This is a genomic window from Burkholderia sp. MSMB1072, from assembly GCF_001524725.1.
Taxonomy (GTDB): domain Bacteria; phylum Pseudomonadota; class Gammaproteobacteria; order Burkholderiales; family Burkholderiaceae; genus Burkholderia.
Map to the genome: position 1 here is coordinate 1 of NZ_LOYC01000058.1, position 112,656 is coordinate 112,656.

Annotated in this window: 109 protein-coding genes, 1 tRNA gene, 1 pseudogene and 1 riboswitch (1 of these 112 only partly in view); of the genes and pseudogenes, 81 read left to right on the top strand and 30 right to left on the bottom strand. The window is 66.5% G+C overall.

Going from position 1 to position 112,656, the window contains the following annotated elements; all coding sequences use genetic code 11:
* Positions 1-88: 88 nt before the first annotated feature.
* Positions 89-2,476, bottom strand: coding sequence for a penicillin-binding protein 1A (locus WS89_RS27370; protein ID WP_156440246.1), 2,388 nt, complete (start codon positions 2,474-2,476; stop codon positions 89-91).
* A 225-nt stretch (positions 2,477-2,701) separates the two neighbouring features.
* Between WS89_RS27370 and WS89_RS27375 the strand changes: the two genes are divergently transcribed.
* The 12 genes from WS89_RS27375 (at position 2,702) to ugpQ (ending at position 14,863) form a co-directional block, all read left to right on the top strand.
* Positions 2,702-3,625, top strand: coding sequence for a hypothetical protein (locus tag WS89_RS27375; protein WP_059499764.1), 924 nt, complete (start codon positions 2,702-2,704; stop codon positions 3,623-3,625).
* Positions 3,625-4,278: a hypothetical protein gene (locus tag WS89_RS27380; RefSeq protein WP_059795114.1), complete on the top strand. Its 654-nt coding sequence runs from the start codon at positions 3,625-3,627 to the stop codon at positions 4,276-4,278. The genes WS89_RS27375 and WS89_RS27380 overlap by 1 nt, the downstream gene beginning before the upstream one ends.
* Complete coding sequence (locus WS89_RS27385; protein ID WP_059795117.1) at positions 4,275-5,141, top strand: hypothetical protein; 867 nt, start codon at positions 4,275-4,277, stop codon at positions 5,139-5,141. The genes WS89_RS27380 and WS89_RS27385 overlap by 4 nt, the downstream gene beginning before the upstream one ends.
* Positions 5,138-6,778 (top strand): type IV pilus secretin PilQ, encoded by a 1,641-nt coding sequence (locus WS89_RS27390; protein ID WP_059795120.1) that lies wholly within the window; start codon positions 5,138-5,140, stop codon positions 6,776-6,778. Before WS89_RS27385 ends, WS89_RS27390 begins: the two co-directional genes overlap by 4 nt.
* 40 nt (positions 6,779-6,818) lie before the next feature.
* On the top strand, positions 6,819-7,373 hold the full coding sequence (locus WS89_RS27395) for a shikimate kinase (protein ID WP_059499760.1): 555 nt from the start codon (positions 6,819-6,821) through the stop codon (positions 7,371-7,373).
* On the top strand, positions 7,370-8,449 hold the full coding sequence (aroB, locus tag WS89_RS27400; RefSeq protein ID WP_059499759.1) for a 3-dehydroquinate synthase: 1,080 nt from the start codon (positions 7,370-7,372) through the stop codon (positions 8,447-8,449). Before WS89_RS27395 ends, aroB begins: the two co-directional genes overlap by 4 nt.
* Positions 8,450-8,489: 40 nt before the next feature.
* Positions 8,490-9,698 carry a deoxyguanosinetriphosphate triphosphohydrolase gene (locus tag WS89_RS27405; protein WP_059499758.1) on the top strand — a complete coding sequence of 403 codons (1,209 nt, stop codon included), beginning with the start codon at positions 8,490-8,492 and terminating at the stop codon, positions 9,696-9,698.
* A gap of 88 nt (positions 9,699-9,786) precedes the next feature.
* Positions 9,787-11,121, top strand: a complete 1,335-nt coding sequence (gene ugpB / locus WS89_RS27410; protein WP_034209751.1) for a sn-glycerol-3-phosphate ABC transporter substrate-binding protein UgpB — start codon at positions 9,787-9,789, stop codon at positions 11,119-11,121.
* Positions 11,122-11,218: 97 nt separating this feature from the next.
* Positions 11,219-12,103 (top strand): sn-glycerol-3-phosphate ABC transporter permease UgpA, encoded by an 885-nt coding sequence (ugpA, locus tag WS89_RS27415; protein WP_059795123.1) that lies wholly within the window; start codon positions 11,219-11,221, stop codon positions 12,101-12,103.
* Positions 12,100-12,945, top strand: coding sequence for a sn-glycerol-3-phosphate ABC transporter permease UgpE (ugpE, locus tag WS89_RS27420; protein WP_034209753.1), 846 nt, complete (start codon positions 12,100-12,102; stop codon positions 12,943-12,945). Before ugpA ends, ugpE begins: the two co-directional genes overlap by 4 nt.
* Positions 12,946-12,979: 34 nt before the next feature.
* Complete coding sequence (locus tag WS89_RS27425) at positions 12,980-14,065, top strand: sn-glycerol-3-phosphate import ATP-binding protein UgpC (protein ID WP_059795125.1); 1,086 nt, start codon at positions 12,980-12,982, stop codon at positions 14,063-14,065.
* A gap of 27 nt (positions 14,066-14,092) precedes the next feature.
* Entirely contained in the window at positions 14,093-14,863 is a 771-nt protein-coding gene (gene ugpQ, locus WS89_RS27430; protein WP_059795274.1) for a glycerophosphodiester phosphodiesterase, read from the top strand.
* Between the two features lie 188 nt (positions 14,864-15,051).
* Here the strand turns inward: ugpQ and WS89_RS27435 are convergent, their stop codons facing one another.
* Positions 15,052-15,777: an OmpW/AlkL family protein gene (locus WS89_RS27435; RefSeq protein ID WP_059499754.1), complete on the bottom strand. Its 726-nt coding sequence runs from the start codon at positions 15,775-15,777 to the stop codon at positions 15,052-15,054.
* A gap of 193 nt (positions 15,778-15,970) precedes the next feature.
* On the opposite strand from WS89_RS27435, the gene WS89_RS27440 reads away from it, so the two are divergent.
* The 3 genes from WS89_RS27440 to WS89_RS27450 all read left to right on the top strand — a co-directional run bounded on the left by WS89_RS27440 (position 15,971) and on the right by WS89_RS27450 (position 23,228).
* Entirely contained in the window at positions 15,971-16,684 is a 714-nt protein-coding gene (locus tag WS89_RS27440) for a transposase (RefSeq protein WP_027783329.1), read from the top strand.
* Positions 16,685-16,972: 288 nt separating this feature from the next.
* Positions 16,973-21,676, top strand: a complete 4,704-nt coding sequence (locus WS89_RS27445) for a glutamate synthase-related protein (protein WP_059795128.1) — start codon at positions 16,973-16,975, stop codon at positions 21,674-21,676.
* A gap of 85 nt (positions 21,677-21,761) precedes the next feature.
* Positions 21,762-23,228, top strand: coding sequence for a glutamate synthase subunit beta (locus tag WS89_RS27450; protein WP_034209758.1), 1,467 nt, complete (start codon positions 21,762-21,764; stop codon positions 23,226-23,228).
* A gap of 60 nt (positions 23,229-23,288) precedes the next feature.
* Here the strand turns inward: WS89_RS27450 and WS89_RS27455 are convergent, their stop codons facing one another.
* Complete coding sequence (locus tag WS89_RS27455; RefSeq protein ID WP_059795130.1) at positions 23,289-23,687, bottom strand: hypothetical protein; 399 nt, start codon at positions 23,685-23,687, stop codon at positions 23,289-23,291.
* 370 nt (positions 23,688-24,057) lie between these two features.
* Between WS89_RS27455 and WS89_RS27460 the strand changes: the two genes are divergently transcribed.
* Positions 24,058-25,548, top strand: coding sequence for an alanine/glycine:cation symporter family protein (locus tag WS89_RS27460; protein ID WP_059795132.1), 1,491 nt, complete (start codon positions 24,058-24,060; stop codon positions 25,546-25,548).
* Entirely contained in the window at positions 25,545-26,111 is a 567-nt protein-coding gene (gene thpR / locus WS89_RS27465) for an RNA 2',3'-cyclic phosphodiesterase (RefSeq protein WP_059795134.1), read from the top strand. Before WS89_RS27460 ends, thpR begins: the two co-directional genes overlap by 4 nt.
* Before the next feature lie 108 nt (positions 26,112-26,219).
* Here thpR and WS89_RS27470 read toward each other — a convergent pair whose 3' ends face one another.
* The 4 genes from WS89_RS27470 to WS89_RS27485 all read right to left on the bottom strand — a co-directional run bounded on the left by WS89_RS27470 (position 26,220) and on the right by WS89_RS27485 (position 31,654).
* Entirely contained in the window at positions 26,220-27,608 is a 1,389-nt protein-coding gene (locus WS89_RS27470) for a D-amino acid dehydrogenase (protein WP_059795136.1), read from the bottom strand.
* Positions 27,609-27,633: 25 nt separating this feature from the next.
* Complete coding sequence (locus WS89_RS27475) at positions 27,634-28,896, bottom strand: MFS transporter (protein WP_059499748.1); 1,263 nt, start codon at positions 28,894-28,896, stop codon at positions 27,634-27,636.
* A 215-nt stretch (positions 28,897-29,111) separates the two neighbouring features.
* On the bottom strand, positions 29,112-29,888 hold the full coding sequence (locus WS89_RS27480) for an SDR family NAD(P)-dependent oxidoreductase (protein ID WP_059795139.1): 777 nt from the start codon (positions 29,886-29,888) through the stop codon (positions 29,112-29,114).
* Positions 29,885-31,654, bottom strand: a complete 1,770-nt coding sequence (locus WS89_RS27485) for an ABC transporter ATP-binding protein/permease (protein WP_059795142.1) — start codon at positions 31,652-31,654, stop codon at positions 29,885-29,887. Before WS89_RS27485 ends, WS89_RS27480 begins: the two co-directional genes overlap by 4 nt.
* A 270-nt stretch (positions 31,655-31,924) precedes the next feature.
* Positions 31,925-32,048, top strand: a riboswitch (TPP riboswitch).
* 225 nt (positions 32,049-32,273) lie between these two features.
* Between WS89_RS27485 and WS89_RS27490 the strand changes: the two genes are divergently transcribed.
* From WS89_RS27490 to tatC, 29 genes are all read left to right on the top strand, one after another.
* Positions 32,274-33,410, top strand: a complete 1,137-nt coding sequence (locus tag WS89_RS27490; RefSeq protein ID WP_059795145.1) for an FAD-dependent oxidoreductase — start codon at positions 32,274-32,276, stop codon at positions 33,408-33,410.
* Between the two features lie 32 nt (positions 33,411-33,442).
* Entirely contained in the window at positions 33,443-33,640 is a 198-nt protein-coding gene (thiS, locus tag WS89_RS27495) for a sulfur carrier protein ThiS (protein ID WP_006488534.1), read from the top strand.
* 37 nt (positions 33,641-33,677) lie between these two features.
* A complete protein-coding gene (locus WS89_RS27500; RefSeq protein ID WP_059499745.1) occupies positions 33,678-34,493 on the top strand; it encodes a thiazole synthase in 816 nt (271 codons plus the stop codon).
* Entirely contained in the window at positions 34,490-35,614 is a 1,125-nt protein-coding gene (thiE, locus tag WS89_RS33270; protein WP_082741992.1) for a thiamine phosphate synthase, read from the top strand. Before WS89_RS27500 ends, thiE begins: the two co-directional genes overlap by 4 nt.
* Positions 35,615-35,698: 84 nt before the next feature.
* On the top strand, positions 35,699-36,520 hold the full coding sequence (locus tag WS89_RS27510; protein WP_006477138.1) for an ABC transporter ATP-binding protein: 822 nt from the start codon (positions 35,699-35,701) through the stop codon (positions 36,518-36,520).
* Entirely contained in the window at positions 36,517-37,284 is a 768-nt protein-coding gene (gene mlaE, locus WS89_RS27515) for a lipid asymmetry maintenance ABC transporter permease subunit MlaE (protein WP_034209767.1), read from the top strand. The genes WS89_RS27510 and mlaE overlap by 4 nt, the downstream gene beginning before the upstream one ends.
* A gap of 24 nt (positions 37,285-37,308) precedes the next feature.
* The gene (gene mlaD, locus WS89_RS27520; protein WP_059795148.1) at positions 37,309-37,905 is read left to right on the top strand and encodes an outer membrane lipid asymmetry maintenance protein MlaD; all 597 of its coding nucleotides are present in this window, start codon (positions 37,309-37,311) and stop codon (positions 37,903-37,905) included.
* 30 nt (positions 37,906-37,935) lie between these two features.
* A complete protein-coding gene (locus tag WS89_RS27525) occupies positions 37,936-38,898 on the top strand; it encodes an MlaA family lipoprotein (RefSeq protein WP_059499743.1) in 963 nt (320 codons plus the stop codon).
* Between the two features lie 111 nt (positions 38,899-39,009).
* The gene (locus WS89_RS27530) at positions 39,010-39,639 is read left to right on the top strand and encodes an MlaC/ttg2D family ABC transporter substrate-binding protein (protein ID WP_059499780.1); all 630 of its coding nucleotides are present in this window, start codon (positions 39,010-39,012) and stop codon (positions 39,637-39,639) included.
* The gene (locus WS89_RS27535; protein WP_059499742.1) at positions 39,636-39,911 is read left to right on the top strand and encodes an STAS domain-containing protein; all 276 of its coding nucleotides are present in this window, start codon (positions 39,636-39,638) and stop codon (positions 39,909-39,911) included. The genes WS89_RS27530 and WS89_RS27535 overlap by 4 nt, the downstream gene beginning before the upstream one ends.
* 192 nt (positions 39,912-40,103) lie before the next feature.
* Entirely contained in the window at positions 40,104-41,030 is a 927-nt protein-coding gene (locus WS89_RS27540) for an ABC transporter ATP-binding protein (RefSeq protein ID WP_034209771.1), read from the top strand.
* Positions 41,027-41,848 (top strand): ABC transporter permease, encoded by an 822-nt coding sequence (locus tag WS89_RS27545; protein ID WP_230624984.1) that lies wholly within the window; start codon positions 41,027-41,029, stop codon positions 41,846-41,848. Before WS89_RS27540 ends, WS89_RS27545 begins: the two co-directional genes overlap by 4 nt.
* A gap of 55 nt (positions 41,849-41,903) precedes the next feature.
* Entirely contained in the window at positions 41,904-42,143 is a 240-nt protein-coding gene (locus WS89_RS27550; protein ID WP_006477131.1) for a BolA family protein, read from the top strand.
* Positions 42,144-42,157: 14 nt separating this feature from the next.
* The gene (gene murA, locus WS89_RS27555; RefSeq protein WP_059795149.1) at positions 42,158-43,507 is read left to right on the top strand and encodes a UDP-N-acetylglucosamine 1-carboxyvinyltransferase; all 1,350 of its coding nucleotides are present in this window, start codon (positions 42,158-42,160) and stop codon (positions 43,505-43,507) included.
* The gene (gene hisG / locus WS89_RS27560; protein ID WP_059499740.1) at positions 43,504-44,157 is read left to right on the top strand and encodes an ATP phosphoribosyltransferase; all 654 of its coding nucleotides are present in this window, start codon (positions 43,504-43,506) and stop codon (positions 44,155-44,157) included. The genes murA and hisG overlap by 4 nt, the downstream gene beginning before the upstream one ends.
* Before the next feature lie 24 nt (positions 44,158-44,181).
* Positions 44,182-45,498: a histidinol dehydrogenase gene (hisD, locus tag WS89_RS27565; protein ID WP_027783351.1), complete on the top strand. Its 1,317-nt coding sequence runs from the start codon at positions 44,182-44,184 to the stop codon at positions 45,496-45,498.
* Positions 45,499-45,643: 145 nt separating this feature from the next.
* Positions 45,644-46,717 carry a histidinol-phosphate transaminase gene (gene hisC, locus WS89_RS27570; RefSeq protein ID WP_059795152.1) on the top strand — a complete coding sequence of 358 codons (1,074 nt, stop codon included), beginning with the start codon at positions 45,644-45,646 and terminating at the stop codon, positions 46,715-46,717.
* A 65-nt stretch (positions 46,718-46,782) separates the two neighbouring features.
* Positions 46,783-47,370, top strand: coding sequence for an imidazoleglycerol-phosphate dehydratase HisB (hisB, locus tag WS89_RS27575; protein WP_011546606.1), 588 nt, complete (start codon positions 46,783-46,785; stop codon positions 47,368-47,370).
* Between the two features lie 61 nt (positions 47,371-47,431).
* Positions 47,432-48,052, top strand: coding sequence for a YchE family NAAT transporter (locus tag WS89_RS27580; RefSeq protein WP_059499738.1), 621 nt, complete (start codon positions 47,432-47,434; stop codon positions 48,050-48,052).
* Complete coding sequence (gene hisH / locus WS89_RS27585; protein ID WP_059499737.1) at positions 48,049-48,690, top strand: imidazole glycerol phosphate synthase subunit HisH; 642 nt, start codon at positions 48,049-48,051, stop codon at positions 48,688-48,690. The genes WS89_RS27580 and hisH overlap by 4 nt, the downstream gene beginning before the upstream one ends.
* Positions 48,691-48,853: 163 nt before the next feature.
* Positions 48,854-49,609 carry a 1-(5-phosphoribosyl)-5-[(5-phosphoribosylamino)methylideneamino]imidazole-4-carboxamide isomerase gene (gene hisA, locus WS89_RS27590; RefSeq protein ID WP_059499736.1) on the top strand — a complete coding sequence of 252 codons (756 nt, stop codon included), beginning with the start codon at positions 48,854-48,856 and terminating at the stop codon, positions 49,607-49,609.
* Between the two features lie 106 nt (positions 49,610-49,715).
* On the top strand, positions 49,716-50,489 hold the full coding sequence (gene hisF / locus WS89_RS27595; RefSeq protein ID WP_059499735.1) for an imidazole glycerol phosphate synthase subunit HisF: 774 nt from the start codon (positions 49,716-49,718) through the stop codon (positions 50,487-50,489).
* Positions 50,489-50,905, top strand: coding sequence for a phosphoribosyl-AMP cyclohydrolase (gene hisI, locus WS89_RS27600; RefSeq protein ID WP_011546604.1), 417 nt, complete (start codon positions 50,489-50,491; stop codon positions 50,903-50,905). The genes hisF and hisI overlap by 1 nt, the downstream gene beginning before the upstream one ends.
* Positions 50,902-51,267, top strand: coding sequence for a phosphoribosyl-ATP diphosphatase (locus WS89_RS27605; protein ID WP_059499734.1), 366 nt, complete (start codon positions 50,902-50,904; stop codon positions 51,265-51,267). Before hisI ends, WS89_RS27605 begins: the two co-directional genes overlap by 4 nt.
* Positions 51,268-51,337: 70 nt before the next feature.
* A complete protein-coding gene (locus WS89_RS27610; RefSeq protein WP_059499733.1) occupies positions 51,338-51,730 on the top strand; it encodes a DUF4870 family protein in 393 nt (130 codons plus the stop codon).
* Positions 51,731-51,761: 31 nt separating this feature from the next.
* The gene (locus WS89_RS27615) at positions 51,762-52,127 is read left to right on the top strand and encodes a histidine triad nucleotide-binding protein (protein WP_059795155.1); all 366 of its coding nucleotides are present in this window, start codon (positions 51,762-51,764) and stop codon (positions 52,125-52,127) included.
* A 94-nt stretch (positions 52,128-52,221) separates the two neighbouring features.
* Complete coding sequence (gene tatA / locus WS89_RS27620) at positions 52,222-52,452, top strand: Sec-independent protein translocase subunit TatA (protein WP_034209780.1); 231 nt, start codon at positions 52,222-52,224, stop codon at positions 52,450-52,452.
* Between the two features lie 26 nt (positions 52,453-52,478).
* Complete coding sequence (gene tatB / locus WS89_RS27625) at positions 52,479-53,012, top strand: Sec-independent protein translocase protein TatB (RefSeq protein WP_059795158.1); 534 nt, start codon at positions 52,479-52,481, stop codon at positions 53,010-53,012.
* A gap of 41 nt (positions 53,013-53,053) precedes the next feature.
* Positions 53,054-53,842: a twin-arginine translocase subunit TatC gene (tatC, locus tag WS89_RS27630; protein WP_059499731.1), complete on the top strand. Its 789-nt coding sequence runs from the start codon at positions 53,054-53,056 to the stop codon at positions 53,840-53,842.
* Positions 53,843-54,049: 207 nt separating this feature from the next.
* On the opposite strand, the gene WS89_RS27635 is transcribed toward tatC, so the two are convergent.
* Positions 54,050-55,255: a Do family serine endopeptidase gene (locus WS89_RS27635; protein ID WP_059499730.1), complete on the bottom strand. Its 1,206-nt coding sequence runs from the start codon at positions 55,253-55,255 to the stop codon at positions 54,050-54,052.
* Positions 55,256-55,276: 21 nt separating this feature from the next.
* Here WS89_RS27635 and WS89_RS27640 point away from each other — a divergent pair, with 21 nt between their 5' ends.
* The 7 genes from WS89_RS27640 to WS89_RS27670 all read left to right on the top strand — a co-directional run bounded on the left by WS89_RS27640 (position 55,277) and on the right by WS89_RS27670 (position 60,417).
* Positions 55,277-56,023: a Nif3-like dinuclear metal center hexameric protein gene (locus WS89_RS27640; RefSeq protein WP_059795162.1), complete on the top strand. Its 747-nt coding sequence runs from the start codon at positions 55,277-55,279 to the stop codon at positions 56,021-56,023.
* Between the two features lie 218 nt (positions 56,024-56,241).
* On the top strand, positions 56,242-56,862 hold the full coding sequence (gene petA / locus WS89_RS27645; protein WP_059499728.1) for a ubiquinol-cytochrome c reductase iron-sulfur subunit: 621 nt from the start codon (positions 56,242-56,244) through the stop codon (positions 56,860-56,862).
* On the top strand, positions 56,862-58,244 hold the full coding sequence (locus WS89_RS27650; protein WP_059499727.1) for a cytochrome b: 1,383 nt from the start codon (positions 56,862-56,864) through the stop codon (positions 58,242-58,244). Before petA ends, WS89_RS27650 begins: the two co-directional genes overlap by 1 nt.
* Before the next feature lie 21 nt (positions 58,245-58,265).
* Positions 58,266-59,024, top strand: a complete 759-nt coding sequence (locus WS89_RS27655; RefSeq protein ID WP_059499726.1) for a cytochrome c1 — start codon at positions 58,266-58,268, stop codon at positions 59,022-59,024.
* Positions 59,025-59,118: 94 nt separating this feature from the next.
* Positions 59,119-59,730, top strand: a complete 612-nt coding sequence (locus WS89_RS27660) for a glutathione S-transferase N-terminal domain-containing protein (RefSeq protein ID WP_006400565.1) — start codon at positions 59,119-59,121, stop codon at positions 59,728-59,730.
* Positions 59,731-59,801: 71 nt separating this feature from the next.
* On the top strand, positions 59,802-60,323 hold the full coding sequence (locus WS89_RS27665) for a ClpXP protease specificity-enhancing factor (RefSeq protein ID WP_027809263.1): 522 nt from the start codon (positions 59,802-59,804) through the stop codon (positions 60,321-60,323).
* A gap of 18 nt (positions 60,324-60,341) precedes the next feature.
* Positions 60,342-60,417 (top strand) — tRNA-Thr (locus tag WS89_RS27670).
* Between the two features lie 124 nt (positions 60,418-60,541).
* Here WS89_RS27670 and WS89_RS34020 read toward each other — a convergent pair.
* The 3 genes from WS89_RS34020 to WS89_RS34025 all read right to left on the bottom strand — a co-directional run bounded on the left by WS89_RS34020 (position 60,542) and on the right by WS89_RS34025 (position 62,428).
* Positions 60,542-60,766: a hypothetical protein gene (locus WS89_RS34020; protein WP_156440619.1), complete on the bottom strand. Its 225-nt coding sequence runs from the start codon at positions 60,764-60,766 to the stop codon at positions 60,542-60,544.
* A gap of 184 nt (positions 60,767-60,950) precedes the next feature.
* Positions 60,951-61,892: a hypothetical protein gene (locus WS89_RS33275; RefSeq protein ID WP_082741993.1), complete on the bottom strand. Its 942-nt coding sequence runs from the start codon at positions 61,890-61,892 to the stop codon at positions 60,951-60,953.
* 62 nt (positions 61,893-61,954) lie between these two features.
* Complete coding sequence (locus tag WS89_RS34025) at positions 61,955-62,428, bottom strand: hypothetical protein (RefSeq protein WP_155294518.1); 474 nt, start codon at positions 62,426-62,428, stop codon at positions 61,955-61,957.
* A gap of 1,064 nt (positions 62,429-63,492) precedes the next feature.
* On the opposite strand from WS89_RS34025, the gene WS89_RS27675 reads away from it, so the two are divergent.
* Positions 63,493-63,696 (top strand): hypothetical protein, encoded by a 204-nt coding sequence (locus WS89_RS27675; protein ID WP_059795280.1) that lies wholly within the window; start codon positions 63,493-63,495, stop codon positions 63,694-63,696.
* Positions 63,697-63,755: 59 nt separating this feature from the next.
* Here WS89_RS27675 and WS89_RS27680 read toward each other — a convergent pair whose 3' ends face one another.
* On the bottom strand, positions 63,756-64,556 hold the full coding sequence (locus tag WS89_RS27680) for a transporter substrate-binding domain-containing protein (RefSeq protein ID WP_059795165.1): 801 nt from the start codon (positions 64,554-64,556) through the stop codon (positions 63,756-63,758).
* Positions 64,557-64,706: 150 nt separating this feature from the next.
* Between WS89_RS27680 and WS89_RS27685 the strand changes: the two genes are divergently transcribed.
* The 4 genes from WS89_RS27685 to WS89_RS27700 all read left to right on the top strand — a co-directional run bounded on the left by WS89_RS27685 (position 64,707) and on the right by WS89_RS27700 (position 66,379).
* Positions 64,707-65,117 carry an Imm10 family immunity protein gene (locus tag WS89_RS27685; protein WP_218921305.1) on the top strand — a complete coding sequence of 137 codons (411 nt, stop codon included), beginning with the start codon at positions 64,707-64,709 and terminating at the stop codon, positions 65,115-65,117.
* 161 nt (positions 65,118-65,278) lie between these two features.
* The gene (locus WS89_RS27690) at positions 65,279-65,596 is read left to right on the top strand and encodes a DUF7716 domain-containing protein (protein WP_059795171.1); all 318 of its coding nucleotides are present in this window, start codon (positions 65,279-65,281) and stop codon (positions 65,594-65,596) included.
* Positions 65,597-65,610: 14 nt separating this feature from the next.
* Positions 65,611-66,015 (top strand): Imm1 family immunity protein, encoded by a 405-nt coding sequence (locus WS89_RS27695; protein ID WP_179949893.1) that lies wholly within the window; start codon positions 65,611-65,613, stop codon positions 66,013-66,015.
* A gap of 28 nt (positions 66,016-66,043) precedes the next feature.
* A complete protein-coding gene (locus WS89_RS27700) occupies positions 66,044-66,379 on the top strand; it encodes an immunity protein Imm33 domain-containing protein (protein ID WP_059795177.1) in 336 nt (111 codons plus the stop codon).
* A 114-nt stretch (positions 66,380-66,493) separates the two neighbouring features.
* Here the strand turns inward: WS89_RS27700 and icmH are convergent, their stop codons facing one another.
* The 3 genes from icmH to tssJ form a co-directional block, all read right to left on the bottom strand.
* Positions 66,494-67,276 (bottom strand): type IVB secretion system protein IcmH/DotU, encoded by a 783-nt coding sequence (gene icmH / locus WS89_RS27705; RefSeq protein WP_034209792.1) that lies wholly within the window; start codon positions 67,274-67,276, stop codon positions 66,494-66,496.
* A complete protein-coding gene (gene tssK / locus WS89_RS27710) occupies positions 67,273-68,619 on the bottom strand; it encodes a type VI secretion system baseplate subunit TssK (RefSeq protein ID WP_059499713.1) in 1,347 nt (448 codons plus the stop codon). Before tssK ends, icmH begins: the two co-directional genes overlap by 4 nt.
* Before the next feature lie 102 nt (positions 68,620-68,721).
* On the bottom strand, positions 68,722-69,333 hold the full coding sequence (gene tssJ, locus WS89_RS27715; protein WP_034209794.1) for a type VI secretion system lipoprotein TssJ: 612 nt from the start codon (positions 69,331-69,333) through the stop codon (positions 68,722-68,724).
* 373 nt (positions 69,334-69,706) lie between these two features.
* On the opposite strand from tssJ, the gene WS89_RS27720 reads away from it, so the two are divergent.
* From WS89_RS27720 to tssA, 9 genes are all read left to right on the top strand, one after another.
* A complete protein-coding gene (locus WS89_RS27720; protein ID WP_059795180.1) occupies positions 69,707-70,333 on the top strand; it encodes a tetratricopeptide repeat protein in 627 nt (208 codons plus the stop codon).
* Between the two features lie 46 nt (positions 70,334-70,379).
* Entirely contained in the window at positions 70,380-70,895 is a 516-nt protein-coding gene (tssB, locus tag WS89_RS27725; protein WP_059499711.1) for a type VI secretion system contractile sheath small subunit, read from the top strand.
* A 15-nt stretch (positions 70,896-70,910) separates the two neighbouring features.
* A complete protein-coding gene (tssC, locus tag WS89_RS27730; protein ID WP_059499710.1) occupies positions 70,911-72,401 on the top strand; it encodes a type VI secretion system contractile sheath large subunit in 1,491 nt (496 codons plus the stop codon).
* Between the two features lie 70 nt (positions 72,402-72,471).
* Positions 72,472-72,975: an Hcp family type VI secretion system effector gene (locus WS89_RS27735; RefSeq protein ID WP_059449787.1), complete on the top strand. Its 504-nt coding sequence runs from the start codon at positions 72,472-72,474 to the stop codon at positions 72,973-72,975.
* A gap of 48 nt (positions 72,976-73,023) precedes the next feature.
* On the top strand, positions 73,024-73,509 hold the full coding sequence (gene tssE / locus WS89_RS27740; RefSeq protein WP_059499709.1) for a type VI secretion system baseplate subunit TssE: 486 nt from the start codon (positions 73,024-73,026) through the stop codon (positions 73,507-73,509).
* Between the two features lie 76 nt (positions 73,510-73,585).
* On the top strand, positions 73,586-75,421 hold the full coding sequence (gene tssF, locus WS89_RS27745; RefSeq protein ID WP_059795184.1) for a type VI secretion system baseplate subunit TssF: 1,836 nt from the start codon (positions 73,586-73,588) through the stop codon (positions 75,419-75,421).
* On the top strand, positions 75,385-76,485 hold the full coding sequence (gene tssG / locus WS89_RS27750) for a type VI secretion system baseplate subunit TssG (protein WP_059499707.1): 1,101 nt from the start codon (positions 75,385-75,387) through the stop codon (positions 76,483-76,485). Before tssF ends, tssG begins: the two co-directional genes overlap by 37 nt.
* A gap of 39 nt (positions 76,486-76,524) precedes the next feature.
* Complete coding sequence (gene tssH / locus WS89_RS27755) at positions 76,525-79,194, top strand: type VI secretion system ATPase TssH (RefSeq protein WP_059795186.1); 2,670 nt, start codon at positions 76,525-76,527, stop codon at positions 79,192-79,194.
* Between the two features lie 42 nt (positions 79,195-79,236).
* Positions 79,237-80,358 (top strand): type VI secretion system protein TssA, encoded by a 1,122-nt coding sequence (tssA, locus tag WS89_RS27760; protein WP_059795190.1) that lies wholly within the window; start codon positions 79,237-79,239, stop codon positions 80,356-80,358.
* Between the two features lie 90 nt (positions 80,359-80,448).
* On the opposite strand, the gene WS89_RS27765 is transcribed toward tssA, so the two are convergent.
* The 4 genes from WS89_RS27765 to WS89_RS27780 form a co-directional block, all read right to left on the bottom strand.
* Positions 80,449-81,399: an OmpA family protein gene (locus WS89_RS27765; protein WP_059795194.1), complete on the bottom strand. Its 951-nt coding sequence runs from the start codon at positions 81,397-81,399 to the stop codon at positions 80,449-80,451.
* Between the two features lie 4 nt (positions 81,400-81,403).
* On the bottom strand, positions 81,404-82,393 hold the full coding sequence (gene tagF / locus WS89_RS27770) for a type VI secretion system-associated protein TagF (protein WP_034209805.1): 990 nt from the start codon (positions 82,391-82,393) through the stop codon (positions 81,404-81,406).
* The gene (tssM, locus tag WS89_RS27775; protein WP_059795196.1) at positions 82,390-86,379 is read right to left on the bottom strand and encodes a type VI secretion system membrane subunit TssM; all 3,990 of its coding nucleotides are present in this window, start codon (positions 86,377-86,379) and stop codon (positions 82,390-82,392) included. Before tssM ends, tagF begins: the two co-directional genes overlap by 4 nt.
* Before the next feature lie 301 nt (positions 86,380-86,680).
* Entirely contained in the window at positions 86,681-87,526 is an 846-nt protein-coding gene (locus WS89_RS27780) for a M15 family metallopeptidase (protein WP_027783396.1), read from the bottom strand.
* 121 nt (positions 87,527-87,647) lie between these two features.
* On the opposite strand from WS89_RS27780, the gene WS89_RS27785 reads away from it, so the two are divergent.
* Complete coding sequence (locus WS89_RS27785) at positions 87,648-88,616, top strand: hypothetical protein (RefSeq protein WP_059795200.1); 969 nt, start codon at positions 87,648-87,650, stop codon at positions 88,614-88,616.
* 213 nt (positions 88,617-88,829) lie between these two features.
* Positions 88,830-89,858, top strand: coding sequence for a transporter (locus WS89_RS27790; protein ID WP_059499779.1), 1,029 nt, complete (start codon positions 88,830-88,832; stop codon positions 89,856-89,858).
* Positions 89,859-90,066: 208 nt separating this feature from the next.
* Here WS89_RS27790 and WS89_RS27795 read toward each other — a convergent pair whose 3' ends face one another.
* On the bottom strand, positions 90,067-92,235 hold the full coding sequence (locus WS89_RS27795) for a M1 family metallopeptidase (RefSeq protein ID WP_059795202.1): 2,169 nt from the start codon (positions 92,233-92,235) through the stop codon (positions 90,067-90,069).
* Between the two features lie 644 nt (positions 92,236-92,879).
* Here WS89_RS27795 and WS89_RS27800 point away from each other — a divergent pair.
* The 4 genes from WS89_RS27800 to WS89_RS27815 all read left to right on the top strand — a co-directional run bounded on the left by WS89_RS27800 (position 92,880) and on the right by WS89_RS27815 (position 96,110).
* Positions 92,880-93,374 (top strand): LEA type 2 family protein, encoded by a 495-nt coding sequence (locus WS89_RS27800; RefSeq protein ID WP_059499700.1) that lies wholly within the window; start codon positions 92,880-92,882, stop codon positions 93,372-93,374.
* Between the two features lie 154 nt (positions 93,375-93,528).
* A complete protein-coding gene (locus WS89_RS27805; RefSeq protein WP_059499699.1) occupies positions 93,529-93,861 on the top strand; it encodes a YegP family protein in 333 nt (110 codons plus the stop codon).
* Between the two features lie 135 nt (positions 93,862-93,996).
* Positions 93,997-95,130 carry a methyltransferase gene (locus WS89_RS27810; protein ID WP_059795205.1) on the top strand — a complete coding sequence of 378 codons (1,134 nt, stop codon included), beginning with the start codon at positions 93,997-93,999 and terminating at the stop codon, positions 95,128-95,130.
* Between the two features lie 89 nt (positions 95,131-95,219).
* A complete protein-coding gene (locus tag WS89_RS27815) occupies positions 95,220-96,110 on the top strand; it encodes a class I SAM-dependent methyltransferase (RefSeq protein WP_059499697.1) in 891 nt (296 codons plus the stop codon).
* Between the two features lie 51 nt (positions 96,111-96,161).
* Here WS89_RS27815 and WS89_RS27820 read toward each other — a convergent pair whose 3' ends face one another.
* Positions 96,162-96,734 (bottom strand): DUF1415 domain-containing protein, encoded by a 573-nt coding sequence (locus WS89_RS27820; protein WP_034209813.1) that lies wholly within the window; start codon positions 96,732-96,734, stop codon positions 96,162-96,164.
* A 76-nt stretch (positions 96,735-96,810) separates the two neighbouring features.
* Positions 96,811-97,431 (bottom strand): TetR/AcrR family transcriptional regulator, encoded by a 621-nt coding sequence (locus WS89_RS27825; RefSeq protein ID WP_059795207.1) that lies wholly within the window; start codon positions 97,429-97,431, stop codon positions 96,811-96,813.
* Between the two features lie 217 nt (positions 97,432-97,648).
* On the opposite strand from WS89_RS27825, the gene WS89_RS27830 reads away from it, so the two are divergent.
* The 3 genes from WS89_RS27830 (at position 97,649) to WS89_RS27840 (ending at position 101,123) form a co-directional block, all read left to right on the top strand.
* Positions 97,649-98,932, top strand: a complete 1,284-nt coding sequence (locus WS89_RS27830; RefSeq protein WP_059499778.1) for an MFS transporter — start codon at positions 97,649-97,651, stop codon at positions 98,930-98,932.
* Positions 98,933-99,088: 156 nt separating this feature from the next.
* Entirely contained in the window at positions 99,089-99,694 is a 606-nt protein-coding gene (locus WS89_RS27835) for a nitroreductase family protein (protein ID WP_034209815.1), read from the top strand.
* Between the two features lie 178 nt (positions 99,695-99,872).
* Entirely contained in the window at positions 99,873-101,123 is a 1,251-nt protein-coding gene (locus WS89_RS27840) for an Hsp70 family protein (RefSeq protein ID WP_059795212.1), read from the top strand.
* A 98-nt stretch (positions 101,124-101,221) separates the two neighbouring features.
* Here WS89_RS27840 and WS89_RS27845 read toward each other — a convergent pair whose 3' ends face one another.
* Positions 101,222-101,425 carry a cold-shock protein gene (locus tag WS89_RS27845; RefSeq protein WP_006477070.1) on the bottom strand — a complete coding sequence of 68 codons (204 nt, stop codon included), beginning with the start codon at positions 101,423-101,425 and terminating at the stop codon, positions 101,222-101,224.
* 419 nt (positions 101,426-101,844) lie between these two features.
* Here WS89_RS27845 and WS89_RS27850 point away from each other — a divergent pair, with 419 nt between their 5' ends.
* Positions 101,845-103,443, top strand: a complete 1,599-nt coding sequence (locus WS89_RS27850; RefSeq protein WP_059499694.1) for an APC family permease — start codon at positions 101,845-101,847, stop codon at positions 103,441-103,443.
* 108 nt (positions 103,444-103,551) lie between these two features.
* On the opposite strand, the gene WS89_RS27855 is transcribed toward WS89_RS27850, so the two are convergent.
* From WS89_RS27855 to WS89_RS27885, 7 genes and pseudogenes are all read right to left on the bottom strand, one after another.
* Positions 103,552-104,343, bottom strand: coding sequence for a DODA-type extradiol aromatic ring-opening family dioxygenase (locus WS89_RS27855; RefSeq protein WP_059795215.1), 792 nt, complete (start codon positions 104,341-104,343; stop codon positions 103,552-103,554).
* A 200-nt stretch (positions 104,344-104,543) separates the two neighbouring features.
* Positions 104,544-105,140, bottom strand: a complete 597-nt coding sequence (locus tag WS89_RS27860) for a UbiX family flavin prenyltransferase (protein ID WP_059499692.1) — start codon at positions 105,138-105,140, stop codon at positions 104,544-104,546.
* Between the two features lie 22 nt (positions 105,141-105,162).
* On the bottom strand, positions 105,163-105,474 hold the full coding sequence (gene grxD, locus WS89_RS27865) for a Grx4 family monothiol glutaredoxin (RefSeq protein ID WP_006477066.1): 312 nt from the start codon (positions 105,472-105,474) through the stop codon (positions 105,163-105,165).
* A 67-nt stretch (positions 105,475-105,541) separates the two neighbouring features.
* Positions 105,542-106,384, bottom strand: a complete 843-nt coding sequence (gene prmC, locus WS89_RS27870) for a peptide chain release factor N(5)-glutamine methyltransferase (protein ID WP_059795218.1) — start codon at positions 106,382-106,384, stop codon at positions 105,542-105,544.
* 7 nt (positions 106,385-106,391) lie between these two features.
* Positions 106,392-107,474, bottom strand: coding sequence for a peptide chain release factor 1 (gene prfA / locus WS89_RS27875; RefSeq protein WP_059499691.1), 1,083 nt, complete (start codon positions 107,472-107,474; stop codon positions 106,392-106,394).
* Positions 107,475-107,563: 89 nt separating this feature from the next.
* Positions 107,564-108,862 (bottom strand): glutamyl-tRNA reductase, encoded by a 1,299-nt coding sequence (gene hemA, locus WS89_RS27880; RefSeq protein ID WP_034209821.1) that lies wholly within the window; start codon positions 108,860-108,862, stop codon positions 107,564-107,566.
* 26 nt (positions 108,863-108,888) lie between these two features.
* Positions 108,889-109,634: pseudogene (locus WS89_RS27885) on the bottom strand (response regulator transcription factor).
* Positions 109,635-109,805: 171 nt separating this feature from the next.
* Between WS89_RS27885 and WS89_RS27890 the strand changes: the two are divergent.
* The 4 genes from WS89_RS27890 to WS89_RS27905 form a co-directional block, all read left to right on the top strand.
* Positions 109,806-110,060, top strand: coding sequence for a hypothetical protein (locus tag WS89_RS27890; RefSeq protein ID WP_034209823.1), 255 nt, complete (start codon positions 109,806-109,808; stop codon positions 110,058-110,060).
* Between the two features lie 18 nt (positions 110,061-110,078).
* Entirely contained in the window at positions 110,079-111,893 is a 1,815-nt protein-coding gene (locus WS89_RS27895) for an aminopeptidase P family protein (RefSeq protein WP_059499689.1), read from the top strand.
* 77 nt (positions 111,894-111,970) lie between these two features.
* On the top strand, positions 111,971-112,522 hold the full coding sequence (locus WS89_RS27900) for a cysteine hydrolase family protein (protein ID WP_059795224.1): 552 nt from the start codon (positions 111,971-111,973) through the stop codon (positions 112,520-112,522).
* Positions 112,519-112,656 carry the 5' portion of an HAD family hydrolase gene (locus tag WS89_RS27905; protein WP_059499687.1) on the top strand. The gene runs 486 nt beyond the window's last position, so the window shows 138 of its 624 coding nt (coding positions 1-138); the start codon lies at positions 112,519-112,521; its stop codon lies off the right edge, out of view. Before WS89_RS27900 ends, WS89_RS27905 begins: the two co-directional genes overlap by 4 nt.

Consider the following 112,656-nt stretch of genomic DNA (forward strand, 5'->3'; position numbering starts at 1 on the left):
ACCGCCCGGTGCGGACCCGCATGCCGGGTGGTGTGGGAGGGGATCGGTCAGACTCTCTGACCGCCCCTATCCCGATCCGGGCCGCCGGTCAGTGGCCGCGGAACAGGTTCATGATGTCCTGCTTTTCCTGTTCGTCGACGTGCGGCACCGCCTCGTCGACGTTCTGCGCGGCCGGCGCCTGCGGCACGCCGACCGTCGACACGAAGCCGTGACCCGGCGTGAACTCGGTGAAGTACAGTTCGCCGCCGAGCGATTCGACGCCGTCAGGCGCCGTCGGCTTGAACTCGGGCACGCCCTTCAGCGCCGCACCCATGTAGTCGATCCAGACCGGCAGCGACAGGCCGCCGCCGGTTTCGCGATCGCCGAGGCTGCGCGGATTGTCGTAGCCGATCCATGCGATCGCGGCGAGCGTGTGCTGGTAGCCGGCGAACCACGCGTCGTGCGAGTCGTTCGTCGTACCGGTCTTGCCCGCGAGGTCGGTGCGCTTCAGCACGTTGGTCCGCGCGCCCGTGCCGCGCTGCGCGACGCTCTGCAGCAGGCTGTTCATGACGTAGGCGTTGCGCGCGTCGATCGCGCGCGGCGCGTTCTGCTCGGCGACGAGCGGCTGCGCGCGCGCGACGATCGCGCCGTTCGGATCGGTGACTTCGGCGATCAGGTACGGATTGACGCGGTAGCCGCCGTTCGCGAAGACCGAATACGCGCCCGCCATCTGTAGCGGCGTGACCTGACCGGCACCGAGTGCCATCGGCAGGTAGGCGGGATGGCGCTCCGCGTCGAAGCCGAAGCGCGTGATGTATTGCTGTGCGTATTTCGTGCCGATGTGGTTCAGGATCCGGATCGACACGAGGTTGCGCGAGCGCTGCAGCGCGGTGCGCATCGACATCGGGCCCTCGAAGCCGCCGCCGTAGTTCTTCGGCTCCCACGGCTGGCCGCCGGTTTCCGCGGCGCTGAAATACAGCGGGCCGTCGTTGATCACGGTGGCCGGCCCGAGGCCCTTGTCGAGCGACGCCGAATAGATGAACGGCTTGAACGACGAACCCGGCTGCCGCCACGCCTGCGTGACGTGGTTGAACTTGTTCTTGTTGTAGTCGAAGCCGCCGACGAGCGAGCGGATCGCCCCATCCTGCGGGACGATCGACAGGAACGCGCCTTCGACCTGCGGCAACTGCGTGATCGACCATTTGCCGGCGTCGTTCTTCACGACGCGGACGATCGCGCCGGGGCGGATGCGGCGGTTCGGCTGCGCGTTGGCGGACAGCGCGCCCGACGCGAAGCGCAGGTTGTCGCCCTCGATCGTCGCAGTGCTGCCGTCGATGAACGCAACCGTGATCTGGCGCGGGCTCGCGGCCGTCACGACCGCGGCGATCAGCTCGCCGTTGTCGGGGTGCTCGAGCAGCGCGTCGTCGATCGCCTGTTCGCGATCGTCGGCGCCGGCCGGCAGCTCGATGAAGCCCTCCGGCCCGCGATAGCCGTGGCGGCGCTCGTAATCCATGATGCCCTTGCGCAGCGCGGTGTACGCGACCTGCTGGTCCGCGGAATCGATCGTCGTGACGACGTTGAAGCCGCGCGTGTAGGTTTCCTCGCGATACTGCGCGTACATCATCTGTCTGACCATTTCGGCGACGTATTCGGCGTGCACGCTGAAATCGCGGCCCGGCCCCTTGACGACGAGCGGCTGCGCGGCGGCTTCGTCGTACTGTTCGCGCGTGATGAAGTTCAGCTCGAGCATCCGCTGCAGGATGTATTCCTGGCGCACCTTCGCGCGCTTCGGGTTCACGACCGGGTTGTACGCGGACGGCGCCTTCGGCAGCCCCGCGAGCATCGCGGCTTCCGCGAGCGTGATGTCCTTGAGGTCCTTGCCGAAATAGACCCGCGCGGCGCTCGCGAAGCCGTACGCGCGCTGGCCGAGATAGATCTGATTCATGTAGACCTCGAGAATCTGATCCTTCGTCAGCGCGCGCTCGATCCGGTACGCGAGCAGCATCTCGTAGATCTTGCGCGTGTAGGTCTTCTCGCTCGACAGGAAGAAGTTGCGCGCGACCTGCATCGTGATCGTGCTCGCGCCCTGCGACGCGTGGCCGTTCGTCAGCGCGACGAAGCCGGCGCGGACGATGCCGGTGAGATCGACGCCGCCGTGATCGTAGAAGCGCGCGTCCTCGATCGCGAGAATCGCCTTCTTCAGCGAGTCGGGCACGTCCTTGAAATGGACGACGTCGCGACGCTCCTCGCCGAATTCGCCGATCAGCACGTGATCCGACGTATAGATGCGCAGCGGCACCTTCGGCCGATAGTCGGTCAGCGCGTCGAGCGACGGCATGTTCGGCCACGCCACGACGAGCGCGTAGCCGAGCACGAGGCCGCCGGCCACGACGAGGGCCACGCACATCGCGGCGAAGCCGAGCAGGACTTTTTGCCACCAGGGTCGCTTCTTCGGCTCCGGGGCGGGAGGCGGGGACGTAGGAGTCGTGGATTGCATAGGCATACCGGAAAACAGTCCCGCGATTATAGCTGCCCGGTAAGACCGGTCCTGACGCGGGGGCCGCTCGTCGGAAAGCCGTGGGGCGGCGTGCCGTCAGCATAGTCCTGCATGGCCCCCGTGAGCGGATGCTGGCCATTTGGCCGACTGTCGGCCGCACGCGTCGCTTTGCAGAATCAGGTCTCGGAAACGCGGCGTGGGCCGCGACGATCTCGGGAGGCTGGGATGGCAGGACGATGGGTGGCGCGGTTTGCACAGGGCAGGCACCGGTCGACGGGAATCGACGTCGGTGCGCACGAAGTAAGGGTGGCCGTGCTGAGCCGGCGCGGCCGGGACGCGGATGTGCGCGTCGAGGGGCTCGAGCGGGAACCGGTCGGATTGGCGGACGGGCCGGAAGACGCGCGATGGGCGGCGGTCGCGCGGTCGCTGGCGGCGGCCGTGGCGCGGCTGTCGGCGTGCGATGTGCGGTGCGACGCGCGCGGCGTGATGGCGCTGCACGACGAAGAGATGCGTACCGCGACGCTCGATCTGGCCGGGCGCGGCGACATCCCGGACGCCGCGCGGCAGGCGGCCGAGCGCATCTCGGGGCTGGCGCCGGACAGTCTCGCGTTCGACTGGCGGCACTACGGCGGCGCGCGGTCCGGCGAGATCGCGGTGGCGGTGGCGCCGCTGGCGCTGCTCGAGCGGCGGATCGACGTGGCCGCCCAGGCCGGTATCGACCTGACGGTGATCGACGGCGAGTCGGCCGCCGTGCTGCGCGCGCTGCGCTATGCCGCGCAGTTCGAACTCGACGCCCAGGGCGCCTACGCCGCGCTCTGGTTCTGCGACGCGGGCGTGCGCGGCTGGCGAATCGATGGCCCGTCGATCACCCCGGCGCTCACACTGTCCGGCACGTTGCCGGAGGCACTTCCCGATGCGTTGCGCCGACGCGTGCTCGGGGCCGTGCGGTGCGTATTCGTCGCCGGGGACGAGCGATGTATCGCCCGCTTCGATACGTCCGTCGCCGGGATTGGCGATGTGCTCGGCACGGCAGTGGTCCCGTTCGACTGCACGGGCTGGGACGGCCAGCCGTGCGCGCGCGCCGGCATGCCGGGCGGCCCGGCGTTTGCCGTTGCATTCGGGCTGGCGTTGCGCGGGGTGTCGGAATGATGGCCGATCACGTGGCGGCAAACGGAGGCGGGGCGGTGGCGGCCGAGCAGGCGGTACGGGCGGTATTCGGCGACTTCAACCTGCTGCCGTACCGCGAACGATTGGCGCAGGCGTTGCGGCGTCGTCGGGCCGCGCAGTGCGGTGTGGCGATCCTGCTCGGCGTGCTCGGCGCCGGCGTGTGGACGGGCGCTGCTGTGTTATCGCGATGGCGGGTGGACGTCGAGCGCGCCGGCGTGGAGGCACGGTTGCGGCAGTTGCAGCCACAAGTGGCCGTTGCGACGCACGCCGCCCACGCCGCCGCCGCCATCGCGCAGCGCGAAGCGCAGGCGGCTGCGCTGGCCGCGCCTTACCGGCGCGTGACAGGGTTGCTGGCGACCCTGAAGCAGGTGCGCGCCGATCATATCCGGCTCGACGCACTGCGCATGACGACGACCGGCGCCGTGCTCGACGCGCGCGCCGCGAGTTACCGGGCGGCTGCGCGGTGGCTCGCCGCGATGGCGCGCGAGCAGCGCGACTGGCGGATCGATATAGAGACGTTGAAGCCTGCGTCGGATGCGCCGGCTGCCGGGGCCGGGATGCCGTTCCGGTTCTCGGTGCAGTTGCGCTGGCACGACGCGATGTCGTCGCGGACGGTGCCGGGAGGTGGCGCATGACGGCGCTCGTGCGTTGGTCGGCGCTGCGCTCAGGCGCCGGGCCGGGCCGCATGCCGCACGTGTCGCCGGCGGCCGTGCATGCCGCGGGTTGCGTGCTGGCATTCGGTGCCGTGTTGGCGGGCGGCATTCATCTGGCGAATACGGCCGACTGGAGCGGCCTGGCACATAGTCGCGCGTTGCTCGCCGCAGCGCAGGCGCGTGCGGCCGACGCGCAACGCGTGCTCGCTTCCGCCGGACAGCGGCGCGACGGGCATCGTGCGTCGACGCGCGACGATCGCTTGCCGCATGTGCCGGAATGGGCCGAGTTGATGCTGGAGCTGGCCGACCTCGCTGCATCGAGCGGGCTGCAGGGCGTGTCGATCGAACCGCAGCGCGCCGATGGCGCGGCACCGGACGGCCGTCGCACCGTGCGCATCGTCGCGGATGGCGGTTTTCGCGCGCTGGTGCATATGGTCGGTGGGCTGGCGCGCTTCCCGGTGTTGGCCGTACCGTTGGCGCTGCGTATCGAGCGTGGCATGTCGGCGGCGCGCGTGGATATGTCCGTCGACGTGTTTCCGGCGCTGCCGGCAGCAACCGCCGCGGCGGCCGACATGCCGGTTCGCGCCGCTGCGTCCGACGCCGATCCGTTCGGCGAGGCTGGCCCGACCGAAGCGGCGGGGCGCGCAGCCCGCCTTGCCGGCACGATTCGCGATGCGCGTACCGGTCTCGCGTTGTTCGACGACGGCGACGGCGTGTTCACGGCCGTCGCACCTGGCGAGGTGCTGGGGGCTGCGCGCGTGGTGCGTGTCGATCGCGCTGCCGTGACGCTTGCAACGGCAGACGGATCGCAGCGGCTCGCCCTGGATGACGGAGGCCGGCCATGACGAAACACGGCTGTTGGGTGTTTGTCGTCTGGGCCGGCGTGACGGCGGCTAACGCCGGCGCGTCGTTGCCGCCGTTACCGCCGCTGCCGGCGGTCTGGCCGGCCGGGTCGACGGAGGTGTCGGTGCCGGGCCTGTCGCAGCCGTTGCGCGTGGCTGACGGCGTGGACGGCGCGGTAGCGGAGGACGCCGGCCCCTCGCCGTTCGATCAGGCCGCGCGTGCGGCGCTGCAGACGGAAACCGCCCCACCGCTTTCCACGCTCGAGGGGCCGCCGATCCCGCTGGCGCCGCCGGCCCGAATGAGCGACGCCGCAGCGCGGCAACCCGGCGATGCCGACGACGCGCGGCGGATCTCGCTGGATCTGCAGGGCGCCGGGCTCGCGGCTGCGTTCGACGCGATCGCGCGGTTCACGGGGCTCAATATCGTCGTCGGCGAGCAGGTGCGAGGCACGGTCACGTTACGTCTGAACAATGTCCGCTGGCGCGAAGCGTTCGACACGCTGCTCGACACGCACGGGCTCGCGATGTCCCGGCGTGGCAACGTGATCTGGGTCACGCCGGCAGCCGAACTGGCTGCGCGCGAACGCGAGCGCTTCGAAATGCATGCGCGGGCCGCCGATCTGGAGCCGCTCGCGAGCCGTACGTTCGCGCTGCACTATCCGCGAGCGCAGGACGTGCAACGGCTGCTGGCCGGCGCGACCGGCCAGCGTCTGCTGTCGAAGCGTGGCGCCGCGGCGGCCGATCCGCGCACGAACCTGCTGTTCGTGACCGATCTCGCGCCGCGCCTCGCTCAGATCGCGGCCCTGATCGACGCGATCGACCGGCCGTCGCGGCAGGTCCGCATCGAGGCCCGCATCGTCGAGGGCGAGCAGGGTTTCTCGCGCAACCTTGGCGCGCGCGTCGCGCTGCGTGCGCAGGGACGGCCGTCGTCGGCCGAGGGCGCGTCATTCACGGCGGATGCGCGCAACGCGCTGGATCTCGCCGCGCGGCCGCTCGGCGGTTTCGACGCGGCGACTGCCGGCTTCACGCTGTTCGCCGCGCCGCTCAGCCGCGTACTCGACATCGAGCTGAGTGCGCTCGAGGCACAGGGGCGGGGCCAGATCGTTTCGCGTCCGCGGGTAATGACGGCGGACCGCGTCAAGGCCATCGTCGAACAGGGTTCCGAACTGCCGTACCAGGCGAAGGTCGGCAATGGCATGAGCGGCGTGCAGTTCCGTCGCGCGACGCTCAAGCTGGAGGTCGAGCCGCAGATCACGCCGGACGGGCGCGTGGTGCTCGATCTCGACGTGACCAAGGACAGCGTCGGCGAGCCGACCGCGGCCGGCCCTGCCATCCATACGAAGCACGTGCAGACGCGCGTCGAGGTCGAGAATGGCGGGACGGTCGCGATCGGCGGCATCTATGAACAACTGAACCGGAACGATGTGACGCGCGTGCCGCTCTTGGGCAGAATACCGTTTCTGGGCGCGCTTTTCCGGCACCGCGCGCAGCGCGATCAACGCAACGAACTGGTCGTCTTCATCACGCCGACCGTCGTCGAGGCGCGTTGCGGCGCATCCGACACGGGCGACGTGGACGCCGAGAAAACAGGGCCGGAAGCCGGCGGCGCAGGCTCGACAAGGCAGCCGCTTTGCCAGTAAGCTGCGCCACACACCAGCAAGATTGAAGCAGAGGAAGCCGTTGCAAGCGCGGGACCCACATGCAAACGTATTTTTCGTCGGCCTTATGGGAGCGGGTAAGACCACCGTGGGCCGTGCGGTCGCGCGTCGTCTCGACAGGACGTTCTTCGACTCCGACCACGAAATCGAGGCCCGTACGGGCGCGCGCATTCCGGTGATCTTCGAGCTGGAGGGCGAGGCCGGGTTTCGCGATCGCGAAACGCAGGTCATCGCCGATCTCGCGCAGCGCGAGAACATCGTGCTCGCGACGGGCGGCGGCGCGGTGCTGCGCCCGGAAAATCGCGACAGCCTGAAAACCAACGGCATCGTCGTCTACCTGCGCGCCAATCCGCACGATCTGTGGCTGCGCACGCGCAAGGACAAGAACCGCCCGCTGTTGCAGACGGAAGATCCGAAGGGGCGTCTCGAAGCGCTGTACGAAGTGCGCGACCCGCTGTACCGCGAATGCGCGGATTTCGTCATCGAGACCGGCCGTCCGTCGGTCAACGGTCTCGTCAACATGGTGCTGATGCAACTCGAACTGGCCGGCGTCGTCGCCAAGCCGCTACAAGCATGATTACTGTCAACGTCGATCTGGGCGACCGCGCCTATCCGATTCATATTGGCGCCGGCCTGATCGGCCGCACCGAGCTGTTCGCTCCCCACGTCAAGGGTTCGTCCGTCACGATCGTCACGAACACGACGGTCGATCCGCTCTACGGCGACGCGCTGCGCGCGGCGCTCGCGCCACTCGGCAAGCGCGTGTCGACGGTCGTGCTGCCGGACGGCGAGGCGTACAAGAACTGGGAAACGCTGAACCTGATCTTCGACGGCCTGCTCACGGAGCACGCGGATCGCAAGACGACGCTCGTCGCACTCGGCGGCGGCGTGGTCGGCGACATGACGGGTTTTGCCGCCGCGTGCTACATGCGCGGCGTGCCGTTCATCCAGGTGCCGACGACGCTGCTGTCGCAGGTCGATTCGTCGGTCGGCGGCAAGACGGGCATCAATCACCCGCTCGGCAAGAACATGATCGGTGCGTTCTACCAGCCGCAGGCCGTGATCGCGGACATCGGCGCGCTGACGACGCTGCCCGATCGCGAACTGGCGGCGGGCGTCGCCGAAGTCATCAAGACGGGCGCAATCGCCGATGCCGGGTTCTTCGACTGGATCGAGGCGAACGTCGGTGCGCTGAACCGTCGCGAGCCGGCTGCGCTCGCGCATGCGGTGAAGCGTTCGTGCGAGATCAAGGCGAGCGTCGTCGCGGCCGACGAGCGCGAAGGCGGCCTGCGCGCGATTCTGAATTTCGGCCACACGTTCGGCCATGCGATCGAGGCCGGGCTCGGCTACGGCGAATGGCTGCACGGCGAGGCGGTCGGCTGCGGGATGGTGATGGCGGGCGACCTGTCGGTGCGGCTCGGTCTCTTCGACGAAGCGTCGCGGCAGCGCCTCGATGCGGTGATCGCGGCCGCGCATCTGCCGACCCGCGGGCCTGCGCTCGGCGACGCGCGCTACATGGACCTGATGCGCGTCGACAAGAAGGCCGAGTCCGGCGCGATCAAGTTCATCCTGCTGAAGCGATTCGGCGATACGCTGATCACGCAGGCGCCGGACGAAGCGGTATTCGCTACACTGGCGCAGACGACCCACTAACGGTGGCCCGGATGTGCCGGCGCCCTGACATGGAGGAGACGTGAGCGAGACATCCAGCCGCACACTGCCCGAAGCCGGCCGCGCCTGCGCCGCGCCGGTGGCCGAGCCGCCGACGCTGGCGGCGCTGGAAGCCCATCTCGCTCCGTATGCCGCACACGCGTCGCAGTCGCGTGGCCGCCGCCATCCGGAAACCCCGCCGGCGGCGCGCACCGAATTCCAGCGCGATCGCGACCGCATCGTCCATTCGACCGCGTTTCGCCGGCTCGAATACAAGACGCAGGTCTTCGTCAATCACGAAGGCGACCTGTTCCGCACACGCCTCACGCACAGCCTCGAAGTCGCGCAGATCGCGCGCTCGGTCGCGCGCAACCTGCGCCTGAACGAGGATCTCGTCGAAGCGATCTCGCTCGCGCACGATCTCGGCCATACGCCGTTCGGCCATGCCGGGCAGGACGCGCTGAATGCGTGCATGCGCGAGCACGGCGGCTTCGAGCACAACCTGCAAAGCCTCGCCGTGGTCGACGAGCTCGAGGAGCACTACGGCGCGTTCAACGGATTGAACCTGTGCTTCGAGACGCGCGAAGGCATCCTGAAGCACTGTTCGCGCGAGAATGCGCGCAAGCTCGGCGCGCTCGGCGAGCGCTTCCTGCAAGGCCGCCAGCCGTCGCTCGAAGCGCAGCTCGCGAACATCGCCGATGAAATCGCGTACAACAACCACGACGTCGACGACGGCCTGCGCTCCGGCCTGATCACGATCGAGCAGCTCGCGGAAGTCGAGCTGTGGCAGCGTCACTACGAAGCGGCGCTCGCCGAATTCCCGCATCTCGAAGGCCGCCGTCTCGTGCACGAGACGGTGCGCCGCATCATCAACACGCTGATCGTCGATCTGATCGACGAGACGACGCGCAATCTCGCGCGCGTCGCGCCTGCGTCGCTCGACGACGTGCGCGACGCACCGCCGCTCGTGTCGCACAGCCCCGAGGTCGCCGCGCAGGCGGCCGCCCTCAAGCGCTTCCTCTTCAAGAACCTGTATCGCCACTACAAGGTGATGCGCATGGCGAGCAAGGCGCAACGCGTCGTCACGGGGTTGTTCGATGCGTTCATCGACGATCCGCGCCTGCTGCCGCCGCCGTACCAGTCCGACGACGCGGCGCAGCAGCCGCGTCTCGTCGCGCATTACATCGCCGGCATGACCGACCGCTTCGCGCTGAAGGAATACCAGCGCCTGTTCGTCGTCAACGACAACTGACTGTCACAAACGATCACTAGACTTCGCCGGTTCAATGGCGACGGGAATGTTGCACACGCTGTTGGTAACGTTTTCATAGGAGAGGTCGATGAAGAAGAAGCCTGCGGGGACACTGGTTCGGTCGATCGCGCTCGGCGGCGCGTTGATGTTCGGGGCGCAGCACGTCGCGCTCGCCGCGACGGAAATCCAGTTCTGGCATGCGATGGAGGCCGCGCTCGGCGAGCGGGTCAATGCGATCGCCGACCAGTTCAACGCGTCGCAAAGCGACTACAAGATCGTGCCGGTCTTCAAGGGCACCTACGACCAGGCGCTCGCGGCCGGCATTGCGGCCTATCGCAGCGGCAACGCGCCGGCGATCCTGCAGGTGTATGAAGTCGGCACGGCGACGATGATGCAGGCGAAGAAGGCGGTCGTGCCCGTCTACGACGTGTTCAAGCAGGCCGGCGTGACGCTCGACGAAAAGGCATTCGTGCCGACCATCGCGAGCTACTACAGCGACGCGAAGACGGGCCACCTGGTCTCGATGCCGTTCAACAGCTCGACGCCGGTGCTGTACTACAACAAGGACGCGTTCAAGAAGGCGGGCCTCGATCCGAACCAGCCGCCGAAGACGTGGGCCGACGTGAAGGCGGATGCCGAGAAGCTGCGCAAGTCGGGGATGGCCTGCGGCTTCACGACCGGCTGGCAGGGCTGGATCCAGCTCGAAAACTACAGCGCGTGGCACGGGCTGCCGTTCGCGAGCCGCAACAACGGCTTCGACGGTACGGACGCGGTGCTCGAGTTCAACAAGCCGCAGCAGATCGCGCATATCGCGTTCCTGCAGCAGATGGCGAAGGACGGCACGTTCACGTACGCGGGCCGCAAGGATGAAGCGTCGGCGAAGTTCTACAGCGGCGACTGCGGGATCCTGACGACGTCGTCGGGGGCGCTCGCGAACGTGCAGAAATTCGCGAAGTTCAGCTACGGCACGGGGATGCTGCCGTACGATGCGGACGTGAAGGGCGCGCCGCAGAACGCGATCATCGGCGGCGCGAGCCTGTGGGTGCTGGCCGGCAAGGATCCGGCGACCTACAAGGGCGTCGCGAAATTCCTCGCGTACCTGGCCACGCCTGCCGTCGCCGCGAAGTGGCACCAGGATACGGGCTACCTGCCAGTCACGACCGCCGCGTACGACCTGACGCGCCAGCAGGGCTTCTACGCGAAGAACCCGAGCGCCGAAACCGCGATCAAGCAGATGTTGAACAAGCCGCCGCTGCCGTACACGAAGGGGCTGCGGCTGGGCAACATGCCGCAGATCCGCACGATCGTCGACGAGGAGTTCGAACAGGTCTGGGCGCAGAAGAAGTCACCGAAGGACGCGCTCGATTCGGCCGCCTCGCGCGGCGACGAACTGCTGCGCCGCTTCGAGAAGTCGGGCGGCTGAGCACGCATCGCGTTCGTGCCGCCGGCGGCGCCGCGCGTCAGCGCGTGCCGTCCGGCGGCACGGCTTCCCTTCCGTTTCGCCTGACCGGACACCCGCGATGCAATCCCGTTCCCGTTTCGGTACGAGCCCGGTGCCGTACCTGCTGATCGCGCCGCAGCTCGCGATCACCGCCGTGTTCTTCCTGTGGCCGGCCGGCGTCGCGCTGTGGCAGTCCACGCAGATGCAGGACGCGTTCGGCACGTCGAGCGAGTTCGTCGGCTTCGCGAACTTCGCGCACCTGTTCGCCGATCCGCTGTATCTCGATTCGTTCCGCACGACGCTCGTGTTCAGTTCGCTCGTCACGGTGAGCGGGCTCGTTGTGTCGCTGCTGCTCGCCGCATGCGCCGACCGCGTGATCCGCGGCGCGCGCGCGTACCGCACGCTGCTGATCTGGCCGTACGCGGTCGCGCCGACGATCGCGGCCGTGCTGTGGGCGTTCCTGTTCAACCCGAGCATCGGCCTGATCACGTATGCGCTCGCGAAGGGCGGCATCGTGTGGAACCATGCGCTGAACGGCGGTCAGGCGATGTTTCTCGTCGTGCTGGCGTCGGTATGGAAGCAGGTGAGCTACAACTTCCTGTTCTTCTACGCGGGGCTGCAGGCGATCCCGCGCTCGCTGATCGAGGCGGCGGCGATCGACGGCGCGGGGCCGGTGCGGCGCTTCTTCAACATCGTGCTGCCGCTGCTGTCGCCGACGAGTTTCTTCCTGCTGGTTGTGAACCTCGTCTACGCGTTCTTCGACACCTTCCCGGTGATCGACGCGGCCACCGGCGGCGGCCCGGCGCAGAGCACCAGGACGCTGATCTACAAGATCTTCGCGGAAGGCTTCCAGGGGCTCGACATCGGCAGCTCGGGCGCGCAGTCGGTCGTGCTGATGATCATCGTCGTGGGGCTCACGGTGATCCAGTTCCGCTTCGTCGAACGCAGGGTGCAATACGCATGATCGAGAATCGCAAGGGCTTCGACCTGTTCTGCCACGCGGTGCTGATCGCCGGTGTCGTCCTGATCGTGTTTCCCGTCTACGTCGCGTTCTGCGCGGCGACGATGAATGCGCAGGAAGTGTTCACGGTGCCGCTGTCGCTCGTGCCGAGCACGCACCTGTTCGAGAACGTCGCATACATCTGGGGGCACGGCAGCGGCGGCACGACGGCGCCGTTCGGGCGCCTGCTCGTGAACAGCTTCGCGATGGCGCTCGGGATCGCGGTCGGCAAGATCGCGGTGTCGATCCTGTCCGCGTACGCGATCGTCTATTTCCGCTTCCCGTTTCGCAACACGGCGTTCTGGCTGATCTTCGTCACGCTGATGCTGCCGGTGGAAGTGCGGATCTTCCCGACCGTGCAGGTCGTGTCGACACTGCATCTGACGAACACCTATGCGGGGCTCGCGATGCCGCTGATCGCGTCGGCGACCGCGACGTTCCTGTTCCGGCAGTTCTTCATGACGCTGCCCGACGAGCTGATGGATGCGGCGCGTATCGACGGCGCGGGGCCGCTGCGCTTCTTCTGGGACGTCGTGCTGCCGCTGTCGAAGACGAGCATCGCCGCGCTGTTCGTGATCACGTTCATCTACGGCTGGAACCAGTATCTGTGGCCGATCCTGATCACGACGGAAGCGTCGCTGTCGACGGCGGTGGTCGGCATCAAAACGATGATCGCGAGCGGCGACGCCGCGACCGAATGGCAATACGTGATGGCGGCGACGCTGCTGGCGATGATTCCGCCGCTCGTCGTCGTGCTGGCGATGCAGCGCTGGTTCGTGCGCGGCCTCGTCGATTCCGAGAAATGAACGACCGACGGTAACTCCGGGAGAAGGACCAGGTATGGCTGCACTGAGCTTGAAGGGCGTCAGGAAATCCTACGACGGCAAGCAGCACGTGCTGCACGGCATCGACGTGGAGATCGCCGACGGCGAATTCATCGTGCTGGTCGGCCCGTCGGGCTGCGGCAAGTCGACGTTGTTGCGGATGATCGCGGGGCTCGAGTCGGTGACGGACGGCGAGATCGCGATCGGCGACCGGGTCGTCAACACGCTGGAGCCGAAGGATCGCGACATCGCGATGGTGTTCCAGAACTACGCGCTGTACCCGCACATGACGGTCGCGCAGAACATGGGCTACGGGCTGAAGATTCGCGGCATCGAGCGCGCGACGATCGATTCGCGGGTGGCCGCGGCCGCGAAGATTCTCGAGCTCGAGCCCCTGCTCGCGCGGCGGCCGCGCGAGTTGTCGGGCGGCCAGCGGCAGCGCGTTGCGATGGGGCGCGCGATCGTGCGCGAGCCGTCGGTGTTCCTGTTCGACGAGCCGTTGTCGAACCTCGACGCGAAGCTGCGCGTGCAGATGCGGCTTGAAATCCAGCGGCTGCACGCGCGACTCGCGACGACGAGCGTGTACGTGACGCACGACCAGATCGAAGCGATGACGCTCGCGCAGCGGGTGATCGTGATGAACCGCGGCTACGCGGAGCAGATCGGCGCGCCGGTCGACGTGTACGAGAAGCCGGCGACCGTGTTCGTCGCGGGCTTCATCGGCTCGCCCGCGATGAACCTGATGCACGGCCGGCTGTCGGAAGACGGCGCGACCTTCACGGTCGCGGGTGGCGGCCCCGCGCTGCCGGTCGCCGGCGCGCCCGGCATCGGCAGCGAGATCGCCACCGGGCGCGACTGGGTGCTCGGCGTGCGTCCCGAACACATGACGCCGCAGCCGGGCGTCGCGCAGGCGACGCTGCCGGTCGATTCGTGCGAGCTGCTCGGCGCGGACAATCTCGCGCACGGCCGTTGGGGCAATCACGACGTCGCGGTGCGCCTGCCGCACGCGGACCGCCCCGCGCGTGGCACGGCGCTGGCGGCGGCGTTGCCCGCGCACCGGCTGCATTTCTTCGATCCCGAAACCGGCAAGCGCGCCGGCTGAAACTGTCCGACTGCCGGGAGACCGATGATGACGATCCGCACCGACTGGCCCTATCCACGCGTCGTCGCCCATCGCGGCGGCGGCACGCTCGCGCCGGAGAACACGCTTGCCGCGCTCGACGAGGGCGCGCGGCGCGGTCACCGGATGGTCGAGTTCGACGCGAAGCTGTCGGCCGACGACGTGACGTTCCTGCTGCACGACGACACGGTCGACCGGACGTCGAACGGCCATGGAGCGGCGGCGGGCATGCGTTATGCGACGCTGGCCGCGCTCGACGCGGGCGCGTGGCGCGATGCGCGCTTCGCGGGCGAACGGATGCCGACGCTCGAGGCCGCGGCGGCGCGCTGCATCGCGCACGGGCTGGCCGCGAACGTCGAGATCAAGCCGTGCCCGGGGCGCGAGCGCGAAACGGGGCGGCGCGTGGCGGCCGACGCGGCCGCGTACTGGCGCGATGCCGCCGTGGCGCCGCTGCTGTCGTCGTTCTCGTTCGACGCACTGCAACAGGCGCGCGCGTCCGCGCCGGCGCTGCCGCGAGGAATGCTCTACGAAATCGTGCCGGACGACTGGCATGCGCAGGTCGTCGACGCGCTCGGCTGCGTGTCGTTGCATGCAGACCACACCCGCCTCGACGAACCGCTCGTGCGCGCGATCAAGGCTGCCGGGCTGCGCATCCTGGTTTACACGGTGAACGACCTCGAACGGGCGCGCGAGTTGGCGCGCTGGGGCGTCGACGCGGTCTGCACGGACCGCATCGACCTGATCACGCCCGATGCACTGGACGATATCGACGTCGTCTGACGCCCACGGCGGCGGTCGCAGCTGCGGCGGCGTCCGGTAAAACCCTTGCCCGGGACGGGCCCGACGCGAAAAAACGACGCCCCGACGGGATTCCCGCCGGGGCGTTTTGCATCGTGGAGACGTTACGCCACGAAAAATCCGCTACAAATTGCAGCAGAATTAACCATTCCCCAAATATTCGACTACGCTTAGAAACGGTAGCCGACGTTCAGGTACGTGACGATCGGGTTCAGCGAGATGTGGGCCTTCGACGTTTCCGTCAGCGTCCCGACCGGCGTGCGGCGGGCCGTCGTGAAGGTCGCGGTCACGCTGACGGGGATGTACGAGAGCGACAGGCCCGCGAACCAGTGTTTCGTGAAGTTGTACGTGAAGCCGGCGTTGAAGACGGGCGCCCACTGATTGCTCGTCGTGGCGCTGGTCGGGCCGCCGAGCACGCCGTTCTCGAACGCGCCGTTGGTGATCTTGGCGCCGGTGAACCAGACGTACGTCGCGCCGACGCCGACATACGGACGGAACTTCGCATTGGCGTCGTTGAAGTGGTAGCGAAGCAATACGGCAGGACTCCACTGGTACGCGCGGCCGAGTACGCCGAATCTTTCGAACTGACCCTTGCCGGTAATGTCGAACTTCGGCGGTATCCCCATCACGAGCTCGGTGGAGATATGGTCGGTGATGAAGTAGCCCGTTGCGAGCCCGAGCGTGTCGGCGTCGTTGATACCGGCGCCGGTGTTGGGAATCGACTGGTTGATGGGCGTGCCGCCTACGCCGTAGACGAACAGCGGGTCGCTGCTGTCCTGCGGCGAAAGGTGGAACCAGCCGGTGCTGACGTAAAAATCGCCTGCGGATTGTGCATGTGCCGTACCGCCCGCGAATGCGAGCGCTACGGCCCCCGTAATGGCCAGTTTTCGTTTCATTGTGTCTCCTCCGATCAAAGGCGTGCTCATTATGACGACTGCGTTTAAAACCAAACAAGCTCGTAAGTTAGAGTTTTCTCCCTAGGATTCGCACGACCGTACGCTTACGCGCGCCGCAGGGACGGGCATTCTACGCAGGTGCGCAATTTCGGACCTCCGGGTATTTCCTAACGCGTTCAAACGGACATTCAGCATGGCACGGTTAGCACGACTCTACGTTCCCGACCAGCCGCAGCACGTGATACTGCGCGGCCTGGATCAGCAACCCGCGTTCGTCGACGACCAGGACTACGAACTCTTCATCGATTGCCTGAAGGCCGCCGCACGCGATCATCACCTGTCGGTGCATGCCTACGTGCTGCTGCCGCGCCAGGTGCAACTTCTCGTGACGCCGAGCGACGAGGCGAGTCTGCCGAAGGCGATGCAAGCCGTCGGCCGTCGCTACGTCGCGCATTTCAACCGGCGCTATTCGCGGCGCGGCACCCTGTGGGAAGGCCGCTATCGCGCGACGGTGATCGAAGGCGAGCGCTATTTCCTGCTCGCGAGCCGCGTGGTCGAGATGAGCCCGGTGCGCTCGCAGCTCGTCGCGACGCCCGAGGCCTATCGGTGGTCGAGCTACCGGCATCACGTCGGGCTCACCGTCGACAGCCTGATCACCGACCATCCGCTCTACTGGGCGCTCGGCAATACGCCGTTCGACCGCCAGCGCGCGTACAAGGAGCTGTGCGAGCAACCGCTCGACGAGCGGCAGGCCGACCAGCTGCAGCAGGCGACGCTGAAAGGCTGGGTGCTCGGCGGCGAGAATTACCGCGAGTGGGCGGCGCGTACCGCGAACCGGCGCGTGTCGCCGTTGCCGCGCGGGCGCCCCAGAAAGGTGCGCGAGAACACGCCGCCGATCCAGCAATAAGGCCGGAAAGGCGGGCCAGAAGCGGCGCTGCGGGCGCCGCTTCTTTTTGCACCAAAACGATGCGGCCCCAATAAAACGGCACCATATCAAGGCATTCGTTTAATTGGGGTTAGATCAAGCGGTTTTTGTTGCTATTCCCTTGATTCGTCGCGTATATTCCGAATTCCGGTGGCCCGGGCGAAGCCTGCCCAACCACTGTCGGCCGCGCCGTCTCCCGTCGGGAGCGGGATCGATGGCAACAAGAAAACGGTTCAACGGCCTCCAGGCCCCCTTTACGACGGTGTCCCCATGAACGACCACCAGCAGCCGCTCGCCGCGGTGCCCGCCGCACAAGGTCTGTACGACCCGCAAAACGAACACGACGCCTGCGGCGTCGGCTTCGTCGCTCACATCAAGGGCAAGAAGAGCCACGAGATCATTCAGCAGGGTCTGAAGATTCTGGAGAACCTCGATCACCGCGGCGCGGTCGGCGCCGATCCGCTGATGGGCGACGGCGCGGGCATCCTGATCCAGATTCCGGACGCGTTCTATCGCGAGGAAATGGCGAAGCAGGGCGTGAATCTGCCGCCGGCCGGCGAATACGGGGTCGGGATGATCTTCCTGCCGAAGGAGAACGCATCGCGTCTCGCGTGCGAGCAGGAGCTCGAGCGTACGGTGAAGGCCGAAGGCCAGGTCGTGCTCGGCTGGCGCGACGTGCCGGTCGACCATGCGATGCCGATCTCGCCGACGGTGAAGGCGAGCGAGCCGCTGATCCGCCAGATCTTCATCGGCCGCGGCAAGGACATCATGGTGACGGACGCGCTCGAGCGGAAGCTGTACGTGATCCGCAAGACGGCGAGCCACCGCATCCAGGCGCTGAAGCTCAAGCACGGCAAGGAATACTTCGTGCCGTCGATGTCGGCGCGCACGGTCGTCTACAAGGGGCTGCTGCTGGCAGGCCAGGTCGGCGTGTATTACCGCGACCTGCAGGATCCGCGCGTCGTGTCGGCGCTCGCGCTCGTGCACCAGCGCTTCTCGACCAACACGTTCCCGGCGTGGGAGCTGGCTCACCCGTACCGGATGATCGCGCACAACGGCGAGATCAACACCGTGAAGGGCAACGTGAACTGGCTGAACGCGCGTACCGGCGCGATCGCGTCGCACGTGCTCGCCGACGATCTGCCGAAGCTGTGGCCGCTGATCTACCCGGGCCAGTCGGATACCGCCTCGTTCGACAACTGTCTCGAACTGCTGGTGATGGCCGGCTACCCGCTCGTGCACGCGGTGATGATGATGATCCCGGAAGCGTGGGAACAGCACACGCTGATGGACGAGAACCGCCGCGCGTTCTACGAATACCACGCCGCGATGATGGAGCCGTGGGACGGCCCGGCCGCGATCGCGTTCACCGACGGCCGCCAGATCGGCGCGACGCTCGACCGTAACGGCCTGCGCCCCGCGCGCTACATCGTGACCGACGACGACCTCGTCATCATGGCGTCGGAAGCCGGCACGCTGCCGATCCCCGAATCGAAGATCGTCAAGAAGTGGCGCCTGCAGCCGGGCAAGATGTTCCTGATCGACATGGAACACGGCCGCATCATCGACGACAAGGAGCTCAAGGACAACCTCGCGAACGCGAAGCCGTACAAGAGCTGGATCGACGCGGTGCGCATCAAGCTCGACGAGATCGAGCCGAAGGCCGAGGAAGTCGCGGCCGGCCGCACGCAGGGCGCCGCGCTGCTCGATCGCCAGCAGGCGTTCGGCTATACGCAGGAGGACCTGAAGTTCCTGATGGCGCCGATGGCGCAGCAGGGCGAAGAGGCCGTCGGCTCGATGGGCAACGACTCGCCGCTCGCGGTGATGTCGAACAAGAACAAGACGCTCTATCACTACTTCAAGCAGTTGTTCGCACAAGTCACCAACCCGCCGATCGACCCGATCCGCGAGAACATGGTGATGTCGCTCGTGTCGTTCATCGGCCCGAAGCCGAACCTGCTCGACACGAACAACATCAACCCGCCGATGCGTCTCGAAGTGTCGCAGCCGGTGCTCGACTTCAAGGACATCGCGAAGATCCGCGCGATCGACCAGTACACGGGCGGCAAGTTCAGCGCGTACGAGCTGAACATCTGCTACCCGGTCGCGTGGGGCAAGGAAGGCATCGAGGCGCGCCTCGCGTCGTTGTGCGCCGAAGCCGTCGACGCGGTGAAGTCGGGCTACAACATCCTGATCGTGTCGGACCGCAAGACCGACGCCGAGCACGTCGCGATTCCGGCGCTGCTCGCCACGTCGGCGATCCACACGCACCTCGTCCAGCAAGGGCTGCGCACGAGCACGGGCCTCGTCGTCGAGACGGGCTCCGCGCGCGAGACGCACCACTTCGCGCTGCTCGCGGGCTACGGCGCGGAAGCCGTGCACCCGTACCTCGCGATGGAAACGCTCGCGAAGATGGCGGAAGGCCTGCCGGGCGACCTGTCGCCGGAGAAGGCCATCTACAACTTCACGAAGGCGGTCGGCAAGGGCCTGCAGAAGGTGATGTCGAAGATGGGCATCTCGACGTACATGTCGTACACCGGCGCACAGATCTTCGAAGCGCTCGGCCTGTCGAGCGACCTCGTCGAGAAGTACTTCAAGGGCACGGCGTCGAAGGTCGGCGGCATCGGCCTGTTCGAAGTCGCGGAAGAAGCGATCCGCCTGCACCGCGACGCGTTCGGCGACAGTCCGGTCCTGCGCGACATGCTCGACGCGGGCGGCGAGTACGCGTACCGCGTGCGCGGCGAAGACCACATGTGGACGCCGGATTCGATCGCGAAGCTGCAGCACGCGACGCGCAGCAACTCGTACCAGACGTACAAGGAATACGCGCACCTGATCAACGACCAGACCAAGCGTCACATGACGTTCCGCGGCCTGTTCGAGTTCAAGGTCGAGCCGACCAAGGCGATCCCGATCGACGACGTCGAGCCGGCGAAGGAGATCGTCAAGCGCTTCGCGACGGGCGCGATGTCGCTCGGTTCGATCAGCACCGAAGCGCACGCGACGCTCGCGGTCGCGATGAACCGGATCGGCGGCAAGTCGAACACCGGCGAAGGCGGCGAGGACCAGAAGCGCTACCGCAACGAACTGCGCGGCATTCCGATCAAGTCGGGCGAGACGCTGAAGTCGGTGATCGGCGACGAGATCGTCAGCGACATTCCGCTGAAGGACGGCGACTCGCTGCGCTCGAAGATCAAGCAGGTCGCGTCGGGCCGCTTCGGCGTCACCGCCGAGTACCTCGCATCGGCCGACCAGATCCAGATCAAGATGGCGCAGGGCGCGAAGCCCGGCGAAGGCGGCCAGCTGCCGGGCCACAAGGTGTCCGACTACATCGGCAAGCTGCGTTACTCGGTGCCGGGCGTCGGCCTGATCTCGCCGCCGCCGCACCACGACATCTACTCGATCGAGGATCTGGCGCAGCTGATCCACGACCTGAAGAACGTGAACCCGGTGGCGAGCATCTCGGTGAAGCTCGTGTCGGAAGTGGGCGTGGGCACGGTCGCGGCCGGTGTCGCGAAGGCGAAGGCCGACCACGTCGTGATCGCCGGCCATGACGGCGGCACGGGCGCGTCGCCGCTGTCGTCGGTGAAGCATGCGGGCACGCCGTGGGAACTCGGCCTCGCCGAAACGCAGCAGACGCTGGTGCTGAACCGCCTGCGCGGCCGTATCCGCGTGCAGGCCGACGGCCAGATGAAGACTGGCCGCGACGTCGTGATCGGCGCGCTGCTCGGCGCGGACGAATTCGGCTTCGCGACGGCGCCGCTCGTCGTCGAGGGCTGCATCATGATGCGCAAGTGCCACCTGAACACGTGCCCGGTCGGCGTCGCGACGCAGGATCCGGTGCTGCGTGCGAAGTTCAAGGGCCAGCCCGAGCACGTCGTGAACTACTTCTTCTTCGTCGCCGAGGAAGTGCGCGAGATCATGGCGCAGCTCGGCATCGCGAAGTTCGACGACCTGATCGGCCGCGCCGACCTGCTCGATACGCGCAAGGGCATCGAGCACTGGAAGGCGAAGGGCCTCGACTTCTCGCGCGTGTTCTACCAGCCGGAAGAATGCGAGGACGTCGCACGGCGTCACGTCGACGTGCAGGATCACGGCCTCGAGCGCGCGCTCGACCACGTGCTGATCGAAAAGGCGAAGGCCGCGATCGAGAACGGCGAGCATGTGTCGTTCATCCAGCCGGTGCGCAACGTGAACCGGACGGTCGGCGCGATGCTGTCGGGCGTGATCGCGAAGAAGCACGGCCACGACGGTCTGGCCGACGACGCGGTGCACATCCAGCTGAAGGGCACGGCCGGCCAGAGCTTCGGCGCGTTCCTCGCGAAGGGCGTGACGCTCGACCTCGTCGGCGACGGCAACGACTACGTCGGCAAGGGCCTGTCGGGCGGCCGGATCATCATCCGTCCGACCAACGACTTCCGCGGCAAGTCCGAAGAAAACATCATCTGCGGCAACACGGTGATGTACGGCGCGATCGAAGGCGAAGCCTTCTTCCGCGGCGTCGCGGGCGAGCGCTTCTGCGTGCGTAACTCGGGCGCGACGGCGGTCGTCGAAGGCACGGGCGACCACGGGTGCGAATACATGACGGGCGGCACGGTCGTCGTGCTCGGCGAGACGGGCCGCAACTTCGCGGCCGGCATGTCGGGCGGCATCGCGTACATCTACGATCCGGAAGGCACGTTCGCGGCGAAGTGCAACAAGTCGATGGTCGCGCTCGATCCGGTGCTGCAGCAGGCCGAGCAGGAGCGCACGGTCGACCGCGCGCTCTGGCACGAAGGCACGACCGACGAAGCGCTGCTCAAGGGGCTCGTCGAGCGTCATTTCCAGTTCACGGGTTCGCCGCGTGCGAAGTCGCTGCTGGAAAACTGGGACGCGGCGCGCCGCCAGTTCGTGAAGGTGTTCCCGCACGAATACAAGCGCGCGCTGGGCGAGATCGGTGCGAAGAAGGCGGCGAAGGAAGTGCTGGCCGCCTGAGCGACGAACGACATAGCGAATGCCGCGCGCGCCTGACGGCCGCGCGCGGCTCCCCCACCCGATACACCGAACAGAAGAGCACCTTATGGGCAAGGCAACCGGTTTTCTGGAGTTCGAACGCCGCCACGAGGCGTACGAAGCACCGCTCACGCGCGTGAAGCACTACAAGGAATTCGTCGCGGCGCTGACCGACGCGGACGCGAAGATCCAGGGCGCGCGCTGCATGGATTGCGGCATCCCGTTCTGCAACAACGGCTGCCCGGTCAACAACATCATTCCGGACTTCAACGATCTCGTTTACCGCCAGGACTGGCAGCAGGCGATCGAAGTCCTGCATTCGACCAACAACTTCCCCGAGTTCACGGGCCGCATCTGCCCGGCGCCGTGCGAGGCGGCCTGCACGCTCGGGATCAACGACGACCCGGTCGGCATCAAGTCGATCGAGCACGCGATCATCGACAAGGCCTGGGCGGAAGGCTGGGTGAAGCCGCTGCCGGCCGAGCACAAGACCGGCAAGAAGGTCGCGATCGTCGGTTCGGGCCCCGCGGGCCTCGCCGCCGCGCAGCAGCTCGCGCGGGCCGGCCACGACGTGACGGTGTTCGAGAAGAACGACCGCATCGGCGGCCTGCTGCGTTACGGGATCCCCGATTTCAAGCTCGAGAAGTGGCTGATCGACCGGCGCATGCGCCAGATGGAAGCGGAAGGCGTGACGTTCCGCACGAGCGTGTTCATCGGCAAGGATCCGCTGCCCGAGTCGATCGGCAGCCTCGCGAAGGAAACCATTTCGCCGGACACGCTGAAGGAAGAATTCGATGCAGTCGTGATCGCCGGCGGTTCGGAAACGCCGCGCGACCTGCCGGTGCCGGGCCGCGAGCTCGCGGGCGTTCATTTCGCGATGGACTTCCTGCCGCAGCAGAACCGCGTGAACGCCGGCGACAAGCTGGTCGACCAACTGCTCGCGAAGGGCAAGCACGTGATCGTGATCGGCGGCGGCGATACGGGTTCGGACTGCGTCGGCACGTCGAACCGTCACGGCGCGAAGCAGGTCACGCAGTTCGAACTGCTGCCGCAGCCGCCGGAAGAGGAGAACAAGCCGCTCGTGTGGCCGTACTGGCCGATCAAGCTGCGCACGTCGTCGTCGCACGAGGAAGGCTGCGAGCGCGACTGGGCGGTCGCGACGAAGCGTCTCGAAGGCAAGAACGGCAAGGTCGAGAAGCTGATCGCGGTGCGCGTCGAGTGGAAGGACGGCAAGATGCAGGAAGTGCCGGGTTCCGAGTTCGAAATGAAGGCCGATCTCGTGCTGCTGGCGATGGGCTTCACGCAGCCGGCCGCGCCGGTGCTCGACGCATTCGGCGTCGCGAAGGATGCGCGCGGCAACGCGCGTGCGGCGACCGAAGGCGATCGTTCGTACTACACGTCGGTCGACAAGGTGTTCGCGGCAGGCGACATGCGGCGCGGCCAGTCGCTCGTGGTGTGGGCGATCCGCGAGGGCCGCCAGTGCGCGCGCTCGGTCGATGCGTACCTGATGGGGCATTCGGAACTGCCGCGCTGAGCTGAATCGCGCAAGCGGGTTTCGACGAAAGCCGGGCGTCCGAGAGGGTGCCCGGTTTTTTTATTTCCGAAGCGGTGGACGATCGTGGGCTTGTCCGGTCGGGGCGCCCAGCGGGTCGACGGTTCGTCCGTAGCTTGCAAGCTGCTCGTTGCAGTCGATCATCGCGGTGTATCGGATTTCGTCGACGCGCAGCGGCCATTCCCACACACCCAGCTTCCACGCGTGATACTGCGGCGCGCCGTCGAACCGGATGCTGTCCGGCCGTATCCCATGCTCCTTGAGGAGGCGGATCTCGACCGTTTTTCGGAGCGTATCGACAGCCATGTCGGGGCAACTGCCTTCGGTCCGCTCATATCGGGAAGTCGCGACGACGAAAAATAGGAGCGCGTAGATGCAGATCGTTACGGTCACCACCCGGAGAACCAGCCGGAACCATCCGCGTACGATTCTGGAAATCATGGCGCTCTCAATGCGGGATGAACAACGGGAGGGGTAACCCCGGCAGCAGAATGCCCGGCGCCGGCGGAGGCCTGCCAGCGCACCTGTCCCAAATCGCGTGTCGGGCCCGCGTGCTCGCAAGACATTGCGACGTCCGGATTTTCACGTCAGGCGCACGCGCCAGCCAACAGCCTGGACCGGAAGGGTCATCGCCTCGCTACCGCCGCATTTTCACGAAGCGTCGTCTAACCTGACGACATCCGACCTTGATTTTTCATCATCTCAATTTCTTTCGTTTTGTAATAATCCTTGAAAACTGTCATATCATGTCGCCCCTCGGGCCGCGTTTGCGGCCGCCGCACATGACTGACGCTATTTACAAGGACTCTGGATGGAAGCATTCGTGCAAGGGCTGGTCGACGCCGTCAACGGCGTGTTGTGGAATTACGTGCTGATCGCACTGCTGCTCGGCGTGGGCATGTGGTTCACGCTGCGATTCCGGATGATCCAGCTGAAGGCGCTGTTCCTCAGCATCAAGCTGGTCGGCAGCAAGGGCGAACCGGGCAGCATTTCGTCGTTCCAGGCGTTCGCGACCGGGCTCGCGAGCCGCGTCGGCACCGGCAACATCGCCGGCGTCGCGGTCGCGCTGACGGTCGGCGGGCCGGGCGCGATCTTCTGGATGTGGATGACGGCGCTCGTCGGGATGTCGTCCGCGTTCGTCGAGGCCACGCTCGCGCAGATCTTCAAGGTGTCGCACGCGGACGGCAGCTATCGCGGCGGCCCCGCGTACTACATCCAGACGGGCCTGCGCTCGCGCGGCTTCGGCGTGCTGTTCTCGCTGTCGCTGATCCTCGCGTTCGGCTTCGTGTTCAACGCGGTGCAGGCCAATGCGATCGCCGACGCGTTCGACACGTCGTTCGGCTGGAGCCGCGCGAGCGTCGGTCTCGGGCTCGTGCTGCTGACCGCGCCGATCATCTTCGGCGGCATCCGCCGGATCGCGGCGGTCGCGCAGGTGATCGTGCCCGTGATGGCGATCGGTTATCTCGCGCTCGCGGTCTATGCGGTCGCGACGCACATCGCGCTGGTGCCGGGCGTGATCGCGCTGATCGTGAAAAGCGCGTTCGGCCTCGAGCAGGCGGCGGGCGGGCTGACGGGCTATGCCGTCAGCCAGGCGGTCGCGATGGGCGTGAAGCGCGGGCTGTTCTCGAACGAGGCCGGCATGGGCAGCGCGCCGAATGCGGCGGCGACCGCCAGCACGCGCCATCCGGTGGTGCAGGGGTTGATCCAGATGCTCGGCGTGTTCGTCGACACGATCGTAATCTGCAGTGCGACGGCCTTCGTGATCCTGCTGTCGGGCCAGTACGAGCTCGGTACCGGCATGGAAGGCGCGGCGCTCACGCAGCGCTCGATCGCGAGCCACGTCGGCGACTGGGGCGGCATCTACATGGCGTTCGCGATCTTCTTCTTCGCGTATTCGTCGGTGATCGGCAACTACGCGTATGCGGAAGGCAACGTCGAATTCATCACGAAGCGGCGCGGCGTGCTGCCGCTGTTCCGCGTCGCGGTGCTCGGCATGGTGATGTTCGGCAGCGTCGGGCAACTGCCGCTCGTGTGGGCGATGGCCGATACGAGCATGGGGCTGATGGCGATCATCAACCTGATCGCCATCCTCGCGCTCGGCAAGTACGCGCACGCCGCGTGGGCCGACTATCGCCGCCAGCGCGCGGCGGGTGTTACCGATCCGGTGTTCACGCGCAACACGATCCCCGAACTCGCGCGCGTGCTGCCGGGCGATGTGTGGGGCGAACACGGCCCGCTGCCGCAGCGTCCGGCGTCGGCCGATGCATCGAACCCACCGCGGGCGGCCGTGAGCGAGTCATGAATGGAGACCGGCTCCGTGCGTTCGTCGCGCTGATGCCCGATACGGCGTCGCGCGACGCGCTGCACGCGTTGCCGGTCACCCGTGGCGCGCGGCGCACGCTGCCCGCGCAACTGCACATGACGCTCGCGTTCGTCGGCGCGATCGAGCGGGAACGGTGCGACGCGCTGGCCGCGCACCTGCCCGCGCTCGCGGCCGCGCATGCGTTGCCGTCGTTGCCGGTCGAGCGGATCGCGTGGTGGCCCAGCCTGCCGCGCGCGAGGCTGATCGTTGCGGAACTTGCGGCCGACGCCGCTTGCGTCGCGCTGAATGCGGGGCTCGCGGCGCTGCTGCGCGAACTCGGGGTGCCGGCCGATCGGCGGCCGTTCCGGCCGCACGTGACGCTCGCGCGGCTGCCGCACGACGCGGTCGGCCAGCCGGCGCACGGCGGTGCGGTGGGGCGTGCCGTCGCGCTGCGGTTCGACGCGCTCACGCTGTTCGAAAGCCGGTTGTCGCACGAAGGCGTGTCGCACCGGCCGATCGTGTCGGCGCCGATTGCCCGGGCGGACGACGCGGCGACGGGTTGAGCCGCCCCGGCGCGTCCGGCGAATCGCTGAGACCGGTCGCCCTCCCGATCGTTTCGGATGCCGACGTGCCGCTCTGCATCGTGCCGCGCACGTCGCCCGGCGTCCTGCCTAGCGCTCGTAGCGCGCGAGCGTCAGCCCCGACAAATCGATCTCCGGCTCCTGCCCCGTGACGAGATCCGCGAGCACCTTCCCCGATCCCATCGACATCGCCCAGCCGGTCGACCCGTGACCGACGTTCAGCCACAGTCCGTCGATGCGGCTCGCCCCCAGCAACGGCGGCCCGTCGGGCGTCATCGGGCGGCGGCCGACCCCGAAGCGGGCGGACGCGCGCTTGGCCGCGTGCGGGAACCAGTCGTCGAGCACCTTCATCAGCGTATCGAGCGCCTGCTGCCGCAGCGCCGCGTGCCGGTTGCCGAGTTCCGCGGTGCCCGCGACGCGCAGCGTCGGGCCGAAGCGCGTGATCGCCGTCTTCAGCGATTCGTCCATCAGCGCGGCGCGCGGCGCCCTTTCGTCGTCGACGACCGTGAGCGTCGCCGAGTAGCCTTTCACCGGATACAGCGGCACGTCGATGCCATGCGGCCGCAGCAGGGCGGCACTGTCGACGCCGAGCGCGACCACGATCGCGTCGGCTGCAAGCAGCCCGTCGCGCGGCAGGGTTCCGGTCGACGCGGCGCGGTCCGGCGCCGGGCGGCTGGGCTGCCCCCCGTCACGCAAGCCGGTGCCCGCAGTGTCGGTGCCCGCGCCTTCATCGCACGGCGCGCGGCCATCCGTTCCGGCCGCGCCTACCCGCACGCCGCGCACCTTGCCGCCCGCGACGTCGAGCGCATGAATCGCGGTGCGGAATCGGAACGTCACGCCGTTCGCTTCGCACAGCGCCCGCAGTTCGCGCGTGAAGCGCGCGCAATCGCCGGCTTCGTCGTCGGGCAGGTAGATGCCGCCGACGGGGGCCTGTCGCGCCCAGCGCAAGCCGGGCTCGATCGCGGTGCAGCCGGCGGCGTCGAGTTCGCGAAACGCGATGCCGGCGTCGCGCAGCACCTTCAGCGCCGGTTGCACCATCTCGACGTCGAATGCGCCGCGCAGCAACTGCAGGTAGCCGCGGCTCGCACCATAGTCGAACGGATGACGGTCGCGAAACACATGCAGGCACGCGCGGCTGTAATACGCGATGCGCTGCATCCGCTGCTTGTTCACGCGGAACCGCTCGAACTCGCATTCGCGTAGCCAGCGCGCGATCCAGCGCCACTGCGCGGCATCGAGCGTCGGCCGGAAGATCAGCGGCGACGCAGGCTTGAACAGGTATTTGAGGATCTTGCCGGGCATCCCAGGCGCGGCCCACGGCGTCACGTAGCCGGGTGCGATCACGCCCGCGTTGCCGAGGCTCGTCGCTTGCGCGACATCGGCCTCGCGTTCGATCACGGTGACGTCGCAGCCTGCTTCGCGCAGGTGCCAGGCAGTGGTGACGCCGATCACACCGGCGCCGAGAACGATCACGTGCATGCGGGTTCCCGAACGGGCAAGGTGCTTACGATGCGACGGCCGGATCGTCGGCGAGCGACTTGCCGCGCGTTTCCGGCAGCACGAGCGCGGCGACGATCACGAGCAGGTAGCCGCCGCCCGCGACGAGCCCGATCGCCTTCACGAGCGACATCGACTGCGACAGCGATCCGACCAGGATCGGGAAGAACGAGCCGAGCCCGCGGCCGAGGTTGTAGCAGAAGCCCTGGCCCGAGCCGCGGATCGCGCCCGGATACAGCTCCGACAGATACGCGCCGACGCCCGCGAAGATGCCCTGCACGACGATGCCGAGCGGGAAGCCGAGCAGCAGCATCGCGGTATCGGTGATCGGCAGCATCGTGTAGGCCATGCCGAGCGAGAACGAGCCGACCGCGAACAGGATGAACGACGCGCGTCGGCCGAGCCGGTCGGACAGGATCGCGCCGACCACGTAGCCGACGAACGAGCCGACGATCAGCACGACGAGATAGCCGCTCGTGTTGAACACCGACAGGTGGCGCACGGTTTTCAGGTAGGTGGGCAGCCACGTCGTGATCGCGTAGTAGCCGCCGAGCATGCCGGTGCACAGCGCGCTGCCGAACAGCGTCGCGCGCAGGTGCGGCGGCGAGAAGATCTCGAGGAAGTGGCCCGACACGCGGCCTTCGTCGCGGGCGCGGCGCGTGGCCGTGTAGATGTCGGGATCGCTGACGTTGCGGCGGATGTACAGGATCCACAGCGCGGGCGCGAGACCGATCCAGAAGCACGCGCGCCACGCGAGCTGCTCGGGCAGCAGCGCGAAGAACGCCCAGTACAGGATCGCGGCCGCGCCCCAGCCGAACGACCAGCTGCTCTGCACGGTGCCGACTGCCTTCGCGCGATGCTCGGGCGAGCGGATCGTCTCGGCCATCATGATCGTCACGACCGACCATTCGCCGCCGAAGCCGAAGCCCTGCAGCGTGCGCGTCGCAAGGAGCTGCCAGAACGAATGCGTGAAACCGGACAGGCACGTGAACAGCGCGAACGTCGCGATCGTCCACTGCAGCACGCGCACGCGGCCGAAGCGGTCTGCGAGGATGCCGGCGACCCAGCCGCCGATCGCCGACGAGATCAGCGAACTCGTCGCGATCATCCCGGCCTCGCTCTTCGTCATGCCCCAGGTGGCGATCAGCGTCGGAATGAGGAACGAATAGATCATGAAGTCGAACGCATCGACTGCATAGCCGCCGAATCCGGCGTACAGCGTTCGTCGCTCGCGCGTCGACAATTCGTTGAACCACTGGAATGCCTGCATGCCTGCCGCCCCCTCTTGTGTCGTCTCTCGTATCGCGCTGCCGTACGGCGGCTATTTTACGGGCGGGATGAAGGGCGCCAAAAAGGTGCGTGCGGGGGCAGGCGCGGCAGCGCGGCGGGTGGACGGTCGGGTCAGGAGCGACGCTCGATCGTGCGTGAGCGCCATGTGGACGCCGGCGGCGACCTGCGCGCCGGCACGGCTGGCACGCGCTCGCGTCAGAGCGTCAGGCCGCCGTCCACGTGGATGACCTGGCCGGTGATCTGCCGTGCCGCGTCCGACAGCAGGAACGCAATCAGCGCGGCGACGTCGTCGGGTTCGGCGATTCGGCCGAGCGGCGTCGCCTGTTCGGCACGGACCCAAGCGGCCGCATTGTCCGCGCTCGGGCCGTGGTCCTTGCGCGTGAAGCCGGGCGCGACCGCATTGACGGTGATGCCGCACGCGGCGAACTCGGCTGCCGCCGAGCGCACCAGCGATTCGAGCGCGGCTTTCGCGGCGGCGGTCGCCGCGAACGGGGCGTCCGCCCGATAGCGGTGCGCGACGAACGAGCTGACCGCGACGATGCGCGGCGCCGTCGACGCTTCGAGCAGCGGCCGCGCGCGGGCCGCGAGCGCGGAGAACGCGCCGGGCATGGCGGCGAAGGCGGATGCGAGCGCGTCCGTGCAGAGGTCGGAAAAGGATTGCCGCGCGGCGAAGCCGGCGTTCGCGACGAGCTGGTCGAGCCCGCCGAAGCGGGCAGCGGTGGCGTCGACGAGCGCGGCGGCGACGCCCGCTTCGGCGAGATCGCCGGTGAGCGTCACGCATTGCGCGCCCGCTGCCGTACATCGGTCGGCGACGTCGGCGACGCGTGCGCGGGCTGCCGGGTCCGCGCCGCGCGCATGCAGCGCCAGCGCGACGCCGGGCGCCGCGAGTCGCCGCGCGAGCGCCGCGCCGATCCCCGAACCTGCGCCGGTGATCAGCGCGATCCGCGCGACGTGCGCGGCGCGTGCGTTCACGCGGCGACCTTGTCGTCGCTGTTCACGCGCTCGACGTTGATCGTGCCTGCGTGGAACGCGGCCAGCGACTCACGATGCGCGATGCTGACGATCGCCGCCTTCGGCAGCCGTTCGGCGAACAGGTGATAGAGGCGGGCTTCGTTGTCGGCGTCGAGCGCGCTGGTCGCTTCGTCGAGGAACAGGAAGTCGGGCTTGTGCAGCAGCACGCGGGCGCCGGCCAGGCGCTGTTGCTCGCCGGGCGACAGCACGCGGGTCCAGTGCGCGGTTTCGTCGAGGCGCTCGACGTAATCCTCGAGGCGGCATGCGCGCAGCGCGTCGCGGCACGCTTCGTCGCTGAACGTGTCGGGCGTCGCCGGATAGGTGAGCGCGGCCTTCAGCGTGCCGATCGGCAAATAGCTCGTCTGCGGCACGAACATCATCCGCGCGCCGACCGGCGCATCGATCGCGCCGTCGCCGAACGGCCACAGGCCCGCGAGCGCACGCATGAACGTGCTCTTGCCGGATCCCGACTTGCCGACCACGAGCCAGCGCGAGCCGGGCTCGATCGTGACGTCGCCGATGTTCGCGAGCGCGTTGCCGTTCGGCAGCGCGAGCTTGAGCGACGACGTGGACAGCTTCGCAGCGTCGATGTAGTGCAGGTTGATGCCGCCGTGCTCGGTCGCGGGCGACAGGCTTTCCTTCAGATGCGACGTGCCCATCACGCGCTTGAATTCGCGCAGACGGTTGACGGTGGCGCGCCATTCGACGAGGGTCGAGTAGCTGTTGACGAACCACGAGAACGAATCGCTGACGGTGCCGAACGCGGACGAGATCTGCATCAGCACGCCGAACGAGAACGCGCCTGCGAAGTAGCGCGGTGCGGCGACGACGAGCGGGAAGATGATCGCGATCTGCCCATAGAAGCTCAGCACGAACGTGAGCCGCTTCGTGTACTTCATCACGCGCCACCAGTTGTCGCGGATGCGCATGAAGAGGGTCTGCGCGTTGCCGGTCTCGGTCTTTTCGCCGTCGTAGAACGCGATCTGCTCGGCGTTCTCGCGCACGCGGATCAGCCCGAAGCGGAAATCGGCCTCGACGCGCTGCTGCTGGTAGTTGATCGACACGAGCGGATGGCCGACCTTCTGGATGATCAGCGAGCCGACCACCGCGTACAGCGCGGCCGCCCACACCATGTAGCCGGGAATCGCGATCGGCGTCGCGCCGAGCGTAAACGTCAGCGCGCCGGCGAGCGACCACAGGATCGTGATGAACGACACGAGCGTGACGACCGTCGACAGCAGGTCGAGCGACAGCGCGAGCGTCGTGGTCGCGAACGACTGGAGGTCGTCGGTGATCCGCTGATCGGGGTTGTCCGCGAGGCGGTCGCGCTCGATCCGGTAGAACGCGCGATCGCCGAGCCACTGGCCGAGAAAGCGCTCGGTGAGCCACTGGCGCCAGCGGAAGCCGAGCATCTGCCGCAGGTAGCGGCCGTACACGGCGAGGATGATGAACGCGAAGGCGAGCGCGGAGAACTGCATCAGCAGGTTCGGGAAGTCGTGGACGTCCTTCGACTGCAGCGCGTTGTAGAACTGCGCGTTCCACTTGTTCAGCCGGACGTTGATCCAGACCACGCAGAGGTTGATCGCGATGATCGTGACCAGCAACCCCCACGCGATTTTCCATTCGGACGATACCCAGTAGGGCTTGATGAGGCTCCATGCGGATACCGGGCGCTCGTCCTGCGGCGCGTCGGAGACGGAGCGGACGGGGTCGATCGATTGGGTCATGTGCTTCCTGATGATGAGCCGGCGCGCGGGCCGGGCGAAACCGGGCGCGCGCCGCGATACGGCATGCCGGGGCGCGGCGCCGACTGACGGCGGGCGTCCGGATGGTCGCCCGTGCGTCTTAAACGGCACTTAAAAACCGGCGGTGACGCGGCAACCGGCCGCTCGCGCGGCCGGCCTGCGGGCATTGTGCCAGAGCGGCGCGGCGCGCCGGCGAATTTGCCGCAAGGGGGGCAGTTTGCGGCGCTTTCCGCTTTTATGGTCTAATGGCCGACGACGAAACAGGGGTGCTTCGTGGCGTGGCCGGCAGATGTTCCGGGCAGCGCGGCGAGGCTGAGAAAGACCCTTCGCACCCGATCCGGGTAATACCGGCGAGGGAAGTTTCTGATCCCGCCGGGCCGCGCTGGCCGCCATCCCACATGGTCAGCGCCCGAGTCCCGCCCGGCCGGCCTTTGCTGCCGGTTTCGTCCTTTTGGGTACGCGCATTGCGCGTTACGGAAGGAATGATGACCGCACAATCCTCAGTCTTTTGCATGATTCCCGGCCCGGTGTCGCGTGCGTTCGCATGCGGCGGCGCGTGCGCGTCGACGTTCGTCGCGCGTGGCCGCGCGGAGGGTGCGCGATGAACGTCCGCGATACACGGCCCGATTTCGCGGTGCTCGGCGGCGGGCTCGTCGGCCGTCTGATCGCGTGGCGGCTCGCGGGCGACGGGCATCGCGTCGCACTCTACGAGCGCGGCGGCCCGGACGGCGAGCAGTCGGCCGCGTGGGTCGCGGCCGCGATGCTCGCGCCGCTCGCGGAAGCGGCGAGCGCGGAACGGCTGATCACCGAGCTCGGCGCCGCATCGCTCGCGCGCTGGCCGCAGTGGCTCGCCGAACTGCCCGAACCCGTCTTTTTCCAGCATCGCGGCACGCTCGTCGTCTGGCATCACGCGGACCGCGCGGAGGCGCCGCTGTTCGAGCGGCGCCTGCGCGCGAACGCGCCGGCGGAGCTGTTCGACGGCGGCTTCGTGACGCTCGCCGGCGCGCAGGTCGACGCGGCCGAACCCGCGCTCGCGGGCCGCTTCGCGCGCGGGCTGATGCTGCCGCGCGAAGGGCAGCTCGACAACCGCCAGGCGCTGCGCGCGCTCGCGGCGGGCCTCGCCGAACGCGGCGTCGCGCTGCACTGGCACGCGTCGGTCGACGACGCGAACCGGCCTGCCGCGCATTTCACGATCGATTGCCGCGGGCTCGGCGCGAAATCCGCGCTGCCCGCGCTGCGCGGCATCCGCGGCGAAGTCGCGCGCGTGCATGCGCCGGGCATCGGGCTCACCCGGCCCGTGCGGTTGCTGCATCCGCGTTACCCGCTGTACATCGCGCCGAAGCAGGACGATCTCTATGTGATCGGCGCGACCGAGGTGGAGGGCGAGGACATGTCGCCCGTCAGCGTGCGCTCCGCGCTCGAACTGCTGAGCGCGGCGTTTTCCGTGCATCCGGCGTTCGGCGAGGCGCGCATTCTCGAACTCAACGCGCAGTGCCGGCCGACGCTGCCCGATCATCGCCCGGCGGTGATCTGGGACGGCGCATCGACGCTCGCCGTCAACGGCCTGTACCGGCACGGGTTCATGATCGCGCCGGAAGTCGCGCAGGCGGCCGTCGCGTTCGCGCAGGCCGCGCTCGACGGCTCGCTCGGCGATGCCGACGCGTTCGCCGCATGGCGCGACGCCGCACGCTGGCCGACGCTGCTTCATCACCGCAACGACGCGCGCCAGCCGGCCTGACGCGCGCCGCCGACCGAATCCGACCCAGCCTCATGGATATCCAGATCAATCAACAGACCCTGACGTTGCCCGACGGCGCGACGGTGGCCGACGCGCTTGCCGCGTACGGCGCGCGTCCGCCGTACGCGGTGGCGCTGAACGGCAACTTCGTCGCGCGCACGCAGCATGCGGCGCGTGCGCTCGCGGCGGGCGACAGGCTCGACGTCGTGCACCCCGTCGCAGGCGGCTGAGCGCCGCCGTTTCGCCCCGCTCTTCCAGGAAAACGACATGACGTCCCACACCTCCGCCGACGCGCTCACGCTATACGGCGCCACTTTCGCAAGCCGCGTGCTGCTCGGCACGTCGCGCTATCCGTCGCTGCAGTCGCTGTCCGATTCGATCGCCGCGTCGCGCCCCGGGATGGTGACGGTCGCGCTGCGCCGCCAGATGACGGGCGGCACGGCCGAAGCCGGCTTCTTCGATCTGCTCAAGCGCCACGCGGTGCCGCTGCTGCCGAACACGGCCGGCTGCCAGACCGTCGCCGAAGCCGTGACGACCGCGCACATGGCGCGCGAGGTATTCGACACCGACTGGATCAAGCTCGAACTGATCGGCGACGACTACACGCTGCAACCCGACCCGGTCGGGCTGATCGAAGCCGCCGCGCAACTGATCAAGGACGGCTTCAAGGTGCTGCCGTACTGCACCGAGGATCTCGTGATCGGCCGGCGCCTGCTCGACGTCGGCTGCGAGGCGCTGATGCCGTGGGGCGCGCCGATCGGCACCGGCAAGGGCGTCGTGAATCCGTACGGCCTGCGCGTGCTGCGCGAGCGGCTGCCGGACGTGCCGCTGATCGTCGACGCGGGGCTCGGCGTGCCGTCGCACGCGTGCCAGGTGATGGAGTGGGGCTTCGACGGCGTGTTGCTGAATACGGCCGTCTCGCAGGCCACGCACCCGGAGATCATGGCGCGCGCGTTTGCGCAGGGCGTCGAGGCCGGCCGCGCCGCGTATCTCGCCGGCCCGATGGACGCGCGAGAAACCGCGCACGCGAGCACGCCGGTCGTCGGGATGCCGTTCTGGCACCAGGACGGGGGCGGCGCATGAGCGCGCGCTTCGCCGATGCGTTCTGGCCGCCGGCCGACGAACTGGCCGAAGCGGCCGAGCGGATTCGCGCGCGGCTCGGCGACTGGCCGGACGGCGCGGCGCCGTGGCGGCTCTGCATGGCGGCGCCCGACGTGCCGGCCGACGGCGACGTGCTGATCGTGTCGGCCGGCGATCGTGCCGCGCAGGCGCGTGCGTCGGCCGTGTCGCGGCCGGCGTCGCCGGCGGCGGTGGCGATCGAATTCGACGAGCAGGGCGCCGTGCTGCATGCGGCCGGCGTGCGCTACGCGCTCGACGCCGCGCATCCGCTCGCGGACGACTGGATCGCGGCGCTCGCTGGGTTCCTCGATTGCGGCTTCGCGCCGGTCGACGCGCTGGTGCTCGCGCTGGCGTGGCGCGACGGCGACGAGACGCGCGCCGCCGACGCGTGGCCGGTCGATGCCGCGCAATTCCCGCGCGTCGCCGGGTTGCCGCCCGCGCCGGAGCCCGCGTTCGCCCCGTGCCCCGCGCAGCTCGGCCTCTATCCGGTCGTGCCGAGCGCCGAATGGGTCGAGCGCGTGCTCGACGGCGGCGCGCGAACCGTGCAATTGCGCGTGAAAGACGCGACGCCGGACGCGCTGCGCCGCGAAATCGCGCGCGCGGTCGCGGCAGGGCGCCGTTATCCCGATGCGCGCGTGTTCATCAACGATCACTGGCGGATCGCCGTGGAAGAGGGGGCGTACGGCGTACATCTCGGCCAGGAGGACCTCGAAACGGCCGATCTGGCGACGATCGCGCGCGCGGGCCTGCGGCTCGGACTGTCGAGCCACGGCTATTACGAGATATTGCGGGCACTGCACGAGCGGCCGAGCTACCTCGCGCTCGGCCCCGTGTACGCGACCGCCACCAAGGCGGTCGCCGCGCCGCCGCAGGGCCTCGCGCGGATCGCCCGCTATGCGCGCCTGGCCGGCGCGCGGGCGCCGCTCGTCGCGATCGGCGGGGTGGGGATCGACGCGCTGCCGGCCGTGCTGGCGACGGGCGTCGGCAGCGTCGCGGTGGTCAGCGCGATCACGGGCGCGGCCGACTATCGGACGGCGCTTATTGCACTGCAGCAGTGCTTTGCCGGACAATTTGACAATCATTGACCGCGGGGTCCGGAACGGCGTCACGACATCATTCCAATGCAGGCCCTATAATTCGGCGTTCTGCGTAAAAGGACTGTCAGCTCCGTGAGCCCCACTCCTACCGAGACCCTGCTGGAACTTCGCGACGTCGACTTCGGCTACGGCGATCGCCTCGTCCTGTCCAACCTGAACCTGCGCTTCGGGCGTGGGCAGGTCGTCGCGGTCATGGGCGGCTCGGGTTGCGGCAAGACCACCGTGCTGCGCCTGATCGGCGGCCTCGTGCGCGCGCGCCGCGGCCAGGTGCTGTTCGACGGCGCCGACGTCGGCGCGCAAACGCGCGACGGCCTGTATGCGCTGCGCCGCAAGATGGGCATGCTGTTCCAGTTCGGCGCGCTGTTCACCGACATGTCGGTGTTCGAGAACGTCGCGTTCGCGCTGCGCGAGCATACCGACCTGCCCGAAGACCTGATCCGCGATCTGGTGCTGATGAAGCTGAACGCGGTCGGGCTGCGCGGCGCGCGCGACCTGATGCCGTCCGAGGTGTCGGGCGGGATGGCGCGCCGCATCGCGCTGGCGCGCGCGATCGCGCTCGATCCGCAGCTCATCATGTACGACGAGCCGTTCGCGGGCCTGGATCCGATCTCGCTCGGCATCACCGCCAACCTGATCCGCACGCTGAACCAGGCGCTCGGCGCGACGTCGATCCTCGTCACGCACGACGTGCCGGAATCGTTCGCGATCGCCGACTACGTGTATTTTCTGGCTAACGGCGGCGTGCTCGCGCAGGGCACGCCCGACGAGCTGCGCGCGTCGACCGATCCGAGCGTGCGGCAATTCATCGACGGCGCGCCGGACGGCCCGTTCAAATTTCACTACACGAGCCCGCCGCTGGCGGCGGATTTCGGGCTCGGCGGAGGGCGCGCATGATCAGCGCGATCGGACGTTACGTCATCGGCGGCCTCGAGCGGGCGGGCTACGGCACGCGCCTGTTCGTGCGCCTCGTGCTGGAATTCTTCCCGCTGCTGCGTCGGCCGCGGCTGGTCACGAAGCAGATCCACTTCCTCGGCAACTATTCGTTCGTGATCATCGCCGTGTCGGGGCTGTTCGTCGGCTTCGTGCTCGGCCTGCAGGGGTACTACACGCTGAACCGCTATGGTTCCGAGCAGGCGCTCGGCCTGCTGGTCGCGCTGTCGCTCGTGCGCGAGCTCGGGCCCGTCGTCACCGCGCTGCTGTTCGCGGGCCGCGCGGGCACGTCGCTCACGGCCGAGATCGGCCTGATGAAGGCCGGCGAGCAGCTCACCGCGCTCGAGATGATGGCCGTCGACCCGATCAAGAACGTGATCGCGCCGCGCATGTGGGCGGGCATCATCGCGATGCCGCTGCTGGCCGCGATCTTCAACGCGGTCGGCGTGCTCGGCGGGTACTTCGTCGGCGTCGTGCTGATCGGCGTCGATCCGGGCGCGTTCTGGTCGCAGATGCAGGGCGGCGTCCAGGTCTGGGCCGACGTCGGCAACGGCGTGCTGAAGAGCATCGTGTTCGGCTTCGCCGTGACCTTCATTGCACTGTTTCAGGGGTATGAAGCGAAGCCCACGCCCGAAGGCGTGTCGCGCGCGACCACCAAGACGGTCGTGTTCGCGTCGCTCGCCGTACTCGGCCTCGATTTCCTGCTGACCGCGCTGATGTTCAGCTAAGCCTCAGCCAAGCCAAATTTTGGGATGACGATGAAAAAGACTGCTCTCGACTTCTGGGTCGGCCTGTTCGTGGTGGTGGGCTTCCTTGCGGTGCTGTTCCTGGCGCTGAAGGTCGGCAACATGAGCTCGCTGTCGTTTCAGCCGACCTACTCGGTGAGGATGAAATTCGACAATATCGGCGGGCTGAAGCCGCGCGCGGCCGTGAAGAGCGCCGGCGTCGTGGTCGGCCGCGTGAAGTCGATCGGCTTCGACACGAACACCTACCAGGCGCTCGTCACGATCGACATCGACGGCCAATACCCGTTCCCGAAGGATTCGTCGGCGAAGATCCTGACGTCGGGCCTGCTCGGCGAGCAATATATCGGCCTCGATCCGGGCGGCGACACCGAAATGCTGAAATCGGGCGATACGATCGCGATGACGCAGTCGGCGATCGTGCTCGAGAACCTGATCGGCCAGTTCCTGTACAGCAAGGCCGCCGATGCGGGCGGTGCGAAGCCGGCAACCGGCGCATCGGCTGCTCCCGCCGCTCCCGCCGCTCCCGCCGCTCCCGCCGCTCCCGCCGCTCCGGCGCCGGTGGCGATACCGGCGTCGGCGGTGTCCGGTTCGGCCGGCCAATAACCACACGAGAGAAAACAAGAGGGTAATGACATGCACACGATCCGCATCAGGCACGCCGCGCTGGCGGTAGCGGCAGTCGCCGCGTTGAGCGGCTGCGCGACCGTGCAGACGCCGACCAAGGGCGATCCGCTCGAAGGCTTCAACCGGACGATGTACAAGTTCAACGACACGGTCGATACGTACGCGCTGAAGCCGGTCGCGAAGGGCTACCAGTACGTGGTGCCGCAGCCGGTGCGCGACAGCGTGACGAACTTCTTCTCGAACATCGGCGACGTCTACATCGCGGCGAACAACATCGTGCAGCTGCGGATCGCGGACGGCGTCGGCGACATCATGCGCGTCGTGATCAACACGGTGTTCGGCGTCGGCGGCCTGTTCGACGTCGCGACGATCGCGAAGCTGCCGAAGCACACGGCCGACTTCGGGATCACGATGGGCCGCTACGGCATGCCGTCGGGTCCGTACCTCGTGCTGCCGCTGCTCGGCCCGAGCACGCTGCGCGACACGGCCGGTCTGGGCGTCGACTACGTCGGTAATCCGCTCACCTACGTGAAGCCGGACGGCCTGAGCTGGGGCCTCTTCGGCGTGAATCTGGTCAACACGCGTGCGAACCTGCTGGGCGCGGGCGACGTGCTCGATGCCGCGGCGCTCGACAAGTATTCGTTCGTACGCAATGCGTACCTGCAGCGTCGCCAGATGCTGATCAACAACGCGCGCGGCGAGGCCGCCACGACGTCGAGCAACGACGCGCTGCCGAAGTACGACCTGCCGGAAGACGGGGCGGCACCGGCGGCAGCCGGCGCGGCCGGTACGGCGGGCGCGGCCGCGGTGGGGGGCGCCGCGCCGGCGGGCGCATCGGGCGCGGCGGTTGCTGCGCCTGCGTCGGGCGCGGCCGAAGCGCCCAACCCGGCGAGCGAAACGAACGTGCCGGCCATGCAGGTGGCGCCGCCGTCGCCGGGCGGGTTCCGGTTCCCGAGCATCCGGCTGCACTGACGGATTTACATTCGTTACAGCCGGAAACGATTCAGTCGGTAGCGTATGCGAACTTGCGCGTAAGCTACCTGCTCCAACCTTCGCATCGACTCATTCATGCAGGCCACTATGATGAAAAAACTGTTCCTGATCCCCGTTTTCGCGGCGCTGTTTTCGTTCGGCAGCGCAGCTCACGCGCAAGTCGACCAGTCGAACCCGCAGGCGCTGATCAAGACGGCGACGCAGCAGGTGCTCGACGAAGTCAAGCAGCAGACGATCAAGCAGGGCGACACCAACCGCATCATCACGATCGTCAACAAGGACATCCTGCCGTACACCGATTTCCGCCGCACCACGCAGCTGGCCATGGGCCGCAACTGGCGCACGGCGACGGTCGAGCAGCAGCAGCAGGTTCAGGAGCAGTTCAAGCTGCTGCTGATCCGCACGTATTCGGGCGCGCTCGCCCAACTGAAGCCGGACCAGCAGATCCAGTACCCGCCGTTCCGCGCCGATCCGGCCGATACCGACGTCGTGGTCAAGACGATCGCGATGAACAACGGCCAGCCGGTCCAGATCGATTACCGCCTGTACAAGACGGCGAACGGCTGGAAGGTGTATGACCTGAACGTGCTCGGCGCGTGGCTGATCCAGACGTACCAGCAACAGTTCAACGAGAAGATCCAGCAAAGCGGCGTGGACGGCCTGATCAAGTTCCTGTCGCAGCGCAACCAGGAACTTGCCGCGGGCAAGCAAGCGTCGTGAGCGGCTTCGCAGCCGCTTCCTCGCTGACCGTCGCGAGCGCGAAGTCCGCGCTCGCGGACGGTCTTGCGCGCATCGGCGCCGGCGCGACCGCCGTCGATTGCGCGGCGCTGACGCAGTTCGACTCGTCCGCGCTCGCCGTGCTGCTCGCATGGCAACGTGCCGCCAAAGCGCGCGGCGCGACCCTCGACATCCTCAATCTCCCTCCGAAGCTCGCCAGCCTCGCGCGCGCCTACGGCGTCGACACGCTCATCGACGGCACCGGGCGACATTGACCCTGTCCGACCGAAGCCTGCCGCGCCAGCCGGCGCGCGCACGCTTCAGGCCGCGCGCCGCCGGCGCCGGCTCCACCAGCCGGTTTGCCCTATAATCAAGCGTTTTGCGGGGCAGCCAATCGGCGTCCGGCCCCCATTTTCTTTCGCAGCAAGCACAGAATAGGCGTCGCGGCCCTTGCGTCGCGCACAGTCATGTCAGCCATAGAAATCCGTCACGTCAAGAAGCGCTACAAGTCGCTTCAGGCGCTCAAGGGCGTCAGCCTGTCGGTCGAGGAAGGCGAGTTTTTCGGTCTGCTCGGCCCCAACGGCGCAGGCAAGACCACGCTCATCAGCATCCTCGCCGGGCTCGCCCGGGCCGACGAAGGCAGTATCTCGGTGCTCGGTCACGACGTCGTCCAGGACTTCCGCAGCGCGCGCCGCGCACTCGGCGTCGTTCCGCAGGAGCTCGTTTTCGACCCGTTCTTCACCGTTCGCGAAACGCTGCGGATCCAGTCCGGCTATTTCGGGCTGCGCCGCAACGACGACTGGATCGACGAAGTGATGGCCAATCTCGATCTCACCGAGAAAGCCGACGCGAACATGCGCGCGCTGTCGGGCGGGATGAAGCGCCGCGTGCTCGTCGCGCAGGCGCTCGTGCACCGGCCGCCCGTGATCGTGCTCGACGAGCCGACCGCCGGCGTCGACGTCGAATTGCGCCAGACGCTGTGGAAATTCATCTCGCGCCTGAATCGCGAGGGTCACACGATCGTGCTGACCACCCATTACCTCGAGGAAGCCGAGTCGCTGTGCGACCGCATCGCGATGCTGCGCCGTGGCGAAGTCGTCGCGCTCGACCGCACCGACGCGCTGCTGCGCCGCTTCGCGGGCCTGCAGCTGTACCTGCGGTTCGCGACGGGCGCGCTGCCGGCCGAGCTGCGCGGGCTGGAAACCGACCCGGCCGCGCGCGCGCCGGGCGAGCACCTGCTGCGCCTCGCGAGTTACGACGAGGTCGAACGCATCCTTGCGCAATGCCGCGCGGCGGGCTGCACGTTCGACGAGATCGAGGTCCGCAAGGCCGACCTCGAGGACGTGTTCGTCCAGGTGATGAACGGGGCCGAGGTGATCGAGGGTCTGGCATGAATCAACACTCCCCACGCGAACTGCGTTCGCTGTCGTCCGAGGGGACGGCCCGGCGCGTGCCGGGAAGCGGGTTCCGCACGCTGTTCTACAAGGAACTGCTGCGTTTCTGGAAGGTGTCGTTCCAGACGGTGCTCGCGCCGATCGTCACCGCGCTGCTGTATCTGACGATCTTCGGCCATGCGCTGTCGGGCCGCGTCGAGGTCTATCCCGGTGTCGAATACGTGAGCTTTCTCGTGCCGGGCCTCGTGATGATGAGCGTGCTGCAGAACGCGTTCGCGAACAGCTCGTCGTCGCTGATCCAGTCGAAGATCACCGGCAACCTCGTGTTCATGCTGCTGCCGCCGCTGTCGTATCGCGACATCTTCGGCGCGTACGTGCTCGCGTCCGTCGTGCGCGGGCTCGCGGTCGGCGCGGGCGTGTTCGTCGTGACGATCTGGTTTATCCCGATGCACTTCGCGGCGCCGCTGTTCATCATTGCGTTCGCGCTGCTCGGCTCGGCGATCCTCGGCACGCTCGGGCTGATCGCCGGGATCTGGGCCGAGAAGTTCGACCAGCTCGCCGCGTTCCAGAACTTCCTGATCATGCCGCTGACGTTTCTGTCCGGCGTGTTCTATTCGACGCACTCGCTGCCGCCCGTGTGGCGCGAAGTGTCGCGTCTCAACCCGTTTTTCTACATGATCGACGGCTTCCGTTTCGGGTTCTTCGGCGCGTCCGACATCAACCCGTTCGCGAGCCTCGCGATCGTCACCGGTTTCTTCGTGCTGCTCGCGCTGATCGCGATGCGGCTGCTCGCGACCGGCTACAAACTGCGTCATTGATATCGACAGGCCGCGGCCGCCCCGGGGCGGCGCGCGCCGACAGGAGCCCTACACCATGTTGCCGACTCCCGAACAGGTCAAGCAATACATCGCCGGCGGTCTCGCCTGCACACATCTGGAAGTCGAAGGCGACGGCCAGCATTTCTTCGCGACGATCGTGTCGGCGGCCTTCGAAGGCAAGCGGCCGATCCAGCGGCACCAGCTCGTCTATGCGGCGCTCGGCGATCGCATGAAGCAGGAAATTCACGCGCTCAGCATGAAGACGCTGACGCCCGCCGAATGGCAGAACGCATAAACGGAAATCACTGAGTGCAAGTCACCGCCAACGAGCGCGACGCCGTCCAGAGCGTCGCCACGGCACACCCGGCCGCCAACGGGGAATCGCAGGGACAGGGGATGGACAAGCTGGTGATCGAAGGCGGTCGCCGGCTGTCCGGCGAGATCGTCGTGTCGGGCGCAAAGAACGCCGCGCTGCCGATCCTGTGCGCGGGGCTGCTCAGCGCCGAGCCGGTCGAGCTCGACAACGTGCCGAGCCTGAAGGACGTGCGCACCACGCTGAAGGTGCTGAACCAGATGGGCGTGAAGAGCGAGACCGACGGCTGCCGCGTGCAGCTCGACGCGTCGCGCGTCGACAACCTCGTCGCACCGTACGAGCTCGTGAAGACGATGCGCGCGTCGATCCTCGTGCTCGGGCCGCTGCTCGCGCGCTTCGGCGAGGCGAAGGTGTCGCTGCCGGGCGGCTGCGCGATCGGCGCGCGGCCGGTCGACCAGCACATCAAGGGCCTGCAGGCGATGGGCGCCGATATCAGCATCGAGCACGGCTTCATCGAAGCGCGCGCGAAGCGCCTGAAGGGCGCGCGCATCGTCACCGACATGATCACGGTGACGGGGACCGAGAACCTGCTGATGGCCGCGACGCTCGCCGACGGCGAGACGGTGATCGAAAACGCCGCGCGCGAGCCGGAAGTGAGCGATCTCGCACACTTGCTGATCGCGATGGGCGCGAAAATCGACGGCATCGGCACCGACCGCCTGGTGATCCAGGGCGTCGAGCGGCTGCACGGCGCGCGCCATTCGGTGATCCCCGACCGCATCGAGGCCGGCACGTTCCTGTGCGCGGTCGCGGCGGCCGGCGGCGACGTGAGGCTGACGGGCGTGCGCCCGCACATCCTCGACGCGGTGATCGACAAGCTGCGCGAAGCGGGCGTGTCGATCGAGGAAGGCGACAGCTGGCTGCGCGTGAAGATGGACCGCCGCCCGTCGGCGGTGACGATCCGCACGTCGGAATACCCGGCGTTCCCGACCGACATGCAGGCGCAGTTCATGGCCCTCAATACGGTCGCGACGGGCACCGCGCAGGTTGTCGAAACCATTTTCGAGAACCGCTTCATGCATGTGCAGGAGCTGAACCGGCTCGGCGCGAACATCACGATCGACGGCAACACGGCGCTCGTGACGGGTGTCGAGAAGCTGTCGGGCGCGAACGTGATGGCGACCGACCTGCGTGCGTCGGCGAGCCTCGTGATCGCCGGGCTGCGCGCCGACGGCGAAACGCTCGTCGACCGCATCTATCATCTGGACCGCGGCTACGACCGCATGGAAACCAAACTGACCGCCGTCGGCGCGAACGTGCGCCGCCTTTCCGGGAGCCAAGCATGACCGCGCCGCTGACCCTCGCCCTGTCGAAGGGCCGGATCTTCGAGGAAACCCTGCCGCTGCTGGCGGCTGCCGGCGTGCAGGTGGCCGAGGATCCGGAAACGTCGCGCAAGCTGATCCTGCCGACGACCGATCCGAACCTGCGCGTGATCATCGTGCGCGCGAGCGACGTGCCGACCTACGTCGAATACGGCGCGGCCGATTTCGGCGTGGCCGGCAAGGACGTGCTGGTCGAGCACGGCGGCTCGGGCCTGTACCAGCCGATCGATCTGAACATTGCGCGCTGCCGGATGTCGGTGGCCGTGCCGGCCGGTTTCGACTACGCGAGCGCGGTGCGCCAGGGCGCGCGCCTGCGGGTCGCGACCAAATACGTCGAAACGGCGCGCGAACACTTTGCCGCGAAGGGCGTGCACGTCGACCTGATCAAGCTGTACGGCTCGATGGAGCTGGCGCCGCTGGTCGGGCTGGCCGACGCGATCGTCGACCTCGTCAGCTCGGGCGGCACGCTGAAGGCGAACAATCTGGTCGAGGTCGAGGAGATCATGGCGATCTCGTCGCGCCTCGTCGTGAACCAGGCCGCGCTCAAGCTGAAGCGCGCGGCGCTCAAGCCGATCCTCGACGCGTTCGAACGCGCGTCGCAGAATGGCGGTTGAGCGCATCACCGTAACGGAACTCCCATGTCCATCACCATCCGCAAGCTCGACTCGACGAACGAAGGCTTCGGCGCCGCCCTGCGCGCCGTGCTCGCGTTCGAGGCGAGCGAAGACGAGGCGATCGAGCAATCGGTCGCGCAGATCCTCGCCGACGTGAAGTCGCGCGGCGACGCCGCGGTGCTCGAGTACACGAACCGCTTCGACCGGCTGAGCGCGGACAGCGTCGCCGCGCTCGAATTGCCGCAGGACGCGCTGCAGACGGCGCTCGACGGCCTCGCGCCGAAGGCGCGCGCGGCGCTGGAAGCCGCCGCGGCGCGGGTGCGCGCGTACCACGAGAAGCAGAAGATCGAGTGCGGCACGCATAGCTGGCAGTACACGGAAAGCGACGGCACGGTGCTCGGCCAGAAGGTCACGCCGCTCGACCGCGTCGGCCTGTACGTGCCGGGCGGCAAGGCCGCGTATCCGTCGTCGGTGCTGATGAACGCGATTCCCGCGCGTGTCGCGGGGGTCGGCGAGATCGTGATGGTCGTGCCGACGCCGGACGGCGTGAAGAACGACCTCGTGCTCGCCGCGGCGCTGCTCGGCGGCGTCGATCGCGTGTTCACGATCGGCGGCGCGCAGGCGGTCGGCGCGCTCGCGTACGGCACGGCGACGGTGCCGGCTGTCGACAAGATCTGCGGCCCCGGCAACGCGTATGTCGCGTCGGCGAAGCGCCGAGTATTCGGCACGGTCGGCATCGACATGATCGCCGGGCCGTCGGAAATCCTCGTGCTGTGCGACGGCACGACCGATCCGAATTGGGTCGCAATGGACCTGTTCTCGCAGGCCGAGCACGACGAACTCGCGCAGTCGATCCTGCTGTGCCCGGACGGTGCGTTCCTCGATCGCGTCGAGAAGGCGATCGACGAGCTGCTGCCGACGATGCCGCGCCAGGACGTGATCCGTGCGTCGCTCGAGGGGCGCGGCGCGCTGATCAAGGTGCGCGACATGGCCGAGGCGTGCCGGATCGCGAATGACATCGCACCGGAACACCTCGAAATCTCGGCGCTGGAGCCGCAGCAATGGGGTCAGCAGATCCGCCATGCGGGCGCGATCTTCCTCGGCCGCTATACGAGCGAAAGCCTCGGCGACTACTGCGCGGGGCCGAACCACGTGCTGCCGACGTCGCGCACCGCGCGCTTCTCGTCGCCGCTCGGCGTGTACGACTTCATCAAGCGCTCGAGCCTGATCGAGGTCAGCGCGGAAGGCGCGCAGACGCTCGGCGAGATCGCGTCCGAGCTCGCGTACGGCGAAGGGCTGCAGGCGCATGCGAGGAGCGCCGAGTTCCGGATGAAGGGCTGAGCGCGCCGTGCGCGGGACCGGGCGCGCGCCGACGCGCCGGCACCGGCACCGGCGGCCCCGGATCGACGCAGGAGACGAGCGCAAGGCGGCAGCCGCCGCCTTGCCAACCATTTGACGCCGGCGCGACGCACGCCGGCTTGAGACCATGACGACGCCACAAGACATCATCCGCCGCGACGTGCTCGCGATGACGAGCTATCCGGTTCCCGACGCGAGCGGGTTCGTGAAGCTCGACGCGATGGAGAACCCGTATCCGCTGCCGGCGCCGCTCGCCGCGGCGCTCGGCGAGCGGCTCGCGCAGGTCGCGCTGAACCGCTACCCGGCGCCGCGCCCGGCCGCGCTGCTCGACAAGCTGCGCCACGCGATGCGCGTGCCGGCCGGTTGCGACGTGCTGCTCGGCAACGGTTCCGACGAAATCATCAGCATGATCGCGGTCGCGTGCGCCCGGCCGGGCGCGAAGGTGCTCGCGCCGGTGCCGGGCTTCGTGATGTACGAGCTCTCGGCGAAGCTCGCGCAGCTCGAATTCGTCGGCGTGCCGCTGAAGGCCGACCTGACGCTCGACGTCGACGCGATGCTCGCGGCGATCGCCGAGCACCGGCCGGCGATCGTCTATCTCGCGTATCCGAACAACCCCACCGGCACGCTGTACGACGATGCCGACGTCGAGCGGATCGTCGCGGCTGCGCGGCACAGCCTGATCGTGATCGACGAGGCGTACCAGCCGTTCGCGGAGCGCTCGTGGCTGCCGCGTGCCGCCGAGTTCGACAACGTCGTCGTGATGCGCACGGTGTCGAAGCTCGGCCTCGCGGGTATCCGCCTCGGCTATCTCGTCGGCTCGCCCGCGTGGCTGAACGAATTCGACAAGGTGCGCCCGCCGTACAACATCAACGTGCTGACCCAGGCGACCGCCGATTTCCTGCTCGACCACCTCGACGTGCTCGATGCGCAGGCGGCCGAATTGCGCGCGGAGCGCGCGCGCCTCGCGCAGGCGGTGGCCGCGCTGCCGGGCGCGACGGTGTTTCCGAGCGCCGGCAATTTCCTGCTGGTGCGCGTGCCGGACGCGGCTGCCGTGTTCGATGCGCTGCTCACCGAGCGGGTGCTGGTCAAAAACGTGAGTAAAATGCATCCGTTACTGGCCGAATGCGTGCGGCTGACCGTCGGTTCTCCCGACGAAAACGCCCGCCTGCTGGCCGCCTTGAAACTCGCGCTGCCCGGTTGAGCCCAGGGCGCGGCGGCGCGCGACGATCAATCCCCATTTACATCAGACTCAATCAAGGAATTGCCATGCGTGTGGCGGAAGTCGTTCGCAATACCAGCGAAACGCAGATCCGTGTGAAGCTCGATCTCGACGGCACCGGCCGGCAGAAGCTGGCCACCGGCGTGCCGTTTCTCGACCATATGCTCGACCAGATCGCGCGACACGGTCTGGTCGATCTCGAGGTCGAAGCGCATGGCGACACGCATATCGACGATCACCACACGGTCGAGGACGTCGGCATCACGCTTGGCCAGGCCGTCGCGAAGGCGATCGGCGATCGCAAGGGCATCCGCCGCTACGGCCATTCGTACGTGCCGCTCGACGAGGCGCTGTCGCGCGTCGTGATCGACTTCTCGGGCCGGCCCGGCCTCGAATTCCACGTGCCGTTCACGCGCGCGCGGATCGGCACGTTCGACGTCGACCTGTCGATCGAGTTCTTCCGCGGCTTCGTGAACCACGCGGGCGTCACGCTGCACATCGACAACCTGCGCGGGATCAACGCGCACCATCAGCTCGAGACGGTGTTCAAGGCCTTCGGCCGCGCGCTGCGCGCGGCGGTGGAGCTCGACGAGCGCGCGGCGGGGCAGATTCCGTCGACGAAAGGAAGCCTCTGAACGTCCGAACGGACTGCGCTCGGGACAACCTCACGGCTTCGGCGCGCGGCGCCGGCTTGCGATGGATCTGCTCAAATCGTTCATTTCGCTGCTCGCGCTGATCAATCCGGTCGGTGCGGTGCCGTTCTTCCTGAGCCTGACGGCGCAGCAGACGGAGGCCGAGCGGCGGCGCACGATCCGGATCGCATCGGTGTCGGTGTTCTGCGTGATGACGGTGACCGCGCTGCTCGGGCAGCAGATCATCAACTTCTTCGGCATTTCGGTCGGGTCGCTCGAAGTCGGCGGCGGGATCATCATGCTGCTGATGGCGATCAACATGCTCAACGCGCAGATCGGCAACACGCGATCGACGCCCGAGGAGCGTGACGAAGCCGAGCTGAAGGACAACATCGCGGTCGTGCCGCTGGCGATTCCACTGCTCACGGGCCCCGGCTCGATCAGCACGGTGATCGTCTATGCGGCGAGCGCGCATCACTGGTATGAACGGGCCGGGCTGGTCGCGATCGGCGCGGTCCTGGCTTTTCTGTGTTTCGTCGCGATGCGGCTCGCCGAGCCGATCGCGAACTGGATCGGCCGCACCGGCATCAACATCGCCACGCGGCTGATGGGTCTGATGCTGTCGGCGCTGGCGGTGGAATTCATCGTCAATGGACTGAGGGCGCTACTGCCTGCACTGAGATGAAAACTTCGATTGCGATTGTGGATTATGGGATGGGCAACCTGCGCTCGGTCGCGCAGGCGCTCAAGAAAGCCGAACCGGCCGCCGACGTGGCGATCGTCGACACGCCGGCCGCGATTCGCGCGGCCGACCGCGTCGTGCTGCCCGGCCAGGGTGCGATGCCCGACTGCATGCGCTGCCTCGGCGAATCCGGCCTGCAGGAGGCCGTGATCGACGCGTCGCGCACGAAGCCGCTGCTCGGCGTGTGCGTTGGCGAGCAGATGCTGTTCGACTGGAGCGCGGAAGGCGACACGAAGGGCCTCGGCCTGTTGCCCGGCAAGGTCGTGCGCTTCGAGCTCGACGGCCGGCTGCAGGACGACGGCTCGCGCTTCAAGGTGCCGCAGATGGGCTGGAACCGCGTGCGCCAGGCGCAGCCGCACCCGCTGTGGGACGGCGTGCCCGACGACGCGTATTTCTACTTCGTGCACAGCTATTACGTCGTGCCGGACAACCCGGCGCACACGGTTGGCGAAACGGCCTACGGCGCGCCGTTTACGTCAGCGGTCGCGCGGGACAATCTCTTCGCGACCCAATTCCACCCCGAGAAAAGCGCGGAGGTCGGGTTGCGTCTGTATCGCAACTTCGTACACTGGAAACCGTAAACGTGGTGCGCGAGCCACAGTCGAACTGGCCGAACGGCCTGTCGCGCGGGGCTTGCCCGCTTAAGCGCCGAAAGAGTTGTACTAAACTAGCGAGACGGCGCGGCACCGGTTTGGCCGGTACGCGCCGGATTCTTTTCATTTTCCACGACGACACCCGATTGCTATGTTGCTGATTCCGGCCATCGACCTCAAAGACGGTCAGTGTGTGCGCCTCAAACAGGGCGATATGGACCAGGCCACGATTTTCTCCGAGGACCCGGCGGCGATGGCCCGCAAGTGGGTCGATCTCGGCGCCCGGCGGCTCCATCTCGTCGACCTGAACGGCGCATTCGCCGGCAAGCCGAAGAATCTCGAGGCGATCGAAGCGATCCTCGACGAAGTCGGCGACGAAATCCCGGTACAGCTCGGCGGCGGCATCCGCAGCCTCGAGACGATCGAGAAGTATCTCGACGCCGGCCTGTCCTATGTGATCATCGGCACTGCCGCCGTGAAGAATCCGGGCTTTCTGCAGGACGCATGCACCGCGTTCGCGGGCAACATCATCGTCGGGCTGGACGCGAAGGACGGCAAGGTCGCGACCGACGGCTGGAGCAAGCTGACCGGCCACGAAGTGATCGATCTCGCGAAGAAGTTCGAGGACTATGGCGTCGAATCGATCGTCTACACGGACATCGGCCGCGACGGGATGCTGCAGGGCATCAACATCGACGCGACCGTGAAGCTCGCGCAGGCCGTCGGCATTCCGGTGATCGCGAGCGGCGGCCTGTCGAATCTCGCGGACATCGACAAGCTCTGCGAAGTCGAGGAACACGGCGTCGAAGGCGTGATCTGCGGCCGCGCAATCTATTCCGGCGATCTCGATTTCGCGGCCGCGCAAAAGCGCGCGGACGAACTGAACGGCGAACTCGACAACGCGTAACCGCGGTTGTCCCGTTCGCCGGGGCTGCCCGCGAGCAGCCCCGACCGGACGCCTCGTGCGAGGCCTCCGCAACCGGCCGTCCCAGCGCGGCATTTGGCGCAACATCATGGCTCTAGCTAAACGCATCATCCCCTGCCTGGACGTGACTGCCGGGCGTGTCGTCAAGGGCGTCAATTTCGTCGAGCTGCGCGACGCCGGCGACCCCGTCGAAATCGCCCGCCGCTACGACGAACAGGGCGCCGACGAACTCACGTTCCTCGACATCACCGCGACGTCCGACCAGCGCGACCTGATCCTGCCGATCATCGAAGCCGTCGCGTCGCAGGTGTTCATTCCGCTGACCGTCGGCGGCGGCGTGCGCGCCGTCGAGGACGTACGGCGCCTGCTGAACGCGGGCGCGGACAAGGTCAGCATGAATTCGTCGGCGGTCGCGAATCCGCAGCTCGTGCGCGACGCGGCCGACAAGTACGGCTCGCAGTGCATCGTCGTCGCGATCGACGCGAAGCGCGTGTCGGCCGACGGCGAGACGCCGCGCTGGGAAGTGTTCACGCACGGCGGCCGCAAGAACACGGGCCTCGACGCGATCGAATGGGCGCGCAAGATGGCCGAGCTCGGCGCGGGCGAGATCCTGCTCACGAGCATGGACCGCGACGGCACGAAGTCGGGCTTCGACCTTGCACTCACGCGCGGCGTGTCGGACGCGGTGCCGGTGCCGGTGATCGCGTCGGGCGGCGTCGGCTGCCTGCAGGATCTCGCGGACGGCATCAAGGACGGTCGCGCCGACGCGGTGCTGGCCGCGAGCATCTTCCACTACGGCGAGCACACGGTCGGCGAGGCGAAGCGCTTCATGTCCGACCAGGGCATCCCGGTGAGGCTGTGATGAATACCGAAACGAAATCCCTGCCCGCGTGGCTCGACAAGGTCCGCTGGGACGACAACGGCCTCGTGCCGGTGATCGCGCAGGAAGCGTCGACGAACGACGTGCTGATGTTCGCGTGGATGAATCGCGAGGCGCTCGCGAAGACGATCGAGACGCAGCGCGCGGTCTATTATTCGCGCTCGCGCAAGCGCCTGTGGTTCAAGGGCGAGGAGTCGGGCCACGTGCAGCACGTGCACGAGGTGCGGCTCGACTGCGACGAGGACGTCGTGCTGCTGAAGGTCGAGCAGGTGTCGGGCATCGCGTGCCACACCGGCCGGCATTCGTGCTTCTTCCAGAAATTCGAAGGCACCGTGGACGGCGGCGACTGGGTCGCGGTCGAGCCGGTGCTGAAAGATCCCGAACACATCTACAAATGACGCAATCGACCGAAGACACGCTGCTGCGCCTCGCGGCCGTGATCGATAGCCGCAAGGGCGGCGATCCCGATCAATCGTACGTGTCGCGCCTGTTCCACAAGGGCGACGACGCGGTGCTGAAGAAGATCGGCGAAGAGGCGACGGAAGTCGTGCTGGCCGCGAAGGACGTGCGCCAGGGCGGCGCGCCGGCCGCGCTCGTCGGCGAGGTGGCCGACCTGTGGTTTCACTGCCTCGTGATGCTGTCGCATTTCGACCTGAGCCCGGCCGACGTGATCGCCGAACTCGAGCGCCGCGAGGGCTTGTCGGGCATCGAGGAAAAAGCGCTGCGCAAGCGCCGCGAGCGCGAGGAAAACGGCGGGTGACGGACAGACCCCGCCGCGGTGGCAACAGTGCGGTAAGCTGTAAGAATTGTCATCTGACGGGGGTAGCATCATGAACGAAACGTCGAACCAGTTTCCGACGCCGGCGGTGCCGGGAGCAGCGGATGCCGAACGCCTGAACGGGCTGCGCACGCTGACCCACGTGCTGTACGGCCTCTATGCGATTCACTGGCTGACGGGCGGCGTCACCGGCATCATCGCGATCATCATCAACTACGTGAAGCGCGGCGACGTGGCCGGCACGCCGTACGCCGATCACTTCGAGTGGCAGATCCGCACGTTCTGGCGCGCGCTGATCGCTTACGTGATCGGGATCGCGCTGCTGTTCGTCGCGGTCGGATTCGTCGTGATGTTTGTCACATGGATTTGGACGCTGTACCGTATCATCAAGGGTTGGCTGTACCTGAACGACAACAAGACGCTCGATTCGCAGGCGTGGTTCTGACCGGCCGCGCGCGGGCGTTTGCAGGAGCAACATGAGTCACGATCCGAATTGCCTGTTCTGCAAGATCGCGGCAGGCGAGATCCCGAGCACGAAGGTGCACGAGGACGACGAATTCGTCGCGTTCCGCGACATCCGCCCGGCCGCCGAGACGCACGTGCTCGTGATTCCGCGCCGGCACGTGCCGACGCTGTCGGCGGTGGGCGACGCCGATGCACCGATGCTCGGCCGGCTGATGCTGCTCGTCGCGCGTCTGGGCGACCAGCTCGGGGTCGCGTATACGGGCGGCGAAACCGGTTTTCGCACGGTGATCAACACGGGCCCGGGCGGCGGGCAGGAGGTCTACCACCTGCACGCGCATATCCTGGCCGGCCCGCGCCCGTGGCAACGGATGGGTTGACGAAGCGGGGCGTTTCCCCGCATCCGATAGTCGAAGCCGGCGCGTCGCCGGCGATTTGCGCCGCATCGCGGCGTGGTTGAGGAGAGGTTTCATCATGGGTGGATTGAGCATTTGGCACTGGCTGATCGTGCTGCTGATCGTCGCGCTGGTTTTCGGTACGAAGAAGCTGCGCAACATCGGCAACGACCTCGGCAGCGCCGTGAAGGGTTTCAAGGACGGCATGAAGGAAGGCGAAACGCCGGCGGACGCGCAGCAATTGCCGCGTTCGGGCACGGTCGACGTCAACGCGAAGGAAACGACGCGTTCCGATTCGAACAAGGCGTAACGCCGGCACGCTGACAGGCATTCGCGATGCTGGATCTCGGTCTTTCGAAGATGGCGCTGATCGGCGTCGTCGCGCTCGTGGTGCTCGGCCCCGAGCGCCTGCCGCGCGTCGCGCGTACGGCCGGCGCGCTGTTCGGCCGCGCGCAGCGGTACATCAACGACGTGAAGGCCGAGGTCTCGCGCGAAATCGAACTCGACGCGCTGCGGACGATGAAGACCGATTTCGAATCGGCCGCGCGCAATGTCGAGACGACGATTCACGACAACCTGCGCGAGCACGAGAAGGCGCTGAACGACACGTGGCATTCCGCGGTCGGCGGTATCAACGAAGGCTCGGTCGATGCCGGCACGTACGGTGGCGACACACCCGCAGCGCCGTCGTGGCGTGGCGGCAGTTCGGCCGCGCTTGCGCCGAAGCGTCGCAACTGGCGCATCAAGCAGGCGGCGACGCCTGTCTGGTACAAGCGCGCGACGACCCGCCGCACCCACGTGCAGTCGGGCGCCGCACGTGTCGCGCGCCACCAGCCGGCCAGCCTGCGCCGGCCGACGCGCTTCTTCTGAGTCGAGCGCATGCTCGCTCGTCAATCCTACCGAGGGCCGGTGTGAGCGACCCCCAGCAGAACCCGGGCGACGCCCCGGAAGAAACCTTCATTTCCCATCTCGTCGAGCTTCGCGATCGCATCATTCGCGCGGGGCTGGCCGTGATCGTCGTGTTCGTCGGGCTCGTCTACTGGGCGCCCGACATCTTCAGGCTGCTCGCGCGGCCGTTGATGGAGAACCTGCCGAAAGACGGCAAGATGATCGTCACCGACGTCACCGGCTCGTTCTTCGTGCCGATGAAGGTCACGATGCTCGTCGCGCTCGTGATCGCGCTGCCGATCGTGCTGTACCAGATCTGGGCGTTCGTCGCGCCGGGGCTGTACCAGCACGAGAAGAAGCTCGTCACGCCGCTCGTCGGCAGCAGCTACGTGCTGTTTCTGTGCGGGATGGCGTTCGCGTACTTCCTCGTGTTTCCGACGATCTTCCGCGTGATGGCGCACTACAACGCGCCGCTCGGGGCCGAGATGACGACCGACATCGACAACTACCTGAGCTTCGTGCTCGGGATGTTCATCGCGTTCGGCGTCACGTTCGAGGTGCCGATCGTCGTCGTGCTGCTCGTCCGGATGGGCGTGCTGTCCCTGCAGAAGCTGAAGGAGATGCGACCGTACGTGATCGTCGGCGCATTCGTGGTCGCGGCGGTCGTCACCCCGCCGGACGTGTTCTCGCAACTGATGCTGGCGCTGCCGCTCGTCGTGCTGTTCGAGATCGGGCTGCTGGCCGCGCGGTTCTTCGTGCCGAAGAAGCCGGTAGAAGAGGGCGAGGCGGGGAACGGCGAAGCCGCGGGTTGACGGCGCGGCGCCGGGCGGCTTTCCGGGCCAAGCCGGAGGGGCCGGTACCTGTGGTTGGCCGCCAGCCAGCGCATCCCAACGCGGCCTTCCCGGCACCAGACATCGTTGGAAGCAAAGCAAAAGGGCAGCCAGCCGGCTGCCCTTTTTCATTTCTGCGCCGCATCAAATCGCATCGCGAACGGCAAGCGGCGTGCCGCCCGCCGAGCCTCATTCGCTATCGTTGTCCTGCTCGTCGAGCGTCTGCTTCGGCGGCGGCGGACGCTTGCCGATCACGACGTTCACGTCGAACTGCTTGCCCTTGCGGACGACGTGCACCTTGGTCGGCGTGCCCGGCTTGATTTGCGCGACGACGTTCAGCAGCTTCGTCGTGTCGGTGATGTCCTCGCCGTTGACGCTCACCAGGATGTCGCCCGGCTTGATGCCGGCCTTGTCGGCAGGGCCGCCCTGCAGCACGCCCGCGACGATCGCGCCCGATTTCTGCTGGAGCCCGAACGACTCGGCGATTTCCGGCGTGACGTCCTGCGGCTCGACGCCGATCCAGCCGCGCGTGACCGAGCCCGTCGTGATGATGCTTTCGAGCACCGTGCGCGCGGTCGAGACCGGAATCGCGAAACCGATGCCGAGCGAGCCGCCCGAGCGCGAGTAGATCGCCGTGTTGATGCCGAGCAGGTTGCCGTTCACGTCGACCAGCGCGCCGCCGGAGTTGCCGGGGTTGATCGGCGCGTCGGTCTGGATGAAGTTCTCGAACGTGTTGATGCCGAGGTGGTTGCGGCCGAGCGCGCTGATGATCCCCATCGTCACCGTCTGGCCGACGCCGAACGGGTTGCCGATCGCGAGCACGACGTCGCCGACGCGCGACTGGTCGGAGCGGCCGAGCGTGATCGTCGGCAGGTTCGTCATGTTGATCTTCAGTACCGCGAGATCGGTTTCGGGATCGCTGCCGATCACTTTCGCGGTGGCCGTGCGGCCGTCGGCGAGCGCGACTTCGATCTGGTCGGCGCCGTCCACGACGTGCTGGTTCGTTAGAATGTAACCTTCAGGGCTCACGATGACGCCGGAGCCGAGGTTGGCGGCCGGCTCGTCCTGCTGCTTGCGGGCGTTGCGGTCGCCGAAGAAGTAACGGAACAGCGGATCCTTTGCGCGCGGGTCGGGCGGCAGCGAGCCGTCCTTGCTGGAGAACACGTTGACGACGGCCGGCATCGCCTTCTGCGCGGCTTCGGCATACGACGTGGTCGCCGGTGCGCCGCCGATGCCCGGCGCGACTTCGCGCAGCGCGACGATCGGCGTGGCGAGCTGCTTGCCGAGCTGTCCTTGCCGTTGCAGCCATTGCGGCTTGAGCGTCACGACGATGAACATCAGCGCGAGCAGTACGGTCACCGCTTGCGCGAAGAACAGCCAGAAGCGTCTAAGCATCTGAATGGATTAGAGGTTTATATGGATCGGATCGAACTTGAATTGTACTTGAACAATACCCTTGAAACCGCGCGCTTCAAGGACTATTGCCCGAACGGCCTTCAGGTCGAAGGGCGCCGCAAGATCGAGAAGATCGCCACCGGCGTGACGGCGTCGGTCGCGCTCCTCGAAGCCGCGCTCGAATGGGGGGCGGATGCCGTGCTCGTCCATCACGGCTATTTCTGGCGCAACGAGGCGCCGCAGATCACCGGCCGCAAGTATCAGCGCCTGAAGCTGCTGCTCGCGAACGACCTGAACCTGTTCGCGTTTCACCTGCCGCTGGACGCGCATCCCGAGTTCGGCAACAACGCGCAGCTCGGCGAAAAGCTCGGCCTGATCGGCGAGCAGCGCTTCGGCGAAGGCGACCTGGGCTGGATGGCGACGCTGCCGATGCCCGTCACGCTCGAGCACTTCGTCGCGAAGGTCGAGCGCACGCTCGGCCGCGCGCCGCTCGTGCTGGGCGACCCGGACATGCAGTTGCGCCGCATCGCGTGGTGCACGGGCGCCGCGCAGAGCTATTTCGACGCGGCGATCGATGCCGGCGCGGACGTGTTCCTGACCGGCGAGGTGTCCGAATCGACCACGCACGCGGCGGCGGAGAGCGGTGTCGCGTTCGTTGCGGCGGGGCACCATGCGACCGAGCGCTACGGAATCCAGGCGCTGGGGCGCCACTTGTCCGAAGAATTCGATCTCGAACACCTTTTTATCGATATTCATAATCCGGTCTGAGCGACGGATTTGCGGCAGCGCATCGAAATTTCACAATGTAGCATCTGCTTAAAAGTGAAGTGATTTAATTGCTCCGATAGTGGGGGATAACCCTTAACTATCAATCACTTCGAAGGGATTTTCATCGCCGGGCCTTGTAAATGGCGACTCCATTCGCGCAAACTAGCGGCGGAATGAAAAGTCGTGACGGAAAATCCAACTCAGAAGTGGGGCGTGTGATGCGAGACAAGGAAGAGAAACGCGTCGACAGCGGCCGCCGTACCTGGCTGATTGCGACATCCGTAGCAGGTGGCGTAGGAGGCGTAGCCACCGTCATACCTTTCGCGGCGTCGCTCGCGCCGTCCGCGAAAGCGAAAGCGGCCGGTGCACCGGTCGAGGTCGATATCAGCGGCCTGAAGCCCGGCGAAATGGTCACCGTGCCGTGGCGCGGCAAACCCGTCTGGATCCTGAATCGCACCGATTCGATGCTGGCCGACGTGGTCAAGGCCGACAAGGAAGTGGCCGATCCGACCACGAAATCCCCGTATTCGATGCCGTTGCCCGCGTATTGCGCCAACGAATATCGCGCGCGGACCGATCGCAAGAACATTCTCGTCGTGATGGCCGTGTGTACGCACCTCGGCTGCACGCCTAGCCAACGCTTCACGCCGGGTCCGCAGCCGAACCTGCCGGACGACTGGCCGGGCGGTTTCCTGTGCCCGTGTCACGGTTCGACCTACGACCTCGCCGGCCGCGTGTTCAAGAACAAGCCGGCGCCTCAGAATCTCGACATCCCGCCCTACATGTTCACGTCGGCGACGACCCTCGTGATCGGCAAGGACGAGAAAGGAGAAGCGTGATGGCCGCCGACAACAAGGAAGTCTCCACGACAGGTTTCACCGGCTGGATCGATCAGCGCTTCCCGCTCACGTCCACCTGGAAGAAGCACGTATCCGAGTACTACGCGCCGAAGAACTTCAACTTCTGGTACTTCTTCGGCTCCCTCGCGCTGCTGGTGCTCGTCAATCAGATCGTCACGGGCATCTTCCTGACGATGAACTACAAGCCCGACTCGACGCTCGCGTTCGCGTCGGTCGAGTACATCATGCGCGAGGTGCCGTGGGGCTGGCTGATCCGCTACATGCACTCGACCGGTGCATCGATGTTCTTCGTGGTCGTCTACCTGCACATGTTCCGCGGGCTGCTGTACGGGTCGTACCGCAAGCCGCGCGAGCTCGTGTGGATCTTCGGCTGCGCGATCTTCCTGTGCCTGATGGCCGAGGCGTTCTTCGGCTATCTGCTGCCGTGGGGCCAGATGTCGTTCTGGGGCGCGCAGGTGATCGTGAACCTGTTCTCGGCGATCCCGTTCGTCGGCCCGGACCTGTCGCTGTGGATTCGCGGCGACTACGTCGTGTCCGACGTCACGCTGAACCGCTTCTTCGCGTTCCACGTGATCGCGATTCCGCTCGTGCTGGTCGGGCTCGTCGTCGCGCACCTCGTTGCGTTGCACGAAGTCGGGTCGAATAACCCGGACGGCATCGAGATCAAGGCGAAGAAGGACGAGAACGGCATCCCGCTCGACGGCATCCCCTTCCACCCGTACTACTCGGTGCACGATTTCCTCGGCGTGTGCGTGTTCCTGATGGTGTTCGCGCTGATCGTGTTCTTCTCTCCGGAGATGGGCGGCTACTTCCTCGAGGCGAACAACTTCGTCCCGGCGAACCCGCTGCAGACGCCGCCCGAGATCGCGCCGGTCTGGTACTTCACCGCGTTCTACGCGATGCTGCGCGCGACCACCGACCCGTTCAAGATCGTGCTGATGATCGTGATCGCGCTGCTCGGCGTGCTCGCGTTGATCCGCGCGCGCGGCAAATGGAAGGTCGGGTTGCCGGTGCTGGCCGCCGCGATCGTCGTGTTCATGTACCTGACGGAGTCGAAGTTCTGGGGCGTCGTCGTGATGGGCTCGGCGGTGATCACGCTGTTCTTCCTGCCCTGGCTCGACCGCAGCCCGGTGAAATCGATCCGCTACCGGCCGCTGTTCCACAAGGTGTTCCTCGGGATCTTCGTTGCGGCGTTCCTGACCCTCGCGTTCCTCGGCACGCGCCCGCCATCGCCGGCGGCGACGCTGATCGCGCAGGCCTGTGCGTTGATCTACTTCGCGTTCTTCCTCGGCATGCCCGTCTGGACGCCGCTTGGCACGTTCAAGCAGCCGCCGGAACGGGTGCGCTTCAAGCCCCATTAACGTGAGCGAGGAGAGAACGACATGAAGAAACTGCTTTCGACACTCGCGCTGATCGGGGCGACCGCTTGTGCGCTGCTGGCGGCGCCGGCCGTGCGGGCGGAGGGCAATTTTCCGCTCGACCGGGCGCCCGATAACACGGAAAATCTCGTTTCGCTTCAGCACGGCGCGCAATTGTTTGTAAACTATTGCCTGAACTGCCACAGCGCGAACCTGATGCGCTACAACCGTCTGACGGATCTGGGCATATCCCAGAAGGAGATCGAGAAGAATCTCCTGTTTACGACCGACAAGGTCGGGAACACGATGTCCGTCGCGATGCGGCCCGACGACGCGAAGAACTGGCTCGGCACCACGCCGCCCGACCTGTCGGTCGAGGAGCGCGCGCGCGGCCGCGACTGGCTGTACACGTATCTGCGCAGCTTCTACCGTGACGATACGCGGCCGACCGGCTGGAACAACGCGGTGTTCGAGAACGTCGGCATGCCCCATGTGTTGTGGCAACTGCAGGGGCAACGCGTAGCCAAATTCGAAGACAAGACGGACGAGGAGACGGGCGAGAAGGTCCACACGCTCGTCGGCTTCCAGCAGGTCACGCCGGGGACGCTCTCGTCGCCCGACTACGATGCTGCGGTGGCCGACCTGGTGGCCTATATGACATGGATGTCCGAGCCGGCCCAGCAGACCCGCAAGCGCCTCGGCGTGTGGGTGCTGATCTTTCTCGGTGTCCTGACTTTCCTGGCCTGGCGGCTGAATGCCGCGTACTGGAAAGATATCAAGTAAACACGCCTGACCGGCGTGGGGCCGGCGCAAGGCGGAACCCGTGAAAGGGGTTTCGCCGCGTGCCGGCCCTCGGCTTTTTTGAGGAAACGCAAATATGATGGTTCTGTATTCCGGCACAACTTGCCCGTTCTCCCAGCGTTGCCGGCTGGTGCTGTTCGAGAAGGGCATGGACTTCGAAATCCGTGACGTCGACCTGTTCAACAAGCCGGAAGACATTTCGGTGATGAACCCGTACGGTCAGGTGCCGATCCTGGTCGAGCGCGACCTGATCCTGTACGAATCGAACATCATCAACGAGTACATCGACGAGCGCTTCCCGCATCCGCAACTGATGCCGGCCGACCCGGTGCAGCGCGCGCGTGCGCGCCTGTTCCTGCTCAACTTCGAGAAGGAACTGTTCGTCCACGTCAGCACGCTCGAGAACGAGAAGGGCAAGGCGGCGGAGAAGAATCACGAGAAGGCCCGCCTCGCGATCCGCGATCGTCTGACGCAGCTCGCGCCGATCTTCGTGAAGAACAAGTACATGCTCGGCGAGGAGTTCTCGATGCTCGACGTCGCGATCGCACCGCTGCTGTGGCGCCTGGATCACTACGGCATCGAGCTGTCGAAGAACGCCGCGCCGCTGATGAAGTATGCCGAACGAATCTTCAGCCGTCCGGCCTACATCGAAGCACTGACGCCGTCCGAAAAGGTCATGCGTCGTTAATGTTGCAATGAAGGCATGACGGAGCGGGTGGCGCGGCGTGCCGCGTGCCCGCTCCGGGTTCGAGGATTGTGATGCAAGAGATTTCAACGAAGCCTTATCTGCTGCGCGCGTTGTACGAGTGGTGCACCGATAACGGTTACACGCCGCATATCGCGGTGAGGGTCGACAACTCGACGCGTGTGCCGCGTCAGTTCGTGCGTGACGGCGAGATCGTGCTCAACATCAGCTTCGAGGCGACGAGCCAGCTGCAGATGGGCAACGAGTGGATCGAGTTCACGGCCCGGTTCTCCGGGAAGGCGCACAAGATAGAGATTCCGGTTGCCAACGTGCTCGCGATCTATGCACGCGAGAACGGGCAGGGCATGGCGTTCCAGGTCGATGCGGTCGCGGGCGAAGGCGAGGATTCGGGCGCGTTCGACGATGACGCCGTGCCGGCCGATGACGCGCAGCGCGACGAGTCCGTCTCGCCGTTGGCGCCGGTCGCCGACAGCGGCGCGAACGAGGAGCCGTCCGAAGGCGCCGACGAACCGCCGAAAACCGACGGCGACGGCTCGAAAGGCGGCAGCAGACCTCGCCTCAAGATCGTGAAATGAGGTAGAATCTCGCGCTACGCCGGCTTAGCTCATCTGGTAGAGCAGTTGATTTGTAATCATCAGGTGGCGGGTTCGAGTCCTGCAGCCGGCACCAATACCGAAGCGGGTCCCAGAGATGGGGCCCGCTTTTTTTTGTTCTACAAAATCGCACACGTTCTACAAAACGACAAAAGGCATGTCGGGATGGCATACTGCCGATGTAAGTGACCGACCAACAATTAATAAGCGTCATCAACATGGCAGAGACCTACAACATCGGGGAAATTGCGACGCGTGTATCCGAAGATATCTTCGAGTACTTCAGGTGGAATATTCACCCCGCCACCAATCATAATTTTGCCTGCCTGAACGTAATCACTCCGGTTCTCCTGCTTGGCATCCCAAGCAGGCATTCGAACATGTGGGTCAATTTTCGATGAAAAAACTTGCTGCAAACGGCTCACTTTTGGTCGGCTATCAACATACAAACAACCAAGATGTGGCCCTTTTCTGTCTCCTCGCGGGTTTCTATCTAACACTTTGATTATTAGAGACTTGTCTTGAATTTTTCAACAAATGAAAAAGCCCGCATATGGCGGGCTCGCTCTATCGTGTAGGCACATCGTTTTCCCTGGTGCGTGAACGATATCACGATGCCTTTTTATGATGAGTTGCCACGGCCGGCTTAACAGGTTCCCCTTTCAGCATCGAAAATATCATTTCCATGAAGGATGGCTTTTGGATATTGACCGCGAGGTGCCCGTTTGAATTCGTTTTCTGTTGCTGTCCCGGCTGACCATCGATCAGTACAAAACCGTTTTTCGCACCTTTTGCGGTAATGGTGAACACGCCGTTGATGCTTATAAAATCCGGTTCCGGATGATGGAATTCGATATCTTTGGATGCAATGACAGTCGATCTAGGTGTGGCTGCATATGCTCCAAATTCCGATGCATTAGAATTTGTGTTGTCGGCGCTTGAGCTGCGAGTAACGAATTTTTCCAGAAACTGGAAATTCATAATATGGTTTTGGCCGTAGCCTTGATCCAAAATGTAATTCAGAAAACCCTTATCCAGCTTGGTATTGTTGCTGTTGGATTGGATCGCTTTTGCAGATGCGACGTCTTTGTCACTGAAAGAAAACGTGAGCCGATGGCCTTCCATATCGTACATCGGGTTAGTCGTCCAGTTCGATACAACCGTACCCGCAGTTTGTCGATAATAGGCAAGCTGAAACGCGATATCGTCAACGTAATGCAGATCGGCGCCAGTCCCCTGTGCATACCCGTACAGGTCCGACAACGCGCTACGGTCGTCTGCATTAAGCCACATAACCGGATCAGCCGCACCAACGTCTTTCGATCCGACTAACGGCGTTGCTGGAATTCCCTTCTCGGAACCACCATACAGTCGCGAGAGCATAATTGCTTCACCGCTCAGCGTTACGGTATCACGCTGTATCGCTGTCGATTGTGCCGAAGTGGATGCATAAGCGGCAGCGCTGGTCGAATCGCTGGCCGCAGGTGTTACCGTTGATTTGGCCGTACCGCTATTTTGCGTCGTCGTCAAAAGGCTCGAATTGATTTCCATGGAGGCCCCGTGTCGTGAAATCGAGAACGCCCCGCCGACTTCTTAAGCGGGGCACGTACTCATCAATACGAGTAGTTGTAGGTCACAGATTCTGTGCCTGCGGGATTCAGAGTCGTACTAGGCCGTCCGGTAGGATTGTGCCGGATCACAAAGGAGGCGCCGTTACCGAATGGCAGATTATTGAAGTCCTTAAGACTAACACTGGTCCCCGGAACAATTTCATTGCGGCAATAATTCGATTGTGTCGTGTACGGCGGCAAATAGCAAACGGAAACGACATCGGTCGTTGCACCGATATACGACGTGGTTTGAACATCGATGCTAGTCAGTTTTTTGTTTGCGGTCAGCAGTGAGCCCGGAAAATCCGAACCGCTCAACCCGAAATATGCGCCAGCTGAAAAACCGGCACCGGTCGAAAAAATGAGCGCTTGCGGCGGCGTCGTCGTTTTCTGAATTGCGGCGGTGCCTGCATGAGCACCGACGACAGCCGACGACAGCAGAGCCGCCAAAACGCACTTCTTCGTGATTTGTCGCATAGTGATTTTCTCAATAATTGGACAGAGGCTATGTGCGACGAACCGAACAAGCATTCGTCTGATGAATTATCGGTGCCGTTGAGAAAATCTGTAGGGTTTGTAAAATTTTTTTTCGTCATCCTCGACGTGGGCAAGAACGCCATCAAGTACGAAAATTGGATCCCCCTAGCGGCACGCTGGCGTCCGCGCTGTCAGCAAGCTAGATTTCCCGTGTCGGTCGTCTCTTCTTTGTTCTACAACCAGAATGGGAGTCTTGCAGGCTATGGGTTTCAGCCCTGCTCTTGCGACGTCCTTGTAGAATCAATTCTTATCTAACGTTTTGATTCCTCGAAGTTCTTCCGGAGCTTTGTAATCATCAGGTGGCGGGTTCGAGTCCTGCAGCCGGCACCACATTGAACGAAGGGCCGGGAGATTTGTTCTCCCGGCCCTTCGTCTTTTCTGGCGCACTTCTCGCGTCTCGAGAGAATCAATTCGGCTGCACTATTGCGTCTGACCAACGCATGCAGAAGAGCAAGTATGGTTCTCGGATGTCCAGGATTGCGTTGTCGTTGTCCCATTCGAACAGAACTTTGGGTTGCCCATCGCTCGCGCACCGGGCTATGCGATGACAAGCTCGCGACGTGCTCGAATCCGACGGCGTCAAGCCTACGCCAATGCGTCCGATGCGGTTGAGCAATTGCGAAAGGCAAAGCGAAGCCGGGGCGGCTCCACGAACAGTTCACGCGGGACTGACGCAGTTTTTCGATTCTGCTCGAAGTCCATGCTCGACGTGCGACCACGCACATCAGTTGCAGCACGCACCCTGCGGTGGACGGCCGCCGTCGTTTCGCCCCCGTTTCGCTGTCACGCGCGCGTCACGGCGCACCCCTAACGTTACGTTCCCGTCGCGGCGACCTTGCCCGATCGCGACCGCGCAACCTGCAGGCGACGACGTGCCCGCGTCGCAGGCAGACCACCGGGATCTCGCTCCCGGCGCCGCTGCGATCATGCATCGCGCCATTTCCCTCGAAAACACGATCGACGCCGATTCGGACCGGATCGCGGACGATCAGGAGACACGAACCATGCTGAGCCCGCATGAATTCTCGATGCTGCTGCGCATTGCACGTGCGCCGGACAGCGTCGATCAAACGAATCCCGCTTTCGCCGTGCTGGTCGAGAAGCGGTTGGTGGACCCGACGCAGGTGCGCGTGAATGCGGTGGCCGTGCGTCCGGCGCTGACGCCGATCGGCCAGATGCTGCTCGCGCGCTTCGACGAAGCGGCTTGAGGAGACGCGTCACGCCTTCATCGACATGACCGGCGCGACGCGTCGAAGCGCCCGATCGCTTACTGCGCGACCGGCACCGTCACGTCGCTGCCGAACCAGTGCGTCGAGATCTTCTTCAGCGTGCCGTCCTTGCGCAGCGACTCGAGCGCGTCGTTGATCGCCTTCTCGAACTTCGGGTTGCCCTTGCGGAACGGGATCGCCATTTCCTGCTTGCCGCCGTTCAGCACCGCTCCCGCGCGCAGCGGCAGGTTCGACGTCTTGATCATGTACGGCAGCATCAGGCGGTCGTCGAGCGTCGCCTCGATGCGGCCCGCGGCGAGATCGCGCAGCTTCTCCGGCGCACCCGGATACGTCTGCACCTCGATGCCCGGCACGGTGCGCGCCATCTGGTCGTAGTTGGTGCCGAGCGTCACGCCGAGCTTCTTGCCCTTGAAATCGTCGAGCGACTTGAAGTTGCGCGTGTCGTCCTTGCGCTGGATCAGCTGCGCGGCCGAGTACGTGTACGGTTCGCTGAAGTCGAGCGCTTCCTTGCGCTGCGGCGTGATCGTGACCTGGTTGACGATCACGTCGAACTTGCCGGCCTGCAGGCCGGCGATGATGCCGCTCCATTCGGTCGGGATGAACTGCGTCTTCACGCCGAGCTTGCCGGCGACGGCGTTCGCGACGTCGACGTCGAAGCCTTCGAGCTGGCCGGACGTGCCGCGCGAATTGAACGGCGGGTACGTGCCCTCGAGGCCGACGCGCAGCATGCCGGCTTTCTTCACGGAATCGAGCAGGTCGTCCGCGTGCGCGGCGACGGCCGTGAAGCCGAGGGCCGACGCGAGCAGCAGGCCCGACAACAGGAACTTCGAACGTTTCATCGCAGATCTCCAGTGTGCAGCGTGGGGTAATGAGCGCCGGGCGCGGTCGGGCCCGGCTGAGCCGAAATACGGGCACGTAGACACTACTCGCAACCGTGCCTTACCGGAAGTCGAAGTGGCCCTGATTGCAATCGATTTCACGAAAAACCGGTGACGTGCTCGCGCAGGCCGAATAATCTGACGAAAATAGTGCGCCGGAGGGCGCCGAAATCATCGGGCCGGGAGCAGATCGACATGGATTTCAGTTTTTTCGCCGAGGTCGCGGCTTACACGTTCGAGGACGGCGTTCATGTCGTCGGCGTGGCGGATCGCGACCCGCCGACACACTACGTGATCCTGCAGCACGGTGCCGAAGACGACGAACGAGACGAGGCGCTCGGCCTCGGCGCGTATTACATGGAAGTGTGCGAGAGCGGGGTGGCCGGCTATGGCGGTGTCGAGTCCGTCTCGTTGCGTGGAGAAATGCTGAATATCCAACCGGCGCCGGATGCGCGATGGGCGCAAGGGCTGGCGCGGGTCACACGATCGTGGTGCGCGCGACGGACGGACTGGAACACGTGAAGCAGGGGTTGGCGGCGGTTTTTGCGGGAACACCGGTCACGCTGCGCATCGACTGACGCGCGCGCGGAGGCGGGCGCGCCGGGAATTGGCATAATCACGGCCTGCCGCGGGTCGCGCGCGGCCGATGCAACGCAATCAATCCGGATACCACCGCAATACCCATGTCGCTCGATTCACCTAGCGCAGTGTCGCTGCACCATATTCTCGAACGTCCCGGCGATTTCTCCGGGTGGCTTTACCTGCCGCCGATGCCGTGGACGCTCGACACCGAGGGCGCGTTTTTCGAAGATGCCGATGACGCGCAAGCGGACGTTGCGTCTGCTATCGCGGCCGGGCCTGGCTGGAAGGTCACGCTGGACAGCGCGACGATCGAGGACATCGTGATCAACGCGCACGATCAGGTCGACGAGCCGAGCGTCGCGCAATTGCTCGACGCGTTCGTTTTCTACGTCGAGAACGACGCGTTCATCCTGTTATGACGACGAGCTGGCGAATGCGAACGACGACCGTGATCGAGGAAATGACGATCGGCAACCGATCACACGTGACGGAAGCGCCGTGTGACGATTCCGCGCGAGCGATCGCGGCCGTCGAACGACTGAATGGCCGCGATTGCTCGACCGTCGCCTTCGACGCGAGCGACGCAACGGTGATGACGATCGGCGGTGGCCACGACGGTCGATACGTCGTCTTCATCGCATCGGAGATCGACGCAGCGTTGCTGACCCTGACGACGCCCGAGGCGCCGGCAGATGAAACGATCGAACTCGTGGCAGGCGGGCAGCGAGGCACCTATCCGGCGCGGCAGTGCGTTGACCGCGCGACGGCGGCGCAGGCGGCTACCTATTTCGTATCGACCGGCGGCGCCGATCCGCGGTTGTGCTGGCAACCCGGCTGACTCGCCGAAAGACAGGAAGAAAAAGAACATGGCCGACGATCCGGCAGTGCTGCGCGCGCAACAGGATGCCGTTTGCGCACGTTACGGGCTGCATGCCGTCGAACCGGAAGACAGGGTTGCCGTCGCGTTGTCGACGCTCGGGCGCATGCCCGTCTACGGCACGCGCATCGCGCTGTCCGAAGGCGACAACGTCGGCTGGTTCTTCCATTGCGGCGAATACAGCGACGCCGCCGACTTCTATCAGCCCGTGCATGCCGCGCACCTGTCGGCGTGCCTGCCATGGGTCCTGCCTTATCTGCGGTTGCCGGCCGGCGCACGCTTCATCATCGACGATGCCGGCTACGAAGACGTCTGGATGGCGTGACGCATCGGTACGCCGTCGATTTTCTTCAGTTATCCGAACAAATCGGGCAGAATCGAAAAAGGACCGCCAGGCGGTCCTTTTTCCATGAAGTAGCGTTCGAAGAACGCACGCCTGTTACGGCAGCGAAATCGTCAAATTAGCCGACTCCGGTCCGACCTTGATCACCTGCGAATAGGGGGCGAGCGTCTGCAGCGTCTTGTCCTTCAGATACGTGTTGAGCCCGATGAACGCGAGCAGCGCGACGAGCGCAAAAACCGCCCCGATCGCCCACACCGGCACCTCGCGCTTCAGCCGATGCGCGATCTGATCGGGCAGCGGCCAATGCGGCGCGAACGGCGCACGCTTGCCCTTCATGTGTGCGATCTCGTCGCCCAGCCGCGCGGTCAGATACGCGAGCTTTTCCGGCCCCTCGAGCAGATACTTGCCCTGGAACCCGAGCAGCAGGCACATATGGAACACCTCGAGCGACTGCAGTCGGGCCGCACCCTGCGCACGACCTTCCTCGAGATACTGAAAGAACTTCTCGCCCGCGAGTTGCTCGCCGAACAGCACGAGCTGCAGCGGCCGGCGTTCCCAGTCGGTCCTGATCTTGAACTGCGACGACAGCACCATCTCGTCGATGGCCGCGCAGAACGCGAACTTCGCGCCGTACACGTCCTCGGCGGCGATGTTCAGCTTCTTCGCGCCGCGCTCGAAATCCGACAGGAATTCCTGGATCCGCGTGCTGAACTCGCTGGCGCTGTCCGGTTCCCGCCCGTTCTTGAGCAGGAACAGCATGAAGAACCCGTCGTACAGCAAATCGAGCAGCGAGCGGGCCTGGAACGCGGAGTCCGTCGACGCCGGGCTATGCTGGGGCGGCGGCACGTTGTCGCCGAACAGGGAAGGCGCGTAGCTCATGATGTGACCGCGATCAGTTCGAATTTCAGGTCATTGATGCCAGTCGGCGCGTAGATCATCGCGGACTGGGCCTGCAGCATGCGCTCGTACAGCGGGCTGCGCGAATCGAGCGCGAAGTAGCACGCGCCGGGGCGCACCGGAATCGCGGGCGGCACTTGCGGCGTGTACGACAGCCGCACGCCGGGCATCGCCGACAGCACGAGCTTGTCGACGTCGTCGGGCGCGCCGACCTTGAAGCGGGCCGGCACCGCATCGACGAGCTCGACGCTCGGCATGTCCGCCGACACTGCGAGGTAGAACTCGGTCTTGTCGTCGATCTTGCCGGAATCGAGGCGGCCGAGGTGGAACGACGGGCGCACCTCGTCGAGCGTGATCGCGAAATAGCGCGTCGAGATCACGGTGTCGAGCAATTCGCGCAGCATCAGGTCGAGACGCGCGAAGCTCGGCCCGGGATCGTCGTGGCGGTACACGGGCAGGTCGGCGAGCGTATAGCCCTTCGAGAACGTCATCAATTGACCTGCGAGGCGCAGCAGTTCGTGGAACAGCCGCTCCGGATGCAGCGCCGCGTGCTGGTGCAGGTGCGCGAGCGTCGCGAACGCGGCGTTCGCAGTGTGCAGCAGCCAGAACGACGCGATGTCGCCGGAGCGGAATTCGATGATGTTCTTCGACGGCTCGCGGTGAAAGCCGTACAGCGCGTTCACCTTCGCCTGCAGCGCGTCGACCAGTTGGCGCAGCCGCTGGTGCAGGATCGGCGACGCTTCGATCGCGAGGCATGGCGGCACGAAGTTGTCGTCGATCTCGAAACCGGACGTCGCGGTGCGGCGCACGCGCACGAGCGGCACGGACAGCAACTGGTCGCGCGGCTCGCTGTGCGCGATCAGCTTGACCTGGGTCTTCAGGAACGTGATGTCGGCTTCGGCGGCGTCGGTGAAGTTGTCGGCGACGCTCGTCTGCTCGCTGACGAACCGCGTCATGAAGCCGGCGGCCGGATCGTCGCTGTAGTTGGTGCCGTTCTCGCGCAGCGGGTGCAGCGCGAGATAGAACACGAATTCGTTGATGCCGTCGGGCAACGTGTCCAGCGCGATCGGCGGCGGCAGGTCATCGGCCTGCGGCGCGGCATACAGCGCGCCGTCCGGGAACACGAGCGCGAGCTCGGCCACCCGCAGCACGTTGCTGCCGAGCGCGTCGCGGTCGATGCGCACCGAGCGCACGCCCCAGTTGTACGGCTGGATCGCCTGGATGGACTCGAACAGGCGCGCCTCGTGGTACGCGTCCTGCCGCTGAAAATGTTGAGGCCGGAGGAACAGCCCTTCCCCCCACAGCACCTTGGCCGAATAACTCATGTCAAATCCGGTTAATGTGGCGTTGCGATGTAATCGATTTGTTCGTGCCCGAATTAAATCGCCAAGTGTTAACTCTTGTTAATTGACATTCGTGCGTCATGTTTAACCGCAGGAGACCGAAGAAAGCATATTCAGCGGTTGCGACGGCGCACCCTGCTGCGGAGCGATGACCGTACCGTCGGTGACCGTCATCGCGCAATTATGCAGGCCGACGATTATGCCGGATTTCTCCGACTTCACCGGATCGAACGTCAGTTTCCATCGTTGTATTGCGGGATCGCGGAACAGCGCGACGATGCCGAATGCCTGCGCTTCACGCGACACCTTCTCGGTTGCCGTATAGCGCTGGCCCGGAATCAGCGTGATTTCGCGCACATTCAGCAGATCGGCGCCGAGTGCGGCTTTTTCCTTGGTCGGATCGGTAAATGCGTCGAACGGCGCTTGCTGGAACGAGGTCGGGTCCTTCAGCGCATAGAGCCGGACGACGAGCGCGAGCGGCTTGTGGTCGGTCGCTGCATTCAGGTTCGGCGCGGCGGCCAGCGTGAGGCCGATATTGCGCGGCGGTTTCTGCGCGTCGGGCACCTCGGGCTTGCCGATGCCGGCCGCGGACATTACGGCGCTGGCGGCCGAGCCGAGCAGCGGGGCGGCCGCGCATCCGGCCAGAAGGGCGCACGCAACCAGCGGCAGCGCGTAGCGAATCATGGACGATCTCATCGTTTTTCCGGCGTGCCGCCTTTATCCCTGTCAAAACTGCCGGGATATTGCCGCGTTCGCTGCGTATCCCCGACATTGCACCGTTCAACTATTAAGCACGCCCGCGCCAGGCAAGCGTTCGGAAATTTTTTCCGCCATCCGGGCGGCGGGTCGTGCGGCCAGTAAAACTTGCGCATTCCGGTCGAAAGAAAAACCGCCGCGAGCCCGCGGCGAGAGGCCATTCGAGGGGGTAGCGCCCGGTTTTAAAAGGAATTACTCTTCACACGACGATTGAATTATGAAAAATTGATCGGTACTATACCCGCGCGCTTCTTGCAAAGCAAAAGAACCAGATTCTCAACGATTTAAAACTCACGCGCCGGTGGATATAACGATGAAAGACCGTCTGTTCGCAAAACTGTCTGGGGTAGTGGTGGCTTGCGGCGTGATCGCCGGCTGTGCGAGCCAGCCTCCCGCGCCGCCGACTGCGGAAGTGTTCAACAAGTCGCTGGCCGATGCAGACGCCGTCGCGAAGGCGGGGGACCAGGACAAGGCGCTCGGCCTGTACCAGCAGCTCGCGAAGTCGGATCCGACGCGCGAGGAACCGTGGTCGCGCATCGCGCAAATCCAGTTCGCACAAAACCATTACGGGCAGGCGATCGTCGCCGCCCAGGAAGCGCTGCAGCGCGACGCGACCGATCGTCAGGCGAAGAGCGTGCTGGCCGTCGCCGGCCTGCGGATCGCGACGCAGTCGCTCGGCGAGCTGCGCCAGGACGCGTCGCTCGCGGGCGACGCGAAGTCCGACGCGCAGGCGCTCGCGAAGCAACTGCGCGACACGCTCGGCGAATCGGCGCTGTTCCCGCCGGAAACGAAGGTCGCGAAACCGCGCCCGCCGCGCCGGGTCGTCCATCGTCCGAGGGGCGGCGCCGCACCGGCCGCCGAGGCGGCGGCGTCGACCGCGCCGACGCCGCCCACGGCGCAAAAGGGCAGCGCGGATCCGTTCGGCGCACTGCGCAACTGAAACCGCAACTGACGCGATAACCACAACTAACCTGGGAGCCGTCGAGATGGCCAAGAAAGAAAGCATTCAGAAAAGCTTGCAGAAAATACGGCCGCCGCGCGTCCAGCTGACCTACGAGGTCGAGAAGGGCGATGCGATCGAGGTGAAGGAGCTGCCGTTCGTCGTCGGGGTCGTCGGCGATCTGGCGGGCCAGTCCGAAATCGAGCAGCCGAAGCTGCGCGATCGCAAGTTCGTCAATATCGACCGCGACAATTTCGACGACGTGATGAAGGCGATCGAGCCGCGTGCTGCGTTCCAGGTGGAAAACCGCCTGAGCCCGGAAGGCGGCAAGTTCGCGGTCGACCTGAAGTTCCGCTCGCTGTCGGATTTCAGCCCGGACCAAGTCGTCGAACAGGTCGAGCCGCTGCGCCGCCTGCTCGAGGCGCGCTCGAAGCTGGCCGACCTGCGCAACAAGCTCGCCGGCAACGACAAGCTCGAGGATCTGCTGTCCGAGGTGCTGAAGAACACGCAGCAGCTGCAGGCGCTCGCGAAGGGCACCGGCGGCGACAAAGACGGCGAATGACGACGGAGTGTTGAGATGAACCAGCAAACGGCTGCGGCCCAAGCGAGCGGCGCGGAATACGCCGCCGGGACTTCGTTGCTCGACGACATCGTCGAGAAGAGCAAGGTCGCGAAATCCGATTCCGAGCATGCGCGTGCGAAGGACCTGATCGGCGAACTCGTGCACCAGGTGCTCGACGGCACGGTGATCGTGTCGGACAACCTGTCGGCCACGATCGACGCGCGCGTCGCGGAACTCGACCGCCTGATTTCCACGCAGCTTTCCGCCGTGATGCACGCGCCGGAATTCCAGCGCCTCGAAAGCACGTGGCGCGGGATGGACTATCTGGTCAAGGAAAGCAACACGGGCCAGACGATCAAGATCAAGGCGCTGCACGCACCGAAGCGCGATCTCGTGCGCGACTTCAAGGGCGCGAGCGAGTTCGACCAGAGCGCGCTGTTCAAGAAGGTTTACGAAGAAGAATTCGGCACGTTCGGCGGCTCGCCGTTCGGTGCGCTGATCGGCGATTACGAGATCTCGCGCCAGCCGGAAGACATGTACTTCATCGAGCAGATGTCGCACGTCGCGGCGGCCGCGCATGCGCCGTTCATCGCGTCGGCGTCGCCGGAACTGCTCGGTCTCGAGTCGTTCTCCGACCTCGGCAAGCCGCGCGACCTCGGCAAGGTGTTCGATACCGTCGAATACGCGAAGTGGAAGTCGTTCCGCGACGCCGAGGACTCGCGCTACGTCGGCCTGACGCTGCCGCGCTTCCTCGGCCGCCTGCCGTTCAATCCGAAGGACGGCCAGACCGCGGAGAACTTCAACTTCGTCGAGGAAGTCGACGGCACCGATCACGACAAGTACCTGTGGTGCAACGCGGCATGGGCCTTCGCGGCACGCCTGACGGCCGCGTTCGACGACTTCGGCTGGTGCGCGGCGATCCGCGGCGTCGAAGGCGGCGGCCTCGTCGAGGATCTGCCGACCCACACGTTCAAGACCGACGACGGTGAAGTCGCGCTGAAGTGCCCGACCGAAATCGCGATTACCGATCGCCGCGAGAAGGAGCTGAGCGACCTCGGCTTCATCCCGCTCGTCCATTGCAAGAACTCGGATTACGCCGCGTTCTTCGCTGCGCAGTCGGTGCAGAAGCCGAAAAAATACAGCACCGACAGCGCGAATGCGAACGCCGTCCTGTCCGCCCAGCTTCAGTACATCTTCTCGGTATCGCGCGTCGCGCACTACCTGAAGGCGATGATGCGGGACAAGATCGGCAGCTTCGCATCGGCGCAGAACGTGGAGACTTTCCTCAACCGGTGGATTTCGCAATACGTCCTGCTCGACGACAACGCCTCGCAGGAACAGAAAGCGCAATTTCCGCTGCGCGAGGCATCCATACAAGTGTCGGAGATTCCGGGCAAGCCGGGCTCGTATCGTTCGGTCGCGTTCCTGCGCCCGCACTTTCAGCTCGACGAACTCTCGATTTCTCTGCGACTTGTCGCTGATCTGCCCAAACCGGCAAATTCATAAGCGAGTAAATCGCCCGGGCGGGCCGCCTGGGTAGGACGTTAAAACCACCTCTTTGGGGAGTCGAAGGGCCATGTTACATATGCACTTGCAGTTTGGTAGTCCCGCGGTGAAGGGCGAGTCCGCGGACAAAGACCATCAGGGCTGGATCGAACTGAAATCGTGGGATCACTCGATCGTTCAGCCGCGTTCGGCAACCGCATCGACCGCTGGCGGTCACACGATGACGCGTTGCGAGCACGGCGACATGATCTTCACGAAGGAAATCGATTCGTCGAGCCCGCTGCTGTATCAGCACGCTTCGGGCGGTACCACGTTCGACGAAGTGACGGTCCATTTCTCGCGCGCGGACGGTGAAGGCAAGCGCGTGCAGTATCTGGAAGTCAAGCTCAAGTACGTGATCATCTCGAGCATCGCACCGAGCGTTCGCGAGGAAGGTCTGCCGATCGAGACGTTCTCGCTGAAATACGCAGCCGTGCAGTGGAAGCAAACCCAGCAGAAGATCGGCGGCAACCAGGGCGGCAACACGCAAGGCGCCTGGAGCCTGACGAAGAACGACAAGACCTACGCGGTCTAAGGTCGGTTGCGGCAACGGGGCGCGTCGCGTCCCGTTGCCGTTTTCGTCATGAAACGATTCGAACCCAGTTTTCTCGACAAGCTGTTCGACGACGAACCGCATCTGCCCGCAGCGGCGGCGATGCGGCAATTGTCGCTGGACGAGCTCAAGAATACGGTCGCCCGCGACGTCGAGGCGATCCTCAACACCCGTATCGCGCACACCGAGGACGAGCTGGCCGCACTGCCGGAATGCCAGAAATCGGTGCTGACCTACGGACTGAACGATTTCGCGGGGCTGAGCCTCGCGAGCCACTACGATCGCGCGTTCATCTGCAAGTCGATCCAGCAGGCCATCGCGCGCCACGAGCCGCGCCTGCAGCAGGTGCAGGTGACGTTCGAGCTGAACGAGCAGGCCACCAACGCGCTCTACTTCGCGATCCAGGCACTGCTCGTCGTGCACCCGGCCGAGGAGCCGGTGAGTTTCGACGCGATGTTGCAACCGTCGACGCTGCAATATTCGGTCACGCGCGCACGCGCGGCACGAATGCAGTAAATCAAGCCGCCGAGCGGGCCGGACCGCCCGGTGGTCGATCAGGTCCGGCATGAAACATTGAGGTTCGGGGTCGTCGATGGAAGAGTTGCTGCCGTATTACGAACGCGAATTATCGTTTTTGCGGCGCTATTCGCGAGATTTCGCCGAACGCTATCCGAAGATCGCCGCGCGCCTCGCGCTGTCCGGCGAGCATTGCGAGGATCCGCACGTCGAGCGGATGATCGAATCGTTCGCGCTGCTCGGCGCGCGCATCAACAAGAAGCTCGACGACGACTACCCCGAATTCACCGAAGCGCTGCTGGAAGTGCTGTATCCGCACTACCTGCGGCCGTTTCCGTCCTGCTCGATCGCGCAGTTCACGCCGGCTTCGCCCGGCCAGCAGACCGAACCGGTCGTGGTCGATCGCGGCACCGAGCTGAAGAGCCGCCCGATCCGCGGCGTGCAATGCCGGTTCCGCACCGCCTACGACGTGACGCTCGCGCCGATCCGCATCTCGGAGGCGCGCTATACGCCGGTCGCGCTCGCGCCGAGCGCGACGGTGCTGCCGTCGAACGCGACGGGCGTGATCTCGATCACGTTCGAATCGCTCGCCGCGCAGCTCGATCTCGGCGCGCTGAAGGTGTCGACGCTGCGTGCGCATCTGCACGGCGAGCAGTCGTTCGTCGCCGCGCTGACCGACTGCCTGTTCGTCAACGTGCTCGGCGCGTACGTCGAGCCCGAACGCAACGGCCGCTGGACCGCGCTGCGCAAGCTGCCGATCGCGCAGGCCGGCTTCGCCGAGGACGACGCGCTGATCGACTATCCGGCGAAATCGCATCCCGCGTACCGGCTGCTTACCGAATACTTCGCGTTCCCCGACAAGTTCGATTTCGTCGACTTCGACCTCGCGGCGATCGCACGCGCGGCCGGCCGCTGCCAGCGCGCGACGCTGCATCTGGTACTGCAGGACGTGCGCAGCGATTCGCACGTCGCGCGCCTGCTCGAGCTGCTGACGGCGAGCCATTTCCGGCTGTTCTGCACGCCCATCGTCAACCTGTTCCGCCAGCACGGCGAGCCGATCCGCATCACGCACCGCGCGGTGTCGTATCCGGTGATCGCCGAGGCGCGGCGCGCGTTCGCGTACGAGGTGTATTCGATCGATTCGGTGAAGCTCGTCCGGCAGCAGGCGCACGAGGAATCGGTGATCGAGTTCCGGCCGTTCTATTCGCTGCATCACGGCGAATCGGCGCGGATCGGTCATTACTGGTTCGCGCGCCGCAACGACTGGGTCGCGCAGAAAAGCCCCGGCTACGAAACCGAGATTTCGATCGTCGACATCGACTTCGAGCCGACGTCGCCGCAGACCGACACGCTGAGCCTCGACCTCACCTGCACGAACCGCGACCTGCCGGCGATGCTGGCGTTCGGCCTCGAAGGCGGCGACCTGTTCCAGGAAGGCGGCGCGCAGACGAGCGGCATCTCGCTGCTGCGCCGCCCGACGCAAAGCGTGCGCTTCGAGCGCGGCCGCGCCGCGCACTGGCGGCTCGTGTCGCACCTCGCGCTCAACCACGTGTCGCTCGTCGCGCACGGCCTCGCGCCGCTGAAGGAAATGCTGACGCTGTACGACCTGCGACGCACCGCCGTGTCAATGCGCCAGATCGACGGCCTCGCCGGCATCGAGCAGCGCGGCGCCGTGCAGTGGCTGCCCGGCAAGCCGTTCGCGACATTCGTGCGCGGCATCGAGATCCGGCTGACGATCGACGAGGAACACTTCGTCGGCGCGAGCCTCGCGTCGTTCGTGCGCGTGCTCGACAGCTTCTTCGGGCTGTACGTCCACCTCAACAGTTTCGTTCAATTGGTCGTCGTGTCGAAGCGCACCGGCGAGGAGATCATTCGATGCAAGCCCCGAACCGGCGAATCGATCCTGGCGTAGTCGACGCGCTGCTCGACGAGCCGCATCGCTTCGAATTCTTCCAGGCGGTGCGCGTGCTCGAAGGGCTGTTCGCGCGGCAGGCGTCGGATGCGCCCGGCGCGTGGCGGCAGGGCGACGTGGTCGCGCAGCGCATCGCATTCCGCAACACGCTGTCGCTCGGCTTCCCGCCGAGCGAGATCGAGGGCGCGCGTTCGTACGACGACGACGGCACGCCGCTGAACTCGGACGAGCAGCGCGACACCGCACTGGCCGCCGGCGAGCTCGGCCGCGTCGAGCTGACGCCCGCGTTCTTCGGGCTGCTCGGCGGGCAGGGCGCGCTGCCGCTGCACTACACCGAGCAGATCGTCGCGCGCGAGCATCTGAGGCGCGACCACGCGGCGCGCGCGTTCTTCGACGTGTTCTCGAACCGCGCGACCGCGCTGTTCTATGCGGCGTGGAAGAAATACCGGCTGCCGTTCCATTACGAACTCGACCGCGACGAGCGCTACCTGCCGCTGCTGCTCGCGATCGCCGGCGTGCCGAGCGACGAGGTGCGCGACAGTCTCGCCGCCGGCCCGGGCGGCGTGCTCGACGAGGCCGTGGCCGGCTACGCGCTGGCCGCGCGGCACCGGCCGATGTCGGCGGCTTACCTGCAGCGCACGCTGTCCGATTACTTCCGCGTGCCGGTGAAGATCGACCAGTTCGTCGGCAAGTGGTACGACGTGCCGCCCGATCAACTGAGCGTGCTCGGCGAAGTCAACGCGGTGCTCGGCGCGACGGCGCTCGTCGGCGAGCGCGTGTGGCAGCGCGACATGCGTGCACGGATCGTCGTCGGCCCGCTGTCCAAGCGCGATTACGAGGCGTTCCTGCCCGGCGGCGCGCACGCCGTCGCGCTCGAGCGGATGCTGACGCTGCTCGCCGGCGTCACGCTCGAGTACGAGGTGAGGCTCGTGCTGAAGCGCACGGAAGTCGGCGCGAGCATGCTCGGTGTGGGCTCGCGGCTCGGCTGGGATGCGTTCCTCTGCACGCGCGACGCCGCCGAAGACCGCTCCGACGCCCGCTACGAGCTGCACGTGATTCACTGACCCTGACAACAACAAGCAATCGAACCTGAGATCGACGCCATGAGCACGCCTCTGAAGACCCTGATCACGAAACTGAACCCGCTGTGCCGCCACGCGACCGAGCGCGCGGCGAGCGCGTGCCTGGCGCGCGGCCACTACGAGGTCGATCTGGAGCACCTGTTCCTCGCGTTGCTCGACGAAGCGACGGGCGACCTGCCGCTCGCATTGCGCGCGAGCCGCGTCGACCCGCATGCGCTGCATGCCGATCTCGAACGCGAGCTGACGCGCCTGAAGACGGGCAACACGCGCACGCCGGTGTTCTCCGTGCATCTGATCGCGCTGTTCGAGCAGGCGTGGCTGATCGCGTCGCTCGATTCGCAGCTCGGTCGCATTCGCTCGGGGCACCTGCTGCTCGCGCTGCTGACCGCGCCCGATCTCGCGCAGTTCGCGCAACGGATGTCGTCGCGGTTCGCGGAAATGAACGTGACGGACCTGAAGCACAAGTTCGACGAAATCATGGCCGGTTCGAGCGAAGCCGAGCCGCGTCAGGCGGATGAAGACGGCAGCGACGTCGCGCCGGCCGCCGACGGCATGGCGCCCGCGGCCGGCCCGTCGAAGACGCCCGCGCTCGATACGTACACGACCAACCTCACGCAGCGCGCGCGCGACGGCAAGATCGACCCGGTGATCGGCCGCGAAGCGGAGATCCGCCAGGCGATCGACATCCTGATGCGCCGCCGCCAGAACAACCCGATCATGACCGGCGAGGCCGGCGTCGGCAAAACGGCGGTCGTCGAGGGGCTCGCGCTGCGGATCGCGGCCGACGACGTGCCGCCGCCGTTGCGCGGCGTCGCGCTGCACGTGCTCGACATGGGGCTGCTGCAGGCCGGCGCGAGCGTGAAGGGCGAGTTCGAGAACCGCCTGAAGAGCGTGATCGACGAAGTGAAGAAGAGCGCGCATCCGATCATCCTGTTCATCGACGAGGCGCACACGATCATCGGCGCGGGCGGCCAGGCCGGCCAGAACGACGCGGCGAACCTGCTGAAGCCGGCGCTCGCGCGCGGCGAGCTGCGCACGATCGCCGCGACGACGTGGAGCGAATACAAGAAGTACTTCGAGAAGGATGCGGCGCTCGTGCGGCGCTTCCAGGTCGTGAAGGTCGAGGAGCCGAGCGAGCCGCTGGCCGCGGCGATGCTGCGCGGGATGTCGGGCCTGATGGAGAAGCATTTCGACGTGCGGATTCTCGACGACGCGATCACCGAGGCCGTGCGCCTGTCGCACCGCTACATCAGCGGCCGCCAGTTGCCGGACAAGGCGATCAGCGTGCTCGACACCGCGTGCGCGAAGGTCGCGCTCGCGCACAGCGCGACGCCGGCGGCGATCGACGATACCAGGAAGCGCATCGAGCGTATCGATGCGGAAATCGCGTCGCTGGAGCGCGAGGCGGCGGGCGGGGCGGTGCACGACGAGCGGCTCGGCGAGCTGCGCGGCGCGCGCGACACGGCGCTCGAACAACTGGCGAAGGACGAAGAACGCTACGAAGCCGAGCGCGCGATCGTCGCCGAGATCACCGAACTGCGCGACGCGCTCGACCGCGCGCGCGGCCCGTCGGAAGACGGCCAGCCGGTCGACGTGCAGGCCACCCGCGACAAGCTCGCCGAACGCGTCGCGGCGTTGCATGCGCTGCAGGGCGGCGAGCCGATGGTGCCGCTGCAGGTCGACGGCCACGTGGTCGCCGAGATCGTCGCCGCGTGGACGGGCATTCCGCTCGGCCGGATGGTGAAGGACGAGATCGACACCGTGCTGAACCTGCAGCCGCTGCTCGCCGCGCGCGTGATCGGCCAGGATCATGCGCTGGAGGCGATCGCGCAGCGCGTGCGCACCGCGACCGCGAACCTCGAGGATCCGAACAAGCCGCGCGGCGTGTTCATGTTCGTCGGGCCGTCGGGCGTCGGCAAGACCGAGACGGCGCTGGCGCTGGCCGACATCCTGTATGGCGGCGAGCGCAAGATGGTCACGATCAACATGAGCGAGTACCAGGAAGCGCACAGCGTGTCCGGCCTGAAGGGTTCGCCGCCGGGCTACGTCGGTTACGGCGAAGGCGGCGTGCTGACCGAGGCCGTGCGCCGCAATCCGTATTCCGTCGTGCTGCTCGACGAGGTCGAGAAGGCGCACCCGGATGTGCTCGAAATGTTCTTCCAGGTGTTCGACAAGGGCACGATGGACGATGCCGAAGGCCGCGAGATCGACTTCCGCAACACGCTGATCATCCTGACGTCGAACGTCGGCTCGGCCGCGGTGATGCAGGCCTGCCTGAACAAGCCGGCCGACGAATTGCCCGATCCGGACGCGCTCGCCGAGACGTTGCGTCCGCAACTGTACAAGACCTTCAAGCCGGCGTTCCTCGGCCGGATGAAGGTCGTGCCGTACTATCCGATTTCCGACGACGTGCTGGCCGAGATCATCGAGCTGAAGCTCGAGCGCATCCGCCGCCGGATCGAGACGAACCACAAGGCCGCGTTCGAATGGGACGAGTCGCTCGTCGAGGCGGTGCTCGCGCGCTGCACCGAGGTCGACTCGGGCGCCCGCAACGTCGACCACATCCTGAACGGCACGCTGCTGCCGGAGATCGCGGGCCACGTGCTCGGCCGGATCGCCGACGGCGCGGCCATCGCGCGCATCGCGGTGCACGCGGACGAGGCCGGCGAATTCGCGTACACCGTCGAATGAGCGCGGCCGCGCCCAGTCAAGCATTGATGAACTGACCGAACCATGCCGATCAATCTCCCCGAGCTGCTGACGCCGATCAGCGAGGCGTCGCCCAGCGGCGACGACTTGCTGTTTTCGAACGAATTCGACGCGATCCAGGACGCGCGGCGCTATGACGACCCGACGCTCGACCAGGGCGAATGGGTGACCGAGATCAAGGAGGCCGACTGGGGCTTCGTCGTCGATCATGCGGGCGAGCTGCTGCGCACGCGCACGAAGGACCTGCGGCTCGCCGTATGGCTGACCGAGGCGCTCGCGCTGGAGGACGGCATCACGGGTCTCACCGAAGGCTATGCGCTGCTCGAAGGCCTGTGCCGCGAGTTCTGGGACACGTTCCACCCGCTGCCCGAGGACGACGACATCGAGCACCGGCTCGGCAACGTCGCGTGGCTGTCCGGCCGCACGGCCGAGTTGCTGCGCGCGGTGCCGCTGACGGACGGCGCATCGAATGCGTTCAGTACGCTCGACTGGGAAGTCGCGCAGCACGTCGCGCAGTCGATCAAGCGCGACCCGGACCACGCGGACGACATCGCGCGCGGCAAGCCGTCGATCGAGCAGATCGACGCGTCGCGGCGCATGACGTCGATCGCGTTCTACACGGCGCTGCTGGCGAACCTGAAGGCGTTCGAATTCGCGCTCGATGCGTTCGAGGAGCGGCTCGTCGAGCGCGCGGGCGATTCGGCGCCGAGCTTCCGGCAGGCGCGCGACGCGTTCGAGACCGTGTACCGGCTCGCCGAGCGCTTTGCGCGCGAACAGGGCTATACGGGCAGCGCGCCGCACGCGCAGGTAGCGCCGCAGGCCCAGCCCGAGCGCATCGAGCCGGTGTTCGGCCAGCCGATCCAGACCGAGGAGACTCACGTGCCGCAGCAGACCGCTTCGCGTCCTCCGGCGACGCCGATGATCGCCGGCATCCAGAACCGTGCGCAGGCGGTCGATCAGTTGCGCGCGGTGGCGCGCTATTTCCGCCAGACCGAGCCGCACAGCCCGGTCGCGTATCTCGCCGACAAGGCGGCCGAATGGGCCGACATGCCGCTGCACAAGTGGCTCGAGAGCGTCGTGAAGGACGACGGCTCGCTGTCGCACATTCGCGAGCTGCTGGGCGTGCGGCCCGACGAGCAGTCGTAAACGCGGGACGGGCGGCGCATTGCTGCCGCCGCCCGTCGTGTGCCGCGCCGTGCCGCGTCGCCGTCGCGCGAGCGGCCGGCCGGTTTCCCGTTACTGCCCGACGCGGAATTCGATCCGCCGGTTCCGCGCCCGTCCGTCCGCCGTATCGTTCGGCGCGATCGGCTGATCCGGCCCGACGCCCGTCGTCGTCATCTGCTGCGGCGGAATGCTCTTCGTGATCAGGTAGCCCTTCACCGCATCCGCGCGCGCCTGGCTCAGCGCGATGTTCGACGTCCGGTTCCCCGAGTTGTCGGTGTGGCCGATGATGTCGACCGTACGGTTCGGCATCTTCGCGAGCGCGGCCGCCATCTGGTCGAGGATCAGCTTGCCCTGCGGCGTCAGCGTCGCGCTGCCGGTCTCGAACTCGATCGTCCGGTTCGCGAGCGTCTGATCGAGCACGCCCTGTTCGGACGCGGACACGCGCAGCCCGTTCTTGATCGTGTACGTCGGGTTCAGCGTGTTCGCCATGTCGCTCGCGAGCTGCTGGCGCTGCGCCTCGTTGTGCACCTCGCCCTTCATCTCGATCTGCGTGCCGTTGATTCTCAACTGGCCCTTGCTGATCTGCTTGAGCTGCGCGCCGAGCAGCTTCTGCACGTTCGCGCTCCAGTTCGGCGGCGTCGCGACGTCGCCGACCTCGATCTGGTCGACGACGTTCGTCGCGCCGTAGGTGTCGCGCAGCTTCTGCAGCACGGCTGCCTTGGTCGCTTCGTCGGGCACCTTGCCGCCGACGACCACCTGGCCGGGCGTCGCGTTCGCGGGCGGCGGCGCGATCGTGCCGGCGGTGCCGTGTACCGCCGTACCGGACGCGCCGCCGGCGTTCGGGTTGGCCTGCTGCAGCGCGGTCGTCGCGACCGTGCCGTTGCCGACCGGCGTGACGGTCGCGCCCGTGTTCTGCGCGAAGGCCGCGCCGCTCGCGACGAGGCCGGCCGCGAACAGTGCGGCGAGGGCGGGCGAGACGGCGGCCGACAGGCGCGCGCGCCGGACCTGAATCGTGCGATGCATGCCGTCAGCCTCCGATGAACGCTTCGCGGAACGCGTCGATGGCGACGCGCAGCGAGAGTTGCGGTTGGTCGAGGTAGCTGACGAGCTTGCTGATCTGCTGATCGTTTTGCGCATGGGCGTCGATCCACTCGGGATCGTCGATGTCGATGTTGTGGGCGGCGTAGGTCTGCGGGTCGACGACGCTCAGCAGCGTTTTCGCCGACGCACCGTTGAAGCCGATGATGAGCCGTTCGCGTTCGGCGATCGTGCCGATGAAGATCGCGAGCTCGAAGTCGGCCTGCGCGACGAACGGTGCGATCAGCTCGAGCCAGAACGCGGCGACGAGGCTGCGGTAGAACGGATCGACCGGCAGCGGCAGCGTGAGGCCGCGCTCGATGTGCGACGAGCCGCTCTGCATCACCGGCCGCAGCAGCGAGCCGAGCGCGAGCATCGCGCCGCGCAGCCGCACCGGATGACCGCTTTCGAGCAGCATCTGCTGCAGGCCGTACAGCGACTGGTGTTCGACGAAATCGTTGAAGGTGCCGTCATGCGACGTACCCGGGCCGCCGATGTCGATCGGCACCTGGGTGTCGCCGAGCGCCTGCAGCGCGCCGGGCGGCTCGTCCTTGCCGAGCAGCGGCGGGATCTGCGCGGCGACGCGCGACCACAGCCGCGCGAACGCGAGCGGGCTGCGCGCGAGGAACGCGAGCGGCCGGTCGACCTCCAGCGCGGTGGCGCCGAGGAACGGGAAGCGGCGCATCGACACGTCGTGGCTCGCGACCATGTGGCCCGCGATCGCGAGCTTGCTGCGCGAGCCGAGGAACGCGAAATGCATCGGCTTCGCATCCTCGTAGACGATCTTCCAGCGCGGATCTTCCGCGAGCAGCTCCAGCGCCTGCGCGATCCAGCGATCGAGCGTCTGCAGCAACTGCGGATTGTGCGCGCTCTTCACGAAGTCGCCGCGCGACGGAATCTTGCCGAAGTAGGCGATTTGCGCCTGTACCGTTTGCGTCATTGCGCCCTCTGTGCATTCGTTGCGTTGGCGGCCGCGACGGCCGGCGCTGCGCCCGGCGTGCCGGTGGCGGACATGCCGGTAGCGGACATGCCGGTAGCGGACGTGCCGGTAGCGGACTGCGTCGCGTTCTGCGCGGCGCCCGCGCTCGCGTCGGCGACCGACGACGGCAGCTGCAGGCCGCGCAGGCTCTGTTGCTGCGGCTGGTCGCCGCCGCCGGCCGACGGTTGCGACGTGCTGATGATGCGCATCGTCACCGACACGTTCACGCTGCCCTGTGCCCACGTCAGGTCGAAGGTGCCGTCCGGACGGCGCTTGCGCTGCGCCGAGTTGATCAGCTTCTCGAGACCGTAGCGGCCCGGCTCGTTGACGAGCTGCACCGTGCGGCCGTCGAAGGTCGTTGCGGACAGCGTCGCGCCCGGCGAGCCTTGCGGGTTCGGCCACACGAAGTTGGTCCACTGCGGCGGCGTGTTGCGGTAGCGCAGTTGCTGGCCGTCGATCGCGATCGTGTATTCCGTCGTGCCCGTGCTCGGTTGCGGCAGGATCTGGAACACGGTCTGCGGCTCGGCCGACGCGGCCGCGCTGCCGGCGGCGCCGCCGGCGAGCGGCGCGACCCAGCGCGCGAAGCCGTTCGTGAACTCCGGCGTGAGCCCGATGCCCATGTCGCCCCACGTGCGGGCGGCGAGCGTGTCGCCGCGGCGCACCGCGAGCGGCCCGAGCGTCGTGCCGACGAACTTCGCGATCGAGCCGTCCGGACCGAACACCTGCGCGATCTCGCCGGCGCCGGCCTCGACCTTCGCGTTCGCCGCGAACGGGTACTTCGTCGCGAGCGAGCTCTGGAACGGCTGGTAGACCTGCGCGTTCCACACCTTGTTGACTTCGGCGCTGGCCGGCTGGATCACGACCGCGAACGCCTGCATCAGCGGCCGCACCAGCAGCGGGCGCAGCGACTTGCGTTGCGAATCGGTCAGACCCGTCAGCATCTGCTCGTCGACGAGCTTCAGCGAATCGGCGAGCTCCGAACCGCTGCCGTCGAGCGTCTGCTGCATCAGCTGGCGCGCGCCCGGGCCCGGGTCGCCCTGGTTCTTGATCACGTTGAAGCGCGTGCGGACCTTCGACAGCGACTCCATGTAGCCCTTCAGCATCGACGTGCCGTCATGCGTCGCGACGATCCGCGCGAGCCCGACGAACTCCTGGCCGATCGGGCCCATCGGCACCTCGGCCGGATTGCCGTTGATGTCGATGTTGGCCGCCGCCACCTGGCCGGCCTGCGAGCGCGAGAACAGTTGCTTGACCCAGTTCACGACGCCCGTCTGCGCCTTCTTGATCGTCACGTTCGCGAGCGACGGGTTGTCCCACGACGTCTGGTCGTACGCGGTCTCGAGGATCTTGCGGATCGGCGAATCCTGCGGGTCGCCGAGGCGGTTCATCCCGTCGACGGCCTGGCCGAAGCTGGTGAAGCCCTGTACCGCGATGCCCTGCATGAACTTCTGCCAGTGCTGCGCGTACTCGGTCTTGTACATGCCGACGAGCGTCTTCTGGATCTGCTCGGGGCTGCCCTCGAGCGTCAGGTCGTCCTGCGTCGACGTGTTGAGCACCCAGTCCTTCGCCTGCAGTTCCTTCGTCGCCGCATCGCGGATCGCCGGCTGCACGTAGTCGAACCACGCCTCGCGCGTGAACGTGCCCGGAATCGCATAGCTGCCGGCAACCAGCGACTGATTGCCGTCGCCGACGATGCGCGCGATGGTCATCGGCGCGAAGCGGGTCGATGCGCGGGCCTTGATTTCCTCGTAGACGCGCTGGCGGGCCGGCATGCCGCGCACCACGCGGCGCAGGTTCTCGCGGGTCTGGTCGACGAGCGCGAGGTTCGCGTCGATCATCGGCCAGTCGTTGTCGTTTACGCGCGACAGGTAGAACGAGATCATGCGCTCGGCGCTCCTGATCATCTCGTCGCGCGGCATGTTGCCGCGATTCGTCTCGAGCCAGCCGCGCCAGAAGCGGGCGAGCTGGTCGGTCAGGTGCGCCTGCTCGACGTGACGCTTGTCGGACAGCATCAGGTACGTCTTCAGCGCGTTGTACGCGTCCTGCACGTTGGTCGGCGACGCGTCGCTGTAGAGGCCGCCCTGCGGCGCGGCCGCCTGTTGCAGGGCGGCGGCCGGCGTGGCGCCCGACGCGGCCGGCACGGCGCCGGCCTGCGGGGCGGCGCCTGCCGCGTTCGTCGAGACCGGCAGCGTGCCGCCCTGCACGGCACCCGATTCGGGCGGGCGCGTCATCGGCACGAGCTGTTCGGGGTGCGCGTTCACGTCCTTCATGAACGACGCGAGGTTCTGCGACACCGGCGCCAGCAGGATCTGGCGCACGCCGTTGTAGTACTCGGTCAGCAGGTGCTGTTCGAGACGGTCGCCCTGGTACAGGCCGAGCGACACCGAAAGCGGCTTGTCGCGGCGGAACTGTTCGAGTTGCTCGATCCGGTCCTCGAGGATGTCCATCGCCTGCAGGCGCGACTGCAGGTCGTTGCGGCCCTGCTGCAGGCGCGTGACGTTGTCGAGGTCGGCCTGCACGTTCGCGACGAGCTGCTGGTTGCCGATCGTCGACCAGGTCCAGCCGCCGAGCGCGAGCGCGAGCGCCGCGACGAAGCCGAAGAAGGTCGCGTAGCGCAGCCGCGTCTTGGTCGGGCTCGCGAACTGGCGCACCGTCTGACGGTCCGCGAAGATCACCTTCGAGAACAGGTCGCGCAGGAAGAAGCCGTTCTTCGAGAACGCGCTGTGCGGTTTCGGCAGCGCGCTTCCGTCGAGGCCGAAGCGGTGCGCGATGCGCTGCGCGGCCGCGCTGTTGGTTTCGCCTTCCTGCAGCGCGCTGGTGAAGTAGAAGCCGCGGAAGATCGGCTTGTACTGGAACGGGTTGTTCTCGAACAGCGTCGCGAGGAACGCGCGCAGCGACGGCTTGATCGTCGAGAATTCGAGCGGGAAGCTCAATTGGCCCGGCGACAGCTGGTTGCCGCGCGACAGCGACAGCTGCGCGACGCTGATCTCCTTCAGCCCTTCGTAGAGCTCCTCGAAGTGCGTGTCGAACTGCGCGACGACGTCACGCTTGTCGTCGGGCTCGTAGGGCAGGGTGGCGCCCCACACGCGGTCGTACTCGTGCTTGTCGCTGCTGCTGAAGAATTCGGTGAAGCCGGTGATCAGGTCGGCCTTCGTGAACATCACGTAGACCGGCGCGAACACTTCCAGCTTTTCCGTCAGCTCCTGAACGCGCTGGCGGAGGTTTTTCGCGAGGTTGATCGCGAATTCGGGGCGGTTGCCGGTGAGTTCGGCGATGCTGGCCGTGACGATGATGCCGTTGATCGGCGCCTTCGGACGGTAGCGCTTGAGCAGCCCGAGGAAGCCGAGCCATTCGCTGCGGTCTTCCTCGTGCACCGAATAGCGGCCGGCCGTGTCGAGCAGGATCCCTTCGGTCGTGAAGAACCAGTCGCAGTTGCGCGTGCCGCCGATGCCGTGGATCACGGCGTTGTTCTTGTCCGCGAACGGGAACTGCAGGCCGGAATTGAGCACGGCGCTGCTCTTGCCCGCGGCCGGGTTGCCGATCACGATGTACCACGGCAGCTCGTACAGCGCGGAGCCGCCCGACACCTGGCCGATCTTCGACGTCTTGATCGTCTTCACCGCATCCGACAGGCGCGTGCGCAGCACGTCGAGGTCGGCCGTCTTCGCGTCCGGTGCGAGCGCGGCAGCGGCCGGTGCGGCGATCTTGCCGGTTTCCGCCTGCTCTTCCAGCACCTGGCCGAGCTGCTGGTTCGCGCGCTTCACGCGCCAGCGGCGCCACAGCGCGACGACGAGCCACAGCGCGAGGACCGCCGCGAACGCGAGCGCCGCCCACAGGAGCGGCAACTGCAGCATGTCGGCGACGATGAACAGGATGGCCGCTAGCGCGACGATCCCGACGATCGAGAGCGTACGCGGATGAGTCAGCACGTTGAGGATGCGTTGCATAGGACGTTCAGGTTCCGGTGCGATTCGGTGAGGCGACGCAGGCGCGCCGAGCGGCAAGGGTGGCGCCGCGATGTGTCGCCATGCTGTCAAACGGGATGAAGGAGGCTGGCATCAACGCGCTCGCGGCATCGGAGAAGGCGCGCGCATTAACGAAAGGACGCTGTGAGATTTAAAACGGAAGCGGCGGCCGGAAAAAATCGCGCACCGGAATGCCCGATCGTTTGCGCCGCTCAAATCGTTTCCTGCCGGGTGATTAAAAAGCCCCATGCCGCCCTCATTATTTCTTGTCCGGCAGCCCTGGCTAGCTGCCGCGTCCCAGTTTAAAACCGGGTTTATGGTATTCCACGTGCCCGAGATCCATCATTTTCCATCGGCCGCCCCAGGTCAGGCCGACTTGTTCGGCGACCTGGCCGTACAACTGATAGCCGCGCATCGCCCACGGATCTTTCTCGGAAATGACCAGCTTGCCGTCGCGCAGGAATGCATTATCGGCCGCCAGCCCGAATTGGTGATAACTCTGGAAGGCTGCCGCGTTGGTCACGTTGCTGCCCATCTGCGCCAGCCGGTTCTGCCGTTCCGGGCTCCGGTAACCTTCCAGCAACGCCATTTCATAACCGTGCTGTTCGTGCATGATCTTGTAGACCAGCAGCAAACGCGTACGGAAATCCGGGTCCAGCAGGTTCCAGTCGCGGCTCGCATCCTTCAGCGCCGGGCGGACCTGTTCGACCTCCTTGGTGGCGAAGACTTCCGGCGGCAGCGGCGGGGGCGGCACGAGTTGTTCGCCCTGCAGCAGCGCGGCGATTTTCTCGTCGGGCACGCGCGCCGTGTCGTCGTACTGGAATAATTGCCGGCCGCGTAACGCAATGGCGACCAATGGCGGCGTCGCAAGAATACCTGCCGATACCATAATCATCAAGCGCCGCCGAACCAGTAAATTTTGCACATCGCTTAATGCGCCGCGCGTCGCGCTTGCCGATTTAACAATCTGACTCCGCGTGCGTGCGGCGCGATCGTTCGCACGACGCGTAAGGCGGCCGTGAAACTGGGCGACGGATTCGAAAACGGTCGCGCGGATACCCGGTAAAAGCAACAGTGCCGCGACGGCGACGGCAAGGGCGAAATAGGCGACGAGTGCGACGGCAATCAACGAAATCCCCGGAAATTGGAATTGATTGTGTTTTGCAATGCTTGCTCTTAGAATCAGGCTGCTTCGAGAAGCCGGGCTATATTATCGCGGTGAATTAAACCAGGATTCAATGAGACGCTGAATGAGTGCGCCGGAAAATTCAAATTCGAAAACTCCGCCCAGCCTGCTGTCCGATACCAAACCGGCAGGCGAGGGAGGACCTCGGCAGTCGCGCATTCTCGCGGATCTGGAAGGGCGTGTCACGCCGCCCGCCGAGCCGCCGCGCCGTTCGCTGAAGGCGCCGATCGCCGCCGTGGTGGCGTTGGTCGTGGCCGTCGGCGGCTGGGGCGCGTGGCGCATGCAGCAGTCGTCGGGCGAGCGGCCCGCGGTCGTCGCGGCCGCGCCGGCACCCGCGGCGGCTGCGCCGGACAAGGCCGCACCGGCCAGCGGCGCCGCCGCGCAGGTCGCGCAGAACGGCGCATCCGCCGCGTCGGCCGTGCAACCGGCCACGATCGTCAACGACGATTCGGCGTCCCAGGCCGTTGCATCTGCTTCGACTGCGTCCGCGGACAACGGCCGTCTGTCGCGCGCGCTTGCCAACGGCGCCGACGACGCATCGGGCGCGGCCACGGCCGGCGCGGCCGCAACGGCGGCCGCCGCGGCGGCGACGGCCAGGACCGCGAAGGCCGACGCGTCGAAGGGCACGAAGGTCGCCGCGCACGGCAAGACCGACACGAAAGCCGAAGCGAAGGCCGAAGCCCGCAAGCATCGGAAGGAACAGCAGGCCGAGCTCGCGCAGGCGAAGAAGCGCCGCGACGCGACGCCGACCCGAACCGCGAAGGCGGCCGGGAAGGACGATCCGGATGCCGATCTGCTCGCGGCGCTCGTCGCGCGCACGAAGCCGGCCGACAAGAAACTCGCCGCGCAGAAGGCGCAGGCGGTGCCGACCAAGGCGGCGGCGGCGACCGGCGGCTCGCTGGCGTCGCGCGTGAAGGAGTGCTCGGAGCGCGGTTTCTTCGAGGATCAGCTGTGCCGCTGGCGCGTATGCGACGGCCACTGGGGCAAGGACCCCGCGTGCCCGAGCGCCGCGCAGTCGGAGACGCGGCAGTAACGCGTGCCGCGCACGCCGCGAGGTCTTTCCTGTCAGCGCCGCCCAATGGGCGGCGCGTTGTTTTTTGGGGCACGGAGCGACCGCCGGTATGATGCCGCGTGACGGTGTCACGAACGCGTCACGCCCGTCGGGCATACGTTTTCTTTCTTTTCCCGGCGCGGGCCCGCGACCCGCGATGTGCGGCGCGGCGCGCGCCGCACGACCTTCGACACGATGGACCTGATCGTACAGACTTACGGCGCCGATACGTCCGGCATGGTGTGTGGATTCCGCTTCGTTCCGGGCGGCGCCGGCACGATGCTCGATGCCGACGCGGCCGCCGCGTGGTTGCGCACGTGCCGCGAGCACGGCGCGGCCGCATCGGGCGATTTCGTCTGGCTGCATTTCAATCTCGCGCATGGCGCGAGCGAGCGCTGGATGCGCACGCATCTCGGGTTGCCCGACAGCTTCTTCGAATTCCTGCACGAAGGCTCGCGCTCGACGCGCATCGAGCAGGAGGACGGCGCGTTGCGCGCGATCGTCAACGACGTGATGTTCAATCTCGAGCTCACGCCGTCGGAGATCGCGACGCTGTTCGTCCACGTCGAACGGCGCATCATGGTGACCGCGCGGCTCAAGCCGCTGCGCTCGGTCGACACGCTGCGCGCGAGCGTGCGCGACGGCGAGCGGTTCCGGTCGCCCGCGGAACTGCTCGTGCACCTGCTGCGCGACCAGGCCGACCTGCTGATCCAGATCATGCGGCGCACGAGCGTCGATGTCGACCGCATCGAGGATCGTTTCCTCTCGCAGCGGCTCACGTCGAACCGCATCGAGCTCGGTGCGATGCGCCGCACGCTGACGCGCCTGCAGCGCATGCTCGCGCCGGAGCCGGGGTCGATCTTCCGGTTGCTCGCGAAGCCGCCCGCGTGGCTGCACACGGAGGACGTGCAGGAGCTGCGCGAGTCGACCGAGGAATTCTCGCTGGTGCTCGCCGACCTGGCGGGACTCAACGAGCGCATCAAGCTGCTGCAGGAAGAGATCGGTTCGCGCCTCGACGAACAGAACAACCGGACGCTGTTCACGTTGACGCTCGTCACCGTGATCGCGCTGCCGATCAACATCGTCGCCGGCTTCTTCGGGATGAACGTCGGCGGCGTGCCGTTCGCGGAGAACAAGCACGGCTTCTGGCTGATGGTGCTGCTCGTCGCGGGCTTCACCGCGCTGGCCGCGTGGTGGGCGTTCCGGCGCCGCGACGATCGCTAGCGCGGCATCGCGCGCTGCATCGCCGCAGCCGCGCGTTTCGCCCCGTGGTTCCCGCAGCCTGCGTGGGAAACGCCGCGTGGGCGAGACGGCGGGCCGAGGCGCCGCCGCATGAAAAAAGGGCCTCGCATGCGAGGCCCGTCAACAGGTCGGAGAAACCGGTACGCCGGCCGGCACCGCGGGTGGCGCGGCGCCGGCCGGAGCCGCACCGTTACTGCGTCACTACCTTGCGCGGCTTGAAGATGCCCTGGTATTGCCGTGCCGGGCGCTCCTTCGTCACCGGTTCGATGCCGCCGAAGGTCGGCGTCTGGCGCAGCTTCATCGCAGCCGGCGAAGCGACCGAGCCGATCGACGTCGAGCGCGAGGCCGGCGCGAGGTTGTTCGCGACGAGCAGCGCCGCTTCGCTCTTCAGGTTCGCCAGCAGCACCGGATCGGTCGAGCTGTTGACCTGCGTGAGCAGCCCGCTCCAGGCCGCGTCGCTGTAGTTCACGACGTAGTAGTCGAGCCCGCTCGGGTCGGCGACCACGCCCGTGCAGCCGTCGATCCGCGTCTGTGCCTGCGTATCCTTCAGCGCGAGCGTCGTGCGTTTCGCGAGCCCCTGGCCGTACGCGAGCGTGATCGGCACCGTCCACTGCAGGCCCGGATACGCGTTCTTGTTCGGGAACGGCTGCTGTTTCAGCGTGACGACCGTCTGGTTCTTCGTCAGGTCGCACTGCGTGTCGAGCGAGATCAGCGGCACGCCAGTCTGACGCACGTAGCTGTCGCCGATCGGGCCGACCGCCTGGCCGCTTTCCTTCGACAGCGCATCCCACAGACGCTTCGGCGTCCCGTTGCCGAACGAGTAGTCGACCAGGTACTGCTGCAGCCCCTTGCGCAAGGTCTGCTCGCCGAGATAGTTCTCGAGCGTCTTCAGCACGTGGCCGCCCTTGTCGTACGTGAACGCGCTGGCGCTCAGCACGAAGTCGTTCGACGCCCAGTCGTTGAAGTTCGGCGCGACCGGGAACGCGTTCGGGCCGATGTCACGATTGATCACGCGATACTTGTTCTTCACCTGGTCGAGCCAGCTGAACTCGTTGGGGAAGAACTGGATCGTGGTCTTCGTCTCGAAGAACGTCGCGAACGATTCGTTGAGCCACACGTTGTCCCACCAGTCGGTCGTCACGAGATCGCCGAACCACTGGTGCGCCACTTCGTGCGTCAGCACTTCGTTGCCGTAGTGCGACATCGGCTGGCCCGGCTGCGGCAGGATGTCGTCGGCGAACTCGAGGATCGAGCCCCAGTTCTCCATCCCGCCGAAGTTCAGGTCCTTCTGCTCCTTGAACGCGTCGTTCGCGGCCACCGTGTCGAACTTCGTGAGCGGCAGCGGGATGCCCGTGTAGCGGTAGTAGAAGTCGAGCGCCTGTTTGGTGCGGTCCATCGCCGGCTTCGCCCACTCGCTCATGCCCGGCGGCGTGAACACGCGCAGGTGCAGGCCGCCCTTGCCGCCCGGCAGCGGGCTCGTGAAATCGTCCTCGTAGGTGTCGAACATGCCGCCGCCGAAGAACAGCAGGTACGACGGCATCGGCGGGGTCTTCTCGAACTGCACGAGCTTGTAGCCGCCACCGACGTTGGTCGACGGCTTCTCGGCCGCGTTCGACACGACGCGCCAGCTTTGCGGCACTTCGGCCGTCACTTCATAGGTCGGGCGGAACGCCGGCTCGTCCCAGCCGGGGAACCATTGGCGCGACAGGTTGGTTTCGCCCTGCGTGAGGATCGCGCCGCTCGTCTTGCCGTCGGTGCCCTTCAGGTCGACGCGGAACACGCCTTCCGCGGCCGAGCAGCCCGGATACGGATCGTCGCCGCAGCTGCCGCCCGTGTGGTTGACCGGATCGTCATACGACTTGAAGTTGATGATGCCCGACCACTCCATGTGCAGCGAATAGTTGCCCGGCGCGATCGTGCCGGCGACGGGGCGCAACTGATAGAAGTCGCCCTTGTCCTGCGGCGTCGCGATCAGCTGGATGTTGCCCGGCTGCAGCGTGATGCGGCCGTTGGTGAACTTGATCCGGTGGCCGGCGACCACGATGTTGTTGACCGGCTTCAGCACCTTGATCTCGACGTCGGCGCGGCCGTCGAACGCGTTCAGCGCGTCGTTCGGGCGGAACCACAGCCGGTAGTTCACGGGCACGACGGTGTCCGGTAGTTCGACGGGAGAGACGCTCTTGTCGACATTGGATGCGCTCGGCGGCGCGGTGACGGCGGGCGACGAGCTCGTGTGCGGCGCGCCGGCGGAGCTGAGCGCGGAAGCGGAGCCTGCACCGCCGTCGTCGCCGCCGCACCCGGCGAGCGCGAGTGCGGCGACGAGCGGCAGATAACGCATCTTGCGAATATGGATCGACATGACTGAATCCTCGATTGTTGAAAGAATCGTTCAGTGCTGCGAAAACGCCGGCAAAAGCAATCCCCTCGCCGTTTAATCAACAGCGAAAAAATGCCAATGACGGATTATTCGAAAAAGACGGCGGCCGACTACGTGAAGGTAATCATGGTTTACTGCCCCCTCTGAATTTCCGGATATCGGTTAACTGGCCGGTTCAAAATGGCCGGGCGCGTGTTGTACTGAATTGATTTCGCGCGCACGACACGGGGCCGCACGCCCGGCGCGGGCGCGCAATCCCTTTGAACCGACGACCTACGGGGCTGGCCGGGCCAGTCCGCAGGACGGAGGGACAGCGTGTAGCCGTCCCGTAAATGCGCCGTCATGCGGCTTCAAGGTTTGTCGGCTTGCTCCAAGGATGCGTAAATATACTTGATGGTTTTGGGTAAAGGAAACGAAAAAATTAGAAAGCGCATCTATTGAATTCCTGGCGCTTCATTGAATGCTGAAAGGCATTAATGCGCTCTCCGTTCGACTGGAAATTTCGTAGTTTTAATCTATTAACGATCTTGCGGCGTCACGGAAACTACGAAATCCGGTGAAGGGCGGCACGATCGGTACAATGCAGCGACGACCCCGTTCATCGATTGCCGCGAGGAGGCTGTCCCATGCCGCGAGCCCTGTTCCGTATCGCGCCGTTGCGCGCCGTGCTGTTGCTGTTCGCCGCCGTGTTCCTGCTGGGTGGTTGCGCGGCGCTCACGCGTGAGCCTGTGCGCGTGTCGGTCGCCGGGCTCGACCCCTTGGTCGGGCAGGGCCTCGAGATGCGCTTCAGCCTGAAGTTGCGCGTGCAGAATCCGAACGATGCGCCCATCGACTACGACGGCATCTCGGTCGCGCTCGACCTGAACGGCACGCCGTTCGCAAGCGGCGTCAGCGACCGGGCGGGCACCGTGCCGCGGTTCGGCGAAGCCGTGCTCGACGTGCCGGTTTCGGTGTCGGCTTTCGCGGCCGCGCGGCAGGCGTGGAACCTGCCCGGCGCGGCCGCGAACGGCGAGCTACCGTATGCGCTGCGCGGCCGGCTCGCGGGCAGCGTGCTGGGCACCGTGCACTTCAGCGACGTGGGCACGCTGCGTCTGCCGGCCATGCCGGGGTGGGGCGGCTAGGTCGTCCGGTTGATGTGCAACGTCGGTCAAATGTGTCTGAAAATTCACCATTTAACAATATTTAACGCTTATCTCCGTGGAATATCGATTTTCGTCGGCGTGGGCTCTACACTTGACGATGTCCGAGGGTCGGACATTCTTTTAGGGGAAATCCATGGCGGCAAAATTCGAACTCAAGAAAGCCACGAACGGTCAGTACTACTTCCATCTGAAGTCGGCGAACGGCGAGATCATCCTCGCGAGCGAGCGGTACGAGGAGAAAAGCGGCGCGAAGAACGGGATCGCGTCCGTACGGGAAAACGCGCCGCTCGACGCGCGCTACGAACGGAAGCTCGCCCACAACGGTGAGCCCATGTTCAATCTGAAGGCGGCCAATCACCAGGTCATCGGCACGAGCGAGACGTACAGCAGCGAGCAGGCACGCGAGAACGGCATCGCGGCCGTCAAGCGCGACGCGCCCGTTGCGGAAACCTTCGATCTCGCCTGATTGACGGTTGCGCCGCGACGAACGCTTTCGGGCGGCCGTCGCGGCGCCTGTTTTGCCGGGTCGGGCAAAGCGCGGTATGGTGTGGTCCGCGCGGTGAATTCTCGCCGCCGTTGAAGCCAACCGTACCGAGTTCGCGTGACCGATTCCCCCGTTTTCCACTGGACCGACGCCGACGGCGTCGATCATGCCGTGCGCTGGCGCTCCGAAGCCGGCGTGCAACCGCCGAAGCGCGCGGTGTCTGCCGACGACCGCCTCACCGCCGACGCGGCCTACCGCCTCGCCTGCGAGGGCACCGCGCTCGTCTGGCAGGGCGACTTCCAGAATGCGCGCCAGCTTGTGCAGGCGATGGCGCGCCGTGTCGAACGCAAGCCGAAGAAGGCGAAAGCCGCGGCCGGCGTCGATGCGTTCAACCTGCATCGTCTCGCGCAATCGCAGCGCGCCCGCACGCTCGGCATGCTGCTGATCCCGCTCGACGCCGATTACACGATCCCGCTGCGCCGCGCGCCCGACGTGCGGGCGGCCTGCGAGGAGGCGTACGGCCCCGGCGGCGCGCCGTCGGTCGTGTCGCTGCGCGAACTGCTCGGCCTCGTCGGCGCGCACGAATGGCGCAAGAAGGGCGTGCCGATCCCGGCGCTCGGCGGCGCGCCGATCCATCCGCACTACGGCGTGTTCTCGCCGGTGCGCGGCGAATACGTGGCGCTCGTCGCGCGCGCGCCGCTACCGGCGACGTCGCTCGCGTTCGATATCGGCACGGGCACCGGCGTGCTGGCGGCGGTGCTCGCCGCGCGCGGCGTCGAGCGCATCGTCGCGACCGACCAGGATCCGCGCGCGCTGGCTTGTGCGCGTGAGAACGTCGCGCGGCTCGGGCACGCGGCCCGGGTCGATATCGTCGAAGCCGACCTGTTTCCGCCCGGCCGCGCGCCGCTCGTGGTGTGCAACCCGCCGTGGGTGCCGGCCCGGCCGAGCGCGCCGATCGAATACGCGGTCTACGACCCGGACAGCCGCATGCTGCGCGGTTTCCTCGCAGGGCTGGCCGCGCATCTGGAGCCGGGCGGCGAGGGCTGGCTGATCTTGTCCGATTTCGCCGAGCATCTCGGCCTGCGGCCGCGCGACACCTTGCTGCAGTGGATCGACGAAGCCGGCCTCGTCGTGCTCGGCCGTGACGACATCCGCCCCGCGCATCCGAAGTCGATGGACGCCGACGATCCGCTGCATGCGGCGCGTCGGGCCGAGGTCACGTCGTTGTGGCGGCTCGGCGTCCGGGCCTGAGCGCGTATTTTCGGTAAACTACCGCCATTCCTCACGAATTCCCGCCGCCGGGCCGTGGTCGACAGACCGTGGCCCGGCGCCGCTTCACGATGTCGAACAAGACCCACGAAATCCGTCCGGAGCAGTCCGTCGAGCTGCTGAAGGAACTGCACATCCTCACCCGCGACGGGAAGCTGAACCAGGACAGCCGCCGCAAGCTGAAGCAGGTCTACCATCTGTTTCAGTTCATCGAGCCGCTGCTCGCCGGCGTGCAGGCCGACAAAGGCAACGTGACGCTCGTCGATCACGGCGCCGGCAAGTCGTATCTCGGCTTCATCCTGTACGACCTGTTCTTCAAGCAGCAGCCGGGGCACGGCACGCCGGCGTTTGCGTCGCACGTGTACGGCATCGAGACGCGCGAGGAACTCGTCGCGCGCTCGACCGAACTCGCCGCGCGGCTCGGGTTCGGCGGCATGTCGTTCCTGAACCTGTCGGTCGCCGATTCGATCACGTCGCCGCGACTGCCCGAAACGGTCGATGTCGTCACCGCGCTGCACGCATGCGACACGGCGACCGACGACGCGATCCGCTTCGCGCTCGCGAAGCGCGCGCAGCACATCGTGCTGGTGCCGTGCTGCCAAGCGGAAGTCGCGGGTGTGCTGCGCAAGAACAAGGGCAAGTCGCTCGCGAATGCGCTGACCGAGGTATGGCGGCATCCGCTGCATACGCGCGAATTCGGCAGCCAGATCACCAACGTGCTGCGCTGCCTGCAGCTCGAAGCGCACGGCTACCAGGTCAGCGTGACCGAGCTGGTTGGCTGGGAGCATTCGATGAAGAACGAGCTGATCATCGCGCAGTACAAGAACCTGCCGCGCCGCAAGCCCGGCGAGCGGCTGACCGAGATCCTCGCGATGTTCGGGCTCGCCGAACTCAACCAGCGCTTCTTCGTCGCGCAAGCCGCCGCGGCGGGCGGCGGCGCCGTCGAGCCGGCCGAAGGCTGACGTGCGGCCGCGCGGGCATCGCGCCCGCGTCGCCCCACGTTGCACGCCGCGTCACACGTCGTCGCCCGGCCGGCGCATCCATTCGCGCCAGCCTTCGTGGCCGAGGCGGCGTAGCGTTTCCTGATTCTTTTCGTAGATCGCGGACGCGTCCGGGAACGCGTCGACCGCGCGCGCGATGCTGTCCTCGCGCAGCAGGTGCAGGATCGGATAGGGCGCGCGGTTCGTGTAGTTCTCGATGTCGTCGGGTTCGGCGCCTTCGAACTGGTATTGCGGATGGAAGCTCGCGATCTGCAGCACGCCGTCGAGCCGCAATTGCCGCACGAGCCGCTCGGCGAAGAACAGCGCATCGTTGTAGTCGACGAAATCGGCGAACGCGTGCGGGTAGATCACGAGCGTCGTATCGACCTGCCGCGGGTCCGCCGCTTCCAGCGCGCGCAGCTCGGTTTCGAGTTCGGCGAGCGCGTCTTCCAGCGTCGTCGCTTCGCTGATCGCGTAGCGCACCTGTTCCTTCACGTAGACGCTTTTCGCGAACGGGCACAGGTTGAGCCCGATCACCGCGCGCGCGAGCCAGTGCCGCGTGGCGGCGAGGATGTCGTCGTGCGAGTCGGGGCGGGTGTCGGTCATCGTGATGCCAGTCGGGCGAAAGGGCGAAGAGAGCGGCATTGTAGCGGGCGCGCCGGGGGCGAGCGCGCGCCGGCCGTCACGCGCAGGCGGCTTCGATCAACTGCGTGACGAGCGCGGGCGCAATGCCGATCGGCGTTTCGCCGTGCCGGTAGGTCTGGCTCGCCGCGTAGATGCCTTCGACCACCAGCGCGAGCGCATCGGCCAGCGCCTTCGGCTGTCGCGCGCCGGCGCCTTCGCAAAGCGCGATGAGCCGTTGCATCAGTTGCGCCTTGTTCTGCGCGACGCGTTCGCGCGCCGGGTGCGACGCATCCGGGAATTCGGCGGCGACGTTGACGAACGGGCAGCCGCGATAGTCCTTTTGCGTCGCCCGCTCGGCGAGATCGACGAAGTACTGGATCAACTGCGCCTTCGGCTGCCCCGGATGCTTCGCGGCGCTCGTGTCGAGCCGCTCGAAGAAGCACGCGTCCATCCGCTCCAGATACGCGAGAATCAGCTCGTCCTTCGACGAAAACTGGCGGTACAGGCTCATCTTGTTGACGCCCGCGCGCTCCACTACCGCCTCGACGCCGACCGTTCGCACGCCTTCCTTGTAAAACAGCTCCTCGGCGGCTCGCAGCAGGTGCTCCTGCGCGGTCGCGCCGTCGATCGGCCGGCGCGTGCGCCGCGCCAGCGGCTTGGCGACCTCGATGTCCGACATGATGACCCTCGACTTCGTGATGAATTGCTTGACATGTTACCGACTGGTAACTACGATCGCAACACACTTGTGACCGACCGGTAACAATGCCGGCCGGATCGACGGGAAAAATGCCAAGCATCGGCCCGGGTCAGCCGATGCAGCGTGCGGCGGAGGTGGCCTGGTTGGGGCGGAGCCGGTGCGACGACACCGGAGCCGCCAACTGGAGAACATGAAGATGAACTGGGCAGTGACACGAATCGGCGGGCGCTTCCATTACGGATGGCTCGCGGCGGCGGTGGTATTCCTGATCCTGCTGGCGGCGGCCGGCACGCGCGCGACGCCGAGCGTGCTGATGGTGCCGCTCGAGCGCGAGCTCGGCTGGAGCCGCGCGGCGATTTCGCTGGCGATTTCGGTGAACATCGCGCTGTACGGCCTGACGGGCCCGTTCGCGGCCGCCGCGATGCAGCGCTTCGGGCTGCGCCCGACGATCCTCACCGCGCTCGTGACGATGAGTGCGGGCGTCGCGCTGTCGTCGATGATGACGCAGAGCTGGCAGATGGTGCTGATCTGGGGGCTGATGGTCGGCTGCTCGACGGGCGTCGTCGCGCTGACGCTGTCCGCGACCTTCGTCACGCGCTGGTTCCATGCGCGGCGCGGCCTCGTGATGGGGATCCTGACCGCGAGCACGGCCACCGGCCAGCTCGTGTTCCTGCCGATGCTCGCGGCGATCGCGCAGCGCCACGGCTGGCGGCCGGTCGTGCTGGTCGTCGCGGTGGCGGCCGCGATCGTGATTCCGCTCGTCGCGTTCCTGCTGCCCGAGAGGCCGGCCGACGTGCAGTTGCGCCCGTACGGCGAGCCGGCCGATGCGCCGCCCGCGCCCGACGCGACGAAGGAGAACCCGCTCGCGGTCGCGTTCCGCACGCTGCTGACGGCGAGCCGCTCGCGCGACTTCTGGCTGCTGTTCTTCAGCTTCTTCATCTGCGGCGCGAGCACCAACGGCTATGTCGGCACGCACCTGATCGCGATGTGCAGCGACTACGGGATGACCGAAGTGCAGGGCGCGTCGCTGCTCGCGGCGATGGGCGTGTTCGACCTGTTCGGCACGACGCTGTCGGGGTGGCTGTCCGACCGTTACGACAACCGCGTGCTGCTCTTCTGGTACTACGGGCTGCGCGGGCTGTCGCTGATCTACCTGCCGCATGCGTTCGGGATCGATTTCTTCGGGCTGCCGCTGTTCGCGATGTTCTACGGGCTCGACTGGATCGCGACCGTGCCGCCCACCGTGCGGCTCGCGACCGACGTGTTCGGCAAGGCCGCGGCGCCGGTCGTGTTCGGCTGGATCGTCGCCGGCCACCAGCTCGGCGCGGCGTTCGCGGCGCTCGGCGCGGGGCTACTGCGCGCGAGCCTCGGCACTTATACGATCGCGTCGATGATCTCGGGCGGGTTGTGCATCGTCGGCGCGCTGATCGTGCTGCGGATCAACCGCGGCCCGTCGCGCGCGGCCGCGCAGGCAGCCTGATCGCGGCGGCCCGGCCGGCCGCACCCGCTGCGGCCGGCCATTGCACGTACGGAGATTTGCATAGCGCGGCAGCATCGGGCGCGCTGTCGCTCAAGCAGGTATGCTTGCGGTTCGCCGGGCGTTCGCGCCCCTTCATCGATGTCAGCGAGGAACCGCATGTCCGTCAAACCTGCTCCCACCACTGTTTCGATTCACGATCTGATCGCGGGCCGCTGGAGCCCGCGCGCGTATTCGGATGAACCCGTCAGCGCCGGCGATCTCCACGCGGTGCTCGAAGCGGCGCGCTGGGCGCCGTCCGCGTACAACGCGCAACCGTGGCGTTTCATCGTATTCGATCGCACCCAGGACGAAGACGCGTTCAAGCGCGCGTTTGCGACGCTGGTGCCGTTCAACCAGGGCTGGAATGCGCCGGCGCCGGTGCTGATCGCGGTCACCGCGCACACGTTGACGCCGAAGGGCGAGCCGGCGCCGACCGCGCTGTACGACGCCGGCGCCGCCGCGATGTCGCTGGTGCTGCAGGCGCACGCGCTCGGCCTCGCCGCGCACCAGATGAGCGGGTTCGACGCGAAGGCGTTCCGCGACGCGTTCGCGATTCCGGCGGACGTCGCGATCGTGTCGATCATCTCGCTCGGCCACTACGGCAACGTCGACAAGCTCGATCCCGTGCTGCGCGATCGCGAGAAGGCGCCGCGCACGCGCCATGCGATCGGCGAAGTCGTCTACGCGGGCGCGTGGAAGAAGAGCTTCGACACGGCAGCCTGACCCCGCAGGCGGGCGGGCTGCGTCGCGCATCCTGCCCGCGCATGTTCCCGGCGCGCCACGCCGCGCGCCGCCGCCCGTTGCGCGACACCGGTGGCCGACCCCGGTTGTGATCCCGCGGGCTTCATGTTAAAAAGCCCGTCCTTTCCGTTTTCGCGCCGGCCTGCTGCGGCAATTTCCCATGACTTACTGCGCGATCGATTTCGGCACGTCCAATTCCGCCGTGGCGCTGCCCGACGGCGATGGCATGCGCCTCGCGCCCGTCGAAGGCGACCACCTGACGCTGCCCACCGCGATCTTCTTCAACAACGACGAAGAGACGGTCGAGTACGGCCGGGCGGCGCTGGCCTCCTATATCGACGGTTTCGACGGCCGGCTGATGCGCTCGATGAAGAGCATCCTCGGCTCGCCGCTCGCGGAAACGACGACCGATCTCGGCGACGGCAGTGCGATCGCGTACACCGAAATCATCGCGCGCTTCCTGATGCACCTGAAGCGCAAGGCGGAAGCGCGCGCGGGCGCGCCGATCGGCCGCGCGGTGCTCGGCCGGCCGGTGTTCTTCGTCGACGACGATCCGCGCGCCGACCGCCTCGCCCAGGCTCAGCTCGAGGCGGCCGCGCAATCGGTCGGCTTCACGGACGTGCACTTCCAGTACGAACCGATCGCCGCCGCATTCGACTACGAATCGCGCCAGCCGACGGAGCGTCTGGTGCTCGTCGCCGACATCGGCGGCGGCACGTCCGACTTCTCGCTGGTGCGCGTCGGCCCGCAGCGGATGGCGCGGCTCGAGCGCAAGGACGACGTGCTCGCGCACCACGGCGTGCACGTCGCCGGCACCGACTACGACCGGCGTGTCGAGCTGGCGGCGATTCTGCCTGCATTCGGCTACCGTTCGCTCGACCCGGAAGGGCGCGAACTGCCGAACAAGATCTACTTCGATCTCGCGACCTGGCACCTGATCAACACCGTCTACACGCCGAAGCGGATCGGCGAGCTGAAGCTGATGAAGCACCTGTATCAGGATGTGCGGCAGTACGACCGGCTCACGAGCGTGGTCGAGCAGCGGCTCGGGCATGCGCTGATGGCGCGCGCGGAAGAAGCGAAGATCGGCGTCGCGGCGGGCGGGGAGACGATGATCGACCTGAACGACGTGGAAGAAGATCTGCTGATCGCGTTCGACGCGGATCGCCTCGTCGACGCGAGCCGGGACGATACCGCGCGCATCGTCGATGCCGCGCGCGAGACGGTGCGGCTTGCGGGTGTTGCGCCGCGCGATGTCGGTGCGCTGTATTTCACCGGCGGTTCGACGGGGCTCGCGTTCCTGTCGGGCGCGCTCGCCGGCGCGTTCCCGGATGCGCAGCCGGTGTTCGGCGATCGCCTCGCGAGTGTCGCGACGGGTCTCGGTATTCACGCGCAGCGACTGTTCGGCTGAATGGCGGGCCGTTACCGGTCGCCATGCAGGATGACCGGCGCCCAAAAGCAAAAAGCCCCGCCGAAGCGGGGCTTTTTTACACGAATGATCGCGCCAGCTTAGACCGGACGGATGTTCGCAGCTTGCAGACCCTTCGGGCCCGTCTTCACTTCGAATTCAACCTTCTGGTTTTCTTGCAGCGTCTTGAAGCCTTCGACGCGGATTTCCGAGAAGTGCGCGAACAGATCGTCGCCGCCGCCTTCCGGGGTGATGAAGCCGAAGCCCTTTGCGTCATTGAACCACTTGACGGTACCGGTTGCCATGTTACTTGTTCCTAAAAAAATAAAACGGGGCCGAAGCCCATGGTGTGCGGAAAATCAAGGAAGGGGTAATAGGACCAACCGGAGTACCGTTGATGGGCGAACTACGAAAGAACCAATTCACTCGCCACTTGAAATCCTGCGAAGTCCTTTATACGGCTAATCGGTCTGACGGTCAACCGTATTCCCATGCTCTCAGGGTTATTGCGGAGATCAGGTTTACAAAGCTTGCAAGCGATGCGAATTTTTTGTAGGGGCCGATCGATTTTGGCGCCACGTTCGAGGTGCAACCGTTAAACTACGCGCCGCGTGGACGGGTTGCCCCGATCGGGTGACCCTCCCCCCAAGAATGCGTGCGCGGTGCGGTCCGAGCCGATCCCGGACCGCCGGCCGACCATGCTTTTTGAGACACAGGAGAGGATGTGAAGAGTTCTATTCAACGGAACATCGGCCCGTTTGCATTGATGCTGACGGGGCTGGGTTCGATTATCGGCTCGGGCTGGCTGTTCGGTGCCTGGAAGGCCGCGAAGATTGCCGGTCCGGCGGCGATCTGCGCATGGATCATCGGCGCTGTCGTGATTCTCGCGATTGCGCTGACGTATGCGGAACTGGGCGCGATGTTCCCGGAGTCGGGCGGCATGGTGCGCTACGCGCGTTACTCGCACGGTTCGCTGGTGGGCTTCATCAGCGCATGGGCCAACTGGATCGCGATCGTATCCGTGATCCCGATCGAGGCCGAAGCGTCGATCCAGTACATGAGCACGTGGCCGTATCCGTGGGCGCATGCACTGTTCGTGAACGGTGAATTGCAGACGCTCGGCCTGCTGCTGTCGGCCGTGCTGGTCGTCGTCTACTTCATGCTGAACTACTGGGGCGTCAAGGCCTTCGCGCGGGCGAACACCGCGATCACGATCTTCAAGTTCCTGATCCCCGGCCTGACGATCCTCGGCCTGATGCTGACGAGCTTCCACTCGGAGAACCTCGGCACCGCGTCGAGTACGAGCTTCGCGCCGTACGGCTGGTCGGCCGTGCTGACCGCGGTCGCGACGAGCGGCATCGTGTTCGCGTTCAACGGCTTCCAGAGCCCGGTGAACCTGGCCGGCGAAGCGCGCAACCCGGCGCGCAGCGTGCCGTTCGCGGTGATCACGTCGATCCTGCTCGCGCTCGTGATCTACGTGCTGCTGCAAATGGCGTATATCGGTTCGGTGGACCCGGCCGACGTCGCGAAGGGTTGGGCGCACTTCAACTTCTCGTCGCCGTTCGCGGAACTCGCGATCGCGCTGAACCTGAACTGGCTCGCGGTCCTGCTGTATGTCGACGCGTTCATCAGCCCGAGCGGTACCGGTACGACCTACATGGCGACGACCACCCGCATGATCTACGCGATGGAGCGCAACAACACGATGCCGAAGATGTTCGGCAACGTGCACCCGATCTACGGCGTGCCGCGCCAGGCGATGTGGTTCAACCTGCTCGTGTCGTTCGTCTTCCTGTTCTTCTTCCGCGGCTGGAGCTCGCTCGCGGCGGTGATCTCGGTCGCGACGGTGATCTCGTACCTGACCGGCCCGATCAGCCTGATGGCGCTGCGCCGTTCGGCGACCGACATCGAGCGTCCGCTGTCGATTCCGCTGATGAAACTGATCGCGCCGTTCGCATTCGTGTGCGCGTCGCTGATCCTGTATTGGGCAAAGTGGCCGCTGACGGGCGAAATCATCCTGCTGATGATCGTCGCGCTGCCGGTGTATTTCTACTTCCAGGCGAAGTCGGGCTGGACCGGCTGGGGCGCCGACCTGAAGGCCGCATGGTGGCTGGTCGCGTATCTGCCGACGATGGCCGTGCTGTCGCTGATCGGCAGCAAGGAATTCGGGGGTTACGGCATGCTGCCGTACGGCTGGGACATGCTGGTCGTCGCGGCAATCTCGCTGGTGTTCTACTTCTGGGGCGTGAATACCGGTTACCGGACCCAGTATCTCGACGAGCGCGAGTCGCACGACGAGATCCTCGAAGGGGTCGGTGTCTGACGGCTGACCTGTCGCCGGATTCGGCGGCGGCAGGATGCAGGGATAAAAGAAGCCCGCCCGAGCGATGCCCGGGCGGGCTTTTTGCTGGCCCGACGGTTGCGCCGCGGCTCAGGCGCCGGCGCTCGCGAACACGTAGTTCGTCATCGCGAGCACGCGCTGGTAGGTGCCGAGCGACTGGATGCCGAGCCGGTAGTCGTCGTCCGCCGCGCCGAGCGCCGCGAAGACCGGCAGCAGGTGCTCGTCGGTCGGATGCATCAGCGCCGCGTGCGGCGCCTGCCGACGGTAGTCGAGCAGCGCGTCGACGTCGCGCGCGGCAAGCTTCGCCTCGAACCAGTCCGTGAATTCCGCGACGCGCGGGTCAGCATCCTCGGGCGCCGCGCCGAAATCGGCGGCGCGCAGGTTGTGCGTGATCTGGCCCGAGCCGATCACCATCACGCCGTCGTCGCGCAGCGGCCGCAGCGCGCGGCCGAGCGCGAAGTGATGCGCGGCGTCCGCGCGCGGCTGGATCGACAGTTGCGCGACCGGCACGTCGGCTTCCGGAAACATCAGCAGCATCGGCACCCACGCGCCGTGATCGAGGCCGTGTTCGGTCGTCGCGGTTGCGATGCCGGCCGCGTTCAGCAGCGCGGCCGCGCGCTCGGCGACGTCGGGCGCGCCCGGTGCCGGATAGCGGATGTCGTACAGCGCCTGCGGGAAACCGTAGAAGTCGTGAATCGTGTCCGGATGCGCGGCGACGCTCGCGACCGGCTGTTGCGTGCCCCAGTGGGCGGACAGCATCAGCACCGCGCGCGGGCGCGGCAGTTCGGCGCCGAGGTGCGCGAACGCGCCGGACGGCAGCGCCGGGTCGATCGGCAGCGTCGGGGCGCCGTGGGACAGGTACAGCGAAGGCAAGCGGTTCATGGTGGTGACCTGCAAAAGGGTTTGCCTGTGACTATAGGCGCGCACCGTGCATTGATAAATCGGCGAACGGGAATTTGATTGACGCGTGTCCGTTGATAATCGTGGTGACGGCGGTCAGCCGAATGCCGATTCGCATCCGAAGGCGGGAAATCGGCGGAATTGCCGCTCAGATCGGGGAGATGCGCTCAAAAGCGGCGTGGTTACTGCGCGTGCCGAATGCCGGCCCACGGTGTCGTGAGCGGCGCGCTGAGCGCGAAGAGGTCGAGGACGCGCGTGACGGTCTGGTCGACGAGTTCCTCGATCGTCTTCGGCATCGCATAAAACGCCGGCAGCGGCGGAAAGACGATGCCGCCCATTTCGGTGACGGCGGTCATGTTGCGCAGATGCGCGAGGTTGAACGGCGTTTCGCGCACCATCAGCACCAGACGGCGGCGTTCCTTCAGGGTAACGTCGGCCGCGCGCGTGATCAGGTTGTCGGACAGCCCGTGCGCGACGCTCGCGAGCGTCTTCATCGAGCAGGGTGCGATCACCATGCCGTCGGTCGCGAACGAACCCGACGCGATCGTCGCGCCGACGTCGCGCACCGAATGCACGACGTCCGCACGGCTTTCGACATCGGCTTTCGGCAGCTTCAGTTCATGCTGGATGTTGAGCCAGCCGGCGTTCGAAATCAGCAGGTGCGTTTCGACGCCGCCGGCGGCGCGCAGCAGGTCGAGCAGCCGCACACCGTAAATCGCGCCGGTGGCGCCGGTGATCGCGACGATCAGCCGGCGTGGCGGCACGCTGGGAGATGCCATCGAAAGGGGGCGGGTGCCGCGTTTAAGCGGCGGCGAACAGTTGCTGCAGTTCGCCCGACTGGTACATCTCCATCATGATGTCCGAGCCGCCGATGAATTCGCCCTTCACGTAGAGCTGCGGGATGGTCGGCCAGTTCGAGAATGCCTTGATGCCCTGGCGGATTTCGTCGTCCTCGAGCACGTTGACCGTCTTGAACTGGTCGACGCCGCAGGCCTTCAGCACCTGCACGGCGCGGCCCGAGAAGCCGCACATCGGGAATTGCGCGTTGCCCTTCATGAAGAGCACGACCTGATTTTCGTCGACGATTTGCTTGATACGTTGTTGGGTGTCCATGACTGACCTTGCGTTTGCGGGGCGTTAGATCGAAATGATAGCGGATTTCAACCGGGCGGGCCGGGCGTTAGCCCGGCAGGCGGCCACCGGTCGTGCGTTCGATGGCGGCGAGATCGGCGCGCGATTCGACCGCGACGAAGCCGTGCGACGCCAGTATCGCGCGGACGGCTTCGGCTTGGTCGTAGCCGTGCTCGATCCAGAGCGTGCCGCCCGGTTTCAGATAGGCGCCGGCGCCCGCGACGATCGTGCGGATCGCGCTGAGGCCGTCGGCATCGTCGGTGAGCGCGCCGCGCGGCTCGAAACGCAGGTCGCCTTGTCCGAGGTGCGGATCGTGCTGCGCGATGTACGGCGGGTTGCTGACGATCGTATCGAACGCGAGCGCGGGATCGAACGCCGCGTACCAGTCGCTCTGCAGCCAGTGCAGCGGGCCGCCGGGGCGCGGCGTGCCGAGCAGCTTGTCGGCATTGCGTTGCGCGACCGCAAGCGCGTCGGGCGAACGGTCGAGCGCCCACACGCGCACATCGGGACGCTCGGCCGCGATCGACACGGCGATCGCGCCGCTGCCGGTGCCGAGATCGAGCACGGCTGCGTGCGGCAGCCCGTCGATCGCATCGAGCGCGGCTTCGACGAGCAGCTCGGTTTCGGGGCGAGGGATCAGCACGTCGGGCGTCACCTCGAACGGGCGGCCGAAGAACTCGCGCATCCCCACCAATTGCGCGACGGGCTCGCCGGCGATGCGCCGCGCTTCGAGCGCGCGGTAGCGTTCGACCGCGGCGGCGTCGAGCGGCGCGTCGCCGCGCGTGATCAGTTGCGTGCGGGTCCAGCCAAGCGCGTGCGCGAGCAGCACGCGTGCATCGACCGGGTCGAGCGGCGAGGCGCGCAGCAGCGCGTCGGCGGTGGTGTCGGACATCGCGGCCTCAGTCGGCTTCGCCGAGCGACGCGAGCAGCTCGGCTTGGTGCTCGGTGACGAGCGCGCCGATCAGTTCGTCGAGATCGCCGTCCATGATCGCCTCGAGCCGGTACAGCGTCAGGTTGATCCGGTGGTCGGTCATCCGGCCCTGCGGGAAGTTGTACGTGCGGATCCGCTCCGAACGGTCGCCGGAGCCGATCAGGCTCTTGCGCGTCGCCGCTTCCTTCGCATGCTGCTCGTGATACTGCTTGTCCTTGATGCGCGCGGCGAGCACCTTCAGCGCGCGATCCTTGTTCTTGTGCTGCGAGCGGTCGTCCTGGCATTCGACGACGATCCCGGTCGGCAGGTGCGTGACGCGCACCGCCGAATCGGTCTTGTTGATGTGCTGGCCGCCCGCGCCGGACGCGCGGAACGTGTCGATGCGCAGGTCGGCCGGATTGATCTCGACCTCGCCGATCTCGTCGGCTTCCGGCATCACGGCGACCGTGCACGCGGACGTATGGATGCGCCCCTGCGTCTCGGTGGCCGGCACGCGTTGCACGCGATGGCCGCCCGATTCGAACTTCAGGCGCGAATACGCGCCCTGGCCCGCGATCCGCACGATCACTTCCTTGTAGCCGCCGAGGTCCGACGCGCTTTCCGACATCATTTCGACCTGCCAGCGCTGGCGTTCCGCGAAGCGCAGGTACATGCGCAGCAGGTCGCCCGCGAACAGCGCCGATTCGTCGCCGCCCGTGCCGGCACGGATTTCGAGGAAGATGTTGCGGTCGTCGTTCGGGTCCTTCGGCAGCAGCATCTTCTGCAGCTCGGTCTCGAGGCGCGCCATGTCCTCGCGCGCGCTGCGGATTTCGTCTTCCGCGAAATCGCGCATCGACGGATCGGCGAGCAGTTCCTGCGCGGCCGTCTCGTCGCTGCGCGACTGGCGCCATAACGCGTATTGCTCGACGACCGGGCCGAGTTCCGCATGTTCGCGTGTCAGCTTGCGGTACTGGTCGAGGTCGGCCGTGACGTTTTCGCGGCTCAGCAGGTCGTTCAGTTCGGCCAGCCGTGTGGAAAGCTGGTCGAGCTTGCGTTGCATGCTCGTCTTCATGGTGTGGAGCGGCGCTCCCGGGCAAGGGGTATTCGGAAAGGATAGACCGGCGGCAGAACGACGACCGGCCGGCGGCAGGGCGAGCGGCGCTAGTGGCCGGACGGGTCGTTCGAGCGTGGCGCGTGCTGGTAGAAGCCGCGCATCAGGTCGATCAGCGAATCGCGATCGGCGCCGTTGACGCGGTTGAGCGCGCTCGTCGGGCCGTGGATCAGCTTGTTGGTCAGCGCCTGCGAAAGCGCTTCGAGCACGGCCGCCGGATCGTCGCCGCGCGCGAGCAGCTTCTGCGCCTTCTCGACTTCGGCCCGGCGCAGCGCGTCGGCCTGCGTATGCATGTGACGGATCACCGGCACGACGCTGCGCGTGTCGAGCCATTGCATGAAATTCTGCACGCGCGTCTCGATGATCGCTTCGGCCTGGGCGACCGCGGCCTGGCGCGATGCATTGCCTTCGCGCACGATCGCGCCGAGATCGTCGACGGTGTAGAGGAACACGTCCTTCAGCTTGCCGACTTCGGGCTCGATGTCGCGCGGCACCGCGAGGTCGACCATGAAGATCGGACGGTGGCGGCGCGCCTTCACCGCGCGCTCGACCGCGCCGAGGCCGATGATCGGCAGCGTCGATGCGGTGCACGACACGATGATGTCGAATTCGTGCATGCGGGTGGGCAGATCGGCCAGCGGCATCGCGCGGCCGTTGAAGCGTTCGGCGAGCCGCTGGCCGCGTTCGGCCGTACGGTTCGCGACGACGAGTTCGCGCGGGCCTTGCGCGGCGAAGTGCGTCGCGCACAGCTCGATCATTTCGCCGGCGCCGATGAACAACACGCGCTGATCCGACACCTTTTCGAAGATCCGCTGCGCGAGGCGAACCGCGGCGGCGGCCATCGACACCGACTGCGTGCCGATTTCGGTCGTACCGCGCACTTCCTTCGCGACCGCGAACGTGCGCTGGAACAACTGGTTCAGATAGGTGCCGAGCGCGCCGGCTTCCGTCGCGGTGCGAACGGCATCCTTCATCTGGCCCAGAATCTGGGTTTCACCGAGCACCATCGAATCGAGGCCGGAGGCGACGCGGAACGCGTGCCGGACCGCTTCCGACTGCGGCAGCGCATAGACGTGCGGCGCGAGCTCGTCGACCGGAATCCGGTGGTATTCCGACAACCAGCGGATCGCGCCTTCGCGGGCCGCGCGATCGTCGGTCGCGCAATACAGTTCGGTGCGGTTGCAGGTGGAGAGGATCGCCGCTTCGGGCGTATTGGGCGCCTGCGGGCCGAGAAACACGTTCTTGAACGTAACGAGAGCCGGTTTGATTTGCTCGAGCGGAAACGCCACGCGTTCGCGCAGGGCGACAGGCGCAGTGTGGTGATTGATTCCGATCGTGAGGAGTTGCATATCGAGGGCTATCGTTTAGCCCCATATTATAGCGTTTCGGCGATTTCCTCACTCGCCGCATACCGGGCATCGGCGTGGCGCGGCCGCGAATTTGGGGGCTCGATCGGTACGCGGTCGAGCTGATAGCCGAAGCCGTAGAGCGGCAACAGCTGGTAGCCGCGCTCCGGAAGCAACTGCAATTTGCTGCGCAGCCGGGACGCGTGCGTGTCGAGCGTGCGCGACTTCATGTCGCGGCGGCGTGCCCATACCGTTTCCAGGATGTGCGCGCGCGACACGGGTCGCGACAGGTTCGTGAACAGCAATTGTGCGAAACGGAACTCTTTCGGCGTGAGTGAAACGATTGCGTCGCCGAAACGCACGAGACAATGCGTGGCGTCGAACGCGTATTCGCCATACATTTCGCGCGAGCGGGTGGGCGCCCGCCGTACGCCGGCGCGCCGGCTCAGTGCGTTGACGCGCGCGAGCAGTTCGGGCCCGCTCACCGGGCGCACGAGGCAATCGTCGGCGCCGGCGTGCAGGCACGACACGATTTCGCTTTCGCGCGCCGACTGCATCACCGCGATGGCCGGCAACCCGGGCAGGACCGCCTGCGCGCGCGGGATGACTTCCTGCGCCGGCTGGTGACCAGCATGTCGCAGGTGTTGTCGGCAGCGAGCCACTCGAAGAATGCGGTGCTGGACGAAAACGCATGGCACACGTGGCCGCCCGCGAAGAGCAGGCGGTTCAGGAGTGCGGTATGACGCGATTCCGGATCGATCAGAGCGATTCGCATGAGGATTTCTTCAATACGGCAGCCGGTGTGCGCTTGCCATAACGTCGAGTCGGCCCCTACACTCGAATGTTCGCGGCGCCCGGCTGGTCTCGGGTTCGATGGATGAATCGATGCTAGCCGCTGGCAGCGTTCACGCCTATGGGACGAATCTGAATTTATAGAAGGCGTTGAATGAACTGGTTTGGAATCCTTGTCCTGGGAGCGGCCGTCGGGCTGTTCGGCCGCTGGCTGCATCCGCTGCGGCGCACGGGCCGGCCGGCGTGGTGGATCGCGGTGCTCGTCGGCATCGTGGGCGCGGCCGCCGCCCGCATGGTCGGCAATCTCTCGGGACTGTTTTACGATGGCGAGACGCTCGAATGGCCGGTCTGCACCGGCGTCGCGTTCCTCGCCGTAGCCGTGACGGTCGCGCTGTCGGCCCGTCGCTGAATGCTCTCAGGTGAAATCATGAATGCCCGTCTCCCCGAAGTCTCGCCGGTGCCGGCCCGTCTCGCGCTGCTGCGCGACGCCATGGCGCGCGAGAATCTGGCCGCCTATCTCGTGCCGTCCGCCGATCCCCACTTGTCCGAATACCTGCCCGAGCGCTGGCAGGCGCGCCGCTGGCTGTCCGGCTTCACGGGCTCGGTCGGCACGCTGGTCGTGACCGCGGATTTCGCGGGGCTGTGGGTCGACAGCCGCTACTGGGTGCAGGCCGATGCCGAACTGGCGGGCACGGGCGTGCAGTTGATGAAGATGACGGGCGGGCAGCAGAGCGCACCGCACGTCGACTGGCTCGCGCGGAACGTGGCGGCCGGCGCGACGGTTGGGGTCGACGGCGCCGTGCTCGGCGTTGCGGCCGCGCGCGGGTTGACGGCCGCGCTGAGCGCGCGCGGCATCGCGCTGCGTACCGACGTCGACCTGCTCGATGCGATCTGGCCGGAGCGGCCGGGGCTGCCCGGGGACGCGGTATTCGAGCACGTCGCGCCGCAGGCCGACACGACGCGCGCGAGCAAGCTCGCCGACGTGCGCCGCGCGATGCACGCGCAGGGCGCGCAATGGCACTTCGTATCGACGCTCGACGATCTCGCGTGGCTGTTCAACCTGCGCGGCGCCGACGTCAACTTCAATCCGGTGTTCGTTGCGCACGCAATGATCGGCACCGATCGCGCGACGCTGTTCGTCGCCGACGGCAAGGTGCCGCCGGCGCTGGCCGCGTCGCTCGCGCAGGATGGCGTCGACGTCCGCGCCTATGACGCCGCGCGTGCGTCGCTCGCGGCGCTGCCCGACGGCGCGACGCTGCTGATCGACCCGCGCCGCGTGACGTTCGGCACGCTCGAGGCCGTGCCGGCCGGCGTGAAGCTTATTGAGGCCGTGAATCCGTCGACGTTCGCGAAGTCGCGCAAGACGTCCGCCGAGATCGAGCACGTGCGCGTGACGATGGAGCACGACGGCGCCGCGCTCGCGGAATTCTTCGCGTGGTTCGAACAGGCCGTCAATCGCGAGACGATCACCGAGCTGACGATCGAGGAAAAACTCACGGCCGCGCGCGCGCGCCGCCCCGGCTACGTGTCGGCGAGCTTCGCGACGATCGCCGGCTTCAACGCGAACGGCGCGATGCCGCACTACCATGCGACGCGCGAGTCGCACGCGACGATCGCCGGCGACGGGCTGCTGCTGATCGATTCGGGCGGCCAGTACATGACGGGCACGACCGACATCACGCGCGTCGTGCCGGTCGGCACCGTCAGCGACCTGCAGCGGCGCGATTTCACGATCGTGCTGAAATCGATGATGGCGCTGTCGCGCGCCCGCTTCCCGCGCGGCATCCGCTCGCCGATGCTCGACGCGATCGCGCGTGCGCCGATGTGGGCGGCCGGGCTCGACTACGGCCACGGCACCGGGCATGGCGTCGGGTACTTCCTGAACGTGCACGAAGGGCCGCAGGTTATCTCGCACTATGCGCCGGCCGAGCCGTACACGGCGATGGAAGAGGGGATGATCACGTCGATCGAGCCGGGCGTGTACCGTCCGGGCCAGTGGGGCGTCCGGATCGAGAACCTGGTCGTGAACCGTGCGGCCGGGCAGACGGAATTCGGCGATTTCCTCGCGTTCGAGACGTTGACGCTGTGCCCGATCGACACGCGCTGCGTGCTCATCGAGATGCTGCACGACGAAGAGCGCGCGTGGCTGAACACGTATCACGCGACAGTGCGCGAGCGCGTCGGCCGGCACCTGAGCGGGGACGCGAAGGCGTGGCTCGATGCGCGCACGCAGCCGATCTGACGCAACGCGCGGTAATGGCTGGATGGCGGCGGGATAGCGACCGCACGACGGCGGAACAATCACAGCGAGGGCAAGTCATGGCGGACACTGCGGTGATCGTGGTCGACATGCAGCGCGGGCTGGTGGAGCGGGCGCAGCCCGCGTACCGGCTTGACGACGTGGTGTCCGGCATCAACCGGCTGACGGCGGCGGCGCGCGCGGCGAACGCGCCGGTGTGCTTCGTGCAGCACGACGGCGACGCGGACGACGACATCGTGCCCGGCACGCCGGGCTGGGAGCTGCATGCGGGGCTCATCGTCGGTCGCGACGACTGGCGTGTGCGCAAGCAGGCGAGCGACGCGTTCCACGACACGCCGCTCGCGGTGCAGCTCGATCGCCATGGCATCCGTTCGGTGCTGATCTGCGGCTATGCGACCGAGTTCTGCGTCGATTCGGCCGCGCGCCGTGCCGCGCTGCTCGGCTACCGGACGACGGTCGTGTCTGATCTGCACACGACGAACGAGCGCGCTCACCTGTCGGCGGCGCAGATCGTCGCGCATCATCACTTCATCTGGAACAATAATTCGCTGTCGGGTAACGCGGTGACGCCGCGTCCGCTCGCAGACGTGCTCGCCACGGAGTTCGCATGACGATCAAGGCAGTGGTGTTCGATTTCGGCGGCGTGCTGATCGACTGGAGTCCCGAGTACCTTTACCGTGAACTGATTCCCGACGATGCCGAGCGCCGCTGGTTCCTCACGCACGTGTGCGCGATGGACTGGGTG

Bases quoted from the DNA above. Each gene is read 5' to 3' on its own strand.
- WS89_RS27635 (WP_059499730.1), bottom strand. From the start codon at position 55,255: ATGCTTAGACGCTTCTGGCTGTTCTTCGCGCAAGCGGTGACCGTACTG.
- WS89_RS27545 (WP_230624984.1), top strand. From the start codon at position 41,027: ATGAATCAACACTCCCCACGCGAACTGCGTTCGCTGTCGTCCGAGGGG.
- WS89_RS27540 (WP_034209771.1), top strand. From the start codon at position 40,104: ATGTCAGCCATAGAAATCCGTCACGTCAAGAAGCGCTACAAGTCGCTT.
- tssK (WP_059499713.1), bottom strand. From the start codon at position 68,619: ATGAGTTATTCGGCCAAGGTGCTGTGGGGGGAAGGGCTGTTCCTCCGG.
- WS89_RS27815 (WP_059499697.1), top strand. From the start codon at position 95,220: ATGTCGAACAAGACCCACGAAATCCGTCCGGAGCAGTCCGTCGAGCTG.
- WS89_RS27890 (WP_034209823.1), top strand. From the start codon at position 109,806: ATGAACTGGTTTGGAATCCTTGTCCTGGGAGCGGCCGTCGGGCTGTTC.
- tssG (WP_059499707.1), top strand. From the start codon at position 75,385: ATGCAAGCCCCGAACCGGCGAATCGATCCTGGCGTAGTCGACGCGCTG.
- WS89_RS27440 (WP_027783329.1), top strand. From the start codon at position 15,971: ATGGCACGGTTAGCACGACTCTACGTTCCCGACCAGCCGCAGCACGTG.
- WS89_RS27830 (WP_059499778.1), top strand. From the start codon at position 97,649: ATGAACTGGGCAGTGACACGAATCGGCGGGCGCTTCCATTACGGATGG.
- prfA (WP_059499691.1), bottom strand. From the start codon at position 107,474: ATGAAGACGAGCATGCAACGCAAGCTCGACCAGCTTTCCACACGGCTG.
- hisD (WP_027783351.1), top strand. From the start codon at position 44,182: ATGTCCATCACCATCCGCAAGCTCGACTCGACGAACGAAGGCTTCGGC.
- WS89_RS27825 (WP_059795207.1), bottom strand. From the start codon at position 97,431: ATGTCGGACATCGAGGTCGCCAAGCCGCTGGCGCGGCGCACGCGCCGG.
- WS89_RS27800 (WP_059499700.1), top strand. From the start codon at position 92,880: ATGCCGCGAGCCCTGTTCCGTATCGCGCCGTTGCGCGCCGTGCTGTTG.
- WS89_RS27530 (WP_059499780.1), top strand. From the start codon at position 39,010: ATGAAAAAACTGTTCCTGATCCCCGTTTTCGCGGCGCTGTTTTCGTTC.
- tssJ (WP_034209794.1), bottom strand. From the start codon at position 69,333: ATGAGATCGTCCATGATTCGCTACGCGCTGCCGCTGGTTGCGTGCGCC.
- WS89_RS27390 (WP_059795120.1), top strand. From the start codon at position 5,138: ATGACGAAACACGGCTGTTGGGTGTTTGTCGTCTGGGCCGGCGTGACG.
- tatB (WP_059795158.1), top strand. From the start codon at position 52,479: ATGCTGGATCTCGGTCTTTCGAAGATGGCGCTGATCGGCGTCGTCGCG.
- hisF (WP_059499735.1), top strand. From the start codon at position 49,716: ATGGCTCTAGCTAAACGCATCATCCCCTGCCTGGACGTGACTGCCGGG.
- WS89_RS27700 (WP_059795177.1), top strand. From the start codon at position 66,044: ATGGCCGACGATCCGGCAGTGCTGCGCGCGCAACAGGATGCCGTTTGC.
- mlaD (WP_059795148.1), top strand. From the start codon at position 37,309: ATGACGATGAAAAAGACTGCTCTCGACTTCTGGGTCGGCCTGTTCGTG.
- WS89_RS27470 (WP_059795136.1), bottom strand. From the start codon at position 27,608: ATGCACGTGATCGTTCTCGGCGCCGGTGTGATCGGCGTCACCACTGCC.
- ugpA (WP_059795123.1), top strand. From the start codon at position 11,219: ATGCAATCCCGTTCCCGTTTCGGTACGAGCCCGGTGCCGTACCTGCTG.
- WS89_RS27640 (WP_059795162.1), top strand. From the start codon at position 55,277: ATGGATCGGATCGAACTTGAATTGTACTTGAACAATACCCTTGAAACC.
- WS89_RS27855 (WP_059795215.1), bottom strand. From the start codon at position 104,343: ATGAACCGCTTGCCTTCGCTGTACCTGTCCCACGGCGCCCCGACGCTG.
- WS89_RS27450 (WP_034209758.1), top strand. From the start codon at position 21,762: ATGGGCAAGGCAACCGGTTTTCTGGAGTTCGAACGCCGCCACGAGGCG.
- thiS (WP_006488534.1), top strand. From the start codon at position 33,443: ATGGATATCCAGATCAATCAACAGACCCTGACGTTGCCCGACGGCGCG.
- WS89_RS27695 (WP_179949893.1), top strand. From the start codon at position 65,611: ATGCGAACGACGACCGTGATCGAGGAAATGACGATCGGCAACCGATCA.
- WS89_RS27785 (WP_059795200.1), top strand. From the start codon at position 87,648: ATGAGTGCGCCGGAAAATTCAAATTCGAAAACTCCGCCCAGCCTGCTG.
- tssH (WP_059795186.1), top strand. From the start codon at position 76,525: ATGAGCACGCCTCTGAAGACCCTGATCACGAAACTGAACCCGCTGTGC.
- WS89_RS34025 (WP_155294518.1), bottom strand. From the start codon at position 62,428: ATGCGACAAATCACGAAGAAGTGCGTTTTGGCGGCTCTGCTGTCGTCG.
- WS89_RS27500 (WP_059499745.1), top strand. From the start codon at position 33,678: ATGACGTCCCACACCTCCGCCGACGCGCTCACGCTATACGGCGCCACT.
- ugpB (WP_034209751.1), top strand. From the start codon at position 9,787: ATGAAGAAGAAGCCTGCGGGGACACTGGTTCGGTCGATCGCGCTCGGC.
- tssC (WP_059499710.1), top strand. From the start codon at position 70,911: ATGAACCAGCAAACGGCTGCGGCCCAAGCGAGCGGCGCGGAATACGCC.
- petA (WP_059499728.1), top strand. From the start codon at position 56,242: ATGCGAGACAAGGAAGAGAAACGCGTCGACAGCGGCCGCCGTACCTGG.
- WS89_RS33275 (WP_082741993.1), bottom strand. From the start codon at position 61,892: ATGGAAATCAATTCGAGCCTTTTGACGACGACGCAAAATAGCGGTACG.
- thiE (WP_082741992.1), top strand. From the start codon at position 34,490: ATGAGCGCGCGCTTCGCCGATGCGTTCTGGCCGCCGGCCGACGAACTG.
- WS89_RS27525 (WP_059499743.1), top strand. From the start codon at position 37,936: ATGCACACGATCCGCATCAGGCACGCCGCGCTGGCGGTAGCGGCAGTC.
- tssA (WP_059795190.1), top strand. From the start codon at position 79,237: ATGCCGATCAATCTCCCCGAGCTGCTGACGCCGATCAGCGAGGCGTCG.
- hisA (WP_059499736.1), top strand. From the start codon at position 48,854: ATGTTGCTGATTCCGGCCATCGACCTCAAAGACGGTCAGTGTGTGCGC.
- mlaE (WP_034209767.1), top strand. From the start codon at position 36,517: ATGATCAGCGCGATCGGACGTTACGTCATCGGCGGCCTCGAGCGGGCG.
- WS89_RS27370 (WP_156440246.1), bottom strand. From the start codon at position 2,476: ATGCAATCCACGACTCCTACGTCCCCGCCTCCCGCCCCGGAGCCGAAG.
- tatA (WP_034209780.1), top strand. From the start codon at position 52,222: ATGGGTGGATTGAGCATTTGGCACTGGCTGATCGTGCTGCTGATCGTC.
- WS89_RS27790 (WP_059499779.1), top strand. From the start codon at position 88,830: ATGGACCTGATCGTACAGACTTACGGCGCCGATACGTCCGGCATGGTG.
- WS89_RS27475 (WP_059499748.1), bottom strand. From the start codon at position 28,896: ATGCAGGCATTCCAGTGGTTCAACGAATTGTCGACGCGCGAGCGACGA.
- WS89_RS27820 (WP_034209813.1), bottom strand. From the start codon at position 96,734: ATGACCGACACCCGCCCCGACTCGCACGACGACATCCTCGCCGCCACG.
- WS89_RS27445 (WP_059795128.1), top strand. From the start codon at position 16,973: ATGAACGACCACCAGCAGCCGCTCGCCGCGGTGCCCGCCGCACAAGGT.
- WS89_RS27735 (WP_059449787.1), top strand. From the start codon at position 72,472: ATGTTACATATGCACTTGCAGTTTGGTAGTCCCGCGGTGAAGGGCGAG.
- WS89_RS27690 (WP_059795171.1), top strand. From the start codon at position 65,279: ATGTCGCTCGATTCACCTAGCGCAGTGTCGCTGCACCATATTCTCGAA.
- WS89_RS27550 (WP_006477131.1), top strand. From the start codon at position 41,904: ATGTTGCCGACTCCCGAACAGGTCAAGCAATACATCGCCGGCGGTCTC.
- WS89_RS27835 (WP_034209815.1), top strand. From the start codon at position 99,089: ATGTCCGTCAAACCTGCTCCCACCACTGTTTCGATTCACGATCTGATC.
- WS89_RS27805 (WP_059499699.1), top strand. From the start codon at position 93,529: ATGGCGGCAAAATTCGAACTCAAGAAAGCCACGAACGGTCAGTACTAC.
- WS89_RS27650 (WP_059499727.1), top strand. From the start codon at position 56,862: ATGGCCGCCGACAACAAGGAAGTCTCCACGACAGGTTTCACCGGCTGG.
- ugpE (WP_034209753.1), top strand. From the start codon at position 12,100: ATGATCGAGAATCGCAAGGGCTTCGACCTGTTCTGCCACGCGGTGCTG.
- WS89_RS27795 (WP_059795202.1), bottom strand. From the start codon at position 92,235: ATGTCGATCCATATTCGCAAGATGCGTTATCTGCCGCTCGTCGCCGCA.
- hisI (WP_011546604.1), top strand. From the start codon at position 50,489: ATGAATACCGAAACGAAATCCCTGCCCGCGTGGCTCGACAAGGTCCGC.
- WS89_RS27860 (WP_059499692.1), bottom strand. From the start codon at position 105,140: ATGGCATCTCCCAGCGTGCCGCCACGCCGGCTGATCGTCGCGATCACC.
- WS89_RS27485 (WP_059795142.1), bottom strand. From the start codon at position 31,654: ATGACCCAATCGATCGACCCCGTCCGCTCCGTCTCCGACGCGCCGCAG.
- WS89_RS27895 (WP_059499689.1), top strand. From the start codon at position 110,079: ATGAATGCCCGTCTCCCCGAAGTCTCGCCGGTGCCGGCCCGTCTCGCG.
- WS89_RS27425 (WP_059795125.1), top strand. From the start codon at position 12,980: ATGGCTGCACTGAGCTTGAAGGGCGTCAGGAAATCCTACGACGGCAAG.
- tagF (WP_034209805.1), bottom strand. From the start codon at position 82,393: ATGACGCAAACGGTACAGGCGCAAATCGCCTACTTCGGCAAGATTCCG.
- WS89_RS27375 (WP_059499764.1), top strand. From the start codon at position 2,702: ATGGCAGGACGATGGGTGGCGCGGTTTGCACAGGGCAGGCACCGGTCG.
- tssB (WP_059499711.1), top strand. From the start codon at position 70,380: ATGGCCAAGAAAGAAAGCATTCAGAAAAGCTTGCAGAAAATACGGCCG.
- icmH (WP_034209792.1), bottom strand. From the start codon at position 67,276: ATGAGCTACGCGCCTTCCCTGTTCGGCGACAACGTGCCGCCGCCCCAG.
- WS89_RS27665 (WP_027809263.1), top strand. From the start codon at position 59,802: ATGCAAGAGATTTCAACGAAGCCTTATCTGCTGCGCGCGTTGTACGAG.
- tssM (WP_059795196.1), bottom strand. From the start codon at position 86,379: ATGCAACGCATCCTCAACGTGCTGACTCATCCGCGTACGCTCTCGATC.
- ugpQ (WP_059795274.1), top strand. From the start codon at position 14,093: ATGACGATCCGCACCGACTGGCCCTATCCACGCGTCGTCGCCCATCGC.
- prmC (WP_059795218.1), bottom strand. From the start codon at position 106,384: ATGTCCGACACCACCGCCGACGCGCTGCTGCGCGCCTCGCCGCTCGAC.
- hisG (WP_059499740.1), top strand. From the start codon at position 43,504: ATGACCGCGCCGCTGACCCTCGCCCTGTCGAAGGGCCGGATCTTCGAG.
- WS89_RS27845 (WP_006477070.1), bottom strand. From the start codon at position 101,425: ATGGCAACCGGTACCGTCAAGTGGTTCAATGACGCAAAGGGCTTCGGC.
- WS89_RS27380 (WP_059795114.1), top strand. From the start codon at position 3,625: ATGGCCGATCACGTGGCGGCAAACGGAGGCGGGGCGGTGGCGGCCGAG.
- WS89_RS27385 (WP_059795117.1), top strand. From the start codon at position 4,275: ATGACGGCGCTCGTGCGTTGGTCGGCGCTGCGCTCAGGCGCCGGGCCG.
- grxD (WP_006477066.1), bottom strand. From the start codon at position 105,474: ATGGACACCCAACAACGTATCAAGCAAATCGTCGACGAAAATCAGGTC.
- thpR (WP_059795134.1), top strand. From the start codon at position 25,545: ATGAATGGAGACCGGCTCCGTGCGTTCGTCGCGCTGATGCCCGATACG.
- WS89_RS27675 (WP_059795280.1), top strand. From the start codon at position 63,493: ATGCTGAGCCCGCATGAATTCTCGATGCTGCTGCGCATTGCACGTGCG.
- WS89_RS27765 (WP_059795194.1), bottom strand. From the start codon at position 81,399: ATGCATCGCACGATTCAGGTCCGGCGCGCGCGCCTGTCGGCCGCCGTC.
- aroB (WP_059499759.1), top strand. From the start codon at position 7,370: ATGATTACTGTCAACGTCGATCTGGGCGACCGCGCCTATCCGATTCAT.
- WS89_RS27435 (WP_059499754.1), bottom strand. From the start codon at position 15,777: ATGAAACGAAAACTGGCCATTACGGGGGCCGTAGCGCTCGCATTCGCG.
- tssE (WP_059499709.1), top strand. From the start codon at position 73,024: ATGAAACGATTCGAACCCAGTTTTCTCGACAAGCTGTTCGACGACGAA.
- hemA (WP_034209821.1), bottom strand. From the start codon at position 108,862: ATGCAACTCCTCACGATCGGAATCAATCACCACACTGCGCCTGTCGCC.
- WS89_RS27580 (WP_059499738.1), top strand. From the start codon at position 47,432: ATGGATCTGCTCAAATCGTTCATTTCGCTGCTCGCGCTGATCAATCCG.
- WS89_RS27680 (WP_059795165.1), bottom strand. From the start codon at position 64,556: ATGAAACGTTCGAAGTTCCTGTTGTCGGGCCTGCTGCTCGCGTCGGCC.
- WS89_RS27460 (WP_059795132.1), top strand. From the start codon at position 24,058: ATGGAAGCATTCGTGCAAGGGCTGGTCGACGCCGTCAACGGCGTGTTG.
- WS89_RS27655 (WP_059499726.1), top strand. From the start codon at position 58,266: ATGAAGAAACTGCTTTCGACACTCGCGCTGATCGGGGCGACCGCTTGT.
- hisC (WP_059795152.1), top strand. From the start codon at position 45,644: ATGACGACGCCACAAGACATCATCCGCCGCGACGTGCTCGCGATGACG.
- hisH (WP_059499737.1), top strand. From the start codon at position 48,049: ATGAAAACTTCGATTGCGATTGTGGATTATGGGATGGGCAACCTGCGC.
- WS89_RS27900 (WP_059795224.1), top strand. From the start codon at position 111,971: ATGGCGGACACTGCGGTGATCGTGGTCGACATGCAGCGCGGGCTGGTG.
- WS89_RS27490 (WP_059795145.1), top strand. From the start codon at position 32,274: ATGAACGTCCGCGATACACGGCCCGATTTCGCGGTGCTCGGCGGCGGG.
- WS89_RS27660 (WP_006400565.1), top strand. From the start codon at position 59,119: ATGATGGTTCTGTATTCCGGCACAACTTGCCCGTTCTCCCAGCGTTGC.
- WS89_RS27720 (WP_059795180.1), top strand. From the start codon at position 69,707: ATGAAAGACCGTCTGTTCGCAAAACTGTCTGGGGTAGTGGTGGCTTGC.
- WS89_RS27610 (WP_059499733.1), top strand. From the start codon at position 51,338: ATGAACGAAACGTCGAACCAGTTTCCGACGCCGGCGGTGCCGGGAGCA.
- WS89_RS27615 (WP_059795155.1), top strand. From the start codon at position 51,762: ATGAGTCACGATCCGAATTGCCTGTTCTGCAAGATCGCGGCAGGCGAG.
- WS89_RS27605 (WP_059499734.1), top strand. From the start codon at position 50,902: ATGACGCAATCGACCGAAGACACGCTGCTGCGCCTCGCGGCCGTGATC.
- hisB (WP_011546606.1), top strand. From the start codon at position 46,783: ATGCGTGTGGCGGAAGTCGTTCGCAATACCAGCGAAACGCAGATCCGT.
- tssF (WP_059795184.1), top strand. From the start codon at position 73,586: ATGGAAGAGTTGCTGCCGTATTACGAACGCGAATTATCGTTTTTGCGG.
- WS89_RS27455 (WP_059795130.1), bottom strand. From the start codon at position 23,687: ATGATTTCCAGAATCGTACGCGGATGGTTCCGGCTGGTTCTCCGGGTG.
- WS89_RS27840 (WP_059795212.1), top strand. From the start codon at position 99,873: ATGACTTACTGCGCGATCGATTTCGGCACGTCCAATTCCGCCGTGGCG.